Source organism: Terrabacter sp. NPDC000476, assembly GCF_040300125.1.
In the GTDB taxonomy this organism is placed as follows: Bacteria; Actinomycetota; Actinomycetes; order Actinomycetales; family Dermatophilaceae; genus Terrabacter.
On the sequence record NZ_JBEPDF010000001.1, the window covers coordinates 1,740,680 to 1,851,269 of the forward strand.

112 protein-coding genes and 3 tRNA genes (2 of these 115 cut by a window edge) are annotated in these 110,590 nt (G+C 72.1%); 25 read left to right on the top strand and 90 right to left on the bottom strand.

The window, feature by feature from the left end; all coding sequences use genetic code 11:
* Nucleotides 1-1,590: the start of a pullulanase-type alpha-1,6-glucosidase gene (gene pulA / locus ABT295_RS08040; protein WP_352393862.1), read on the bottom strand. The gene continues 4,203 nt to the left of window position 1, outside the view; the window shows 1,590 of its 5,793 coding nt (coding positions 1-1,590); the start codon lies at nucleotides 1,588-1,590; its stop codon lies beyond the left edge, outside the window.
* A gap of 271 nt (nucleotides 1,591-1,861) precedes the next feature.
* On the bottom strand, nucleotides 1,862-2,845 hold the full coding sequence (locus ABT295_RS08045; protein WP_352393863.1) for a MerR family transcriptional regulator: 984 nt from the start codon (nucleotides 2,843-2,845) through the stop codon (nucleotides 1,862-1,864).
* Nucleotides 2,846-3,223: 378 nt separating this feature from the next.
* On the opposite strand from ABT295_RS08045, the gene ABT295_RS08050 reads away from it, so the two are divergent.
* Entirely contained in the window at nucleotides 3,224-3,505 is a 282-nt protein-coding gene (locus ABT295_RS08050; RefSeq protein WP_345507367.1) for a WhiB family transcriptional regulator, read from the top strand.
* A gap of 40 nt (nucleotides 3,506-3,545) precedes the next feature.
* Here ABT295_RS08050 and ABT295_RS08055 read toward each other — a convergent pair whose 3' ends face one another.
* From ABT295_RS08055 to truA, 6 genes are all read right to left on the bottom strand, one after another.
* A complete protein-coding gene (locus tag ABT295_RS08055; protein WP_352393864.1) occupies nucleotides 3,546-4,076 on the bottom strand; it encodes a YbaK/EbsC family protein in 531 nt (176 codons plus the stop codon).
* 103 nt (nucleotides 4,077-4,179) lie between these two features.
* The gene (locus tag ABT295_RS08060; protein WP_352393865.1) at nucleotides 4,180-6,006 is read right to left on the bottom strand and encodes a carbohydrate-binding module family 20 domain-containing protein; all 1,827 of its coding nucleotides are present in this window, start codon (nucleotides 6,004-6,006) and stop codon (nucleotides 4,180-4,182) included.
* A gap of 155 nt (nucleotides 6,007-6,161) precedes the next feature.
* Nucleotides 6,162-7,247 (bottom strand): NAD(P)H-dependent flavin oxidoreductase, encoded by a 1,086-nt coding sequence (locus ABT295_RS08065; protein WP_352393866.1) that lies wholly within the window; start codon nucleotides 7,245-7,247, stop codon nucleotides 6,162-6,164.
* A gap of 38 nt (nucleotides 7,248-7,285) precedes the next feature.
* Nucleotides 7,286-8,968 carry an ABC-F family ATP-binding cassette domain-containing protein gene (locus ABT295_RS08070; RefSeq protein ID WP_352393867.1) on the bottom strand — a complete coding sequence of 561 codons (1,683 nt, stop codon included), beginning with the start codon at nucleotides 8,966-8,968 and terminating at the stop codon, nucleotides 7,286-7,288.
* 71 nt (nucleotides 8,969-9,039) lie between these two features.
* The gene (locus tag ABT295_RS08075) at nucleotides 9,040-9,714 is read right to left on the bottom strand and encodes a DcrB/PsbP domain-containing protein (RefSeq protein ID WP_352393868.1); all 675 of its coding nucleotides are present in this window, start codon (nucleotides 9,712-9,714) and stop codon (nucleotides 9,040-9,042) included.
* 31 nt (nucleotides 9,715-9,745) lie between these two features.
* Nucleotides 9,746-10,579, bottom strand: a complete 834-nt coding sequence (gene truA / locus ABT295_RS08080; RefSeq protein WP_352394704.1) for a tRNA pseudouridine(38-40) synthase TruA — start codon at nucleotides 10,577-10,579, stop codon at nucleotides 9,746-9,748.
* 198 nt (nucleotides 10,580-10,777) lie between these two features.
* Here truA and ABT295_RS08085 point away from each other — a divergent pair, with 198 nt between their 5' ends.
* On the top strand, nucleotides 10,778-11,338 hold the full coding sequence (locus ABT295_RS08085) for an AMIN-like domain-containing (lipo)protein (protein ID WP_352393869.1): 561 nt from the start codon (nucleotides 10,778-10,780) through the stop codon (nucleotides 11,336-11,338).
* A gap of 130 nt (nucleotides 11,339-11,468) precedes the next feature.
* On the opposite strand, the gene rplQ is transcribed toward ABT295_RS08085, so the two are convergent.
* The 8 genes from rplQ to ABT295_RS08125 form a co-directional block, all read right to left on the bottom strand.
* Nucleotides 11,469-12,026 (bottom strand): 50S ribosomal protein L17, encoded by a 558-nt coding sequence (rplQ, locus tag ABT295_RS08090; protein WP_352393870.1) that lies wholly within the window; start codon nucleotides 12,024-12,026, stop codon nucleotides 11,469-11,471.
* Between the two features lie 74 nt (nucleotides 12,027-12,100).
* A complete protein-coding gene (locus tag ABT295_RS08095) occupies nucleotides 12,101-13,132 on the bottom strand; it encodes a DNA-directed RNA polymerase subunit alpha (RefSeq protein WP_345507358.1) in 1,032 nt (343 codons plus the stop codon).
* Nucleotides 13,133-13,289: 157 nt separating this feature from the next.
* A complete protein-coding gene (gene rpsD / locus ABT295_RS08100) occupies nucleotides 13,290-13,898 on the bottom strand; it encodes a 30S ribosomal protein S4 (protein ID WP_352393871.1) in 609 nt (202 codons plus the stop codon).
* A 32-nt stretch (nucleotides 13,899-13,930) separates the two neighbouring features.
* Nucleotides 13,931-14,326, bottom strand: a complete 396-nt coding sequence (gene rpsK / locus ABT295_RS08105; protein ID WP_020143208.1) for a 30S ribosomal protein S11 — start codon at nucleotides 14,324-14,326, stop codon at nucleotides 13,931-13,933.
* Between the two features lie 56 nt (nucleotides 14,327-14,382).
* The gene (rpsM, locus tag ABT295_RS08110) at nucleotides 14,383-14,757 is read right to left on the bottom strand and encodes a 30S ribosomal protein S13 (protein ID WP_352393872.1); all 375 of its coding nucleotides are present in this window, start codon (nucleotides 14,755-14,757) and stop codon (nucleotides 14,383-14,385) included.
* Between the two features lie 224 nt (nucleotides 14,758-14,981).
* Nucleotides 14,982-15,095, bottom strand: a complete 114-nt coding sequence (rpmJ, locus tag ABT295_RS08115) for a 50S ribosomal protein L36 (protein WP_006592630.1) — start codon at nucleotides 15,093-15,095, stop codon at nucleotides 14,982-14,984.
* A 152-nt stretch (nucleotides 15,096-15,247) separates the two neighbouring features.
* Nucleotides 15,248-15,469 (bottom strand): translation initiation factor IF-1, encoded by a 222-nt coding sequence (gene infA / locus ABT295_RS08120; RefSeq protein WP_013493543.1) that lies wholly within the window; start codon nucleotides 15,467-15,469, stop codon nucleotides 15,248-15,250.
* Nucleotides 15,470-15,642: 173 nt separating this feature from the next.
* A complete protein-coding gene (locus tag ABT295_RS08125; RefSeq protein WP_352393873.1) occupies nucleotides 15,643-15,987 on the bottom strand; it encodes an iron chaperone in 345 nt (114 codons plus the stop codon).
* 153 nt (nucleotides 15,988-16,140) lie between these two features.
* Here ABT295_RS08125 and ABT295_RS08130 point away from each other — a divergent pair, with 153 nt between their 5' ends.
* Entirely contained in the window at nucleotides 16,141-16,851 is a 711-nt protein-coding gene (locus ABT295_RS08130) for a hypothetical protein (protein ID WP_352393874.1), read from the top strand.
* A gap of 109 nt (nucleotides 16,852-16,960) precedes the next feature.
* Here ABT295_RS08130 and ABT295_RS08135 read toward each other — a convergent pair whose 3' ends face one another.
* The 27 genes from ABT295_RS08135 to ABT295_RS08265 all read right to left on the bottom strand — a co-directional run bounded on the left by ABT295_RS08135 (nucleotide 16,961) and on the right by ABT295_RS08265 (nucleotide 33,343).
* Nucleotides 16,961-18,430, bottom strand: a complete 1,470-nt coding sequence (locus ABT295_RS08135) for a serine hydrolase domain-containing protein (protein WP_352393875.1) — start codon at nucleotides 18,428-18,430, stop codon at nucleotides 16,961-16,963.
* A 45-nt stretch (nucleotides 18,431-18,475) separates the two neighbouring features.
* A complete protein-coding gene (gene map / locus ABT295_RS08140; protein WP_352393876.1) occupies nucleotides 18,476-19,330 on the bottom strand; it encodes a type I methionyl aminopeptidase in 855 nt (284 codons plus the stop codon).
* Entirely contained in the window at nucleotides 19,330-19,899 is a 570-nt protein-coding gene (locus ABT295_RS08145) for an adenylate kinase (protein WP_352393877.1), read from the bottom strand. Before ABT295_RS08145 ends, map begins: the two co-directional genes overlap by 1 nt.
* Nucleotides 19,899-21,221, bottom strand: a complete 1,323-nt coding sequence (gene secY, locus ABT295_RS08150; protein WP_352393878.1) for a preprotein translocase subunit SecY — start codon at nucleotides 21,219-21,221, stop codon at nucleotides 19,899-19,901. Before secY ends, ABT295_RS08145 begins: the two co-directional genes overlap by 1 nt.
* Nucleotides 21,222-21,412: 191 nt before the next feature.
* On the bottom strand, nucleotides 21,413-21,889 hold the full coding sequence (gene rplO / locus ABT295_RS08155) for a 50S ribosomal protein L15 (protein WP_352393879.1): 477 nt from the start codon (nucleotides 21,887-21,889) through the stop codon (nucleotides 21,413-21,415).
* Between the two features lie 2 nt (nucleotides 21,890-21,891).
* Nucleotides 21,892-22,074, bottom strand: a complete 183-nt coding sequence (gene rpmD / locus ABT295_RS08160) for a 50S ribosomal protein L30 (protein ID WP_020143226.1) — start codon at nucleotides 22,072-22,074, stop codon at nucleotides 21,892-21,894.
* Complete coding sequence (gene rpsE / locus ABT295_RS08165; RefSeq protein WP_142176975.1) at nucleotides 22,074-22,730, bottom strand: 30S ribosomal protein S5; 657 nt, start codon at nucleotides 22,728-22,730, stop codon at nucleotides 22,074-22,076. Before rpsE ends, rpmD begins: the two co-directional genes overlap by 1 nt.
* A gap of 43 nt (nucleotides 22,731-22,773) precedes the next feature.
* Nucleotides 22,774-23,148 (bottom strand): 50S ribosomal protein L18, encoded by a 375-nt coding sequence (gene rplR, locus ABT295_RS08170; protein WP_345507346.1) that lies wholly within the window; start codon nucleotides 23,146-23,148, stop codon nucleotides 22,774-22,776.
* Between the two features lie 3 nt (nucleotides 23,149-23,151).
* The gene (gene rplF, locus ABT295_RS08175; RefSeq protein ID WP_352393880.1) at nucleotides 23,152-23,688 is read right to left on the bottom strand and encodes a 50S ribosomal protein L6; all 537 of its coding nucleotides are present in this window, start codon (nucleotides 23,686-23,688) and stop codon (nucleotides 23,152-23,154) included.
* Between the two features lie 12 nt (nucleotides 23,689-23,700).
* A complete protein-coding gene (rpsH, locus tag ABT295_RS08180) occupies nucleotides 23,701-24,099 on the bottom strand; it encodes a 30S ribosomal protein S8 (RefSeq protein ID WP_345507344.1) in 399 nt (132 codons plus the stop codon).
* 125 nt (nucleotides 24,100-24,224) lie between these two features.
* Entirely contained in the window at nucleotides 24,225-24,410 is a 186-nt protein-coding gene (locus tag ABT295_RS08185; protein ID WP_020143231.1) for a type Z 30S ribosomal protein S14, read from the bottom strand.
* Nucleotide 24,411: 1 nt separating this feature from the next.
* Entirely contained in the window at nucleotides 24,412-24,981 is a 570-nt protein-coding gene (rplE, locus tag ABT295_RS08190) for a 50S ribosomal protein L5 (RefSeq protein WP_345507343.1), read from the bottom strand.
* A 1-nt stretch (nucleotide 24,982) separates the two neighbouring features.
* Nucleotides 24,983-25,360, bottom strand: a complete 378-nt coding sequence (rplX, locus tag ABT295_RS08195; protein ID WP_345507342.1) for a 50S ribosomal protein L24 — start codon at nucleotides 25,358-25,360, stop codon at nucleotides 24,983-24,985.
* A 2-nt stretch (nucleotides 25,361-25,362) separates the two neighbouring features.
* The gene (gene rplN, locus ABT295_RS08200; RefSeq protein WP_070191528.1) at nucleotides 25,363-25,731 is read right to left on the bottom strand and encodes a 50S ribosomal protein L14; all 369 of its coding nucleotides are present in this window, start codon (nucleotides 25,729-25,731) and stop codon (nucleotides 25,363-25,365) included.
* 140 nt (nucleotides 25,732-25,871) lie between these two features.
* Entirely contained in the window at nucleotides 25,872-26,162 is a 291-nt protein-coding gene (rpsQ, locus tag ABT295_RS08205) for a 30S ribosomal protein S17 (RefSeq protein WP_352393881.1), read from the bottom strand.
* Nucleotides 26,159-26,557 (bottom strand): 50S ribosomal protein L29, encoded by a 399-nt coding sequence (rpmC, locus tag ABT295_RS08210; protein ID WP_352393882.1) that lies wholly within the window; start codon nucleotides 26,555-26,557, stop codon nucleotides 26,159-26,161. Before rpmC ends, rpsQ begins: the two co-directional genes overlap by 4 nt.
* Nucleotides 26,557-26,976 (bottom strand): 50S ribosomal protein L16, encoded by a 420-nt coding sequence (rplP, locus tag ABT295_RS08215; RefSeq protein ID WP_352393883.1) that lies wholly within the window; start codon nucleotides 26,974-26,976, stop codon nucleotides 26,557-26,559. The genes rpmC and rplP overlap by 1 nt, the downstream gene beginning before the upstream one ends.
* A gap of 2 nt (nucleotides 26,977-26,978) precedes the next feature.
* Nucleotides 26,979-27,803 carry a 30S ribosomal protein S3 gene (gene rpsC, locus ABT295_RS08220; protein ID WP_344254813.1) on the bottom strand — a complete coding sequence of 275 codons (825 nt, stop codon included), beginning with the start codon at nucleotides 27,801-27,803 and terminating at the stop codon, nucleotides 26,979-26,981.
* Nucleotides 27,803-28,171 carry a 50S ribosomal protein L22 gene (rplV, locus tag ABT295_RS08225; RefSeq protein ID WP_345507338.1) on the bottom strand — a complete coding sequence of 123 codons (369 nt, stop codon included), beginning with the start codon at nucleotides 28,169-28,171 and terminating at the stop codon, nucleotides 27,803-27,805. The genes rpsC and rplV overlap by 1 nt, the downstream gene beginning before the upstream one ends.
* A gap of 26 nt (nucleotides 28,172-28,197) precedes the next feature.
* A complete protein-coding gene (gene rpsS / locus ABT295_RS08230) occupies nucleotides 28,198-28,479 on the bottom strand; it encodes a 30S ribosomal protein S19 (protein ID WP_026864141.1) in 282 nt (93 codons plus the stop codon).
* A 15-nt stretch (nucleotides 28,480-28,494) separates the two neighbouring features.
* Nucleotides 28,495-29,331: a 50S ribosomal protein L2 gene (gene rplB / locus ABT295_RS08235; RefSeq protein ID WP_345507337.1), complete on the bottom strand. Its 837-nt coding sequence runs from the start codon at nucleotides 29,329-29,331 to the stop codon at nucleotides 28,495-28,497.
* Nucleotides 29,332-29,359: 28 nt separating this feature from the next.
* Nucleotides 29,360-29,659 carry a 50S ribosomal protein L23 gene (rplW, locus tag ABT295_RS08240; RefSeq protein ID WP_345507336.1) on the bottom strand — a complete coding sequence of 100 codons (300 nt, stop codon included), beginning with the start codon at nucleotides 29,657-29,659 and terminating at the stop codon, nucleotides 29,360-29,362.
* On the bottom strand, nucleotides 29,656-30,261 hold the full coding sequence (rplD, locus tag ABT295_RS08245; RefSeq protein WP_352393884.1) for a 50S ribosomal protein L4: 606 nt from the start codon (nucleotides 30,259-30,261) through the stop codon (nucleotides 29,656-29,658). The genes rplW and rplD overlap by 4 nt, the downstream gene beginning before the upstream one ends.
* A 5-nt stretch (nucleotides 30,262-30,266) precedes the next feature.
* Nucleotides 30,267-30,917, bottom strand: coding sequence for a 50S ribosomal protein L3 (rplC, locus tag ABT295_RS08250; RefSeq protein ID WP_352393885.1), 651 nt, complete (start codon nucleotides 30,915-30,917; stop codon nucleotides 30,267-30,269).
* Between the two features lie 13 nt (nucleotides 30,918-30,930).
* Nucleotides 30,931-31,239 (bottom strand): 30S ribosomal protein S10, encoded by a 309-nt coding sequence (rpsJ, locus tag ABT295_RS08255; protein ID WP_009775966.1) that lies wholly within the window; start codon nucleotides 31,237-31,239, stop codon nucleotides 30,931-30,933.
* A gap of 388 nt (nucleotides 31,240-31,627) precedes the next feature.
* Nucleotides 31,628-32,026 carry a thiol-disulfide oxidoreductase DCC family protein gene (locus tag ABT295_RS08260; protein WP_352393886.1) on the bottom strand — a complete coding sequence of 133 codons (399 nt, stop codon included), beginning with the start codon at nucleotides 32,024-32,026 and terminating at the stop codon, nucleotides 31,628-31,630.
* A 12-nt stretch (nucleotides 32,027-32,038) separates the two neighbouring features.
* Nucleotides 32,039-33,343: a M18 family aminopeptidase gene (locus ABT295_RS08265; protein WP_352393887.1), complete on the bottom strand. Its 1,305-nt coding sequence runs from the start codon at nucleotides 33,341-33,343 to the stop codon at nucleotides 32,039-32,041.
* 68 nt (nucleotides 33,344-33,411) lie between these two features.
* On the opposite strand from ABT295_RS08265, the gene ABT295_RS08270 reads away from it, so the two are divergent.
* Nucleotides 33,412-34,185, top strand: coding sequence for a DUF2785 domain-containing protein (locus tag ABT295_RS08270; RefSeq protein ID WP_352393888.1), 774 nt, complete (start codon nucleotides 33,412-33,414; stop codon nucleotides 34,183-34,185).
* Nucleotides 34,186-34,280: 95 nt separating this feature from the next.
* On the opposite strand, the gene tuf is transcribed toward ABT295_RS08270, so the two are convergent.
* The 8 genes from tuf to ABT295_RS08310 form a co-directional block, all read right to left on the bottom strand.
* On the bottom strand, nucleotides 34,281-35,477 hold the full coding sequence (gene tuf / locus ABT295_RS08275; protein WP_352393889.1) for an elongation factor Tu: 1,197 nt from the start codon (nucleotides 35,475-35,477) through the stop codon (nucleotides 34,281-34,283).
* A gap of 102 nt (nucleotides 35,478-35,579) precedes the next feature.
* Nucleotides 35,580-37,697, bottom strand: a complete 2,118-nt coding sequence (gene fusA, locus ABT295_RS08280) for an elongation factor G (RefSeq protein ID WP_352393890.1) — start codon at nucleotides 37,695-37,697, stop codon at nucleotides 35,580-35,582.
* Between the two features lie 129 nt (nucleotides 37,698-37,826).
* Entirely contained in the window at nucleotides 37,827-38,297 is a 471-nt protein-coding gene (gene rpsG, locus ABT295_RS08285) for a 30S ribosomal protein S7 (RefSeq protein WP_352393891.1), read from the bottom strand.
* Nucleotides 38,297-38,671, bottom strand: coding sequence for a 30S ribosomal protein S12 (gene rpsL / locus ABT295_RS08290; RefSeq protein ID WP_020143255.1), 375 nt, complete (start codon nucleotides 38,669-38,671; stop codon nucleotides 38,297-38,299). Before rpsL ends, rpsG begins: the two co-directional genes overlap by 1 nt.
* 372 nt (nucleotides 38,672-39,043) lie before the next feature.
* Nucleotides 39,044-39,574: a hypothetical protein gene (locus ABT295_RS08295; protein ID WP_352393892.1), complete on the bottom strand. Its 531-nt coding sequence runs from the start codon at nucleotides 39,572-39,574 to the stop codon at nucleotides 39,044-39,046.
* A gap of 113 nt (nucleotides 39,575-39,687) precedes the next feature.
* Nucleotides 39,688-43,584, bottom strand: coding sequence for a DNA-directed RNA polymerase subunit beta' (locus ABT295_RS08300; protein ID WP_352393893.1), 3,897 nt, complete (start codon nucleotides 43,582-43,584; stop codon nucleotides 39,688-39,690).
* A 123-nt stretch (nucleotides 43,585-43,707) separates the two neighbouring features.
* The gene (gene rpoB / locus ABT295_RS08305) at nucleotides 43,708-47,190 is read right to left on the bottom strand and encodes a DNA-directed RNA polymerase subunit beta (RefSeq protein ID WP_502991079.1); all 3,483 of its coding nucleotides are present in this window, start codon (nucleotides 47,188-47,190) and stop codon (nucleotides 43,708-43,710) included.
* Nucleotides 47,191-47,694: 504 nt separating this feature from the next.
* Nucleotides 47,695-47,877: a hypothetical protein gene (locus tag ABT295_RS08310; RefSeq protein ID WP_352393895.1), complete on the bottom strand. Its 183-nt coding sequence runs from the start codon at nucleotides 47,875-47,877 to the stop codon at nucleotides 47,695-47,697.
* On the opposite strand from ABT295_RS08310, the gene ABT295_RS08315 reads away from it, so the two are divergent.
* Nucleotides 47,876-48,190: a DUF4282 domain-containing protein gene (locus ABT295_RS08315; protein WP_352393896.1), complete on the top strand. Its 315-nt coding sequence runs from the start codon at nucleotides 47,876-47,878 to the stop codon at nucleotides 48,188-48,190. The genes ABT295_RS08310 and ABT295_RS08315 overlap by 2 nt on opposite strands.
* 46 nt (nucleotides 48,191-48,236) lie before the next feature.
* Here ABT295_RS08315 and ABT295_RS08320 read toward each other — a convergent pair whose 3' ends face one another.
* Genes ABT295_RS08320 through ABT295_RS08380 form a run of 13 tightly spaced genes read right to left on the bottom strand, consistent with a single transcriptional unit; the run spans nucleotide 48,237 to nucleotide 61,559 of the window.
* Nucleotides 48,237-49,247, bottom strand: a complete 1,011-nt coding sequence (locus tag ABT295_RS08320; protein ID WP_352393897.1) for an agmatine deiminase family protein — start codon at nucleotides 49,245-49,247, stop codon at nucleotides 48,237-48,239.
* Between the two features lie 23 nt (nucleotides 49,248-49,270).
* A complete protein-coding gene (locus tag ABT295_RS08325) occupies nucleotides 49,271-50,233 on the bottom strand; it encodes a nitrilase-related carbon-nitrogen hydrolase (RefSeq protein WP_352393898.1) in 963 nt (320 codons plus the stop codon).
* Between the two features lie 52 nt (nucleotides 50,234-50,285).
* Nucleotides 50,286-51,023 carry a hypothetical protein gene (locus tag ABT295_RS08330; RefSeq protein ID WP_352393899.1) on the bottom strand — a complete coding sequence of 246 codons (738 nt, stop codon included), beginning with the start codon at nucleotides 51,021-51,023 and terminating at the stop codon, nucleotides 50,286-50,288.
* The gene (locus ABT295_RS08335) at nucleotides 51,007-51,618 is read right to left on the bottom strand and encodes an Rv1363c family protein (protein WP_352393900.1); all 612 of its coding nucleotides are present in this window, start codon (nucleotides 51,616-51,618) and stop codon (nucleotides 51,007-51,009) included. Before ABT295_RS08335 ends, ABT295_RS08330 begins: the two co-directional genes overlap by 17 nt.
* A 24-nt stretch (nucleotides 51,619-51,642) precedes the next feature.
* On the bottom strand, nucleotides 51,643-52,947 hold the full coding sequence (locus tag ABT295_RS08340) for an MCE family protein (protein WP_352393901.1): 1,305 nt from the start codon (nucleotides 52,945-52,947) through the stop codon (nucleotides 51,643-51,645).
* Entirely contained in the window at nucleotides 52,944-54,260 is a 1,317-nt protein-coding gene (locus ABT295_RS08345) for an MCE family protein (RefSeq protein WP_352393902.1), read from the bottom strand. Before ABT295_RS08345 ends, ABT295_RS08340 begins: the two co-directional genes overlap by 4 nt.
* Nucleotides 54,257-55,474 carry an MCE family protein gene (locus tag ABT295_RS08350; RefSeq protein ID WP_352393903.1) on the bottom strand — a complete coding sequence of 406 codons (1,218 nt, stop codon included), beginning with the start codon at nucleotides 55,472-55,474 and terminating at the stop codon, nucleotides 54,257-54,259. The genes ABT295_RS08345 and ABT295_RS08350 overlap by 4 nt, the downstream gene beginning before the upstream one ends.
* The gene (locus ABT295_RS08355; RefSeq protein ID WP_352393904.1) at nucleotides 55,474-56,505 is read right to left on the bottom strand and encodes an MCE family protein; all 1,032 of its coding nucleotides are present in this window, start codon (nucleotides 56,503-56,505) and stop codon (nucleotides 55,474-55,476) included. Before ABT295_RS08355 ends, ABT295_RS08350 begins: the two co-directional genes overlap by 1 nt.
* A complete protein-coding gene (locus ABT295_RS08360) occupies nucleotides 56,502-57,533 on the bottom strand; it encodes an MCE family protein (protein WP_352393905.1) in 1,032 nt (343 codons plus the stop codon). The genes ABT295_RS08355 and ABT295_RS08360 overlap by 4 nt, the downstream gene beginning before the upstream one ends.
* Nucleotides 57,530-58,870 carry an MCE family protein gene (locus ABT295_RS08365; protein ID WP_352393906.1) on the bottom strand — a complete coding sequence of 447 codons (1,341 nt, stop codon included), beginning with the start codon at nucleotides 58,868-58,870 and terminating at the stop codon, nucleotides 57,530-57,532. Before ABT295_RS08365 ends, ABT295_RS08360 begins: the two co-directional genes overlap by 4 nt.
* Nucleotides 58,867-59,721: an MlaE family ABC transporter permease gene (locus tag ABT295_RS08370; protein WP_502991080.1), complete on the bottom strand. Its 855-nt coding sequence runs from the start codon at nucleotides 59,719-59,721 to the stop codon at nucleotides 58,867-58,869. The genes ABT295_RS08365 and ABT295_RS08370 overlap by 4 nt, the downstream gene beginning before the upstream one ends.
* Before the next feature lie 10 nt (nucleotides 59,722-59,731).
* Nucleotides 59,732-60,502: an MlaE family ABC transporter permease gene (locus tag ABT295_RS08375; protein WP_352393907.1), complete on the bottom strand. Its 771-nt coding sequence runs from the start codon at nucleotides 60,500-60,502 to the stop codon at nucleotides 59,732-59,734.
* Nucleotide 60,503: 1 nt separating this feature from the next.
* Nucleotides 60,504-61,559: an ABC transporter ATP-binding protein gene (locus tag ABT295_RS08380; RefSeq protein ID WP_352393908.1), complete on the bottom strand. Its 1,056-nt coding sequence runs from the start codon at nucleotides 61,557-61,559 to the stop codon at nucleotides 60,504-60,506.
* Nucleotides 61,560-61,765: 206 nt separating this feature from the next.
* Here ABT295_RS08380 and ABT295_RS08385 point away from each other — a divergent pair, with 206 nt between their 5' ends.
* Nucleotides 61,766-62,239, top strand: a complete 474-nt coding sequence (locus ABT295_RS08385; RefSeq protein WP_352393909.1) for a DUF4178 domain-containing protein — start codon at nucleotides 61,766-61,768, stop codon at nucleotides 62,237-62,239.
* A 36-nt stretch (nucleotides 62,240-62,275) separates the two neighbouring features.
* Here ABT295_RS08385 and ABT295_RS08390 read toward each other — a convergent pair whose 3' ends face one another.
* Nucleotides 62,276-63,301, bottom strand: a complete 1,026-nt coding sequence (locus ABT295_RS08390; RefSeq protein ID WP_352393910.1) for a hypothetical protein — start codon at nucleotides 63,299-63,301, stop codon at nucleotides 62,276-62,278.
* Nucleotides 63,302-63,390: 89 nt separating this feature from the next.
* On the opposite strand from ABT295_RS08390, the gene ABT295_RS08395 reads away from it, so the two are divergent.
* Nucleotides 63,391-64,782 carry an FAD-binding oxidoreductase gene (locus ABT295_RS08395; protein WP_352393911.1) on the top strand — a complete coding sequence of 464 codons (1,392 nt, stop codon included), beginning with the start codon at nucleotides 63,391-63,393 and terminating at the stop codon, nucleotides 64,780-64,782.
* Nucleotides 64,782-65,906, top strand: a complete 1,125-nt coding sequence (locus tag ABT295_RS08400; protein ID WP_352393912.1) for a pyridoxal-phosphate-dependent aminotransferase family protein — start codon at nucleotides 64,782-64,784, stop codon at nucleotides 65,904-65,906. Before ABT295_RS08395 ends, ABT295_RS08400 begins: the two co-directional genes overlap by 1 nt.
* A gap of 215 nt (nucleotides 65,907-66,121) precedes the next feature.
* Here ABT295_RS08400 and rplL read toward each other — a convergent pair whose 3' ends face one another.
* Both rplL and rplJ read right to left on the bottom strand, forming a co-directional pair.
* Complete coding sequence (rplL, locus tag ABT295_RS08405) at nucleotides 66,122-66,508, bottom strand: 50S ribosomal protein L7/L12 (RefSeq protein WP_352393913.1); 387 nt, start codon at nucleotides 66,506-66,508, stop codon at nucleotides 66,122-66,124.
* Between the two features lie 66 nt (nucleotides 66,509-66,574).
* A complete protein-coding gene (rplJ, locus tag ABT295_RS08410) occupies nucleotides 66,575-67,162 on the bottom strand; it encodes a 50S ribosomal protein L10 (RefSeq protein WP_352393914.1) in 588 nt (195 codons plus the stop codon).
* A 381-nt stretch (nucleotides 67,163-67,543) separates the two neighbouring features.
* Between rplJ and ABT295_RS08415 the strand changes: the two genes are divergently transcribed.
* Nucleotides 67,544-68,479, top strand: a complete 936-nt coding sequence (locus ABT295_RS08415; RefSeq protein WP_352393915.1) for a DUF3152 domain-containing protein — start codon at nucleotides 67,544-67,546, stop codon at nucleotides 68,477-68,479.
* A gap of 103 nt (nucleotides 68,480-68,582) precedes the next feature.
* Here ABT295_RS08415 and ABT295_RS08420 read toward each other — a convergent pair whose 3' ends face one another.
* The 7 genes from ABT295_RS08420 to ABT295_RS08450 form a co-directional block, all read right to left on the bottom strand.
* The gene (locus ABT295_RS08420; protein WP_352393916.1) at nucleotides 68,583-69,791 is read right to left on the bottom strand and encodes a thiolase family protein; all 1,209 of its coding nucleotides are present in this window, start codon (nucleotides 69,789-69,791) and stop codon (nucleotides 68,583-68,585) included.
* Nucleotides 69,792-69,930: 139 nt separating this feature from the next.
* The gene (gene ggt / locus ABT295_RS08425; RefSeq protein ID WP_352393917.1) at nucleotides 69,931-71,859 is read right to left on the bottom strand and encodes a gamma-glutamyltransferase; all 1,929 of its coding nucleotides are present in this window, start codon (nucleotides 71,857-71,859) and stop codon (nucleotides 69,931-69,933) included.
* 151 nt (nucleotides 71,860-72,010) lie between these two features.
* A complete protein-coding gene (gene rplA, locus ABT295_RS08430; protein WP_352393918.1) occupies nucleotides 72,011-72,727 on the bottom strand; it encodes a 50S ribosomal protein L1 in 717 nt (238 codons plus the stop codon).
* A 121-nt stretch (nucleotides 72,728-72,848) separates the two neighbouring features.
* Entirely contained in the window at nucleotides 72,849-73,280 is a 432-nt protein-coding gene (gene rplK / locus ABT295_RS08435; protein ID WP_076262133.1) for a 50S ribosomal protein L11, read from the bottom strand.
* A 97-nt stretch (nucleotides 73,281-73,377) separates the two neighbouring features.
* Nucleotides 73,378-74,286 (bottom strand): transcription termination/antitermination protein NusG, encoded by a 909-nt coding sequence (gene nusG / locus ABT295_RS08440; protein ID WP_352393919.1) that lies wholly within the window; start codon nucleotides 74,284-74,286, stop codon nucleotides 73,378-73,380.
* 25 nt (nucleotides 74,287-74,311) lie between these two features.
* Nucleotides 74,312-74,581, bottom strand: a complete 270-nt coding sequence (secE, locus tag ABT295_RS08445; protein WP_352393920.1) for a preprotein translocase subunit SecE — start codon at nucleotides 74,579-74,581, stop codon at nucleotides 74,312-74,314.
* Between the two features lie 113 nt (nucleotides 74,582-74,694).
* A tRNA-Trp gene (locus ABT295_RS08450) sits at nucleotides 74,695-74,767 on the bottom strand.
* A 191-nt stretch (nucleotides 74,768-74,958) separates the two neighbouring features.
* Between ABT295_RS08450 and ABT295_RS08455 the strand changes: the two genes are divergently transcribed.
* The 4 genes from ABT295_RS08455 (at nucleotide 74,959) to ABT295_RS08470 (ending at nucleotide 78,875) form a co-directional block, all read left to right on the top strand.
* Nucleotides 74,959-76,299: an aspartate aminotransferase type Ic gene (locus ABT295_RS08455; RefSeq protein WP_352393921.1), complete on the top strand. Its 1,341-nt coding sequence runs from the start codon at nucleotides 74,959-74,961 to the stop codon at nucleotides 76,297-76,299.
* A 74-nt stretch (nucleotides 76,300-76,373) separates the two neighbouring features.
* Nucleotides 76,374-76,895 (top strand): DUF5709 domain-containing protein, encoded by a 522-nt coding sequence (locus ABT295_RS08460; RefSeq protein ID WP_352393922.1) that lies wholly within the window; start codon nucleotides 76,374-76,376, stop codon nucleotides 76,893-76,895.
* Nucleotides 76,896-76,965: 70 nt separating this feature from the next.
* Nucleotides 76,966-78,054, top strand: coding sequence for an adenosine deaminase (locus tag ABT295_RS08465; protein ID WP_352393923.1), 1,089 nt, complete (start codon nucleotides 76,966-76,968; stop codon nucleotides 78,052-78,054).
* A gap of 95 nt (nucleotides 78,055-78,149) precedes the next feature.
* On the top strand, nucleotides 78,150-78,875 hold the full coding sequence (locus ABT295_RS08470; RefSeq protein ID WP_352393924.1) for a hypothetical protein: 726 nt from the start codon (nucleotides 78,150-78,152) through the stop codon (nucleotides 78,873-78,875).
* A 36-nt stretch (nucleotides 78,876-78,911) separates the two neighbouring features.
* Here ABT295_RS08470 and ABT295_RS08475 read toward each other — a convergent pair whose 3' ends face one another.
* The 7 genes from ABT295_RS08475 to ABT295_RS08505 all read right to left on the bottom strand — a co-directional run bounded on the left by ABT295_RS08475 (nucleotide 78,912) and on the right by ABT295_RS08505 (nucleotide 82,577).
* Entirely contained in the window at nucleotides 78,912-79,985 is a 1,074-nt protein-coding gene (locus tag ABT295_RS08475) for a UDP-N-acetylmuramate dehydrogenase (RefSeq protein ID WP_352393925.1), read from the bottom strand.
* 15 nt (nucleotides 79,986-80,000) lie between these two features.
* Complete coding sequence (locus ABT295_RS08480; protein WP_352393926.1) at nucleotides 80,001-80,456, bottom strand: MaoC/PaaZ C-terminal domain-containing protein; 456 nt, start codon at nucleotides 80,454-80,456, stop codon at nucleotides 80,001-80,003.
* Complete coding sequence (locus tag ABT295_RS08485; protein ID WP_352393927.1) at nucleotides 80,456-80,902, bottom strand: FAS1-like dehydratase domain-containing protein; 447 nt, start codon at nucleotides 80,900-80,902, stop codon at nucleotides 80,456-80,458. Before ABT295_RS08485 ends, ABT295_RS08480 begins: the two co-directional genes overlap by 1 nt.
* 85 nt (nucleotides 80,903-80,987) lie before the next feature.
* Nucleotides 80,988-81,158 carry a 50S ribosomal protein L33 gene (rpmG, locus tag ABT295_RS08490; protein ID WP_034801502.1) on the bottom strand — a complete coding sequence of 57 codons (171 nt, stop codon included), beginning with the start codon at nucleotides 81,156-81,158 and terminating at the stop codon, nucleotides 80,988-80,990.
* Between the two features lie 155 nt (nucleotides 81,159-81,313).
* Nucleotides 81,314-81,390, bottom strand: a tRNA-Met gene (locus ABT295_RS08495).
* A gap of 57 nt (nucleotides 81,391-81,447) precedes the next feature.
* Nucleotides 81,448-81,520 (bottom strand) — tRNA-Thr (locus ABT295_RS08500).
* A 97-nt stretch (nucleotides 81,521-81,617) separates the two neighbouring features.
* The gene (locus ABT295_RS08505) at nucleotides 81,618-82,577 is read right to left on the bottom strand and encodes a hypothetical protein (protein ID WP_352393928.1); all 960 of its coding nucleotides are present in this window, start codon (nucleotides 82,575-82,577) and stop codon (nucleotides 81,618-81,620) included.
* A gap of 60 nt (nucleotides 82,578-82,637) precedes the next feature.
* Here ABT295_RS08505 and ABT295_RS08510 point away from each other — a divergent pair, with 60 nt between their 5' ends.
* Nucleotides 82,638-83,459: an MBL fold metallo-hydrolase gene (locus tag ABT295_RS08510; protein ID WP_352393929.1), complete on the top strand. Its 822-nt coding sequence runs from the start codon at nucleotides 82,638-82,640 to the stop codon at nucleotides 83,457-83,459.
* Nucleotides 83,460-83,505: 46 nt separating this feature from the next.
* Here the strand turns inward: ABT295_RS08510 and ABT295_RS08515 are convergent, their stop codons facing one another.
* The gene (locus ABT295_RS08515) at nucleotides 83,506-83,709 is read right to left on the bottom strand and encodes a hypervirulence associated TUDOR domain-containing protein (RefSeq protein WP_345507297.1); all 204 of its coding nucleotides are present in this window, start codon (nucleotides 83,707-83,709) and stop codon (nucleotides 83,506-83,508) included.
* A 111-nt stretch (nucleotides 83,710-83,820) separates the two neighbouring features.
* Between ABT295_RS08515 and ABT295_RS08520 the strand changes: the two genes are divergently transcribed.
* Nucleotides 83,821-84,105, top strand: a complete 285-nt coding sequence (locus tag ABT295_RS08520; protein ID WP_352393930.1) for a BatC protein — start codon at nucleotides 83,821-83,823, stop codon at nucleotides 84,103-84,105.
* On the top strand, nucleotides 84,105-85,352 hold the full coding sequence (locus tag ABT295_RS08525) for a cupin domain-containing protein (protein WP_352393931.1): 1,248 nt from the start codon (nucleotides 84,105-84,107) through the stop codon (nucleotides 85,350-85,352). Before ABT295_RS08520 ends, ABT295_RS08525 begins: the two co-directional genes overlap by 1 nt.
* Nucleotides 85,353-85,453: 101 nt before the next feature.
* Here ABT295_RS08525 and ABT295_RS08530 read toward each other — a convergent pair whose 3' ends face one another.
* Together ABT295_RS08530 and icmF are read right to left on the bottom strand one after the other, a co-directional pair.
* A complete protein-coding gene (locus ABT295_RS08530) occupies nucleotides 85,454-86,221 on the bottom strand; it encodes a helical backbone metal receptor (protein WP_352393932.1) in 768 nt (255 codons plus the stop codon).
* 26 nt (nucleotides 86,222-86,247) lie between these two features.
* Nucleotides 86,248-89,526, bottom strand: coding sequence for a fused isobutyryl-CoA mutase/GTPase IcmF (gene icmF / locus ABT295_RS08535; RefSeq protein WP_352393933.1), 3,279 nt, complete (start codon nucleotides 89,524-89,526; stop codon nucleotides 86,248-86,250).
* Between the two features lie 88 nt (nucleotides 89,527-89,614).
* Here icmF and ABT295_RS08540 point away from each other — a divergent pair, with 88 nt between their 5' ends.
* Nucleotides 89,615-90,148, top strand: a complete 534-nt coding sequence (locus ABT295_RS08540; protein ID WP_352393934.1) for a MarR family winged helix-turn-helix transcriptional regulator — start codon at nucleotides 89,615-89,617, stop codon at nucleotides 90,146-90,148.
* 25 nt (nucleotides 90,149-90,173) lie between these two features.
* On the opposite strand, the gene ABT295_RS08545 is transcribed toward ABT295_RS08540, so the two are convergent.
* Nucleotides 90,174-92,321, bottom strand: a complete 2,148-nt coding sequence (locus tag ABT295_RS08545; RefSeq protein WP_352393935.1) for a glycosyltransferase — start codon at nucleotides 92,319-92,321, stop codon at nucleotides 90,174-90,176.
* A gap of 101 nt (nucleotides 92,322-92,422) precedes the next feature.
* Here ABT295_RS08545 and ABT295_RS08550 point away from each other — a divergent pair, with 101 nt between their 5' ends.
* Nucleotides 92,423-94,021, top strand: a complete 1,599-nt coding sequence (locus ABT295_RS08550; protein WP_352393936.1) for an O-methyltransferase — start codon at nucleotides 92,423-92,425, stop codon at nucleotides 94,019-94,021.
* A 289-nt stretch (nucleotides 94,022-94,310) separates the two neighbouring features.
* A complete protein-coding gene (locus ABT295_RS08555) occupies nucleotides 94,311-98,012 on the top strand; it encodes a PKD domain-containing protein (RefSeq protein ID WP_352393937.1) in 3,702 nt (1,233 codons plus the stop codon).
* Between the two features lie 132 nt (nucleotides 98,013-98,144).
* Here the strand turns inward: ABT295_RS08555 and ABT295_RS08560 are convergent, their stop codons facing one another.
* The 4 genes from ABT295_RS08560 to ABT295_RS08575 form a co-directional block, all read right to left on the bottom strand.
* Nucleotides 98,145-99,422 (bottom strand): D-arabinono-1,4-lactone oxidase, encoded by a 1,278-nt coding sequence (locus ABT295_RS08560; protein WP_352393938.1) that lies wholly within the window; start codon nucleotides 99,420-99,422, stop codon nucleotides 98,145-98,147.
* Between the two features lie 45 nt (nucleotides 99,423-99,467).
* On the bottom strand, nucleotides 99,468-99,794 hold the full coding sequence (locus tag ABT295_RS08565) for a hypothetical protein (RefSeq protein WP_345507287.1): 327 nt from the start codon (nucleotides 99,792-99,794) through the stop codon (nucleotides 99,468-99,470).
* A gap of 131 nt (nucleotides 99,795-99,925) precedes the next feature.
* On the bottom strand, nucleotides 99,926-100,249 hold the full coding sequence (locus ABT295_RS08570; protein WP_352393939.1) for a hypothetical protein: 324 nt from the start codon (nucleotides 100,247-100,249) through the stop codon (nucleotides 99,926-99,928).
* Nucleotides 100,250-100,418: 169 nt separating this feature from the next.
* Entirely contained in the window at nucleotides 100,419-100,610 is a 192-nt protein-coding gene (locus ABT295_RS08575) for a hypothetical protein (RefSeq protein WP_345507285.1), read from the bottom strand.
* Nucleotides 100,611-100,685: 75 nt separating this feature from the next.
* On the opposite strand from ABT295_RS08575, the gene ABT295_RS08580 reads away from it, so the two are divergent.
* Nucleotides 100,686-101,147 (top strand): MarR family winged helix-turn-helix transcriptional regulator, encoded by a 462-nt coding sequence (locus tag ABT295_RS08580; RefSeq protein ID WP_352393940.1) that lies wholly within the window; start codon nucleotides 100,686-100,688, stop codon nucleotides 101,145-101,147.
* A 21-nt stretch (nucleotides 101,148-101,168) separates the two neighbouring features.
* Here the strand turns inward: ABT295_RS08580 and ABT295_RS08585 are convergent, their stop codons facing one another.
* Nucleotides 101,169-102,890 carry a thiamine pyrophosphate-dependent enzyme gene (locus tag ABT295_RS08585; RefSeq protein WP_352393941.1) on the bottom strand — a complete coding sequence of 574 codons (1,722 nt, stop codon included), beginning with the start codon at nucleotides 102,888-102,890 and terminating at the stop codon, nucleotides 101,169-101,171.
* 145 nt (nucleotides 102,891-103,035) lie between these two features.
* Between ABT295_RS08585 and lysX the strand changes: the two genes are divergently transcribed.
* The 5 genes from lysX to ABT295_RS08610 form a co-directional block, all read left to right on the top strand.
* Nucleotides 103,036-106,425: a bifunctional lysylphosphatidylglycerol synthetase/lysine--tRNA ligase LysX gene (lysX, locus tag ABT295_RS08590; protein WP_352393942.1), complete on the top strand. Its 3,390-nt coding sequence runs from the start codon at nucleotides 103,036-103,038 to the stop codon at nucleotides 106,423-106,425.
* The gene (locus ABT295_RS08595) at nucleotides 106,416-107,531 is read left to right on the top strand and encodes an alpha/beta hydrolase (protein WP_352393943.1); all 1,116 of its coding nucleotides are present in this window, start codon (nucleotides 106,416-106,418) and stop codon (nucleotides 107,529-107,531) included. Before lysX ends, ABT295_RS08595 begins: the two co-directional genes overlap by 10 nt.
* On the top strand, nucleotides 107,524-108,513 hold the full coding sequence (locus tag ABT295_RS08600) for an SGNH/GDSL hydrolase family protein (RefSeq protein ID WP_352393944.1): 990 nt from the start codon (nucleotides 107,524-107,526) through the stop codon (nucleotides 108,511-108,513). The genes ABT295_RS08595 and ABT295_RS08600 overlap by 8 nt, the downstream gene beginning before the upstream one ends.
* Nucleotides 108,514-108,697: 184 nt before the next feature.
* The gene (locus ABT295_RS08605; protein ID WP_352393945.1) at nucleotides 108,698-109,594 is read left to right on the top strand and encodes a sigma-70 family RNA polymerase sigma factor; all 897 of its coding nucleotides are present in this window, start codon (nucleotides 108,698-108,700) and stop codon (nucleotides 109,592-109,594) included.
* 111 nt (nucleotides 109,595-109,705) lie between these two features.
* Nucleotides 109,706-110,590: the 5' portion of a cation:proton antiporter domain-containing protein gene (locus tag ABT295_RS08610; protein ID WP_352393946.1), read on the top strand. The gene runs 528 nt beyond the window's last position; only the first 885 of its 1,413 coding nucleotides appear in the window; the start codon lies at nucleotides 109,706-109,708; its stop codon lies off the right edge, out of view.

The window sequence follows — 110,590 nt, forward strand, 5'->3', positions numbered from 1 at the left end:
CATCGCCCCGACGCGGCCCATGTCGTGGTTGCCGAGGAAGGTGGGCAGCTCGTAGGCGTTGGAGTCGGTGTCGGTGTAGTAGTCGTCGCCGGCGAAGAGGTCGCGCAGGGCGGTCGTGGCCTTGCTCTGCGCGAAGCCGAGGGCGGCGCCCTGGAAGCCGAAGTCGAGGGTCGCCGGCAGCGTGCCGGTCGTCGTGTACTGGCTCATCACGGCCGGGTTGCCGTCGTAGACCTCGCCGAACATGAAGAAGTCGGGGTTGCCGATCTTCTTGGCGTGGTCGAGGATCGCCGGCGAGAACGACTGCCAGAAGGGCATGTCGACGTGCTTGACGGTGTCGATGCGGAAGCCGTCGACCCCGAAGTCCACCCAGGACTTGTAGACGGCCTCCATGCCGGAGACGACCGTCGGGTGCTCGGTGAAGAGGTCGTCGAGACCGGAGAAGTCGCCGTACGTCGCGGACTCACCGGCATACGTCGAGTCGCCGCGGTTGTGGTAGAGCGTCGGGTCGTTGAGCCACGCCGGCACCTTGACGTCCTCGTCGCCCGCGGCGACCTTCGGGGCGTAGGGAAAGGACGTCTCGGCGGACAGGGCCGGGAAGCAGTCCGGTGCGCTCGCCCCGCCGGTGCAGACCGGCTTGCCCGCGACGGCGGCGTCGTCGAACTCGCGCCCGGCGGCGTCGCGATAGGGCGTCGTGCCCTTGCTGACGTAGCTCGACGTGCCGCCGTCGTGCGAGATGACGTCGGCGGTGTGGTTGGTGATGATGTCGAAGTAGACCTTCATGCCCTTGCGGTGCGCGGCCGCGACGAGCGCCTTCATGTCGGCGTTGGTGCCGAGGTGGGGGTCGATCGTCGTGAAGTCGGTGATCCAGTAGCCGTGGTAGCCCGCGCTCGCGTCGGAGCCGCTGCCCTGGACCGGCCGGTTCTTGAACGACGGCGTCAGCCACAGGGCGGTCGTGCCGAGGCCCTTGATGTAGTCGAGCCTGCCGGTCAGGCCCTTGAGGTCACCGCCGTGGTAGAAGCCCTCGTTCGTCGGGTCGAAGCCGGTCTGCAGCGGCCCGCCGGTCAGGCCGCCGCGGTCGTTGGCGGTGCTGCCGTTGGCGAAGCGGTCGGCCATGACGAAGTAGAACCGCTCCTTCGTCGCGAGGCGTCGCAGGGACGAGCCGGCGAGTGCCGCGTCGGCCCTCGTCGTGCCGCGCGGGAGGTCGGTGGGGGCGACGGCGATCGCGTGCGTCGTGTCGTCGTAGGTGACGCGCAGGGTGGCCGGCCCGGCCAGCACGAGCGGCACGTTGCCGCTGCCGTCGCCGTAGCTCTCGTCCCACGCGTGGTTGATCGCGACCTTGAGCTCGTAGCTGCCCGCGGGCACCCGGAACTGCGCGGCGTAGCTCGTCGAGCCGGGCACGGGCGCGAGGTCGGTCGCAGTGCAGTCGGGCTGCCAGTCGTCGCTGCAGCCGAGCTCGCTCTGCAGCGAGCCGACGAGCGTCGCCGTGCGGGGCGTCTCGGCACGGGCGCTCGGCGCCGCGGCGACGGGGACCGAGAGTCCCGCCAGCACGAGGGCCGAGATCGTGGCGACGGACAGGGCGGGACGGCGCATGCGCACTCCTTCGTGGGCTCGGCCGCTCACGCCCGCGTCTGGACGTCCGGCCACGGCAGAACCTAGCGGCGCCCTCCGACACCGCGCCAGACCCGCGCTGCAACTATTTGCATCGATTTTTCGGATCTTGCGGGAATCTGACCGTCCCAGCCATCTCGGCGACAGCCGGATGCGGCCGGCCGCCCCCGCACGCCACCGGCGCGCAGGGCGCCACCGGCGCGCAGGGCGCCACCGGCGCGGAGGGCGCCACCGGCGCGCAGGGCGCCACCGGTCAGCGCGCCAGCCCGCCCGGGCTCGTCAGCGTGCGCACGGCCGTCGTGAAGTCCGCCACGCGCGTGAGCACGACCGGCCCCTCGGGCGCCGAGATGTCCGCCGGCCACCCCGGGCCGCCGATGACGACCTCCAACGGCCAGTCGACGTCCTCGAGGTCACGCCACAGCGGCTCGTCGGCGGGGCGCGCGAGCGAGGCCCAGAGGAACACCGCGCGAGCCTGCGTCTCGCGCAGGGCCGAGAGGAGGGCGTCGACCGGCACGCGCGGTCCGAGGAAGAGCCCCGCGACCCCGTTGCGGGCCAGCTCCGCCTCGAGGGCGAGCAGCGGCAGGTGGTGCTGCTCGTCGTCGGCGCTCGCGAGCACGACCGGCGAGCCAGCCACGCGCAGCCGGTTGCTCCGCACGACGGCGCGCAGCTCGGACTGCAGCAGCTCGCTCGTCAGGTGCTCGGACTGCACGCCGATGCGACCCTCGCTCCACAGGTCGCCGACCCGGCGCAGGGCAGGCGCGAAGACCTCGACCCAGGCCTGGCCCACCTCGCGGCGGCGCATCGTGCGCCGGTAGAGCTCGGCGAGGGTGCGCGGGTCGAGCGCCCGGGCCGCCGCCACGATGGCCTCGACGACGACGCCGGGGTCGTCGGGAGCGCCGTCTGCTCCGCCCTCCCCGACGAGTCCACCGCCGGTCCCATGCTCCAGCGGGTCCATCTCGGTGTCGGCGCCCGCCTCGAGCGCGTCGACCTGCGCGGCGATCGAGTCGGCGTCCATGGCGAGCACGGAGTCGGCCGCGCTCGCGGCCGGCACTCCCTGACCCGTCAGGCGACCCATCAGCGCCACGCGCCGGATGTCGAGCTCGGTGTAGCGCCGGTGGTTGCCACCGGTCCGCACGCTCGGCCCCACGCCGTGCCGCCGGTCCCAGGAGCGCAGGGTCGGGGCCGCGATGCCGAGCCGCTCCGACACGGCGCCGACCGGCCAGCCGAGCTCCGGCACCGAACCGGCCGCGCCCGCTGCACCTGCCCCCCGTGCCGCACCGGCCGAGGCCGGTCCGACCCCGTCGGCCCCCTGCCCCCGACGGTCGCCGGCGGCCCGATCAACTCGATCGGTGCGGCCGGTGCCCGTGGGTGCGGGGAGGGGCTGCGGGTGGTCGGGAGTGCCTGCCGGCTGGTGGTTCATGTCGAAGACGTCCGTTCACGAGTGGCGCCCCGGCGGCGGGGAGCGGTCCGGGATTCCCGTCGAGGAACCGCTCCCGCACCGACTGGGCTCGCCCATCCTAAACTTATGCAGGGCACTTGTGCAATGCAGAAGTTCTGCGTAAGTTCTGCATCAGATCGCTGCCGCTCGGCCAGCGCCCGTCCCCCGGAGGAAGCCATGACGATCACCCGCCTTCCGCGTCCCACGTACTCCTCGTACGAGTGGCAGGAGCAGGGCCGCTGCCGTACCAAGGCCGTCGAGCAGTTCTTCGCGGACGACCAGGAGCTCGACCAGCGCGAGCGCCGGGAGCAGACCGAGGCCGCCCGCATGGTGTGCGGTGCCTGCCCCGTGCGCCAGCAGTGCCTCGAGCACGCCCTGCGGGTGCCCGAGACCTTCGGCATCTGGGGTGGCACGACGCCGACCGAGCGCGCGCACATGCTCTGGGACGTCGCCGGCTAACCGCCGGCCACGCACCGTCCCGCACCGTCGGGCGGCGCCCTCAGCGCTGGGCGAGCCCGAGCACGGTCGCGCCGGGCATCGCGGCCAGCGCCGCGCCGTCGACGAGCAGCTTCGCCCCGCGCACGCCCGCACCGATGACGACCGGTCCCGCGGCGACGACACCCTCGTCGACGAGCACCGGCCAACCCTCCGGCAGACCCACCGGGGTGATGCCACCCTGCTGCATCCCTGTCAGGCCCTCGGCCCTGGCCTGGTCGGCGAACGAGATCTTCCGGGCGCCGAGGTGACGGCGGACCGTGCCGTTGACGTCGGCCCGGTCGGTCGCGAGCACCATGACGGCGGCGAGCGTCACGACGTCCCCGCGCCGCGCCTCGACGACCACGCAGTTGGCCGAGGCCGCCGGGTCGACGTCGTAGGCCGCGCAGAACGCGGCCGTGTCGGCGAGCGTCGCGTCGATGGACGCGACGCGTGCGCCCGGCACGTGCGCGAGCGCGGCCGCCACCGGGTCGGCGAGCAGGTCGGGCCGCTCCGACGCGGCCGTCCACGAGAGGTTTCCTTCGGCGCTGGACATGCCGAGAGCGTATGCCGTGTGCCCCCTCCCCCGGAGCGCGGCCGTGCCGCCGAGCCCGCCGGACGACATCCGGGCTCGGCGGCACGTGGGTCACGACGACGCGTCAGGGCCGCCAGGTGTCGTTCAGCGTGAGCGTGCCCGACGCCGGGACGGTGACGCTCCGGTTGGCCCCGGACTCCCACGTCACGGCGCCGGCGGCGTCCTTGCGGAGGTACTTGTACTGCACGACGGTGCCCGGGGTGAGCGCGACGGTGCGGCGCCACACCGGGTAGGTCGCCGGGTCGAGCTTCAGCGCGGACGCCGGCGCCCAGGCGCCGAGCGCCGCGTTGTCACCGGCGACGTAGACGTCCTGGCCCACGGACGTCGTCGCGTTGACACCGAACCCGACCGAGGCCGTCGCGGTGACGGCTCCCGTCGTCGCGGCGACGTGCAGGGCGATCGTCTCGTTGGCGCCGACCGTCGCGGTGAAGGTGCCCGACGCGCCGACGGTGTACGTCGCGCCCGAGCAGGCGCCCCCGCTGACGGTGCCGTGCGTGACGTCGCAGTAAGCGCCGGCCGGCAGCGACGTCTGGAACGTCGAGGTGACCGGACCGGTCTCGTGGTTGACGACGACGTAGCCCTTGGCGCCGCGGCCGAACGCGATGGCGTTGTTGCCGTTGCTCCACCAGTTCGTGACGGCGGTGCCGGCGACGGCGTTGCGGAAGCCGACCATGCCGGCGATCTGGCTCCACGCGTGCTGGCACTTCCAGCCGTCGGCGTAGCAGCTGTTGACCGCCCCGCCGAGCGGCGGCCCGGCGTCGGGGTCGCTCCACTCGTAGCCGGAGAAGACGTTCGGGGAGCCGTAGGGCCAGGCGAGCATGAAGACGTTGGCGAGGGTGTAGGTGGCCCCCGCCTTGTAGCTGAGGGTCGAGCCATTGCGCTCGGTGTCCCAGTTGTCGACGAACGTGCGGGCGTTGCCGCTCGGCAGGTAGTCCCACGACGCGCCCCAGTTGCCGAGGTAGCTGAGCTTCTCGCTCGTGAAGACGCGCTTGAGGTCGTATGCCGCCCGGAACTCGTCGACGTCGCCCGACCCCGTGTACTCGGTGGGCTGAACGGCCTCGCCCGCGCCGTAGATGACCTCGTGCACCCAGAAGACGCCGGGGTTGGTCAGCTTCGCCTTGATCGCGGCGAGGTCGGTGGCGGGCACGTGCTTCGCACCGTCGACGCGGAAGCCGTCGACCCCGAGGCCGAGCAGGGTGTTGAGGTAGCCGGCGATCGCGCCGCGCACGTAGTCGCTGCCGGTGTCGAGGTCGGCGAGTCCGACGAGCTCGCAGGTCTGGACGTTGGTGCGGTCGGCGTAGTTGCTGATGTTCTGCCGGCAGGTGTGGAAGTCGCGGTCGGAGTAGACGCTGGGATAGCCGTACTTCGTGTAGCTGCTGCCGGCGGTTCCGGTGCCGGAGCCCGCGCTCATGTGGTTGACGACGACGTCGGCGACGACCTTGACGCCGGCGGCGTGGCAGGTCGAGACCATGGTCCGGAAGGCCGTCTGGTCGCCGAGCCGGCCACCGATCCGGTAGCTGACGGGCTGGTACGAGGTCCACCACTGGGAGCCCTGGATGTGCTCGGCCGCGGGCGAGACCTCGACGAAGCCGTAGCCCTTGGGGCCCAGCACGTTCGTGCACTCGCGGGCGACGGCGTCGTAGCGCCATTCGAAGAGGGTGGCCGTGACGTCCTTGCCTCCGGGCGGCGTGGCGGACGCCTGCGCCACGACGGCGACCGGTCCGGACGACGGACCGGCCACCGACCAGCCGAGCGCGGCGACGGCAGCGAGGGCACCGGCGACGAGACGCCCGCGGCCGGCGTGCCGGGCGAGGCCCGGGGTGCGTGGCCTCGTTCGCTCGGGCCCGCGGGAGCGGGGCTGCGGTGGGGTGGACGGACGGGGCAGGCGCATGCGACATCTCCTCGTTGAGACGGTGCGGCACGGATGAGCGTGCGGACGGTGCGACGGCGTCGCCGTCGCCTCATGGAAGTTCCTGCGGTGCACTGCAAGAACTTGCGGCAGTCAACCGTCGGTCCGGGCCACCCGCAACTCGAAACCGCTACCGGTCAGCGTGCGAGCTCGGCGACGACGGTCGCGGCCGGGACCGCCCGCGCCGAGCGCCAGCCCGTGCCGGCCCAGAGGGCGAGCAGGTCGGCCCGGTCGGCGCGGGCGCTCGCCCGTCGCAGCGGCACGGTCAGGTGGTGCACCTCGGGGTAGGCCGCCGGCGCGCGCCCGTCGTGGCGGCGCACGAAGTCGCTCTCGAGCGCGCGCGCGAGCCGGCCGGAGTAGGCCCGCGTCACGACGGTGCGCTCCACGGCGGGGTCGGCGAGGGCGCGTCGGTAGGCCAGGCCGGTACCGGCCTCGGGCGTGAGCAGCAGGGCCGTGCCGACCTGCACGGCGTCGGACCCGGCGCGGCGCACCCGGGCGGCCTCGTCCGCGGTCGCGACGCCACCCGCTGCCGCGACGGGCACGTCGGTCTCGGCCCGGACGAGCGTCACGAGGTCGACGAGGTCGAGGTTCGAGGGTTCCTTCGCCTCGTCGAGGGTGCCCCGGTGGCCGCCGGCTGCGGCGGCCTGCACGCACAGCGCGTCGACACCTGCGTCGAGCGCCGCGCGGGCCTCGACGACGTCGGTGACCGTCGCGACCGTCTCGATGCCGGCGCGGCGCAGCTCACCGAGCACCGCCGTGCTCGGCAGCCCGAAGGTGAACGACACGACGGGCACCCGCTCACGCACGACGAGGTCGAGCTTGCGCTCCCAGTCGTCGTCGTCACCGGGCCGGGCCTCGCCCGGCTCGGCGCCGAGGGCGGCCGCGTCGGCGAGCAGGTCGTCGCGGTAGGCGGCGACGGCGGCGGCCCGGTCGGCGCCGGCGAGCCCACCCGCGCCCACGGCATACGTCGTGGCCTGCGCGGGCACGAAGAGGTTGACGCCGAAGGGGCGCGACGACGCGTCCCACACCTCGGCGATCGCGGCGGCCAGCTGGGGAGCCGTGAGGTAGCCGGCCGCGAGGAAGCCGAGGCCACCCGCCTCACCGACCGCCGCCACGAGCTCCGGCGTCGTCGGCCCGCCGGCCATCGGGGCGCCCACGACGCCGGTCTCGATCGAGCGCAGCAGCATGGCGCCGACGCTACTCCGGTCGGCGTCGGCCGTCATGGGCCCGCGCCCCCGGCGAGGACTCGGCGGGGTCGGTCTCAGCGGGGCCGGACGACCCGGCCCTCGTCCCACACCGGCTCGGCCGACTCGTAGACGCGGCCGTCGGCCCCGAAGACGAGGAACCGGTCGAACCCGCGCGCGAACCAGCGGTCGTGCGTCACGGCGAGCACGGTGCCCTCGAAGCGGTCGAGCCCCTCCTCGAGCGCCTCGGCCGACTGGAGGTCGAGGTTGTCGGTCGGCTCGTCGAGCAGCAGCATCGTGGCGCCCGACAGCTCGAGCAGCAGGATCTGGAAGCGGGCCTGCTGGCCGCCCGAGAGCGATTCGAAGCGCTGCTCGCCCGAGCGGGCGAGGCCGTAGCGGTCGAGCGCTCGCGCCGCCTCCTCACGGGGCTTGCCCGCCCGGTGCTCGTCGCCCCGGTGCAGGATCTCGAGGAGCGTGCGCCCGAGCAGCGATGGGTGCTCGTGCGTCTGGGCGAACCATCCCGGCCGCACCCGCGAGCCGAGCCGGACGACGCCGGAGTGCTCGACGGGCGTCGGCGCGACGTCGCCGACGGGTTGGTGCTCACGCTCCGGGTCGGTGCCGCCCGAGGCGAGCAGGCGCAGGAAGTGCGACTTGCCCGACCCGTTGCTGCCGAGCACGGCGACGCGCTCGCCGTACCAGACCTCGAGGTCGAAGGGCTTCATCAGGCCGGTCAGCTCGAGACCGGTGGCGACGACGGCGCGCTTGGCCGTGCGCCCACCGGTGAGGCGCATCTTCACCGACTGCGTCATCGGCGTCTCCTCCGGCGGGCCGGCCTGCTCGAACTTCGCGAGGCGGGTCTGCGCGGCCTGGTAGCGCGACGACATGCCGTCGTTGAACTTGGCCTTGACCTTGAGGGTCTGCACGAGGGTCTTGAGCTTGACGTGCTCCTCGTCCCAGCGCCGCCGCAGCTCCTCGAGCCGGGCGTTGCGGTCGGCGCGTGCGTCGGCGTACGTCGCGAAGCGGCCCGGGTGCACCCACAGGGTGGCGCCGGCGCCGCCCGGCTCGAGCGTGGCGATGCGGGTGGCGACCCGGTCGAGCAGCTCGCGGTCGTGGCTGATGAAGAGCACCGTCTTGGGCGACTCGACGAGGGCGTCCTCGAGCCAGCGCTTCGTCGGCACGTCGAGGTAGTTGTCCGGCTCGTCGAGCAGGAGCACCTCCTCGGGGCCGCGGAGCAGCGCCTCGAGCACGAGCCGCTTCTGCTCCCCGCCCGAGAGGGTGCGCACCGTGCGCCACTGGGCCTGCTCGTAGGGCACGCCGAGGGCGGCCGTCGTGCACTGGTCCCAGAGCGTCTCCTGCTCGTAGCCCCGGGCCTCGCCCCACTCGACGAGCGCGTGCGCGTAGGCCATCTGGTCGGCCTCGGAGTCGCGCTCCATCATCAGCGTCTCGGTGCGGTCGATCTCCTCGGCCGCCGTGCGGATGCGGTCGGGCGCGACCGAGACGAGCAGGTCGCGCACCGTCGTGTCGTCGCGCACCTTGCCGATGAACTGGCGCATGACCCCGAGGCCGCCCGTGCGCGTCACGGCGCCCTCGTGGGCGGCGAGGTCGCCCGCGATGATCCGCGTCAAGGTCGTCTTGCCGGTGCCGTTGGGGCCGATGAGCGCCACCTTGGCGCCCTCCCCGACCCGGAGCGAGACGTCGCCGAGGAGCGGCCTGCCGTCGGGCAGGCTGAAGGAGACGGAGTTGACGTCGATGTGGCCCACGAGGGTCAAGCCTGTCGTATGCCGGGTCGCCGCGTCACGTCGTTAACGACCGCACCGCCGGGGGCGCCGGGTCAGCTCCACGTCCACGACGACAGCAGCTCCTCGAGCTCGTCCATCGCGTGGTCGGCGTCGCCCTGCGACGAGCTGAGGGTGAGCAGGTAGATCGAGCCGTCACGCTCGACGCCGAAGGAGCGCGCGGTCACCTTGACGCCCTGCTGCTCGAAGGTCGTCGTGAAGCCCTCGGCGGCCACGCCACCGACCGTGACGGCCGGGGCGGGAGCCACGGTGCGCCCGGCGGCGCTCATCTGCTCCTTGCCCTTGGCGAGCTCGCCGTCGAGCACCGACCGGTCGCCGGCCGTCTTGAGCACGACGAGGTTGTTGGCGAAGCCGTCGACCTTCTTCGAGGAGAGCAGCACGAGGTCGATGTCGGCGACCCCGTCCGCCTTGCTCGTGGCCTCGGCCCAGCCCTCCGGCGGCACGACCGTGTAGCTGCCGGCGCGACCGCGGACCCCGTCGCCGTCGGCCGCGGCGTCGCCGGCGCCCGTGGAGGAAGACGTCGTGGAGGGCGTCGCGGAGGGCGTCGTGGAGGGCGTCGCGGAGGGCGTCGTGGGGCCGTCGGCTGAGGGGGCCGCGGACGAGGAGGCGGGCGGCGCCGCGGTCTCCGTCGTGCCCTTCGAGCAGCCCGTCAGCACGAGGGCGCAGGTCAGGGCACCGACCGACAGGACGCGCGTGGGGAGGGCCGTCATGCGCTCGATCCAACCACACGGCATCCGTGCGTCAGTCGACGGTGCGCCGTGCCCGGGTGACGAGGGAGCGGGCCGCGACGTCGGCGTCGTCGGGGTAGACGACCTCCTCGAGGCTGAGCCCGTGGGCGGGCATGACGTGGATCTCGGGCGCCCGCGCGGCCCGGTCCTGCAGCAGCCGCGGCCAGTCCGGGGCGCGGCGCCCCTCCCCCACCGGCACGACCGCCCCGACGAGCGAGCGCACCATGGAGTGGCAGAAGGCGTCGGCGCGCACGGTGCCGGCGAGCACGCCGTCGGGCCCGCGCGACCACGAGAAGTCGAGGAGCGTGCGGATCGTCGTGGCCCCCTCGCGCTGCTTGCAGAAGGCCGCGAAGTCGCGCAGCCCCACGAGCGAGCGGGCGGCGGCGTCCATCGCGTCGACGTCGAGCGGGCGGCGCCACCAGACGGTGTCGTGCCGGCGCAGCGGGTCGCGGGTGGCCGCCGCGTCGGCGATCCGGTAGAGGTAGCGGCGTTCGAGGGCGGCGAAGCGCGCGTCGAAGGCGGCGGGCACGGGGGCGGCCCGGTGCACGACGACGTCCGCGGGGAGGATGCCGCCGAGCCGGCTGACGAGCGAGGCCCCCGGGTCACGGTCGGAGCGGCCGGGCAGCGCCGCCCAGGCGGAGCGCTCGACGTCGACGTGCACGACCTGCCCGCGGGCGTGCACGCCCGCGTCGGTGCGCCCGGCGACGGTGAGGCGCACCGGGTCGGCCTGGCGCAGCACCGTCGTGAGGGCTGCGGTCAGCTCGCCCTGCACGGTGCGCAGGCCCGGCTGGGCGGCCCAACCCGAGAAGTCCGTGCCGTCGTAGGCGAGGTCGAGCCGCACCCGCAGCACGGCTGCGTCCGGCGGGGTGGGGGCGTGGCCCGACGCGTCGCCGGACGCGTGGCCCGGGGCGTCGCCGGTCGGGCGGCTCGTGTCGCTCACGGCGCCCGAGCCTAGCCGCCCGCGTCAACCGGTCACTGCTCCGGCACGTCCTAGGAGTGGACGCCGTGCACGGTGCCCGGCGTCACGTCACGAAGGGGGTAGCCCATGTTTCCCACCACCCGACGCCGCCTGGCGGCCGTCGGCATCGTCGCGGCCCTGGCCGCACCGGCCGCACTCTCGCTCGCCCCGAGCGCCGGCGCGTCGGCGCCGATCGCCGCGGCGGCACCCTACTGCGGCATCACCTGGGGCTCGCTGCCCAAGGCCACGAGCCCGGCCCTGCTCTGGACCGGCAACGTCACCGGGACCCGTTCCGGCCAGCACGCCTGCTACGACCGCGTCGTCTTCGACGTCGCGCGCGGCAGCGGGCGGCTCGGCTACTCCGTGCGCTACGTCGGCCAGGTCACGGGTCCCGGTAGCGGCCTGCCGGTGCCGGTCGCCGGTGGGGCGAGGATCCAGGTCACGATCGACGCGCCGTCGCGGCTCGCACCGAGCACGACGAACTACCCCGGGTGGCGCACCTTCCGCCAGCTGAAGTTCGTCGCGAGCTTCGAGGGCTACACCGACTACGGCCTGGGCGTGCGGGCCCGGCTGCCGATGCGGGCCTTCGTGCTGACCGACGCCGACGGCGGCCGCCGGCTCGTCGTCGACGTCGCCCACCGCTGGTAGGCGCACGACCGGTCGGCACCCCGCTGGGAGGCAGCGGTGCCACGGGCCTGCACGACCCGGCATACGCGACCGGGAAACGAGAGAGCAGCCCGCCCCCAGAGGGGACGGGCTGCTCCGAGGTGCGTCGAGCTCAGGCGTCGGTCTTCTGCTCGCCCGTGGTCTCGTCGGCGGTGGCCTCCGTGGCCTCCGTGGCCTCGGTGGCCTCCGTGGTGTCGGCAGCCTCGGTCGTCTCGACCTCGGCGGGCTCGGCAGCGGCCTCGGCGGCAGCGGGCTTCGCGGCACGCTTCGTCGCGGCCTCGGCCTCACGGACGGTCGCCTGCTTCGCCGACAGCGGCTCGCGGACGAGCTCGATGACGACCATGGGGGCGTTGTCACCCTTGCGGGCGCCGATCTTCGTGATGCGGGTGTAACCACCCTCGCGAGCCGCCATGTCGGGGGCGATCTCGGCGAAGAGGCGGTGGACGACACCCTTGTCGCGCACGACCGTGAGGACGCGACGACGGGCGTGCAGGTCGCCACGCTTCGCGAACGTGATCATCCGCTCGGCGAGCGGGCGCAGGCGCTTGGCCTTGGCCTCGGTCGTCGTGATGCGGTCGTGCTCGAAGAGCGACGTCGCGAGGTTGGCCAGGATCAGCCGCTCGTGGGCGGGGCCGCCACCGACGCGGGGACCCTTGGTGGGGGTGGGCATTTCGTTTCTCCTAGGAAGTCCGACCTGGCCGCTGCTGCCGTGACGGCGGGCGCGACTCGGTCACAAGCAAGTGGTCAGAGACGCTCGTCCTCGACGAACGACTGGTCGTCGTCGTCGCTGTAGTCGTCCTCGCCGTAACCGTCGACGAGGGCCGAGGGGTCGAACCCGGGCGGGCTGTCCTTGAGGGCCAGACCCATGCCGACGAGCTTGGCCTTGACCTCGTCGATCGACTTCGCGCCGAAGTTGCGGATGTCGAGCAGGTCGGCCTCGCTGCGGCCCACGAGCTCACCCACGGTGTGGATGCCCTCGCGCTTCAGGCAGTTGTAGGAACGAACGGTGAGGTCGAGGTCCTCGATCGGCAGGGCGAGGTCCGCGGCGAGCGCGGCGTCCGTCGGCGACGGGCCCATGTCGATGCCCTCGGCCTCGACGTTGAGCTCGCGGGCCAGGCCGAAGAGCTCGACCAGCGTCTTGCCGGCCGAGGCCATGGCGTCACGCGGGGTCATCGAGTTCTTCGTCTCGACGTCGACGATGAGCTTGTCGAAGTCGGTGCGCTGCTCGACTCGGGTCGCCTCGACCTTGTAGGTCACGGTGAGCACCGGGCTGTAGATCGAGTCGACCGGGATGCGGCCGATCTCCTGGTCGCCGGACTTGTTCTGCTGCGCCGAGACGTAGCCGCGGCCACGCTCGACGGTCAGCTCCATCTCGAGCTTGCCCTTGTCGTTCAGGGTCGCGATCTGCAGGTCGGGGTTGTGCACCTCGACACCCGCGGGCGGCGTGATGTCGGCGGCGGTGACCGCACCCGGACCCTGCTTGCGCAGGTACATGACGACCGGCTCGTCGTGCTCCGAGGAGACGACGAGGCCCTTGATGTTGAGGATCATCTCGGTGACGTCCTCCTTCACGCCCGGCACGGTCGTGAACTCGTGGAGCACGCCGTCGATGCGGATGGAGGTGACCGCCGCGCCCGGGATGCTCGAGAGCAGGGTGCGACGGAGGGAGTTGCCGAGCGTGTAGCCGAAGCCGGGCTCGAGCGGCTCGATGGTGAAGCGGCTGCGGTTGCCCGCGACGACCTCTTCGGAGAGCACGGGACGCTGTGCGATGAGCACTGTTCATTTCCTTCCCACGGGCGACCGCCATATGACGCCTCGTGAAACTGCCCGGTCGTGATCCGGGCGGGCCCCGCTCGCCTCTGTCTGCGAGCGCGGCCCCGAGCACCAGGGGTCGTGCGCCGCGGGGCCGGGGCCCCGCGGCGCACGTCCTGGGTCAGTTCTTCGAGTAGAGCTCGACGATGAGCTGCTCGGTGAGCTGCGAGTCGATCTGTGCGCGCACCGGGAGCTGGTGGATGAGGATCTGCAGCGAGCCCTCGACGACCTGCATCCAGGCCGGCACGGGACGCTCGCCGAACGTCTGGCGGGCCAGCTCGATCGGGAAGCTCTCGACGGACTGCTTGCGGACCGTGATGATGTCGTACTGCTCGACGCGGTAGCTCGGGACGTCGACGCGCACGCCGTTGACCTCGAAGTGGCCGTGCGTGACGAGCTGACGGGCGTGCCGACGCGTGCGGGCCAGGCCCGCGCGGTAGATCACGTTGTCGAGGCGCGACTCGAGGATCTGCAGGAGGTTCTCACCGGTCTTGCCGGGGCGCTTCGCCGCTTCCTTGTAGTAGCGGACGAACTGCTTCTCCATGACGCCGTACTGGAAGCGGGCGCGCTGCTTCTCCTGGAGCTGGGTCAGGTACTCCTTCTCCTGGATCCGGCGACGGCCGTGCTGGCCGGGCGGGAACGGGCGGAGCTCGAAGTTCTTGTCGCCGCCGACGAGGTCCATCTTCAGGCGGCGGGACTTCTTGGTGATCGGGCCGGTGTAACGAGCCATGTTCCTAGTTCTCTCTCTCGCTCAGTGCCGGATCAGACGCGACGGCGCTTGGGCGGGCGGACACCGTTGTGCGGCGTGGGCGTGACGTCGCTGATCGCGCCGACCTCGAGGCCGGTGGCGGTGAGCGAGCGGATCGCCGTCTCGCGGCCCGAGCCGGGGCCCTTGACGAAGACGTCGACCTTGCGCATGCCGTGCTCCATGGCGCGGCGGGCAGCGGCCTCGGCCGCCATCTGGGCCGCGAACGGCGTGGACTTGCGCGAGCCCTTGAAGCCGACCTGGCCGGCCGACGCCCACGCGATCACGGCGCCCGTGGGGTCCGTGATCGAGATGATCGTGTTGTTGAACGTGCTCTTGATGTGAGCGTGCCCGTGGGCGACGTTCTTCTTCTCCTTGCGACGAACCTTCGTCACGCGAGCCTTGGGAGGCATGTTTCTCCTACGTCAGAACTGAATGTCGGTGAGACCTGATCGCGAGGCGATCAGCGTCACTTGGCCTTCTTCTTGCCGGCCACGGTGCGCTTCGGGCCCTTGCGGGTGCGCGCGTTGGTCTTGGTGCGCTGACCGCGCACGGGAAGACCACGACGGTGACGGAGACCTTCGTAGGAGCCGATCTCGACCTTGCGGCGGATGTCGGCCTGCACCTCACGGCGAAGGTCACCCTCGAGGCGGAAGTTGCCCTCGAGGAAGTCACGAAGCGCAACGAGCTCGGTCTCACCGAGGTCCTTGACGCGGGTGTTGGGGTCGACGCCGGTGGCAACCAGCGCCTGCTTGGAACGGGTGCGACCCACACCGAAGATGTAGGTCAGAGCGACCTCGACGCGCTTCTCGCGCGGAAGGTCGACGCCAACAAGACGAGCCATGTTGGGGTGTCTCCTGTTTTCTGTTTCGCGGAGGTCTGGAGCAGCCACCAGTCCGGGGTCTCGGTCCGCCACTCAGAAGGACGGACCACCGGTCCCCGGCCTCCGTGCCGGGGGTGACGTCCTGCGCCGACACGACGGTCGGTCATCAGGGGCCGGGTGCTGCTTTCATGCTTGTCTTACGCGTGCTGTCGAAAGTCTGTCGACGGCGAGGGTGGTGGCTCTGCTCAGCCCTGGCGCTGCTTGTGGCGCAGGTTCTCGCAGATCACCATGACCCGACCGTTACGGCGGATCACCTTGCACTTGTCGCAGATCTTCTTGACGCTCGGCTGAACCTTCATCTGCCTGCTGTCTTCAGATCGCGCGCCCACCCGCTCCACGCCCGTGCGGGCGTGGGTCGAACAGGTGCTTGGTTGGGTAATCGGGTTGCTGCTTCGCACTCGTCCCGGCCGGGCCCGTCCGCTCGCGCGGACCGGTCGACCGGACCTGGTGCTCAGCGGTAGCGGAAGACGATCCGACCGCGGGTCAGGTCATAGGGCGAGAGCTCCACCACGACACGGTCCTCGGGGAGGATCCGGATGTAGTGCTGTCGCATCTTTCCCGAGATGTGGGCGAGCACCTTGTGACCGTTGGAGAGCTCCACCCGGAACATCGCGTTCGGGAGAGCCTCGACGATCGTGCCCTCGATCTCGATGACACCGTCCTTCTTGGCCATATCCTCCGTCTATCTGTTGCTGGCCGACCCGGACTGAGCCGGCCTTGGGACGTGCCTGGTTGCACGCGCTCGGGGCGCGCGCGTGATCCGGGCGCCGAGGCACACGACACCCAACGCACAAGACTACGCCAGATCCCGGCGTTCCCGAAATCGGTGCGGGGTCCCGCCACGGGTCAGGCGCCGAGCTCGGCGCGGCGCAACCGCACCACCTGCTCGACCACGGCGTCGGGCAGCGGCGCCTCGGGCGTGAAGCGGATCGTGCCCTTGCTGAGCGAGAAGCCCTCGAGGTCGGGCGCGACCGCGGCCACGACGGCGGGGCTGAACGGGAAGAGCGAGAGGTGCCGCGCCGCGGCCGTGACGCCGATGAGGGGCCGGCCGCCGACGAGCAGCGCGGGCATCCCGTAGCTCGTGCCCTCCTCGGCGTCGGGCGCGAGGCCGCGGGCCAGCTCGACGACCCGCCGCAGGGCGTGCGCCTGCTCCGGGCGCAGTCCGCCCAGGTAGTCCTCGACCGTCCCCACCCCTCGAGGTTCCCACGCCGCCCGCCGCCCCGCAGCCGTATGCCGGGGCGCCGGGCCACGCGGCCGCGCGCGGCCCACGGGGCCCACGGGGCTGCCCACGTGGCTGCCCACGGCGCGGGGCGCGCCGAGGGGCGCACCCGGCATACTGAACCGATGAGCGAGCACGGCGAGGACGCCACCGCACCCCCCGCCCCCGCGGACCACCTCGACGAGGTGGCTGCTCCCCCGGCGGAGGCCGAGGACGTCGAGGCGTACTACGCCCGCATCCGCGCGGCCGCCGACGACGAGGGCCGCCTGCCCGTCGCCGTGGAGGAGATGCCCGGGTGGGACATCTACCCCTACGAGACCGACAGCCTGCGGCTCAAGCCCTTGCAGCCGCCCGCGGACGAGGAGCCGCCGCGCCGCGGCGAGGATCCCGCCGACTGCTGGTGCCGCGGTCCGCAGCGACCCGACGACGGCACGACCGTCTGGAGCAACGAGCGCTGGCGCCTCTCGCTCGTCGCGGAGACCGGCCTGCCCGTCATGGTCTCGCTGGGCCCGGTCGAGCACCACGACCTCCCGTCGCTGCCGACCCAGCTCGCCGCGGAGATGGGCCAGCTCGTGGTCGCCGTGGCCGACGCCGTCGAGCACGTGCCGAGCGTCGGCCGCGTGCAGCTGGCCAAGTACGGCGACGGCGGCGCGCACCTGCACCTGTTCTTCCTCGGCCGGCCGGCCCGGATGCTCCAGCTGCGCGGGTCACCCCTCATCGACTGGGAGGAGAACCTGCCGCGGGTGCCGCTGCCGGTGCTGCAGGCCAACGCGCGCGTCGTCGCCGAGCGGATGGTCGTCCATGCCGGTGGCACCCCGGGCGCGCTCGGCCGCTGACCCGGCCCCCGCCCGACAGGCACACCGCAACACACCGAGAAGGACACAACACACCGCGATCGGATCCCGGTGGGTTGTGTCTTTCTCGGTGTGTTGCGGTGGGGCGGGGTCAGGACCAGCGGGTGGCGAGCCAGAGGGGGTCGCGGCCCGTGAGCGGCACCATGCGCCACGTCAGGTCGGCCTCACCGCTGCCGAGCCGGGCCTCGACCCGGAAGCGGTGCGGCGACTCGATGACGATGACCTCGGCGCGGAACGTCGCCGCGTCGACCCAGCCACCGCTGGCGACGACCGGCAGGGTCGCGCCACCGGCGACGAGCTCACCCTCGCGCCAAGCACCGGAGCCGACGGGCAGCCGGAGCCACTCCCCCGCGCGCTGCAGGCCGAGCACGTGGTCGGCGCCGTCGCGCGTCACCGACACGGCGGTGTAGTCCCGGGCGAGGTCTGACGCCGCCGACCGGGTGAGCTCCACCGCGTCGGGCCCGGGACCCACGCCGCCGAGGGCCGGGATCGCGAGGGCGTCCAGCCGAGCGGCCAGGGCCTGCTCGGCCCCGCCACCTGCGTCGGCCCCGCCACCTGCGTCGACCGCGTCACCCGCGACCCCCGCTCCCCCGAGCGCGGGCACGAGGTGCTCCCACATCGCCTCGAGCGTCGACTGCATGCGCTCCTGCTCCGAGGTGATCGCGACGACGGTGTCGTGCTCGGGCAGCACGACGAGGAACTGCCCGTAGGCGCCGTCGCCGCGGTAGCCGACGCGCTGCATCCAGAACGAGTAGCCGTAGCCGCGACGCCAGTCCTCGTCGGCGCCGGGGTCCTCGTTGAGCGGCCCGAAGGCTCGCGTCGCCTCCTCGACCCAGGCCTCAGACAGGAGCCGGCGCCCCTGCCACCGGCCCCGGCCCAGGTAGAGCTGCGCGACGGAGGCGATGGCCTCGGTCGTCAGGTGCGAGCCCGTGAAGCCGAGCTCACGGCCGAGCGGGTCGCGGTGCCACGGGATGTCGGGAAGCCCGAGCGGGTCGAGCAGCCGGGGGCGCAGCATCTCGGCGACGCCCTCGCCGCTGACGCGGCGCACGATGAGCGAGAGCAGGTAGGTCGCGACCTGGTTGTAGGCGAAGACCGTGCCGGGCTCGCGCGTCGGCGTCGTCGCGAAGACCCGCCGCACCCAGTCGGTGTCGGCACCGAAGTCGCTGCCGCTCATCCGGTCGAAGACCTGGCCCCACGCGTCCTCCTCGTGCCCCACCGTCATCGAGAGGCAGTGGCGCACCCGCACGTCCTCCCAGCCGGGCGCCACGCCCGACCGGTCGAGGTCCGGGAAGTGCTCGAGCACGCGGTCGTCGAGGGAGAGCCGACCCTCGTCGACGAGGAAGCCGACGGCCGTGGCCGTCACCGTCTTGGAGAGGGAGTACGCGAGGTGGACGCGGTCAGCGGCATACGGCCGCCACCACCCCTCGGCGACGACGTGGCCGTGCCGCACCACCATGAGGCTGTGCGGGTCGAGCCCGGCGCGCTCGATCGCGTCGACGAAGGCGAGCAGGCCGGCGGCGTCGACGCCCTGGGCGGAAGGGGTGCTGCGAGGAAGAGTCACGAGCGCGACGTTACGCGGTCGCGAGGCCCGCGTGCGGGAGCGGTGTCAGCCGACGGCGTCGAGAGGGGCGTAGGCCGCCCCGACCGCGGCGAGGGCCGCCTTGCCGCCGTCGACGGCGGTGAGGATCCACAGCCCACCCTCGCGCACGGCGACCGAGTGCTCCCAGTGCGCGGCGCGGGAGCCGTCGGCCGTGACGACCGTCCACTCGTCGGCCTGCACCGTGGTGTCGATGCCGCCGAGGGTGACCATGGGCTCGATGGCGCCGGTGAAGCCGTCGACGAGTTTGGGTCCGGTCTCGCGCACCGCGTAGTTGGGGATCTGCGGGTCCATGTGCATCTCGGTGCCGATGCCGTGGCCGACGTACTCGTCGACGACGCCGTAGGTGCGTCCGTCGCGGGCGGCGGCCGCCTCGATGCTCGCCTCGACGGCGTCACCGACGGCGTAGAGCCGCCCCCCGACCTCCATCGCGGCGATACCGGCGTAGAGGCTCGCCTCGGTGGCGTCGATGAGGTCGAGGTCCTCGGGACGGCCGGCCTCGCGGCCGCCGACGACCGCGGTGAATGCGGCGTCGCCGTTCCAGCCCTTGACCTCCGCGCCGCAGTCGATGGAGACGATGTCGCCGGCCTCGAGCACGCGAGGACCGGGGATGCCGTGGACGACCTCGTCGTTGACGCTCGTGCAGAGGGTGTGCCGGTAGCCGGGGACGAGCTGGAAGTTCGGCACTCCCCCGTGGTCGCGGATGAAGGCCTCCGCGAGCCGGTCGAGCTCGAGCGTCGTCAGGCCGGGGCGCACCTGCGTCGCGAGCATCTCGAGGGTGCGGCCCACGAGCAGCCCCGCCTCACGCATGAGGAGGAGCTGCTCGTCGGTGCGGCCGTGGAGCCGGGTGCGGCGTCCGAACATCAGCCGTGCTGCGGCAGCGCCGCGATGACGCGGTCGGTGACGGCGTCGACCGCGCCCATGCCGTCGACCTTGACGAGCAGGCCGACGAGGCCGTAGTGCTCCGCGAGGGGGGCGGTCTCCTTGCGGTAGATCGCCTGGCGCTCGCGGATGACCTCCTCGGTGTCGTCGGCCCGGCCCTCGGTCTCGGCGCGCTTGAGGAGCCGCTCGACGATGGCCTCCTCGTCGACCTCGAGCTCGAGGACGGCGTCGAGGGCGTGGCCGTGCTGCGCGAGCATGGCGTCGAGCGCGTCGACCTGCCCGGCCGTGCGCGGGTAGCCGTCGAGCAGGAAGCCGTCGGCCGCGTCGTCCCACGTGAGGCGGTCGGCGACGATCTCGTTCGTGACCTCGTCGGGCACGTAGCCGCCCGAGGCGAGGATGCCCTGCACGCGCCGGCCCAGCTCGGTCTGCTCCTTGATGTTGGCGCGGAAGATGTCGCCGGTCGAGATGGCCGGGATGCCGAGGCGGTCGGCGATGCGCGCCGCCTGGGTGCCCTTACCGGCACCGGGCGGGCCGAGGATGATGAGTCGCATCAACGGAGGAACCCTTCGTAGTGACGCTGCTGCAGCTGCGCCTCGATCTGCTTGACCGTCTCGAGCCCCACGCCGACGACGATGAGGATCGAGGTGCCACCGAACGGGAAGTTCTGGTTGGCGCCGACGAGCACGAGGGCGACGAGCGGGATGAGCGAGACGATCGCGAGGTAGATGGCGCCCGGCACGGTGATTCGGGTCAGCACGTAGTTGAGGTACTCGGCCGTGGGTCGCCCGGCCCGGATACCCGGGATGAAGCCGCCGTACTTCTTCATGTTCTCCGCGACCTCGGTCGGGTTGAACGTGATCGAGACGTAGAAGAACGTGAAGAAGAGGATGAGGGCGACGTAGGTCGCCATGTAGATGGGGTGGTCGCCCTTGACGAGGTTGTCCTGGACCCATTGGACCCAGCCCGCGCTCGTGCCGTCGGGGCGCGTGTTGAACTGCGCGATGAGGCCCGGCAGCGCGAGCAGCGAGCTCGCGAAGATGACGGGGATGACGCCGGCCATGTTGACCTTGAGCGGGATGTAGGTCGAGGTGCCGCCGTACATCCGGCGACCGACCATCCGCTTGGCGTACTGCACGGGGATGCGCCGCTGCGACTGCTCGACGAAGACCACCGCGGCGATGACGAACATGCCGAGCACGATGATGCCGAGGAAGGTGCCCCAGCCCTTGTTCTCCTTGATGCCCCAGAGGGAGGCCGGGAAGCCGGCGGCGATCGAGGTGAAGATCATGAGCGACATGCCGTTGCCGACGCCCTTGTCGGTGATGAGCTCGCCGAACCACATGATGAGGCCGGTGCCGGCCGTCATGGTGAGCACCATGATGAGGATCGTGACCATCGACTGGTCGGTCATGATCGTGTCGCACTGGCCGCCGAAGAGGCTCGAGGGGTTGCGCGCGAAGGTGACGAGGGTCGCCGACTGGAGGATCGCGAGGCCGATCGTCAGGTAGCGGGTGTACTGCGTCAGCTTGCTCTGCCCCGACTGGCCCTCCTCCTTGAGCGCCTCGAAGCGCGGGATGACCACCGTGAGCAGCTGGATGATGATGCTCGCCGTGATGTACGGCATGATCCCCAGCGCGAAGACCGACAGCTGCAGCAGCGCGCCGCCGCTGAAGAGGTTCGCGAGGTTGAGGAACCCGCTCTGGTCTCCGGACTGGCCCTTGGCCGCGGTCAGGCAGTTCTGCACCAGCGTGTAGTTGATGCCCGGGGTCGGCACGTGCGACCCGAGACGGAACAGCACGATGATGCCGAGCGTGAAGAGCAGCTTCTTGCGCAGGTCCGGGGTTCGGAACGCGCGTGCGAAAGCGGCGAGCACTGGGTCCTCCTGGGGGGCCGCGCGGGTGGCGCGGCGTCATTCATGCGATCCGTGGAAGGTTAACGCAAAAGCACAGCGCCCCGGTCACCGTCCGCGGTGTCCGACGTCACGTCGGACCGCGGATCGGCGTCCGGGGCGCTGCTCACACTCAGAGTGTGGTGGTCGTCGAGACGCGCTCGTCGACCGGTCGATCAGCCCGCGAGGGCCGTGACCGAGCCGCCGGCGGCCTCGATCTTCGCCTTGGCGGAGGTCGAGAACTTGTGCGCCTCGACCTCGACCTTGACCGTGATCTCGCCCGTGCCGAGGACCTTCACCGGGAAGCCGTCACGGACGGCACCCTTGGCGACGAGGTCGGCGACGGAGACCTGACCACCCTCCGGGAAGAGCAGCTGCAGGCGGTCCAGGTTCACGACCTGGTACTCCGTGCGGAACGGGTTCTTGAAGCCACGGAGCTTCGGAAGGCGCATGTGCATCGGCATCGAGCCGCCCTCGAAACGCTCCGGGACCTGGTAGCGGGCCTTGGTGCCCTTGGTGCCACGACCGGCGGTCTTGCCCTTGGAGCCCTCACCACGACCGACACGGGTCTTGGCGGTCTTGGCTCCGGGGGCCGGACGCAGGTGGTGGACCTTGAGGGCGGACTCGCCCGACTTCTTGGCGTTCTCGGCCATGGTCAGTCAACCTCCTCGACGGACACGAGGTGCGTGACCGTCTTGACCATCCCGCGGATCTCGGGACGGTCCTCCTTGACGACGACGTCGCCAATGCGCTTCAGACCGAGGCTGCGCAGCGTGTCACGCTGGTTCTGCTTGCCGCCGATCTCCGAACGGGTCTGGGTCACCTTGAGACGAGCCATCACGCACCAGCCTTCGCAGCCTGGGCCTCGGCGATGCCGGCGGCACGAGCCCGGAGCATGGCCGCCGGAGCGACCTCCTCGAGGGTCTTGCCACGGCGCGCCGCGACCGACTCGGGACGCTCGAGCTCACGCAGGGCCTGGGCCGTCGCGTGCACGATGTTGATCGCGTTGTCCGAGCCCAGCGACTTGCTGAGGACGTCGTGGACGCCGGCGCACTCGAGCACCGCACGCACCGGGCCACCGGCGATGACACCGGTACCGGGCGCGGCGGGGCGCAGCATGACGACGCCGGCAGCGGCCTCACCCTGCACGGGGTGCGGGATGGTGCCCTGGATGCGCGGGACCTTGAAGAAGTTCTTCTTGGCCTCCTCGACACCCTTGGCGATGGCCGCGGGAACTTCCTTGGCCTTGCCGTAGCCGACACCCACGGTGCCGTCACCGTCACCGACGACGACGAGGGCGGTGAAGCTGAAGCGACGACCACCCTTGACGACCTTGGCGACACGGTTGATGGTCACGACGCGCTCGACGTACTGGTTCTTGTCGTCACGGCTGTCGCGGTTGTCGCGGCCGCCGCGGTTGTCACGGCGGTCTCCGCGCTCGGTGCGCTCGCCGCCACCGGCGGGGCCGGTGCCTCGACGCTGCTGTCCGGGCATCAGATGTTCCTCATCTCAACATTTGCGGTCACGAAGTGCTGGGTCACAGGGCCAGCCCACCTTCACGGGCGCCCTCGGCGATCGCCGCGACACGGCCGTGGTACTTGTTGCCACCACGGTCGAACACGACGGCCTCGATGCCGGCGTCCTTGGCACGGGCGGCCACGAGCTCGCCGACCTTCTTGGCCTTGGCCGTCTTGTCACCGTCGAAGGCACGCAGGTCGGCCTCCATCGTCGAGGCCGAGGCGACGGTCTTGCCGACCGTGTCGTCGACGACCTGGACGAACAGGTGGCGGCTCGACCGCGACACCACGAGGCGGGGGCGGGCCGCGGTGCCGGCGATCTTCTTGCGACCGCGCACCTGGCGACGGATGCGGGCGGCAGCCTTGGACTTGCCGCGCTTGATGATCATTGCCATGGCTTACTTACCGGCCTTTCCAACCTTGCGACGGATCTGCTCGCCCGCGTAGCGAACACCCTTGCCCTTGTACGGGTCGGGCTTGCGCAGCTTGCGGATGTTCGCCGCGACCTCGCCAACGAGCTGCTTGTCGATGCCCTGCACCGAGAAGCGGGTCGGGTTCTCGACGGCGAAGCTGATGCCGGCGGGAGCCTCGATGACGATGGGGTGCGAGTATCCGAGCGAGAACTCGAGGTTCGAGCCCTTCGCCGCGACACGGTAACCCGTGCCGTGGATCTCCATCTTCTTCTCGTAGCCCTCGGTGACACCGAGGACCATGTTGTTGATGAGCGAGCGGGTCAGGCCGTGGCGCGAGCGCGAGTCACGCTCGTCGTCGGGGCGCTTGACCTCGAGGTTGCCCTCGCCGAGCTCGACCGTGATGGGCTGCACGACGGTGAGCGTCAGCTCACCCTTCGGGCCCTTGACGAAGACGTCCTGGCCTTCGACCTTGACGTCCACACCCGAGGGGATGGAGACCGGGAGTCGTCCGATTCGCGACATGTCAGTGTCTCCTTACCAGACGTAGGCGAGGACTTCCCCACCCACGCCCTTCTCGTGTGCCTGACGGTCCGTCAGGAGTCCGCTCGAGGTCGACAGGATCGCGACGCCGAGGCCACCGAGAACCTTGGGCAGGTTCGTCGACTTGGCGTAGACGCGCAGTCCGGGCTTGCTCACGCGACGCACGCCGGCGATGGAGCGCTCGCGGTTGGGGCCGTACTTGAGGTCGATGGTCAGCGTCTGGCCGACCTCGGCCTCCTCGATCTTCCACGAGGCGATGTAGCCCTCGGACTGGAGGATCTCGGCGATGTTCTTCTTCAGCTTCGAGTACGGCATGGAGACGACGTCGTGGTGCGCCGAGTTGGCGTTCCGGACGCGGGTCAGCATGTCCGCAATCGGGTCAGTCATGGTCATGTGGGCTCTCCGCCCTTCCTCACCGGGGTTTCGACTGGGCATTCGCCCTGCGGCTCGTGCCGCCGTGGCCGACCTACGGTGTCAGAGGTGTGTGTGGTCTGGTGGTGCTGGGGCTCGGGAGCCGGTTACCAGGAGCTCTTGGTCACGCCCGGCAGCTCGCCCGCGTGCGCCATCTCGCGAAGGCAGATGCGGCAGAGGCCGAACTTGCGGTACACCGAGTGCGGGCGACCGCACTTCTGGCAGCGGGTGTACGCACGGACCTTGAACTTCGGCTTCCGGTTCGCCTTGTTAACGAGCGCGGTCTTGGCCATGTCAGTTCTCCTTGAAGGGGAAGCCGAGCTGCTTGAGCAGCGCGCGACCCTCGTCATCGTTGGTCGCCGTGGTGACCACGGTGATGTCCATGCCTCGCACGCGGTCGATCCGGTCCTGGTCGATCTCGTGGAACATCGACTGCTCGGTCAGACCGAACGTGTAGTTGCCGTTGCCGTCGAACTGCTTCGGCGACAGACCGCGGAAGTCACGGATGCGCGGGAGCGCGATCGAGACGAGGCGGTCGAGGAACTCCCACATGCGGTCGCCACGCAGCGTGGTGTGCGCGCCGATCGGCATGCCCTCACGCAGCTTGAACTGGGCGATCGACTTGCGGGCCTTCGTCACGACCGGCTTCTGGCCGGTGATGGCGGTGAGGTCACGGACGGCACCCTCGATGAGCTTGCTGTCCTTGGCCGCGTCGCCGACACCCATGTTGACGACGACCTTGACGACGCCGGGCACCTGCATGACGTTCGCGTAGCCGAACTGCTCGAGCATCGCGCCCTTGATCTCGTCCTGGTAGCGCTGCTGCAGACGGGGCTTGGCCGCGGTGATGGTGTTCTCGGTCATCTCAGAGGTCCTTGTCCGACGAGACGGCGACCCGGACGCGGGAGGCCTTCTGGCGCCCGTTCCGCTCGACGGTCTCGACGCGCGTCTTGATGCGGGTGGGCTTCTTCGACTCGGGGTCGACGATCGCGACGTTGCTCACGTGGATCGCGGCCTCGGTGTGGGTCAGGCCACCGGTGCGGGTGCCACGAGCGGTGGCGCCGGCCTTGACGTGCTTGGTGACGCGGTTGATGCCCTCGACGAGCACGCGCTGCGTCTCGGGGTAGACCGCGATGACCTTGCCCTGCTTGCCCCGGTCGCCGCCGTTCTTCTGGCTGCGGCCCGAGATGACCTGGACGAGGTCACCCTTCTTGATCTTCATCTTGCTGGTGGTCTTCGCCATGTTCACAGCACCTCCGGCGCGAGCGAGATGATCTTCATGAACTTCTTCTCGCGCAGCTCGCGACCGACCGGGCCGAAGATACGGGTCCCGCGCGGGTCGCCGTCGGTCTTGAGGATGACCGCTGCGTTCTCGTCGAACTTGATGTAGGACCCGTCGGCGCGACGGCGCTCCTTGACGGTGCGGACGATGACGGCCTTGACGACGTCACCCTTCTTCACGTTGCCGCCCGGGATCGCGTCCTTGACGGTGGCGACGATGGTGTCGCCGATGCCGGCGTACCGACGGCCCGAGCCACCGAGAACACGGATGCACAGGATTTCCTTGGCACCGGTGTTGTCGGCGACGCGAAGCCGCGACTCCTGCTGAATCACTGTCTAACTCCTGTCGTCGTGCTGGTTCTTCGCGCGGGGCGAAGCCTTGCCGAACTGGACTGTGGTCTGTGCCCTCCCGGAGGCCCGCTGCTCGCAGGCCCCCGGAGGGCGGCCGGGGGACGACGGTCCCCCGGCGGTGCTTACTTGGCCTTCTCGAGGATCTCGACGACGCGCCAGCGCTTCGTCGCGGAGAGCGGACGCGTCTCCATGATCAGGACGCGGTCGCCGACGCCGGCCGCGTTGGCCTCGTCGTGCGCCTTGACCTTGCTCGTGCGGCGGATGACCTTGCTGTAGAGCGCGTGCTTGACGCGGTCCTCGACCTCGACGACGACGGTCTTGTCCATCTTGTCGCTCACCACGTAGCCCTGACGGGTCTTGCGGTAGTTGCGATCGCTCGCCTGGTCGCTCACGACCTTCTCCTGCTCGCTCATGCGTCAGCCTCCTGCGCCTTGTCAGCCTTCTTGGCCTTCTTCTCGGCCTTGTCAGCCTTCTCGGGCTTGTCAGCCTTCTCGACCTTCTCAGCCTTGTCGGCCTTGTCAGCCTTGGCGGCGGTCTTCTTCTCCGCCTTCTTCTCGTCCTTCGCCGGCGCCTGGGGGGCGGCGGGGGCCGAGCCGATGCCGAGCTCGCGCTCACGCATCTCGGTGTAGATCCGCGCGATGTCCTTCTTGACGGCGCGGAGCCGGCCGTGGTTGTCCAGCTGGCCGGTGGCCGACTGGAAACGCAGGTTGAACAGCTCTTCCTTGGCCTTCTTCAGCTCGTCGGCGAGCTTCGTGTCGTCCAGACCACGCAGCTGCTCGGGAGCCAGGTCCTTGGTTCCGACTGCCATCAGATGTCACCACCCTCACGCGAAACGAAGCGGCACTTCATGGGGAGCTTGTGCATCGCCAGACGCATGGCCTCACGGGCCACCGGCTCCGCCACGCCCGAGATCTCGAACATGACGCGACCGGGCTTGACGTTGGCGATCCACCACTCCGGCGAACCCTTACCGGAACCCATGCGGGTCTCGGCCGGCTTCTTGGTGAGCGGACGGTCGGGGTAGATGTTGATCCACACCTTTCCACCACGCTTCATGTAGCGGGTCATCGCGATACGAGCGGACTCGATCTGGCGGTTGGTGACGTAGGCGGGCTCGAGAGCCTGGATGCCGAAGTCACCGAACGCGATCGTCGTGCCACCCTTGGCCGCACCGTGGCGGTTCGGGTGGTGCTGCTTGCGGTGCTTGACTCGACGGGGAATCAACATGGTCAGGCCTGCTCATTCTCGGTGCTGGCCGCGGCGGGGGCCTCGGCAGCAGCGGTCTCGTTCACTGCCGGAGCAGCGGCGGTCTCGTTGCGGTCACCACGACGGGCGCGGTTCGGGCGGTCGCCGCCGTCACGACGCGGGCCACGCGACGGACGCGGGGCGGCGGCCTGCTGGGCCGCGAGCTCCTTGGCCGTCATGTCGCCCTTGTAGATCCAGACCTTGACGCCGATGCGACCGAAGGTCGTGCGGGCCTCGTAGAAGCCGTAGTCGATCTGCGCACGCAGCGTGTGCAGCGGCACGCGACCCTCGCGGTAGAACTCCGTGCGGCTCATCTCGGCGCCGTTGAGGCGGCCCGAGACCTGCACGCGGATGCCCTTGGCACCGGCGCGCTGGGCGGACTGCATGCCCTTGCGCATGGCGCGGCGGAAGGCGACGCGGGCCGAGAGCTGCTCGGCGATGCCCTGGGCGACCAGCTGCGAGACGATCTCGGGGTTCTTGACCTCGAGGATGTTGAGCTGGACCTGCTTGCCCGTCAGCTTCTCGAGCTCGCCGCGGATGCGGTCGGCCTCGGCGCCGCGGCGACCGATGACGATGCCGGGGCGGGCGGTGTGGATGTCGACGCGGACGCGGTCACGGGTGCGCTCGATGTCGACCGAGGCGATGCCCGCGCGCTCCATGCCCTTCTCCATCAGGCGACGGATCGCGACATCTTCCTTGACGTAGTCGCGGTAGCGCTGACCCGACTTCGTCGAGTCGGCGAACCAGCGGCTCTTGTGGTCCGTCGTGATGCCGAGACGGAAGCCATGGGGGTTGACCTTCTGACCCATCAGCGGGCTCCCTTCTTGTTCTCCGGCTGCGTGACGACCACGGTGATGTGGCTCGTGCGCTTGTTGATGCGACCGGCGCGGCCCTGGGCCCGCGGACGGAAACGCTTCATCGTCGGGCCCTCGTCCACGAACGCGGCCGAGATGACGAGGTTGCGCTCGTCGAAGGCGACCGACTCACGGTCGGCCTTGACGCGGGCGTTGGCGATGGCGCTCTCGAGCACCTTCTTGACCGGGTCGGAGGCCGACTGCGGGGCGAAGGTGAGCACCGTGACGGCGTCGGTGGCGGCCTTGCCGCGGATCAGGTCCACGACACGGCGCGCCTTCTGGGGGCTGACACGGACGTGCCGCGCCGAAGCCTTGGCTTCCATGACTTCTTCCTTGGATTCGGTGGCCATCAGCGACGACGACCCTTCTTGTCGTCCTTCACGTGACCCTTGAACGTGCGGGTCGGTGCGAACTCGCCGAGCTTGTGGCCGACCATCGACTCGGTGACGAACACCGGGACGTGCTTGCGGCCGTCGTGGACGGCGAAGGTGTGACCGAGCATGTCCGGGCTGATGACCGAACGACGCGACCAGGTCTTGATGACGTTCTTCGTGCCCGCTTCGTTCTGGGCGTCCACCTTCTTCTGAAGGTGGTCGTCGATGAAGGGGCCCTTCTTCAGGCTACGAGGCATTCCAAAGGCTCCTTATCAGCGCTTCTTGCCAGTACGGCGGCGACGAACGATGAGCTTGTCGCTTTCCTTGTGTCCCTTGCGGGTGCGGCCCTCGGCCTGACCCCAGGGGCTGACGGGGTGACGTCCACCGGACGTCTTGCCCTCGCCACCACCGTGCGGGTGGTCGACCGGGTTCATGGCCACACCACGGACGGTCGGGCGCTTGCCCTTCCAGCGCATGCGGCCGGCCTTGCCCCAGTTGATGTTGCTCTGCTCGGCGTTGCCGACCTCGCCGACGGTCGCGCGGCAGCGCGCGTCGACGTTGCGGATCTCACCGGACGGCATACGCAGCTGGGCGTAGGGGCCGTCCTTGGCGACGAGCTGCACGCGAGCACCCGCGGAACGGGCGATCTTCGCGCCACCACCGGGCTTGAGCTCGATCGCGTGCACGACCGTACCCACCGGGATGTTGCGGAGCGGGAGGCTGTTGCCCGGCTTGATGTCGGCCGCGGGGCCGTTCTCGATCGGGTCGCCCTGCTTCAGCTTGTTCGGGGCCAGGATGTAACGCTTCTCGCCGTCCTTGTACTGGACGAGCGCGATGCGCGCGGTGCGGTTCGGGTCGTACTCGATGTGAGCGACCTTGGCCGGCACGCCGTCCTTGTCGTGGCGACGGAAGTCGATGACGCGGTACGCACGCTTGTGACCGCCACCGATGTGGCGGGTCGTGATGCGACCGGCGTTGTTGCGGCCACCCGTCTTCGACAGGGGGCGGACGAGCGACTTCTCCGGGGTGGAACGCGTGATCTCGACGAAGTCGGCGACCGACGAGCCACGGCGGCCCGGCGTGGTCGGCTTGTACTTACGGATACCCATGTTCGTGTGTCCTTATTCTTCGTCGGTCTCAGGCGCCCGCACCGAAGATGTCGATCGTGCCCTCGCGGAGGGAGACGATCGCACGCTTGGTGTCCTTGCGCTTGCCGATGCCGAAACGGGTGCGACGGGTCTTGCCCTGACGGTTCAGGGTGTGCACCTTGTCGACCTTGACGTTGAAGATCGCCTCGATGGCGATCTTGATCTCCGTCTTGTTCGCGCGGGGGTCGACGATGAAGGTGTACTTCCCCTCGTCGAGCAGGCCGTACGACTTCTCGGAGACGACCGGCGCGATGAGGATGTCGCGGGGGTCCTTGGTGTGGATGCTCACTTGGTGGCCTCCTTGTCGGCCTTGACCGGACCGGCGACGAACGCGTCGAGGGCGGCCTGGGTGAAGACGATGTCGTCGGCGCACAGCACGTCGTACGTGTTGAGCTGGTCGGCGACCAGGACGTGCACGTTCTGCAGGTTGCGCACCGACTTGAACGAGACCTCGTCGTCGCGCGTCAGCACGACGAGCAGGTTCGGACGCTGGGTGAGGCCCGCGAGCAGCGCCGCGGCGTCCTTCGCCGAGGGCAGCTCGCCCGTGACGACGGAGTCGACGACGTGGATGCGGTCGAAGCGCGCCCGGTCTGAGAGGGCACCGCGCAGGGCGGCGGCCTTCATCTTCTTGGGGGTGCGCTGGCTGTAGTCACGCGGCTGCGGGCCGTGGACGACGCCACCGCCGGCGAACTGCGGGGCGCGGGTCGAGCCCTGACGCGCCCGGCCGGTGCCCTTCTGGCGGTACGGCTTGCGCCCACCGCCGCGGACCTCGCCGCGCGTCTTGGTCGAGTGCGTGCCCTGACGAGCAGCCGCGAGCTGGGCCACCACGACCTGGTGGATCAGCGGGACGTTGGTCTGGACATCGAAGATGTCAGCAGGAAGGTTCGTCATGTCGTTCAGCCCTTCGCAGCCGTGCGGATCAGGACGATGCCACCGCGGGGGCCGGGGACGGCACCCTTGATGAGCAGCAGGCCCTTCTCGGCGTCAACGGCGTGGATCTGGAGGTTCTGGGTCGTCTGGCGGACGCCACCCATGCGACCAGCCATGCGCATGCCCTTGAAGACACGGCCCGGCGTCGAGCAGCCGCCGATGGAGCCCGGCTTGCGGTGGTTGCGGTGCGCACCGTGCGAGGACGAGACGCCGGCGAAGCCGTGGCGCTTCATGACACCCGCGAAGCCCTTGCCCTTGGTCGTGCCCGTCGCGTCGACGCGCTGGCCGGCCTCGAAGGACTCGGCCGTGATCTCCTGGCCCAGCTCGTACTCGCCGGCGTCGGCGGTGCGCAGCTCGACGAGGTGACGGCGCGGCGTGACGCCGGCCTTCTCGAAGTGGCCGGTCATCGGCTTGTTCACCTTGCGCGGGTCGATCGCACCGAAGGCGATCTGGACCGCGGAGTAGCCGTCGGTCGCGTCGGCACGCACCTGCGTCACGACGCAGGGGCCGGCCTTGACCACGGTCACGGGGACGAGCTTGTTGTCGGCGTCCCACACCTGGGTCATGCCGAGCTTCTCGCCGAGCACGCCCTTGACGTTCTTCTGAGCAACAGTCATCTCAACAACCGCCTCAGAGCTTGATCTCGATGTTGACGTCCGCCGGCAGGTCGAGACGCATCAGCGAGTCGACGGCCTTGGGCGTCGGGTCGATGATGTCGATGAGGCGCTTGTGGGTGCGCATCTCGAAGTGCTCGCGGCTGTCCTTGTACTTGTGCGGCGACCGGATGACGACGAAGACGTTCTTCTCCGTCGGCAGCGGAACCGGGCCCACCACGGTCGCGCCGGCGCGCGTCACTGTGTCAACGATCTTCCGGGCCGAGTTGTCGATGACCTCGTGGTCGTACGACTTCAGCCGGATGCGGATCTTCTGTCCCGCCATCTGATGAACGTCTCTCTCTCGCTTCTGACTACCGGTTCCCTTGGCATCCGACCCCCGAGGTCGGGCGTGTCGCGCCCGCTCCGCGGTGAAAGTTCCGCACTGAAGTGCCACTCTCGTCGTGATGACCCGGCCGAACCGGGTAACTTGCGCTTCCCTCGGGCCTCCGAGAGGAGTCCGAGCGAGTCCCCGTCAGGAGGCTCTCGAGGGGCGGCGGCACCGACATGGGTCAGCGACGCGCGTCAAGCAACCTGAACAGTGTGCCAGAGCGTGCGGGGCACTATCAAATCGAGGCGGGGCGTGCGCGCAGGTCGGCGCAGGTGGCGCGTCGTCGGGCGCCGAGCTCGTCCGGCGGCGGTCGTCGGGGCCGTGGCCGTCAGGGTTGGAGCCGTCAGGGCTGGGGCCGCGCGCACGCCGCGGTGCCGCCCGGCAGCTGGTGGCGGTGCGCGGCGATCCAGCGGTAGACGCGCGCCGCGACCGGCGAGACGCCGGGGGCGAGCAGGAGCAGGCCGACGGGGCGCCAGGGCAGGGCCCCGTGCAGCACGGCGTGGGCGATGGCGCGGTGCCCCGACCTGACGCGGCCGTCGGCCCCCACGAACTGGGCGGCCTCGTCGCACGCCTCCTCGGTCAGCCCGACCGCCGCGAGGTCGAGCTCCTGCCAGGGTCGGATCTCGAAGCGCTCGCGCCGGTCGACGACCCGGCGCACGAGCTGCACGCTACGGGTGCAGAAGCCGCAGTCGGCGTCGTAGACCAGCGTCGGCCGGACCGGCACGTGCAGCGTCGTCTCCACGGCACCATCCTCTCAGGCCGGCGCGAGGAACGCGCTCAGCGCCCCGGCATACATCGCCGGGTCCTCGGCACCCATCAGCTCGCGCGTGCTGTGCATCGACAGCGCCGCGGCGCCGAAGTCGACCGTGGTGGCGCCCGTCAGCGACGAGGTGACCGGGCCGACGGTCGAGCCGCACGGCAGGTCGCTGCGCGTCACGAAGGTCTGCATCGGCACGCCGGCCTGCTCGCAGGCGAGGCGGAACGCCGCGGCGCCGACCGAGTCGGTGGCGTAGCGCAGGTTGGTGTTGACCTTGAGCACCGGGCCGCCGTTGACGCTGATCTGGTGCATCGGCTCGTGCCGGTCGGCGTAGTTGGGGTGGGTGGCGTGGCCCATGTCCCCCGAGGCGATGACCGTGGCGGCCAGCGCGCGCCAGTAGTCGTCACGCCCGCCTCCCCCGGCCGTCACGATGCGCTCGAGCACCGAGGGCAGCAGGGTCGAGGTGGCGCCACGCTCCGAGGTGCTGCCGATCTCCTCGTGGTCGAAGAGCACGAGCACCGGCACGTGGGCGGGCTCCGTGGAGACGGCGTCGAGGAGCGCTCGGACGCCGGCGTACGAGGTGGCGAGGTTGTCGAGGCGCGGCGCGGCGATGAGCTCGCGGGAGCGGCCGAGGCGCGTCGAGGGCTGCACGGGGTGGGTCATGACGTCCCACGACAGCACGTCGCCGCGGTCGACCCCGACCTGCTCGGCGAGGTAGCCGACGAAGTCACCGGGCTCGTCGCCGACGCCCCAGAGCGGCTCCATGTGCGACTGCTTGTTGAGCGTCAGCGCCTCGTTCTGGGTGCGGTCGAGGTGGATCGCGAGCTGGGCCACGCGCAGCAGGGCGTCGCGGCCGTGGAAGGTGCGCGACTCGACGCCCTGTGCGCCCCGCACGGCCACGCGGCCGGCGAGGCCGAGGTCGCGGTCGAGCCACGAGCTGAGGATGAGCCCGCCGTAGGGCTCGACGCCGAGCAGCTGCCAGCCCGCACGCGCGTGGTCCGGGTTCGGCTTGATCCGCAGGTTGGGGCTGTCGGTGTGGGCGCCGACGACGCGGAAGCCGGCGGCCGGCCCGGCGCCCGAGCCGTGCGCCCCCGTCGTGTCCCAGGCGATGAGCGAGCCGCCCCGCACGAGGTAGCGCCGGCCGGGGCCGGTCGGCCACGGCGCCGTCTCGACGACCTCGGTGAAGCCCGCCTCGCGGAGGCGTGCGGCCGCCTGCTCGCAGGCGTGGAACGGCGTCGGGCTCGCATCCACGTAGTCGATCAGGCCCTGGGCCTCGGTGTCGGTGTCGAAGGAGTGCGCCATGGCGCGACCCTATCCGCCGCGCCGGCACGCGCGCCCGCCGGGCACGACCCGGGTGGCAGGATCGCGGGATGCCCGACACCACTCTGGCGGCCCTCGTCGACGACCTCACCTCCCCCGACCCCGCCGTGCGCGACGACCACGCGTATGCCGCTCTGTCGCGCCTCGTGCGCGCGGGCGGGGTCGGCCCGGACGACCTGCAGTGGCTCGCGGCCACGATGCTGGAGCGGCTCGCCGACGCGCGCACCGAGGTGCGCACCTTCGCGCCGCTCGTGCTCGCCGCGCTCGTCGAGGCCGGCGACGTGAACGGCGTCGACCGCGCCGCGGTGGCCCGCGACTGGGTGCCGGCCGTGGCGCGGTGGTACGTCGGCGAGGCCGACCTGCGCGGCCACGACCCGCAGCTCGGCTGGCTGCACGCGGTCGCCCACGGCGCGGACTTCTTCGGCGCCTGCGGCAGCGCGGGCGTGGGCGAGGCGGAGCCCCTGCTCGACGCCCTCGCGCAGCGCCTCGTCGCCCCGACGCCGTTCGTGTGGCGCGACCAGGAGGACGACCGCCTCGCGTGCGCCCTCGCCCTCGTGCTGGCGCGACCGGGCCTCGGGGCCGGCACGGCGACCGGCTGGCTCGAGCCGGTGCGGGACCTCTTCGCCACCGGGGCGCCCGGGGCCGTGCCCGCCGAGGCGACCAACACGATGCGGACGCTGCGCTCGCTGCACGTGGCGCTCGGCGAGCAGGTGCTGCGCGGCGGCGAGCCGGTGGGCGTCGAGCACGCCGGCCTCGTCCGCACCGAGGTGGCCGCGGTGCTCGCGGAGGTCACGCCCTGGTTCTGGGCGCCGCTCCCCCGCTGACGACCGGTGGCGCGAGCCAGGCATGCGGAAGGGCCCGTCCCGCCGAAGCGGAACGGGCCCTGCCGGTGGAGCTGGTGCTGCGGTGCAGCGTCAGGTCACTTGACGATCTTGGTGACCTTGCCGGCGCCGACCGTGCGGCCACCCTCGCGGATGGCGAAGTTCAGGCCCTCCTCCATGGCGATCGGCTGGATGAGCTCGACCGTCATGTCGGTGTTGTCGCCGGGCATGACCATCTCGGTGCCCTCGGGGAGGTGCACGACGCCGGTCACGTCCGTGGTGCGGAAGTAGAACTGCGGACGGTAGTTGTCGTAGAACGGCGTGTGACGGCCACCCTCGTCCTTGCCCAGGATGTAGACCTGCGCCTCGAAGTTGGTGTGGGGCGTGATCGAACCGGGCTTGACGACGACCTGGCCGCGCTCGACGTCCTCGCGCTTGACACCACGAAGGAGCAGGCCGACGTTCTCACCGGCGCGACCCTCGTCGAGCAGCTTGCGGAACATCTCGACGCCGGTGACCGTGGTCTTCGTGGCCGGGCCGGTGTGGATGCCGACGATCTCGATCTCCTCGTTGACCTTGAGGACACCGCGCTCGATGCGGCCGGTGACGACCGTGCCACGACCGGTGATCGTGAAGACGTCCTCGACGGGCATGAGGAACGGCTTGTCGATGTCGCGCTCGGGCTCCGGGATGTAGGTGTCCACGGCGTCCATGAGGTCGAGGACCGACTGGCCCCACTCCGCGTCGCCCTCGAGGGCCTTGAGCGCCGAGACCTTGACGACCGGGAGGTCGTCGCCGGGGAACTCGTAGCCCGAGAGGAGCTCACGGACCTCCATCTCGACGAGCTCGAGGATCTCCTCGTCGTCGACCATGTCGGCCTTGTTGAGCGCCACGACGATGTAGGGGACGCCGACCTGCTTGGCGAGCAGGACGTGCTCCTTCGTCTGCGGCATCGGGCCGTCGGTGGCGGCGACCACGAGGATCGCGCCGTCCATCTGGGCCGCACCCGTGATCATGTTCTTGACGTAGTCAGCGTGACCCGGGCAGTCGACGTGGGCGTAGTGACGACCCTCCGTCTGGTACTCGATGTGCGCGATCGAGATCGTGATGCCGCGCTGGCGCTCCTCGGGAGCCTTGTCGATGTCCTCGAACGCGAACTGGGGGTTCAGGTCGGGGTACTTGTCGTGCAGAACCTTGGAAATCGCAGCCGTCAGCGTCGTCTTGCCGTGGTCAATGTGACCGATGGTGCCGATGTTGACGTGCGGCTTGGTCCGCTCGAACTTTGCCTTCGCCACTGTGGTCCTCCTCAGGACTTTGTGTGTTACGCCGTACGACCAGGGCAGGACGTGGCGCGATGGGGTGGTTTCCGATGGAAGAGACTACGGGATACCCCGCAGTCACTCCCCGCGGGTCTTCTTGATGATCTCCTCGGCGACAGCCTTGGGGACCTCTGCGTAGGAGTCGAACTCCATGGAGAAGCTCGCGCGACCCTGCGTCTTGGAACGCAGGTCGCCGACGTAGCCGAACATCTCGGACAGCGGGACGAGGCCCTTGACGACCTTGGCGCCGCTGATGTCCTCCATGCCCTGGATCTGGCCACGGCGGGAGTTGATGTCGCCGATGACCTCGCCCATGTAGTCCTCGGGCGTGCGGACCTCGACGGCCATCATCGGCTCGAGCAGGACCGGGTCGGCCTTGCGGACGGCCTCCTTGAGGACCATCGAGCCGGCGATCTTGAACGCCATCTCCGAGGAGTCGACGTCGTGGTAGGCGCCGTCGTTCAGGGTCGCCTTGATGCCCACGAGGGGGTAGCCGGCGAGCACGCCGTACTGCATGGCGTCCTGGATGCCGGCGTCGACCGACGGGATGTACTCACGCGGCACGCGGCCACCGGTGACACCGTTGACGAACTCGTACATCGAGCCGTCCTCGGTCTCGCCCAGCGGCTCGAAGGTGACCTGCACCTTGGCGAACTGGCCGGAGCCACCCGTCTGCTTCTTGTGCGTGTAGTCGTACTTGAGCACGGGGCGACGGATCGTCTCGCGGTAGGCCACCTGCGGCTTGCCGACGTTGGCCTCGACCTTGAACTCGCGCTTCATGCGGTCGACGAGGATGTCGAGGTGCAGCTCGCCCATGCCGGCGATGATCGTCTGGCCGGTGTCCTCGTCGTGGTGCACCTGGAAGGTCGGATCCTCGGCCGAGAGCTTCTGGATGGCCGTGCCGAGCTTCTCCTGGTCGCCCTTCGTCTTGGGCTCGATGGCGACCTGGATGACGGGGTCCGGGAACGTCATGGACTCGAGCACGATCTGCTCGTTGACGTCCGACAGGGTGTCACCGGTCGTCGTGTCCTTGAGGCCGATGGCCGCGTAGATGTGGCCGGCCATGGCCTCCTCGACGGGGTTCTCCTTGTTGGCGTGCATCTGGAAGAGCTTCCCGATGCGCTCCTTGCGGCCCTTGGTCGAGTTGATGACGCTCGTGCCCGAGCTGATGTGGCCCGAGTAGACGCGGATGAAGGTCAGCGTGCCGAAGAACGGGTGCGTGGCGACCTTGAAGGCCAGGGCCGAGAACGGCTCGTCCTTGCTGGGCGCACGCGTCAGCTCGACGCTCTCGTCGCCGGGCTTGTGCCCGATCATCGGGGGCACGTCGAGCGGCGACGGCAGGTAGTCGACGACCGCGTCGAGCATCGGCTGGACGCCGCGGTTCTTGAACGCGGAGCCGCAGAAGACGGGGTAGAGCTCGGAGTTGACCGTGAGCTTGCGGATGCCGCCCTTGATCTCCTCCGGGGTCAGCTCCTCGCCACCGAGGTACTTCTCCATGAGCTCGTCGTCGGCCTCGGCCACGCGCTCGACGAGGGCCGTGCGGTACTCCTCGGCCTTCGCCTGCAGGTCGGCCGGGATCTCGGCGATCTCGTACTTCGCACCCATGGTCACGTCGCCCTTGGCGTCGCCGGGCCACACGAGGGCACGCATGTACACGAGGTCGATGACACCGAGGAAGTCGTTCTCGGCACCGATCGGGAGCTGCATGACGAGCGGCTCCGCACCGAGGCGGTCCTTGATCGTCTGCACGGTGAAGTAGAAGTCGGCGCCGAGCTTGTCCATCTTGTTGACGAAGCAGATGCGCGGCACGTCGTACTTGTCGGCCTGGCGCCACACCGTCTCGGACTGGGGCTCGACGCCCTCCTTGCCGTCGAACACCGCGACGGCACCGTCGAGGACGCGCAGCGAGCGCTCGACCTCGACCGTGAAGTCCACGTGTCCGGGGGTGTCGATGATGTTGACCTGGGTGCCTTCCCAGAAGGAGGTCACGGCGGCAGACGTGATCGTGATGCCGCGCTCCTTCTCCTGCTCCATCCAGTCGGTCGTCGACGCACCGTCGTGGGTCTCACCGATCTTGTGGTTGACACCGGTGTAGAAGAGGATGCGCTCCGTCACCGTGGTCTTGCCAGCGTCGATGTGCGCCATGATGCCGATGTTGCGGACCTTCTTGAGGTCCGTCAGGACGTCGAGTGCCACGTCAGGTTTCTCGTCTCATTCGTCGTGGAGTGAAAATCGTGGGCGCCGTGTGCCCGTCGTGCGACGGGTGGGCGCGTGCCCGGTCGGTGTGCCGTGAGGCGTGCTCCGGCACACCGACCGGGCCGCTGGTCACCAGCGGTAGTGCGCGAAGGCCTTGTTCGACTCGGCCATCTTGTGGGTGTCCTCGCGGCGCTTGACAGCGGCACCGAGGCCGTTGCTCGCGTCGAGGATCTCGTTCATCAGGCGCTCGGTCATCGTCTTCTCGCGACGCTGACGGGAGTAGCCGACGAGCCAGCGCAGGGCCAGCGTCGTGCTGCGGCCCGGCTTGACCTCGATCGGCACCTGGTAGGTGGCGCCACCGACGCGGCGGCTCTTGACCTCCATGGCCGGCTTCACGTTGTCGAGCGCACGCTTGAGCGTGGGCACGGGGTCGGTGCCGGTCTTGGCCCGGACGCCCTCGAGGGCGCCGTAGACGATCGTCTCGGCGATCGACTTCTTGCCGTCGAGGAGGATCTTGTTGACGAGCTGCGTGACGAGCGGGCTGGCGTAGACCGGGTCGACGACGAGCGGGCGCTTCGGAGCGGGTCCCTTACGAGGCATCAGCTCTTCTCCTTCTTCGCGCCGTAACGGCTACGAGCCTGCTTGCGGTTCTTGACACCCTGGGTGTCGAGCGTGCCGCGGACGATCTTGTACCGCACACCCGGGAGGTCCTTCACACGACCACCGCGCACGAGCACGATCGAGTGCTCCTGCAGGTTGTGGCCGACGCCCGGGATGTAGGCCGTGACCTCGATGCCGGAGCTGAGGCGCACACGGGCGACCTTGCGCAGGGCCGAGTTCGGCTTCTTGGGGGTGGTCGTGTACACGCGGGTGCACACGCCACGGCGCTGGGGCGAGCCCTTGAGCGCCGGGGTCTTGGCCTTGCTGGCCTTGTCCTGGCGGCCCTTGCGGACCAGCTGGTTGATGGTAGGCAACCTGGTTACTCCATAACGTTGCTCGTTGTCGGCCGACCGGGGTCGGCTCCTTGGCTGTTCGGACCCTCGACCCCCGAGGTCGGGTGTGTCGGATCCGGTTCTCCCCCCTGCACTCCCCTGCCGTCCCGGCGCCCGGAGGGCGGTCGGAGGGAAGGGGTGCCCGGCGGGAGGGCTGCTCGTGGACCGCAGTGATGCCGTCCCGCGCGAGCGGGCAGACAGGGCACCGGGGCCGTCGTCGCACATGCCTGAGCGCATGTCTCAGACACAGTGTTCAAGCGTACCGGGGCGCGGCACGCCGACCAAATCGGATAGCGCACGCTGTCGAGGGCCGATGCGGTATGCCGCCGCGCAGCCGACGCGGGACGCCCTCGCTCAGCCGAGGCGCCAGTCGCCGGCATACATGTGCAGCACCGGCACCCCGAGCTCCTCACGCGCCCGAGAGGCCCAGTCCGTGTGGAAGGTGTCCTCGACCGCGTGCGGCTCGGTGACGACGACGACCTCGCGCGCGTCGAGCCGGCCGACCTCCTCGACGAGCGTGGGCATCGGGTCGTCGGCGGTGATCTCGCCCGTGACGACGACCTCGTGGCGCCCGAACTCCGCGAGGGTGGTGTCCAGGGCCGTGTCGGCGTCCGTGCGCGCCTCGGCGCGATCGACGGGGCGCAGGGCCTCGAGGGCCTCCCGCATCTCGAAGAGGCTGAGGTGGTTGAGGAAGGAGCTGAGCAGGTTGCGCTCGGTGTCGGCCGGGACGAGCACCCGGTAGGTGGCCGCCTCGTCCTCGTGCAGGCCGACGATCTTGTCGACGTCCGCCGGGCGCAGCGCCTCCTCGGTGAGCACGATGATCGTCGGCGTCGGGCCGTCGGCGGGTTCGGGCGCGGGGGGCACGTCGGCGGTGGGCTCGGTCATGGCACCACCCTATCGACGGGAGGGGACGACGAACCGGCCCGGCTCCCCCGAGGGGGAACCGGGCCGGTCGGCGGTCCGTCGGCCCGGGTCACCCGAGGGTGACCCGGCGCCGGTCAGAACTGGTCGAGCCCGAGCGCCTCGTCGTCGAGGCGGATCGCCTCGCCGCTGCCCGTGCCGAAGCCTGCGTAGTCGTAGGCGTCGTAGTTGGGCAGGGAGTACATCGCGGCCTTGGCCTCCTCGGTCGGCTCCACCTTGACGTTCCGGTAGCGGGGCAGGCCCGTGCCGGCGGGGATGAGCTTTCCGAGGATGACGTTCTCCTTGAGCCCGAGGAGCGGGTCCGACTTGGCCTCCATGGCGGCCTGCGTGAGCACGCGGGTCGTCTCCTGGAAGGACGCCGCCGAGAGCCACGACTCGGTCGCGAGCGAGGCCTTGGTGATGCCCATGAGCTCCGGACGACCGGCGGCCGGACGGCCACCCTCGGCCATGACGCGACGGTTCTCGTCCTCGAAGCGACCCCGCTCGGCGAGCTCGCCGGGCAGCAGGTCGGCGTCGCCGGCCTCGATGATCGTCACGCGACGCAGCATCTGGCGCACGATGACCTCGATGTGCTTGTCGTGGATCGACACACCCTGCTGGCGGTACACGCGCTGGACCTCGTCCACCAGGTGCTTCTGCGCAGCGCGCGGGCCGAGGATGCGAAGGACCTGCTTGGGGTCGATCGCGCCCTGGACCAGCTTGGTGCCGACCTCGACGTGGTCGCCGTCACCCACGAGCAGGCGCGAGCGCTTGCTGACCGGGTACGCGTGCTGCTCGGAGCCGTCGTCCGGCGTGAGCAGGATGCGACGCGCCTTGTCGGTGTCCTCGATCTCGATGCGGCCGGTGGCCTCGGCGATCGGGGCCACACCCTTGGGGGTGCGGGCCTCGAAGAGCTCGACGACACGCGGCAGACCCTGGGTGATGTCGTCGGCCGCGGCCGCACCACCGGTGTGGAAGGTACGCATCGTCAGCTGCGTGCCGGGCTCACCGATCGACTGGGCCGCGATGATGCCGACGGCCTCGCCGATGTCGACGAGCTTGCCCGTCGCGAGCGAGCGGCCGTAGCAGGCCGCACACGTGCCGACCTTGCTGTCGCAGGTGAGGACCGAACGGATCCGCACCTCGTCGACACCGGCCGCGTAGAGCGCGTCGATGACGACGTCACCGAGGTCGATGCCGGCCACGGCGAGGGTCTCGCCGTCGACGACGACGTCCTCCGCCAGCGTGCGGGCGTAGACCGAGGCCTCGACGACCTCGCTCGGGGCGCGCGTGCCGGTCGTCTCGTTGACCTGGGCGATCGGCAGCTTGAGGCCACGCTCGGTGCCGCAGTCGTCCTCACGGATGATGACGTCCTGCGACACGTCGACGAGACGACGCGTCAGGTAGCCGGAGTCGGCGGTACGCAGCGCCGTGTCGGCCAGACCCTTGCGGGCACCGTGCGTCGAGATGAAGAACTCGAGCACCGTGAGGCCCTCACGGAAGTTCGCCTTGATCGGGCGCGGGATGATCTCGCCCTTCGGGTTGGCCATCAGGCCTCGCATGCCGGCGATCTGACGGATCTGGAACCAGTTACCACCAGCACCCGAGGACACCATCCGGTAGATGGGGTTCGTGCGCGGGAAGTTGGTCTCCATCTCCTTGGCGACCTGGTTGGAGGCCTGCGTCCAGATCTCGACGAGCTCCTGGCGGCGCTCGTCGTCGGTGATGAGGCCACGCTCGTACTGCGTCTGGACCTTGGCGGCCTTCGTCTCGTAGCCCTCGAGGATGCTCGTCTTGTTGTCCGGCGTCGTGACGTCGGAGATGGCGACGGTGCAGCCCGAGCGGGTCGACCAGTGGAAACCGGCCTCCTTGAGGGCGTCGAGCGACGCGGCGACCTGGACCTTGGAGTAGCGCTCCGCGAGGTCGTTGACGATCGCCGAGAGGCGCTTGCGGTCGACCGGGCGGTTCTCGAACGGGTAGTCGAGCGGCAGCGTGTCGTTGAAGATGGCGCGGCCGAGCGTCGTCTCGAGCGTGAGGCTCGCGACGATGCCGTCCTCGCCGGCCTCGACACCCTCGGGCAGCTCGAAGCCGGCCGGGGGCACCGCGTCCGTCAGGCGCAGCTTGATCGCCGAGCCGAGCAGGATCTCGCCACGGTCGAAGGCCATGCGGGCCTCCGACGGGGACGAGAACGCGCGGCCCGCACCGATGCCGCCACCGTCGATGGCGTCGGTGAGGTGGTAGATGCCGGTGATCATGTCCTGGGTCGGCATGGTCACGGGGCGACCGTCGGCGGGCTTGAGGATGTTGTTGCTCGACAGCATGAGGATGCGGGCCTCGGCCTGCGCCTCCGCCGACAGCGGCACGTGGACGGCCATCTGGTCACCGTCGAAGTCGGCGTTGAAGGCCGAGCAGACGAGCGGGTGGATCTGGATGGCCTTGCCCTCGACGAGCTGCGGCTCGAACGCCTGGATGCCGAGACGGTGCAGCGTGGGTGCGCGGTTGAGCAGCACCGGGTGCTCCGTGATGACCTCTTCGAGGACGTCCCACACGACCGGGCGCGCGCGCTCGACCATGCGCTTGGCCGACTTGATGTTCTGCGCGTGGTCGAGGTCGACGAGGCGCTTCATCACGAACGGCTTGAACAGCTCGAGCGCCATCTGCTTGGGCAGACCGCACTGGTGCAGCTTGAGCTGCGGGCCGACGACGATGACCGATCGGCCGGAGTAGTCGACGCGCTTGCCGAGCAGGTTCTGGCGGAACCGGCCCTGCTTGCCCTTGAGCATGTCCGAGAGCGACTTGAGCGGACGGTTGCCGGGGCCCGTGACGGGGCGACCACGACGGCCGTTGTCGAAGAGGCTGTCGACGGCCTCCTGCAGCATCCGCTTCTCGTTGTTGACGATGATCTCGGGGGCACCGAGGTCGAGCAGTCGCTTGAGGCGGTTGTTGCGGTTGATGACGCGACGGTAGAGGTCGTTGAGGTCCGAGGTCGCGAAGCGGCCACCGTCGAGCTGCACCATCGGGCGCAGGTCCGGCGGGATGACCGGGATCGCGTCGAGGACCATGCCCGACGGGTGGTTCGTCGTCATCTGGAAGGCGTTGACGACCTTGAGGCGCTTGATGGCGCGGGTCTTCTTCTGGCCCTTGCCGGTGGCGATGATCTCCTGGAGCAGCTCGGCCTCGGCGTCGAGGTCGAAGGACTCGAGGCGCTTCTGGATCGCCGCGGCGCCCATGCCGCCCTCGAAGTAGAGACCGAAGCGGTCGCGCATCTCGCGGTAGAGGATCTCGTCGCCCTCGAGGTCCTGGACCTTGAGGTTCTTGAAGCGGTCCCACACCTGCTCGAGGCGCTCGACCTGCTGGTCGGCACGCTTGCGGATGTTGTTCATCTCGCGCTCGGCCTGGTCGCGGACCTTGCGCTTGGCGTCGGCCTTGGCACCCTCGGCCTCGAGCTCGGCGACGTTGCGCTCGAGCAGCTGCGCGCGGGACTCGACGTCCGCGTCGCGGCGGTTCTCGATCTCCTTCTTCTCGACCTGGATCTGCGCCTCGAGCGACGGCAGGTCAGCGTGGCGCTGGTCGTCGTCGACGGAGGTGATCATGTAGGCCGCGAAGTAGATGACCTTCTCGAGGTCCTTCGGGGCGAGGTCGAGCAGGTAGCCGAGGCGGCTCGGCACGCCCTTGAAGTACCAGATGTGGGTGACGGGGGCGGCGAGCTCGATGTGGCCCATCCGCTCGCGACGCACCTTGGCGCGCGTGACCTCGACGCCACAGCGCTCACAGATGATGCCCTTGAAGCGGACGCGCTTGTACTTGCCGCAGTTGCACTCCCAGTCGCGGGTCGGGCCGAAGATGCGCTCGCAGAACAGGCCCTCCTTCTCCGGCTTGAGGGTGCGGTAGTTGATGGTCTCGGGCTTCTTGACCTCACCGTGGCTCCACTGGCGGATGGAGTCGGCGGTGGCGAGGCCGATGCGCAGCTCGTCAAAGAAGTTGACGTCGAGCACGTGGTTCCTTCTCTCGTAACTCTCGTTGAGTCAATAGGTCTGAGGTGGTGTTCGTTGACGAGGGTGCGTATGCCGCTGGGCGGGCCCGGCGGCATACGCACCGCTGGTCGTTGGGTGGCCTTCTCAGACCTCTTCGACGCTGGACGGCTCGCGCCGGCTCAGGTCGATGCCGAGCTCCTCCGCCGCGCGGAAGACCTCCTCGTCGGACTCCTTCATCTCGATCGTGGTGCCGTCGCTGCTCAGGACCTCGACGTTGAGACACAGCGACTGCATCTCCTTGAGGAGGACCTTGAACGACTCCGGGATGCCCGAGTCGGGGATGTTCTCGCCCTTGACGATGGCCTCGTAGACCTTCACGCGACCGGGGACGTCGTCCGACTTGATCGTCAGCAGCTCCTGGAGCGTGTAGGCGGCGCCGTACGCCTCGAGGGCCCAGACCTCCATCTCACCGAAGCGCTGGCCACCGAACTGGGCCTTACCGCCGAGCGGCTGCTGGGTGATCATCGAGTAGGGGCCCGTCGAACGCGCGTGGATCTTGTCGTCGACGAGGTGGTGGAGCTTGAGGATGTACATGTAGCCGACCGCGACGGGCTCCGGGAACGGCTCGCCGGAGCGGCCGTCGAAGAGGCGCGTCTTGCCCGAGGCGTCGATGAGGCGGACCCCGTCGCGCGTCTTGAGCGTCGAGTCGAGCAGACCCGTGACGACGTCCTCGGAGGCGCCGTCGAAGACCGGCGTCGCCACGCGCGAGCCCGCGGGGGCCTCGTGCGCGTCGGGGGCGATCTCCTTGGCCCACTCCGGGTTCCCCTCGATCTTCCAGCCACGGCTGGCAGCCCAGCCGAGGTGGAGCTCGAGGATCTGGCCGAGGTTCATACGACGCGGCACACCGTGCGGGTTGAGCACGACGTCGACCGGCGTGCCGTCCTCGAGGAACGGCATGTCCTCGACGGGCAGGATCTTGGAGATGACGCCCTTGTTGCCGTGACGGCCGGCGAGCTTGTCACCGTCGGTGATCTTGCGCTTGTTCGCGACGTAGACGCGGACGAGCTGGTTGACGCCGGGCGGCAGGTCGTCGCCCATGTCGGCGCGGAACTCCTTGACGCCGATGACCGTGCCGGTCTCGCCGTGGGGCACCTTGAGGCTCGTGTCGCGGACCTCGCGGGCCTTCTCACCGAAGATGGCGCGCAGCAGGCGCTCCTCCGGCGTCAGCTCGGTCTCACCCTTGGGCGTCACCTTGCCGACGAGCAGGTCGCCGTCGCGGACCTCGGCGCCGACGCGGATGATGCCGCGCTCGTCGAGGTCGGCGAGGACCTCCTCGGAGACGTTCGGGATGTCCCGCGTGATCTCCTCCGGGCCGAGCTTCGTGTCGCGGGCGTCGACCTCGTGCTCCTCGATGTGGATCGAGGAGAGGACGTCGTCCTGGACGAGACGCTGGCTGAGGATGATCGCGTCCTCGTAGTTGTGGCCCTCCCACGACATGAACGCGACGAGCAGGTTGCGCCCGAGGGCCATCTCGCCGCCCTCGGTCGCGGGACCGTCGGCGATGACGCCGCCGGCCTCGAGCCGGTCACCCTCGTTGACGACGACGACCTGGTTGTAGCTCGTGCCCTGGTTGGAGCGCGCGAACTTCGCGATGCGGTACGTCTGGTACGTGCCGTCGTCGTTGGCGACGGTGACGAGGTCGGCCGACACCTCCTGCACGACACCGGCCTTCTCGGCGCGGACGACGTCGCCCGAGTCGAGGGCGGCGCGGAACTCCATGCCGGTGCCGACGATCGGGGCCTCGCTCTTGACGAGCGGGACGGCCTGGCGCTGCATGTTCGCGCCCATGAGGGCACGGTTGGCGTCGTCGTGCTCGAGGAACGGGATCATCGCGGTCGCGGCCGACACCATCTGGCGCGGCGAGACGTCCATGTAGTCGACCTCGTCGCCGGGGACGAGCTCGACCTCTCCACCCTTGGTGCGCACGAGCACGCGGTCCTCGGTGAAGTTGTTCTGCTTGTCGAGCGGCGCGTTGGCCTGGGCGACGACGTAGCGGTCCTCCTCGTCGGCGGACAGGTAGTCGACGTCGTCGGTCACGTGGCCGTCGACGACCTTGCGGTACGGCGTCTCGATGAAGCCGAACGCGTTGATCCGCCCGTAGGACGCGAGCGAGCCGATGAGGCCGATGTTCGGGCCTTCCGGGGTCTCGATCGGGCACATGCGGCCGTAGTGCGACGGGTGGACGTCACGGACCTCCATCTGGGCGCGGTCACGGGAGATACCACCCGGGCCGAGCGCGGACAGGCGACGCTTGTGCGTCAGACCCGCGAGCGGGTTGTTCTGGTCCATGAACTGCGAGAGCTGCGAGGTGCCGAAGAACTCCTTGATCGACGCCACCACGGGGCGGATGTTGATCAGGGTCTGCGGGGTGATCGCCTCGACGTCCTGGGTCGTCATGCGCTCGCGGACGACGCGCTCCATGCGCGAGAGGCCGGTGCGGACCTGGTTCTGGATGAGCTCGCCGACGGAACGCAGGCGACGGTTGCCGAAGTGGTCGATGTCGTCGACCTCGACGCGCACGTCGACCTCGTCGCCGTTCTTGACGCCCTTCATCGAGTCCTGGCCGTCGTGCAGCGTCACGATGAACTTGATCGTCTTGACGATGTCGTCGATCGAGAGCGTCGAGTCGTTGATCGACGCGTCGAGACCGAGCTTCTTGTTCACCTTGTAGCGGCCGACCTTGGCGAGGTCGTAGCGCTTGCCGTTGAAGTAGAGGTTGTCGAGCAGGGTCTGCGCGGCCTCCTTCGTCGGCGGCTCGCCCGGACGCAGCTTGCGGTAGATGTCGAGCAGCGCGTCGTCCTGGCCCTGGGTGTGGTCCTTCTCGAGGGTCAGGCGCATCGACTCGAACTCGCCGAACTCCTCGAGGATCTGGGCCTCGGTCCAGCCGAGGGCCTTGAGGAGCACCGTGACCGACTGCTTGCGCTTGCGGTCGACGCGGACGCCGACCATGTCGCGCTTGTCGATCTCGAACTCGAGCCAGGCACCGCGGCTCGGGATGATCTTCGCCGTGTAGATGTCCTTGTCGGACGTCTTGTCGGGCGTGCGCTCGAAGTAGACGCCCGGGCTGCGGACGAGCTGGCTGACGACGACACGCTCGGTGCCGTTGATGATGAAGGTGCCGCGCTCGGTCATGAGCGGGAAGTCGCCCATGAAGACTGTCTGGCTCTTGATCTCGCCCGTCTGGGCGTTCATGAACTCGGCGGTGACGAAGAGGGGCGCGTCGTACGTCTGGTCGCGCTCCTTGCACGACTCGATCGTCTTGCGCGTCTCCTCGAAGCGGTGGTCACGGAACGACAGCGACATCGAGCCGCTGAAGTCCTCGATCGGCGAGATCTCCTCGAAGATCTCCTCGAGCCCGGACCGGTCCGGGACGTCGGTGCGCCCCTCGGCCTTGGCCGCGGCGACGCGAGCCTGCCAGCGCTCGTTGCCGAGCAGCCAGTCGAAGCTCTCCGTCTGAAGCGCCAGGAGGTCGGGGACCTCGAGTGGTTCGCGAATCTTCGCGAAGGACAGACGCCCCGAAGGGGTCTGTGCAGTGGACATGTTCGTCGCAGTACGCGAGGCAGCCAAGGAGGGTCCTTCCACGGGCCTTTTTCGAATCTTCAGATCCGCGTTGCCGCATGGCTCCGCTCGCGGGTCCCGAGGTCGTGCCGCCTGCCGGAAGGCAGGGAGATGACTCGACGGAGGTCGCGAAGGGAGGGCATGGGCAGCGCAAAGGCCTAGCCTACCGGCAAAGGGCAGGAGTGTCCAGCCGGGTCAAGGGGCGGAGATCTCCCGCGGTGGTGGCGCCGGTCTGAAAAACCGGCGTGCCGTCCGTGGTCTGACCTGCCACACCCCCCGGACCGGGGGCTCGCATGCGAACGCGACGAATATGGACCCGAACCGGCCCCGCGTCAAGGGCCGCCGCCGACGGCGCGTCGCGACACGCCGGGCGCGACGGCCCCGCAGGGCGCTGACCTGCACGGATGCCGGCGGCCGGCATCCGTGGTCGGCACCCCGTGACGGCCTGCCGCCCTAGCATGAACGCAGCAGGTCAACCCATGACCCTCGTCGCGAGAGGCACGCCATGTCCGATCAGCACCCGCCCGAGCAGCCCTCCTTCAACCGCCCGCCCGGCGGTGACCCGACGACACCGATGCCGAGCTCGTCGCCCGCGCCCGCCGGCGGCTCGAGCACGCCTCCCCCGCCGCCGCCCCCCGCGGCGCCCACGGGCGCGACGGGCCCGGCCCCCGGGTCGCCGTCCGGACCCTCGGGCATGTCGAGCATCCCCGACCCGACCAAGGAGGGCGCGGGCTTCTTCACCGCGCTCTTCGACTTCAGCTTCACGAACTTCGTGACGCCGATCCTCGTGCGCTTCGTCTACCTGCTCGCCACCGTGGCGCTCGTCGTCAGCTGGCTGATCTTCGTCTTCGTCGGCTTCGCCCAGGGCGCCGGAACCGGCCTGACCGCGCTCATCCTCGGCCCGGTCTTCCTCGTCATCTACCTCGCCGTCATCCGCATGACCCTCGAGTTCTACCTCTCGGTCGTGCGCATGAGCGAGGACATCCACAAGCGCCTCCCCCAGGCCTGAGCCTCGCCCACCGCCCGGCCGGAGAGCCCCTCGGCCGGGCGGTGGCTCACAGCGCGGGCTGCTGCTGGGTGATGCAGTGGATGCCGCCACCCCGGTCGAAGAGCGGGCGGGCGTCGACCCCGACCACCCGGCGGCCCGGGTAGGCCTCGGCGAGCACCCCGAGGGCGCGGTCGTCGTGCTCGTCGCCGTAGGTGCACGCGATGACGCCGTCGTTGACGACGAGGTGGTTGATGTAGGACCAGTCGACCGGCCCCTCGGCGTCGGCCAGGGTGCGCGGCGCCGGCACGCCGACGACCTCGAACCGCTGCCCGCGCGCGTCGCGGGCGTCCTCGAGCAGCTCGCGGAGCGCGCGCGACACGGCGTGGTCGGGGTGCGCGGGGTCCTGCTGCTCGTGGAGCAGGACGACGCCGGGGGCGGGGATCGTCGCGACGATGTCGACGTGCCCCCGGGTGCCGAACTCGTCGTAGTCGCGGGTCAGGCCGCGTGGGAGCCACACGCAGTGCGTGGCGCCGATGGTGCGGGCCAGCTCGGCCTCCACGTCGGCACGCGCCAGGCCGGGGTTGCGGCCGGGGTCGAGCTGCACGGTCTCGGTGAGCAGCACGGTGCCCAGCCCGTCGACGTGGATGCCGCCGCCCTCGTTGACGAGCGGCGAGCCGATGACCTCCGCGCCGGCCAGGCCGCCGACGAGGGCGCCGATGCGGGCGTCGTGCTCCCACGACGCCCAGGCCTGCGCGCCCCAGCCGTTGAAGACCCAGTCGACCGCGCCGAGCCGAAGGCCGTCGGCCGAGCGCACGAAGCTCGGGCCGATGTCGCGCATCCACGCGTCGTCGAGCTCCGCCGTGACGATCTCGACGTCGGGGTGCAGGTGGGCCCGGGCGACCTCCACGTCGGCCGGCACGACGACCATGCGCACCGGCTCGAACGCGGTGACGGCGTTCGCGACCGCGGCCCAGGTGCGCCGTGCCGTGGCCACCTCGTCCGGGGTGTCGCCGAGGGTGTAGCCCTGGCTCGGCCAGGCCATCCACGTGCAGTCGTGCGGCGCCGTCTCGGACGGCATGACCCACGCCGGGGCGGCGTCGCTCACTGCTCGGCCCGGCGCCGGTGCTCGGCGCGCACGGGGGCGGTGAGGGCGGCGTACGAGTCCGGGCGCCGGGTCTCGAGGAACGGGAAGAGCTCGAGCCAGTCGCGGCGCTGCGCGAGGTCGAGGTCGGCGACGAGCACGGCAGCCTCGTCGCGCGGCGCCTGCACGAGGACGCGGCCGTAGGGGTCGGAGACGAACGAGCTGCCGTAGAAGGTGATCAGGCCCTCGGTGCCGAAGCGGTTGGGCACGACCATGAACAGGCCGTTGGCGATGCCGTTGCCGACGATGACCTGCTGCCAGAGCGGCTGGGTGTCGAAGTCGGGGTGGTCGGGCTCGGAGCCGATGGCCGTCGGGTAGCAGAGCACCTCGGCGCCCGCGAGCGAGTAGAGGCGCGCCACCTCGGGGAACCACTCGTCCCAGCACGTCGGCAGCCCGAGGCGCACGCCCGGCTCGTCGAGCGTGACCACCGGGTAGGCGTCGGTGGGCGGGCCGGGGCGGAAGTAGCGGTCCTCGTAGTAGCCGGCCGTCACGGGGATGTGGGTCTTGCGCGTGCGGGCCACGACCTGCCCGTCGGGCGCGACGACGACGGCGGTGTTGAACCCGAGCCCGTCGCCCTCGTCGGCCCGCTCGTAGAGCGAGGCGTGCACGTGCACGCCGAAGTCGCGCGCCGCGTCGCGGGCGAAGGAGACGGTCCGCCCGGTCTCCAGGTCTTCGGCGAGATCGGCGGGCGTGCCCTCGGGCAGCGTGTCGGCCGGGTAGCGCGACAGCGTCAGCTCGGGCAGGAAGACGATCCGCGCGCCTGCCTCGGCCGCCGTGCGGATGCCGTCGCGCAGGGTCTCGACGAGCGCGGCCGGGTCGTCGGTCCACTCGTGCTGGACGACACCGATGCGGACGGGCGCGGCGTCGGGCTGGTCGACGCGGGCGAGGGACTCGGGGACACCATTGGCCTGGATGAGCTTCACAGCGTGCAGTATGCACCCCCGGGAACCACCGGCCGAGGCGGACCGGCGAGCCTCAGTACGCCGTCAGGTCGCTGACGAGCCACCGCTCCCCGACCTTGCGCATCGTCGCGATGACGCGGTTCTGGTCGATGGCCGGCGCGGGCTGCGCGGTGGTCGTCGTGGCCTGGTTGACGAAGGCCATCACCCGCACCGTCGTGCCCTCCCCGCCGCCACCCGTGGCGTCGAGCACCCCGGCGTCGTAGACCTTCGCCTGCACGGTGGCCCTGTTCTTGACGGCCATGGGCTTGATGTCGCTCGCGGCGACCTTCGTGAACTGGTCGCGGAACGGCGCGGTGAGCTGGGGCGTCACCTCGCGCACGTGGGCGTCGAAGGACGCGCCGCTGTAGCTGAGCAGGCTCTCGAGGGTGGTGCGCGCCGAGCCGACGGCGGCGGTGCGGTCGGCCTCGGACACCGCGGGACGCAGCGCGACGACGAGCGAGGTGGCGAGCAGCGCCAGGGCCAGCAGCACGGCGGCGGCCGGGGCGAGCAGGCCCCGTCGACGCCGCCGGACGGCGGCCGACGCGGCCCCGGCGGCCGACGCGGTCCCGGTGGCCTCGGTCGTCCCGACGGGTCCGGTGCCCTCGGTGTCCCGGCGCTCGGGGGCGGCCACGGCGCGGCCCGCGGCGGTCGCCTGCGCCGCATCGTGCGCGCTCGGGCGGCGTCGCGAGCCGGCCACCCGCCGGCGGGGTGCGGCGGCTCCCGCGGCCGGCGCGGCCACGGTGGTGCGTCGGGTGTCAGCTGACGAAGTCAAGGGTGCTCACCTTCCAGGCGTCGTCGACCTTCACGAGGCCGAGCCGCAGCCGGTACGTCTTCTTCTCGGCCGTCGGGGTCGAGGCGTTGCTCGTGGGCGCCACGACCCCGACGAGCACGGTCGCCGAGTCGGCGTCGCCGGAGGCGAGCGCCGCCTCGGCGCGCTCGACCGTCGAGACCGTGCGGTTCGCGGTGACGACCGGCTTCAGCTGCGCCAGCGTCGAGGCGTACTCCTTCTCGAAGGCGCCCGTCGCGGCGTCGAGGACGCGCCGGGTGTCGGCGTCGAAGCTCGTCGCGCGCATCGCCACGAAGTCGACGGCGATGGCCCGGCCGGCCGCCAGTGCCGCGGCGCGGTCGTCCGCCAAGCGCTGCTGCTGCCACGCCGACCGGCCCAGCGTGCCGGCGACGGTCGCGGCCGCGACGAGCAGCACGACCGCGAGCGCCCAGAGCACCCGTGCAGCGGGGCGCCACGTGCGGGCGGACGGGGCGCCGGCGCCGCCGGCCGTCGGCCCGGGCTCCAGGTCGTCGGGCTCGAGGGGGTCGGGATCGAGGGGGTCGGGCGTCGCCGGGTCGGGACGGGTGGTCAGCATCGTCATCGAGGGGTTTCCTTCCGTCACCGGCTAGCGGAGCGCCTCCTGCATCATCCAGAGCCAGCTCGCACCGTCACCGGGCCGTGCGCCACCGGTCGGGACGACCGGCGACTGCACTGACAACGAGGAGGGGCGCCCGGAGGTCACGGCCCGGTTGCCGAGCGGCACCGGGGTGGCGCCGAAGGCCATCGGGTAGCTCTGCCCGCGCTGCGGGCTCCGCCGGCCCGGGCGCGGCTTGGGCGCGTTCTGGGCGCCCCGCACGTCGGTGCCCGACCCGCGCGCGGCCGCGCAGTGCGCGTCGCGGTTGAGCGGAGGTAGGCCCGTCGTGCGGTGGGGGTCGACCTTGGTCGTGCCCTCGTAGCCGGCCTCGCACGCCGGGGGGTCGTCGACGTTGAGCACGAGGCCGAAGTGCGCGGTGCCGTCACCCGGGACCACCGTGTAGCCACCCGCCACGACGTCGGGATAGGTGACGAGCAGCTGCTCGATCCCGTCGAGCCGGGCCGTGGTCACGTTGCCGACGGTGATGAGGTTGGCGAGCAGGGCGGCGAGGCTCTGCTTGTTCTCCGAGATGAGGGCGTCGAGCTCGGAGGCGGCCACCGACCCCCGGTCGAGCACGACGCGCAGGTCGGGGTCGGCCTCCCGCAGCGCGCCCGCGACGTCGGCGAGACCGCCGACGCTCGTGCGGATGTCCGCGCCGCTGCGCACCTGCGTCCCGAGCACCGTCTCGCCGTCGTCGAGCAGTCGCGTCGTCTGCGGCAGGGCCTCGGTCGCGGCCGCGGTGAGGTCGTCACCGGCGTCGACGAGCCGCTGGAGGTCGCGGCCGCCCCCGGCGAACGCCTCGGCGAGCTCGTCGACCGTCGTCACGAGGGCCTCGCGTGGCACCGACGAGACCGTGTCGTCGACGTGCTGGAGCAGCTGGTCGATGCGGACGGGGAAGGCGGTGCGCCCGCGGGCGATGACGTCGCCGTCCGCGAGGAACGGGGGCCCCGCCCTGCCCGGCTGGAGGTCGAGGTACTGCTCCCCGACCGCGGACCGGTTCTCGACGACCGCCGACGCGTCGCGGGGCACCTCGGTGCCGCGGTCGAGCCGAGCGTCGACGCGTACGCCGTCGCCCTGCAGGCGCAGGCCCTCGACCCGGCCGACGGTCACGCCCCGGTAGGTGACCTCCGAGCCGACGAAGATGCCCCCGGACTGCGCGAGGTCGGCCGACACGACGTAGCTGCCCCCGGCGAGCGCGTCGGTGATGCCGACGTAGCGGGCCGACAGCACGGCCACGAGGGTGATCGACAGCAGGGCGAAGGCGGCGAGCTGCAGTCGCACGGTGCGGGTGATCATCGGGAGCCTCCGGTCGGGAAGAGCGTCGACCACCCCGGCTCACCGGCGGCACCGGTGCGGGACCGCCCCAGGCCGGGCAGACCCCCGGGCAGGGTGGTCGGCAGGGGCAGCCCGGACACCGAGACGCTGGGCAGCGGCGGCACGCTGACCGACGGCAACGGCAGCGAGGGCACGGGCACGGAGGGCAGCGCCCCCGACGGGAGCGGCAGCGACGGCACGGGCAGGGGCGGCACCTGGACGGGCGGGAGCGGGACTCCCGGCAGCGACGGCAGCCGGCCGACGCCGAGGTTGCCCGCGACCGTGTCGAGATCGGTGTCGAGGGTGGCCCACAGGTTCGTGAAGTCGCCCTTGATCGTGCCCTGGGCGGAGGCGGGGAAGGGGTAGGTCAGGAGCAGCTGGAGGCTCCTGGGCAGGTCGTCGCCGGCCCGGTTCAGCTGGCGCAGGATCGGGCTGATCGCGCGCAGGTTGGCCTCGAGGTCGGCCCGCGACCCGCGGATCACCCGGGTGCCGACGTCGCCGAGGCGCTGCAGGGCCGTCAGCATCGCGGTCAGCTGCCGCCGCTGGTCGGCGAGGATGCGCAGCCCGCGGGGCAGCTCGTCGAGGGCCTTGGCGATCGCGTCAGAGTTCTTCGCCAGCGTCGCCGAGAGCCGGTCGATGCTGTCGATGGCCCGCACGATCTCCCCCTTCTGGGCGTCGAGACCACCGACGAAGGTGCCCAGCTGCGCGACGAGGTCCCGCACGTCGCCGGTGCGACCCCGGAGCGTCGCGTTGAGCTCGGTCTCGATCGTCTTGAGCTGCGCGACCCCGCCGCCGTTGAGCAGCAACGACAGGGCGCCGAGCACCTCCTCCACCTCGGGGTTGCGGCTCGTGCGCGCGAGCGGGATGCGGTCGCCCTCGCCGAGCCGGCCCTCGGGCGGGGTGTCGGTCGGCGCTGCGAGCGCCACGTACTTCTCGCCGAGGAGGGAGGTCTGCTGCAGCTCGGCGGTCGCGTTGTCGGGCAGCTCGACGCCCGCCGGCAGCCGCAGCCGCACCGTGGCCGTCCAGCCCGTGACGCGGATGTCCTCGACGGAGCCCACCGTGACCTGGTTGACCTTGACGGCCGACCGCGGCACGAGGTCGAGCACGTCGGCGAACTGCGCCGTCACCGTGAACGAGCCGTCGCCGCCGCCCGCACCACCGGGGAGCGGGAGGTCCGCGGCGCTGCAGCCGGCCGACGCGGCGAGCAGCACGGCGCCGAGCCCGACGGCCGTCGCCCTGACCGGCCCCGGCGCACGGCTGCCCGCCGCGGCACGCCACGCGCGCAGGCCCGTCATCGCCGGCCTCCGAGCAGGCCGCCGAGGGTCGCGTCGGCCCCCCGGAGGTCGACCAGGCCGCCCGGCTGCGGAACGCCCTGCAGCGCAGAGCCGTTCGGCAGCGAGGGCAGCCTGGGCAGCTTCGCCAGCAGGGCCTTGCGCACCGTGTCGCAGAGCCTGGTGTTGCCCGTGCGGGTGGGGCCGGTGAGGATCGAGCAGACGAGCAGGAGCGGGTCGTCGAGCCCCTTCGCGTTGTTGCGGGTGTCGAGCGTGCCCGTCTCGGGGTGGTAGGCGTTCTGCAGGTTCGAGAGCGCGACGGGCGCGTTCTCGAGCGCCTGGGCGAGCGCCTGACGGTTCTTCGCGATCGTGCCGGTGACGGCCACGGCGCGGTCGAGGTCGCGCTTGAGGAGGGTCCGGTTGTCGGACACGAACCCCGACACCTCGTCGACGGCCACCCCGAGGCTGCCGAGCGTGGCCTTGAGGTTCTCGCGCTCCTCGCGCAGCTGGGTGGCGACGGTCGCGAGGTCGGCGTTGAGCCGGCGCACCTGGCTGTTGTTCGTCGCGAGCATCGAGGTGAAGGACTGGAGGTTCCTCACCGTGCCGAAGAGGTCGTCGCGGCTGCCCGACAGCGTCGAGAGGGCGGTCGACAGGTCGTGCACCGTGCCGTTGATCCTCTCGCCGTTGCCGTCGAGGTTGGCCGCGGAGGTGCGCAGCAGGTCGTTCACGGCGCCGTCCTTGTTGGCGCCGTCGGGCCCGAGGGCGACCATGAGATCGTCGAGGCTCTGCGACACCCGATCGAGCTCGACGGGAACCGCTGTGCGCGACAACGGGATCCGCGTCCCGGCGGTCAGGGCGGGGCCCGCTTCGTAGACGGGCAGCAGCTGGACGTAACGGTCCGACACGAGGGACGGGGCGACGATGGCGGCCTGCGCCGACGCCGGCACGCGGTAGGTCGCGTCGTAGCCGAAGGTGACGTGCACGTGGTCGCCCTCGGGCGTCACGCTGTCGACCTGGCCGACCTTGACGCCGAGGATGCGGACGTCCGACCCCGGGTAGAGCCCGACGGCACGGGTGAAGTCGGCGCTGACCGTCGTCTGCTCCTGTCGCGGCCAGAGGACGACCCCGGTCACGACGAGCGCGACGACGACGAGGCCCGCGACGACCCGGCCGAGGAGGGTCACGGGAGCGCGCAACGGCCCGGACGGCATACGGCCACGACTCTCACGTGGGGACATCAGCGACCACCTCCGGAGGTGCCGGGAAGGAGCAGGGCGGGCAGCTTCGTGCCCGGGAGGGAAAGGCCGGGGGTGCCGACGGGGACGACGAGGTTGGAGACCCACGTGTCGAACCAGCGCCCGGTGCCGAGGGTGTTGGCGTAGACCCGGGTGAAGGGACCCATGGCCCGGATCGTCTTCTCGAGGTCCGCGTCGTGCTTCTGGAGCAGCGCCAGCGTCTTGTCGAGCTCGGCGAGCGCGGGCTTCAGCTGCGCCCGGTTGTCGCGGGCGAGGCCGGTCAGCTGCTGCGACAGGGCCGAGGTGTTGCGGAACAGCGTGCGGATGTCGTCGCGCCGCTTCACGAGCTCGACCATGAGCAGGTCGGCGTCCTTGACGAGCGTGCTCACCTGCTCGTTGCGGCTGCGCACGAGACCGCTGACGCGGTTGGCGCGCTTGAGCAGCGAGCCCAGCTCGGCGTCGCGGCTCGCCACCGTCCGTGAGAGCCGCGAGAGGCCGTCGAGCGTGGCTCGGACGTGCTGCGGGCTGTCCTCGAACTCGTGCGCGATGACGCTGAGGGACGTGGCGAGCTGGCCGGTGTCGATGCGCTCGGTCGTCGTCGTGAGGTCCTGGAAGGCGTTGACGACGTCGTAGGAGCTCACCGTGCGCGTGACGGGGATCTGGGAGCCTGCGTCGAGCTGGCCCTGGCCCTTGGGGTCGAGGGCGACGTACTTCTCGCCGAGGATCGTCTTCATCCGGACCGACGCGCCGGTCTGGGGACCGAAGCTCGCGTCCTCGGTGATGGTGAAGTCGACGCGCACGTGGCCGTCCTCGAGGTCGACGCCGGTCACCGTGCCGACCTTGACGCCCGCGATGCGGACGTCGTCGTCGGGCTTGATGCCACCGGCCTCGGAGAAGGCGGCGCTGTAGTCCGTGCCCCCGCCGATGATGGGCAAGTTCGAGGCGTTGAACGCCAGGTAGAGCACCACGGCGATGACGAGCAGGCCGATCGCACCGATCGGGACCGGGTTGCGCTCTCGGAAGGGGATGCTCACGGCTGGCACCTCGCAGACGACACGTCGTAGGTGGGGGTCACGCCGGGCAGCAGCGGGCTCTTGGTGTCGAACCTGCAGAGGTAGAAGTTGAACCACGAGCCGTACGTCGCCGTGCGCGTCAGGGTGGTGATCCGGTTCGGTGCGTTGCTGATGAAGTCCTCGAACTCCTTGACGTTGGCCGGCTTGTCGAGGGTGGTCGCGAGGGTGCGCAGCTGGGCCACGTCGTCCTTGACGAGCGGACGCGTGGAGACGAGCAGGTCGGCCGTCTCGGCGGACAGCGTGTTGATGCCGGAGAGCGAGCGGCCGATCGTCTCGCGGTCGGCGGCGAGACCGCTCGTGAAGCGCTGCAGCTGGTCGACGAGCGAGAGCAGCTGCTGGTCGTGCGCGTCGACGGTGCCGAGCACGGTGTTGAGGTTGTCGACGGTGCGGCCGATGACGGCGTCGCGGTCGGCGATGGTGGAGGTGAGGCTCGCCGTCCTGGCCAGGAGCGTGTTGACGTCGCCCCCCTCCCCCTGCAGGGTCTGGACGAGCAGGCCCGACAGCTCGTTGACGTCGCTCGGCGACAGCGCGGCGAAGAGCGGCTTGAACCCGTTGAAGAGCACCGTGAGGTCGAGCGCCGCGTGCGTGCGGGCGAGCGGGATCGTGGCGCCGTCGGCCAGGGCTGCGGGGGCGCCGGCGCCCTGGGTCAGCGCGAGGTAGCGCTGGCCGACGAGGTTGCGGTACTTGACCGTCACCTCGGTGCCCTGGGTGAGGACCGAGCTCTTGAGGACCGAGAAGTCGATCTGGGCCGTCGCGCCGCCGGACGTCGAGCCCGGTGCCACGCGCACGTCGGTGACCTCGCCGACCCGTACGCCGGCGATGCGGACGTCCTGGCCCGGGATGACACCCGTCGCGTCGCTGACGTCGGCCGTGTAGGTCGCCTTGGACCCGAGCTGGATGTTGGCGATGGTCAGCGCGAGGATGCTCGTCGCGAAGAGCGTGACCGCCGCGAAGACGACGAGCTTGACGAGTGGGCCCCTGACCTTCATCGGGTGCTCACCACCGTGCCGCGCAGGAGCGGGCCGGCGAGCAGCGTCCGGATGCCGCTCGTGGCCGGGTCGGGCGCCGCGCCGTCGCGGGCGAGCAGGGCGCCCACGACGCGCTGCTCGTCCGCGGTGCCGGCGCTGCCCGACCCGGAGGTGCTGGCGTCACCGAGGAGCGCCTGCGGCACCGCGGAGAAGGGCGGGGCGTTGCTCGCCCGCTCGGTGCCGTCGTCGAAGTGGTGGCCCGCGAAGGGCTGCGCCTGCGAGCCGGTCGGGCTGGGCAGTCCGTAGCAGTGCGGCCCGCGGTCGTCGCCCCACCGGGGCTCCTCCCCCGGGCGGTACGGCTGGCGGGGAGGCACGACCTCGAGGGTGATGTGGAACGTGCCCCCGGAGAAGGCCGCGTCGGCGCGCGGGAGCCAGCCCACGAGGCCGGAGGCCACGCAGGGGTAGGTCGGCGCGTACTCCGCGAGCAGCGCCAGCGTGGGCCGGCCCACCCGCCCCACCTGGATGATCCGCTGCTCGTTGTCGCGCAGGAAGCCGGCGGCCTCGTCGGCGAAGCCGGCGGTGCCGACGAGGAAGGCCGCGAGCTGCTGGTCCTTCTCGACGACCGTCCGGTTCGTGACCCGCAGCGACTCGGTGAGGCGGAAGAAGTCGGGCGCGACGCCGTCGTAGAGGTCGGCGGTGTCGGCGAGCAGCGTGATGTCGTGCTGGATCGTCGGCAGGCTCGGGTTCAGGGCCCTGAGGTACCGGTCGACGAGCACGAGGTTGCGGCCGATCCGGTCACCGCGGCCGTCGAGGGTGGTCGACAGCGCGTTGAGCGTCGTGGCGAGCTTGGCCGGCTGGACGGTGCGCAGCAGCGGGTAGAGGTTGTCGAGCACCGTCTCGAGCTCGATCGCGACCGAGCTGCGATCCTGCGGGATGACGTCGCCGGCGCGGATCGACCGTGCCGGGGCCGCCGTCGCAGCCGGGGTCACGAGGTCGACGTAGCGCTCGCCGAAGAGCGTCTTGGGCAGCAGCCGGGCACTGACGCCGGCCGGGATGCGGCCGACCTCCTCGGGCTGGAGGGCCAGCTCGAGCCGCGCCCCGGTGCCCGTCGCCTCGACGTGGCGGACCTCGCCCACGACGAGACCGCGCAGCTTGACGTCGGAGCTCTCCTGCAGCTGGCTGCCGAGCCGGTCCGTCTCGAGCGTGACGAGCACGACGGGCGTGAACCGCTTCTGGAACGCGGCGACCGAGAGGCCGACGAGCAGCGCCACGACGACGAGGAAGACGAGACCGTAGGTCTTGGCCCCGATGCGCCGGCGGGTGCGCTGGGTGAGCGGCCCGGGACCCGTGGCGCTCATCCGGCGATCCGGACACTCGTCGTCGCGCCCCAGATGGCGAGCGACAGGAAGAAGTCGACGACGTTGATGGCCACGATCGAGGTGCGCACGGCCGTGCCGACCGCCACGCCGACCCCGGCGGGCCCGCCGGACGCGGTGTAGCCGTAGTAGCAGTGGATGAGGATGATGACGACGGCGAAGACCATCACCTTGACGAACGACCAGAACACGTCGCCCGGCGGCAGGAACAGGTGGAAGTAGTGGTCGTAGGTGCCCGCCGACTGCCCGAAGTACGCGGTCGAGATGAACCGGGTGGCCGCGTACGAGCTGAGCAGCCCCAGCACGTAGAGCGGGATGACCGCGATGAAGCCGGCGATCATCCGCGTCGTCACGAGGTAGGGCAGCGAGGGGATGCCCATCACCTCGAGGGCGTCGACCTCCTCGGAGATGCGCATGGCGCCGAGCTGGGCCGTGAAGCCGCAGCCGACCGTGGCCGCGAGGGCGAGCCCCGCGACGAGCGGGGCGATCTCGCGGGTGTTGAGATAGGCGCTGAAGAAGCCGGTGAAGGCCCCGGTGCCCAGCTGCTCGAGGGACGAGTAGCCCTGCAGGCCGACCTCGGTGCCCGTGAAGAAGGCGAGGAACGCGATGACGCCGACCGTGCCCCCGATGACCGAGAGCGCGCCCGTGCCGAGGGACACCTCGGCGAGCAGCCGCACGACCTCCTTCTTGTAGCGGCGCAGGGTGCGGCCGCTCCACGCGAGCGAGCGCACGTAGAAGCGCATCTGCTCGCCGAGCGAGTCGAGCGCGCGGGCCGGACGCGTCGCGAGGTGGAGCAGCTGCTCCCCCGCGGGCTTGTGGGTCTTCGTCGCCATCGTCGCCTCCTCAGATCTTCTGCGGCACGACTTGGAAGTACACGGCCGTGATGACGAAGTTGACGACGAAGAGCAGCATGAAGGTGATGACGACGCTCTGGTTGACCGCGTCGCCGACGCCCTTGGGCCCACCCCCGGCACCGAGCCCCTTGTGGGCGGCCACGATCGCCGCGATGGCGCCGAAGACGAGGGCCTTGACCTCGGCGGTCCAGAGGTCGGGCAGCTGCGCGAGTGCCGTGAAGCTGGCGACGTAGGCGCCGGGCGTGCCGCCCTGCACGATGACGTTGAAGACGTAGCCGCCGACGACCCCGACGACCGAGACGAGCCCGTTGAGCAGGACGGCCACGAGCATCGAGGCGAGCACACGCGGCACGACGAGCCGGTGGATCGGGCTGATGCCGAGCACCTCCATGGCGTCGATCTCCTCACGGATCTTGCGCGAGCCGATGTCGGCGCAGATGGCGGAGCCGCCCGCTCCCGCGATGAGCAGGGCGGTCACGATGGGGCTCGCCTCGCGGAGGACGGCGAGCACGCTCGCCGCACCGGTGTAGGACTGCGCGCCCAGCTGCCTCGTCAGCGTGCCGAGCTGCAGCGCGATGACGGCGCCGAAGGGGATGGAGACGAGCGCCGTGGGCAGGATCGTCACGCTCGCGATGAACCACGCCTGCGAGATGAACTCCTTGACCTGGAAGGGCCGCCGCGGCAGCGCCCGAACGACGTCGAGGGCGAGCGCGAAGAGCGAACCCGACTGGCGCAGCACGCCGGTGAGCGGTGCGGTCACCTCAGCCCACCTCGCCCACGAGCTCGGGCGTGCCGGCATACGGGCTCGGTGCCGTGCCGACGGGCTGGGCGGGCTGGGCGGGCTCGGAGGGCTCGGAGGGCTCGGAAGGCTCGGCGGGCTCGGCGGCCGACGACCCGAACGACCCGGGCGGGGGCGTCACGCCGTGCGCGCGGCACCACTCGCCGGCGGGCCGCTCGGCTCGGCGGGGCGTGCCGTCGCTCGTGCGCAGCTGCGGCGCGATCGGCGGCAGCGGCGGCAGCTCCTGGCCCTCCTCGGCGGCCAGCTCGTCGGCGTCCTTCTCCTCCGACATGCCGATCGGGCCGACGGTCTGGGCGTTGAGGAACTGGCGCACGACCGGCTCCTCGGAGCTCAGCAGCATCTCGCGCGGACCGAACATCGCGAGGTGCTTGTGGTAGAGCAGGCCGATGTTGTCGGGCACCGTGCGGGCCGTGTTGATGTCGTGCGTGACGATGAGGAACGTCGCGTCGATCTGCGCGTTGAGGTCGATGAAGAGCTGGTTGATGTAGCTCGTGCGCACCGGGTCGAGGCCCGAGTCCGGCTCGTCGATGAGCAGGATCTCGGGGTCGAGCACGAGGGCGCGGGCGAGGCCGGCGCGCTTGCGCATGCCGCCCGAGATCTCACCGGGCAGCTTGCCCTCGGCGCCGGAGAGGCCGACGAGCTCCATCTTCTCGGTGACGATGCGCCGGACCTCGACCTCGGTCTTCCGCGTGTGCTCGCGCAGCGGGAAGGCGACGTTGTCGTAGAGGGTCATCGAGCCGAAGAGCGCGCCGTCCTGGAAGAGCACGCCGAAGAGCTTGCGCACCTCGTAGAGGTCGGCCTCGCGCAGCCTCGTCAGGTCACGGCCGTCGATGACGATGGAGCCGGCATCCGGCTTGAGCAGCCCGACGAGCGTCTTGAGGAAGACCGACTTGCCGGTGCCCGACGGGCCGAGCATGACGGAGATCTCCCCGGCCGGGAGCGTGAGCGTCACGTCCCGCCAGATCGTCTGCGACCCGAAGGTCTTCGTCAGTCCCGTGACCGCGATCTCCACACCCATGTGGCTGCACCTGCGTCTTCCTGGCCGTCTCGACTCGGCTACGGGGGAAACGAGGTCGCGGAGGGGAAGTTACGCGCGAGTTCGCGCCGACTTCAGCCGCTGGGCCCGGTGCGCCTCTAGGGTTGGGCCCACGTGGTCGCCCTCCCGGGGCGGCCGGACGGCAGGCGCCCGGCGCCCGCCGGAGCGACGAACGACCTGGAGGATGCATGCGCGCCCAGCTGCTGGCCTCCCAGGTCGCGCCCGGCGCCGTCGTCGAGGTCGCGGGGCGGCCCCGCAGGGTGCTCGGCACGCTCCGCCTCACGAGCGCGGGGCGGAACTGGAGCGAGCACTGCGTCGAGGGCGAGCGCGCCGGCACGCGGGAGTGGGTGGCGATCCGCCCCCGCGGCCGCGACACCGTCATCGAGTGGACGACCCGGCACGACCTCGTCGCCGAGCCCGACCTCGGGGGCCTCACCCTCGACGGCCGCGACTGGGTGCTCGACGAGGCGACCACCGCGACCTACACCGCGGCGGGCGACACCGGCACCGGCCCGGTGGGCAGCTGCGACTTCGTCGAGTACACGTGCGGCGAGAGAGACGTGCTCGTCTTCGAGAGCTGGGACGGGGCGATGTGGGAGCTGAGCACGGGGACCCGGGTCGACCCGGCTGACGTGCAGGCCTACCACGACCTCCCGGGCTGAGCGGTCCCGTCGGGCGGCTCGGTCAGGACGGCTCGGTCAGGACGGCTCGTGCGTGCGGGTGACCTCGTGCGTCACGGCGTCGCCGTCGACGCGCAGGGTGACCGCGGCGACCCGCCCCTGCTCCCCCAGCCCCGCGAGCCCGGAGAGCAGCTCGCCGATGCGCTCGAAGGTCTCGGGGGTCGGCGCCGGCGGCTGCCCGTCGGCGTTGCCGGAGAGCCCCGTCAGCCGGTGTCCCCCGTCGAGCGTCAGCGCGGCCGTCATCCGCACCACGGGCTCCCCGCGCTGCGCCGCGACGCCCTCGCGCAGCGCCGCCGCCACCGCGTCGAACACGTCCGCGGCCGGATGCCGGGTGGCCGGCGCCGCGTCGGCGGGTGCGTCGGCGGGTGCGTCGGCGTGTGCGTCGGCGCGTGCGGGTGCATCCGGCGCCGGGGCCTGCGCCTCGCCGGCGCGCGGGGCGTGCCCCTCGCTGAGGAAGCCGGTGGCCGCGAACTCGATCTTGGCGAAGTCGACCTCGGCGTCGCGGGCGAGCGAGTTGTCGACGACGTAGGCGAGGTTGACCGCGAGGTCGCGCATGCCCGGGTGCAGCTGCTCGCCGACGAAGCGGGAGCACAGCAGCAGCGCGTGCACGCGCACCATGGTGCGGCCCTTGCGGTCCTGCACCCGTTGCCCGGCCTCGACCCGGGCGAGGTCGAAGCCCTCTGTCGGGTAGAAGTGCAGCGGCCGCTCGAGCACGAGCAGCGAGTAGTCGGGGCGGTCGGAGCCGGGCAGGACGCGGTAGAGCTCGCCGTTGAGGGGCAGCTGCCACTCGAGCTCGGGGGCGGCGACGTCGAAGCGCGTCACGCAGACGAGCGGCCCGTACCGCCCGACCGCCGCGCCCTCCGAGGACTCCGGCCCGCCGGCCGTCGCCGCGGTGGGCGCCGACGCGGCGGCCGCAGCCGGGGTCGTCCCGGGCTGGGTCCCGGGCTGGGTCCCGGGCTGGGTCGGCCCCTGCTGGGTCGTCCCCTGCGGTGGCCCGACCTGATCGTCCGACGCCTTGCTGCTGGTGCGCGACAGCCATCCCATGCCGGCAAACCTACCCGGCACGGTGCGGGGCGGCTCGTCGCCCACACCCTCGGACGGCATCCGGGCCCGACGGTGGTTACGGTGGGGCGGTGACGACAGTGGGCAAGGACGCTCCCGACCTGCAGGCGCTCGACGACCTGGCTGCGACCCTGACGCCCGGGGCGCTCGTGACCGGGGCCGACAGCGTGGCGGCCTACCGGTTCGACTACACCGCGGACGCCGGGGCCGGCACGCCGCGCGCCGTCGTCCGCGCGCAGACCGCGGCCGACGTGCAGGCCACGGTGCGCTGGGCACGCACGCACGGCATCCCCGTCGTGCCGCGTGGTGCGGGCAGCGGCCTCTCCGGCGGGTCGAACGCGATCGACGGGTGCGTCGTGCTGAGCCTCGAGCGCCTCCGCGCGGTGGAGGTCGACCCCGCCACGCGCACCGCCGTCGTCGAGGCCGGTGCGCTCAACGTCGAGGTGAAGCGGGCGGCGGCCGAGCACGGCCTCTGGTACCCGCCCGACCCGTCGTCGTTCGAGATCTGCTCGATCGGCGGCAACGTCGCCACCAACGCCGGCGGGCTGTGCTGCGTCAAGTACGGCGTGACGACCGACTACGTCCTCGGCCTCGACGTCGTGCTCGCCGACGGCACCCTCGTGCACCTCGGCGGCCAGCGCGTCAAGGACACGGCCGGGCTCTCGCTCGTCAAGCTCTTCGTGGGCAGCGAGGGCACGCTCGGCGTCGTCACGCGCGCCACCCTGCGGCTCGTGCCGGCGCAGGCGCCGCCCGCCACCCTCGTCGCCACCTTCGACACGGTGGAGGACGCGGCGCGGGTCGTCGTCGCGATCGGCAACACGCTGCGGGCCTCGATGATGGAGCTGATGGACCACGCCTCGATCAACGCCGTCGAGGACCACCGCAGCATGGGGCTCGACCGCGGGGCCGGGGCGATGCTGCTCGCGCAGTCGGACGCCCCGGGCGCCGCGCGCGGCGAGGAGATCGCGGCGATGGAGGCGCTCTGCGAGGGCGGCGGCGCCCGCGAGTGCTTCACGACGACGGATGCCGCCGAGGGCGAGATGTTCGTCGCCGCGCGCCGCGCCGCCATCGTCGCCATCGAGCGGCGCGGCGCGATCATGCTCGAGGACGTCGGCGTGCCCGTGCCGCGGCTGCCCGAGCTGCTGACCGGCATCACCGAGATCTCGCGCCGGCACGACGTCGAGATCCCCGTCGTCGCGCACGCCGGCGACGGCAACACGCACCCCGTCATCGTCTACCCCGCCGGTGACAGCGCGGCGAAGGACCGCGCAGCCCGGGCCTTCTCGGAGGTCATGGGCCTGGCGATCGGCCTCGGCGGCACCATCACGGGCGAGCACGGCATCGGCCGCCTCAAGCGCGCCGCCCTGCCCGAGCAGCTGGGCCCCGACGTCATGGCCCTCACCCACCGCATCAAGTCGGCCCTCGACCCGCAGGGCATCCTCAACCCGGGAGCAGGATTCTGATGACCTCGTCGACGCCCACCGCGACCTCGCGCCCCATCGCCGACCGGCACCTCTTCGGTCCCGGGCCGTGCAACCCCTACCCCGAGGCGACGCTCGCGCTCGCGGCGCCGCTCCTCGGCCACCTCGACCCCGACTTCCTCGCCGTCATGGACGAGACGTGCGACCTGCTGCGCCACGTGTGGGGCACCGACAACCGCCGCACGCTGCCGATCTCGGCCACCGGCTCGGCGGGCATGGAGGCGGCGTTCGTCAACACCGTCTCCCCCGGCGACGTCGTCGTCGTGGCGGTCAATGGGCTCTTCGGCGAGCGGATGGTCGACGTGGCCGGCCGCCACGGCGCCGAGGTCGTGCGCGTCGACCACGAGTGGGGCACGCCGGTCGACGCCGAGCGCGTGGCCGCTGCCCACCCGTCGCCGGCGATCATCGCCGCGGTGCACGCCGAGACCTCCACGGGCGTGCGCTCCGACATCGCCGCGCTCGGCGCGGTCAAGGGCGACGCCCTCCTGCTCGTCGACGCCGTGACGAGCATCGGCGGCATCGAGCTGCGGGCCGACGACTGGGGCGTCGACATCGGCTACGCCGGCACGCAGAAGTGCCTCGGGGTGGCGCCCGGCCTCGCGCCCTTCACCATCAACGACCGCGCCTTCGCCCGCCGCGTCGAGAAGCCGTCGTCGTGGTACCTCGACCTCGGGCTGCTCGGCGGCTACGTCGGCGAGGCCGCCGGCAGCGGCCGGCGCACCTATCACCACACGGCCCCGACCGCGATGGTCGCCAGCCTGCACGCCGGCCTGCGGCGCATCGCCGACGAGGGCCTGGAGAAGGTGTGGGACCGCCACGCCGAGGCCGGCCGCCTCCTGCAGGACGGCCTCGAGGAGATGGGCCTGAGCCTCTTCGCCCAGGAGGGTTCCCGCCTGCCCGAGCTGACCACGGTGCGCGTGCCCGACGGGGTCGACTCCGCCGCGGTCCGGGCCTACCTGCTCGAGCGGCACGACCTCGAGATCGGGGCCGGGGTCGGCGAGTTCGCCTCGACCGTCTGGCGCATCGGGCTCATGGGGCACAACGCGCGCCCCGACCGCGTGGCCCTCGTCCTCGCCGCGCTGAAGGACGCCCTGGCCCACGCCTGACGCAGCGGCTCACTGCCGTCGGGTCGAGGTATGCCGTCGCGCCAGTCCACGACGGATCACCTCGACCCGGCGCCGGTCCCGGCCGGTCGAGGTATGCCGTCGCGCCGGGCCGCGACGGATCACCTCGACCGGGGCGGGGACGACGAAGGCGGGCCCGACCAGTGGTCGGACCCGCCTTCGCGGTGCAGCAGTGATCCCGGCTGAGCCGGGTCAGATCACTTGAGCTCGACGGTCGCGCCAGCGCCCTCGAGCTGCTCCTTGGCCTTCTCGGCCGCAGCCTTGTCGACACCCTCGAGAACGGGCTTGGGGGCGCCGTCGACGAGGTCCTTGGCCTCCTTGAGGCCGAGGCTCGTGAGCGCGCGGACCTCCTTGATGACCTGGATCTTCTTGTCACCGGCGGCGGTGAGAACGACGTCGAACGAGTCCTTCTCCTCCTCCTCGGCGGGGGCAGCGCCACCGGCACCGGCCGCGGGAGCGGCGGCGACGGGGGCAGCAGCGGTGACCTCGAAGGTCTCCTCGAACTGCTTCACGAACTCGGAGAGCTCGATGAGGGTCATCTCCTTGAAGGCGTCAAGGAGCTCGTCGGTGCTGAGCTTCGCCATGATGGCTTCCTTCCTGTTGCTTGCCGTGAGTGGCTGTTTGATGAATCGAGCGGACGCAGGAGGGCGTCAGCTCTCGTCGCCACCCTCGGCGACGTCGGTGGTTGCCTCGGCAGCCGGAGCGGCCTCCGTGGCGGGACCCTGCGCCTCGACCTTCTGGCGCAGGGCGTCGACCACGCGGGCCGTCTGCGACAGAGGAGCGACGAAGAGGTAGGCGGCCTTGGTGAGGGAGCCCTTCATGGCACCCGCCAGCTTGGCCAGCAGAACCTCGCGGGACTCGAGGTCCGCGAGCTTCGTGATCTCCTCGGGGCTCAAGGTCTTGCCGTCGAGGACGCCAGCCTTGATCACGAGGAGGGGGTTTGCCTTGGCGAAGTCACGCAGACCCTTGGCCGCCTCGACCGGGTCACCGGTGATGAAGGCGATGGCCGACGGGCCCTGGAGGTGGCCGTCGAAGGCCGTGATCCCGGCCTCCTTGGCGGCGCGCTCCGTGAGCGTGTTCTTGACCACGGCGTAGGTGGCGTGTTCCCGGATCGAGCTGCGCAGCTGCGAGAGCTGAGCCACGGTCAGACCGCGGTACTCGGTGAGAACGGCCGCACCGGACTCACGGAGCTTGTCCGTGATCTCGGCAATGGCAACGTCCTTCTCGGCGTTCGCCATCTGGGCCTCCTTCCCTTGCGTGGTGACGCCGGGCGGAGGTGCCCCGGAGGGCCGGCACGAAAAGAGCCCCGGCGCAGGGCGCTCGGGGCTCGCAGCGGCATACGATCACGTATGCCGTGAGGCTGAGTGTCCTGCGCTGGCTGCCCGCATCGTGCGGGACCTTCGAGAGGTCGTGGTCGCCCACGTCCTCCAACCGGCGGTCATTGGTCGACACCGAGGATACGGGCTGGGCCGGGCCAGACCAAATCGGGGCGTCCGTCCCGGCGCAGAACGGGCACCGCAGGACGAACCGGACAGCCTGTCGACGCCACCGGCACCCGGACGCCGCGACCCCGGCTCGGGTCCTCGCCTTTGCCGCACGGAAGACCTAGCGTGGAGCGCATGGTGAGGGGCAGCGCGGTCGCTCGCCCGCCCCAGAGCTCGTGGTCGGCCGTTCGCCGCCGCAGGGTGGCGGCGGGTGCCGCCGTCGTCCTCTGCGTCGTGGTGGACGTCTGGGCGGTGACGTGGGCCGGCGCGCGCGAGGCGACCGAGCCCGGGCCCTTCGCCCGCAGCGGCCGGCTGGCGGTCGGCGTGGGCACCGGCCCGGCGGCCTCGCTCGCCGAGGTCGAGCGCGTCCCCGACGCCGCGACGGACTCCCAGGTGGGTGCAGGACCGTCCGTCGGCACGTCCGGCACGTCCGGCACGTCCGGCACGTCCCCCCGGACGGCGACGCCCACCCCCACGACGGGCGACGGCCGCGACGCGAAGGGCGCCGTCGTCGAGTCGGGCGACGGCCGGTTCACGGTCGTGCCGATGCCGGCGTCGGCCCTGCGGCCCGCGCCGACGACCGGACGCACCGTGCGCTACACCGTGGAGGTCGAGGGCGGCGTCGACGTGCGGCCCGCCGAGTTCGCGACGACGGTCGGCACGGTCCTGACCGACCCCCGCGGCTGGCAGGCGAGGGACGGGGTGCGATTCGTCGACGTGTCGCCCGCCGCGGCGGCGGCCGGCGCGGCCGTCGACCTGCGGATCACCCTCGCCAGCCCGAGGACGACCGACAAGTTGTGCGCCCCGCTCGAGACGCGGGGCCAGGTCAGCTGCCACAACAGCGGGCGCGTCGTGCTCAACCTGCGCCGCTGGGTGCTCGGCGCTGCGGCCTACGGCTCCGACGTCGCCGGCTACCGCACCTACCTCGTCAACCACGAGGTGGGCCACGGCATCGGTCACGCGCACGCCTACTGCGGCGGCCCCGGCAAGGTGGCGCCCGTCATGATGCAGCAGACCTACGGCCTCAAGGGCTGCACGGCCTGGCCGTGGCCGAGCCCCAAGCCCGCCTGAGCGCGACCGCGCCCCCGCACGGACCGGCCGCTCGACGCATACGGACCCGCGAAGACTGGCCTCTCGACGGTGCGGGACCCGCGAAGACTGGCCTCTCGACGGGTCAGGGGCGGGGGGTGACGTTCTCGAGCACGACGGCGAGGCCCTGTCCGACGCCGATGCAGATGCACGCGAGGCCCCAGCGCTCCCCGCTGCGCTGCAGGTCGCGGGCCAGGGTTCCGAGCACCCGGCCGCCCGAGGCCCCGAGCGGGTGCCCGACGGCGATGGCGCCGCCGTGGCGGTTGACGATCTCGGGGTCGACGGGCCAGGCGTCGAGGCAGGCCAGCGACTGCGCCGCGAACGCCTCGTTGAGCTCGATCGCGGCGACGTCCGACCAGTCGATGCCGGCGCGCTCGAGCGCCTGCTGCGCCGCGGCGACGGGGGCGTAGCCGAACCGCTGCGGCTCGAGCGCGCTCGCCCCGCGGCCCGCGACGCGCGCGAGCGGGTCGAGGCCCAGCAGTCCGTGGGCCCGCTCGCTGCCGAGCAGCACCGCCGAGGCGCCGTCGTTGAGCGGCGAGGCGTTGCCGGCCGTCACGGTGCCGCCCTCGTCGGCGCTGCGGAAGACGGTGCGCAGCGTGGCGAGCCGGGCCTCGTCGGTGTCCGGCCGGATCGACTCGTCGCGGGCGAGCTCGACGCCGGGCACGCGCACGACGAGGTCGTCGTAGAAGCCGGAGTCCCACGCCTGCGCGGCCAGGCGGTGCGACCGCGCCGCGAACGCGTCCTGCCGCTCGCGGGTGACGCCTCGCTCCTCGCGCAGCTGCTCGGTCGCCTCGCCGAGCGAGACGGTCCACTCCCCCGGCATGGCCGGGTTGACGAGCCGCCAGCCCAGGGTCGTGGAGACGAGTCCGAGATCGCCTGCGGGGTAGGCCTTCTCGGTCTTGGGCAGCACCCAGGGCGCCCGGCTCATCGACTCGACACCGCCGACGACCACGACGTCGGCCTCACCGGTCGCGATCTGGCGCGAGCCGATGATCGCCGCATCGAGGCTCGAGCCGCAGAGCCGGTTCACCGTGGTGCCGGGCACCGAGGTCGGCAGGCCGGCGAGCAGCGCGGCCATGCGCGCGACGTTGCGGTTCTCCTCGCCCGCCCCGTTGGCGTTGCCGAGCACCACCTCGTCGACCTGCGCGGCTCCCCCGTCGCGCAGACCGGGCGCGCGGTCGACGAGCGCGCGCAGGACGTGCGCGGCGAGGTCGTCGGGCCGGATGCCGGCGAGGGCCCCGCCGTAGCGTCCGAACGGGGTGCGGACGGCGTCGTAGACGAACGCCTCGGCCATGGTGGATCCCTCTTCACACGTCGTCGGGCTGCAGGAGCGAGGTCAGGCTATCCCCCGCCCGCCGCCGCCCGGACGCACGGATGCACGGATGCCGTCCGGCGGGCACGCGGCCCGCCGGACGGCATCCGGCAGCGGGACGTCAGTGACGCGGGTGGCGCGAGGGCTGGACGACCATCGCCGACCCGCCCCCGCGGCGGGTCGTCTCGGCGGCCGCCTCGAAACGACCGTGCCCGAGGTAGCGGATCGCCGTGACGGCGCCGATCTCGTTCACCGCCGGGGCAGCCGCACCGGGAGCGAGCACGTGGCCCTTGGCCGTGAGCGCCGCGCCGACCGGCCCGTCGAGGATCTGCGGCTCGGCCCCCTCGCTGGAGCCATTGCGCGAGCTGAGCCGCGGGGCGCGGATCGCGTCGACGAGCGAGAGGCGACGGTCGAGGTAGCCGAGGATGGTCTGGCTCGTCGAGGTGATGATCGTGGCGCCACCGGGCGAGCCGACCGCGAGGAACGGCCGACCCTCGTGGAGCAGGATCGTCGGGCTCATCGACGACCGCGGGCGCTTGCCCGGGCCGGGCAGGTTCGGGTCGGGCACGCCCGGGGTGAGCGGCGTGAAGTTGAAGTCGGTGAGCTCGTTGTTGAGCAGGAAGCCGTAGCCCGGCACCGTGATGCCCGACCCACCGGTCTGCTCGATCGTCAGGGTGTAGCTGGCGACGCTGCCCCACCGGTCCATGACCGTCAGGTGCGAGGTCGACAGGCCCTCGTAGGGCTCCGGCTGGGCGGCCTTGCCAGGCGCGCACGAGGTGTAGCGGCCGTCGGGCGAGCCGAACGGGATCGGGCGCGGCTGCGCCTTCGCCGGGTCGAAGAGGCAGGCGCGCTCGGCCGCGAAGGCCGGGTTCGTCAGCTGGCGCACCGGCACGCCGGGCACGTCACCGACCCAGCGGTTGCGGTCGGCGAACGCGGTCGCCGAGGCCTCCGAGAAGCGGTGCAGGTAGTCGGCCTCGCTCAGCGCGCTCGTCCGCACGCCCGTCGCCTTCTCGTAGGCCCGCATGAGGTTGAGGATCTCGGCCACCGCGATGCCTCCCGAGCTCGGCACCGGCATCCCGAAGACGTCGAAGCCCTTGTAGCTCGAGTGGATCGGGGCCTTGGTGAGGGCCCGGTACGCGCGGAGGTCGCGCATCGTCAGCTGGCCGCCCATGACGGAGCTGCCGTCGGTGTGCGGTGCCCGCGACTCGGCGACGACGGCCCGGCCCAGCGAGCCGGAGTAGAGCGCCGAGACGCCCTGCGTGCGCAGCGTGCGGTAGGCCCTGGCCATGTCGGGGTTGCGGAACGTCGAGCCGACCGCGGGCGCCTTGCCGTCCCGGAGGAAGACGCGCGCGGTCTCGGGGAAGACCGAGAAGCGCTCCGCGTTCGCGGCGGTCTGGTCGGCGAAGGTCTGGTCGACGACGAAGCCCTTCCGCGCGAGCTGCTCGGCGGGCGCGAGGGCCCGGTTGAGCGAGAGCGTGCCGTGGTCGCGCAGCGCCTTGGCCCACAGGGCGGGGGTGCCGGGCACCCCGACCGACAGGCCGCTGTTGACGACCGTGGTGAAGTCCATGGCCTTGCCGGTGCTCGGGTCGGTGAAGCTCGTCGACGTGAAGGTGGCCGGCGCCGTCTCGCGCCCGTCGATGGTGCTGACCCGGCGGCTCCTCGCGTCGTAGTAGACGAGGAACCCGCCGCCGCCGATGCCGGTGCTGTAGGGCTCGGTCACCCCGAGGGCGGCTGCGGTGGCCACGGCCGCGTCGGCGGCGTTGCCCCCTCGCCGGAGCACGTCGATGCCGACCTGGGAGGCGTCGCGGTCGACGGAGCTGACGGCCCCGCCGCCGCCCTTCATGACCGGCACCTTCGGCAGGTCGGTCGGGTGGCCGTGCCACCCGCCGTCGTGGCGGGACGTCGACGCGCCGGACGACGGCGCAGGTGCGGGTGCCGGCGTGGCGCCGGCGGTCGCCGTGGCGGGCAGGAGCGAGAGCGGGAGTCCGACGACGAGGGCGCCGAGGACCCAACGGGATCGTGTCGTGGTGCGTGCGCTGGAACGACTCATCTCCCGACCGTACTGCCGCCCACGGGGCGGATCGGGGCGAGCGACCCACCCAGATTCAGCCGGTCCGGCACGGCCGGTGGCACGCCGCGGACGCGCGAGAGCCCGCCGCCCCGGGTGGGGTGGCGGGCTCCGCACGAGCGGTGTCAGGCGATCAGGCCTGCTCCTCCTCGACGAGGAGGTTGCGCGTCTTGGAGAAGTCGAGCGGGATGCCCGGGCCCATCGTCGTGCTGACGGTGGCCTTCTCGATGTAGCGGCCCTTGGAGCTGGACGGCTTGAGACGCAGGATCTCCTCGAGCGCGGCCGCGTAGTTCTCGACGAGCTTCGTCTCGTCGAAGCTGGCCTTGCCGATGATGAAGTGGAGGTTCGCGTGCTTGTCGACGCGGAACTCGATCTTGCCGCCCTTGATGTCGGTGACGGCCTTGGCCACGTCCATCGTCACGGTGCCGGTCTTCGGGTTCGGCATGAGGCCACGCGGGCCGAGCACCTTGCCCAGACGACCGACCTTGCCCATGAGGTCGGGGGTCGCGACGACGGCGTCGAAGTCGAGCCAGCCGCCCTGCACCTTCTCGAGCAGGTCGTCCGAGCCGACGTGGTCGGCGCCGGCCTCACGGGCGGCCTCGGCCTTGTCGCCGTTGGCGAAGACGAGCACGCGGGCGGTCTTGCCCGTGCCGTGCGGCAGGTTGACCGTGCCGCGCACGGCCTGGTCGGCCTTGCGCGGGTCGACACCGAGGCGCATGGCGACCTCGACGGTCTCGTCGTACTTGGCCTTGGCGGTCTGCTTCGCGACGCGGACGGCCTCGAGGGGGGCGTAGATCTTGCCGGGCGTGATGAGCTCGGCGGCTGCGCGGTAGTTCTTGCTGCGCTTCATGTGCTGCTCCTTGCGTGGTGGTGGAGTCGTGGTGCGGGCCAGCGCTGGCCCTCCCACGTGGCCGACGGCATACGGTCCGTATGCCGTGCGGCCGGGGGTGACGCCGGGTCGTGAGCGGGGCTCAGAGCTCGGTGTCGATGCCCATCGAACGAGCGGTGCCGGCGATGATGCGTGCCGCCATCTCCTCGTCGTTGGCGTTGAGGTCTTCCATCTTCTGGCGGGCGATCTCGAGGACCTGCTCGCGCGAGAGCTTGGCGACCTTCGTCTTGTGCGGCTCGCCCGAGCCCTTGGCGACGCCGGCGGCCTTCTTGATGAGCTCCGCAGCCGGCGGGGTCTTCGTCACGAAGGTGAACGAGCGGTCCTCGTAGACCGTGATCTCGACCGGGATGACGTTGCCGCGCTGGGCCTCCGTCGCGGCGTTGTACGCCTTGACGAACTCCATGATGTTGACGCCGTGCTGGCCGAGGGCCGGGCCGACGGGCGGGGCGGGGGTGGCCTGACCGGCCTGGATCTGCAGCTTGATGAAGCCGGAGACCTTCTTCTTGGGGGGCATGCGTGCCTACCTTCTGCGTTGCTGGGCCGACGCCTTGGGCGATGACCCGGTTGCATGTCCTCGTGCGGTCAGCCGCACGAGGTGGAACGACCCTCGCTCAGATCTTGGCGACCTGGGCGAAGGAGAGCTCGACCGGGGTCTCCCGGCCGAAGATGGAGACGAGCACCTTGAGCTTCTGGGTGTCCGTGTTGATCTCGGAGATCGTGGCGGGAAGGGTCTCGAACGGCCCCTCCATGACGGTGACGGACTCGCCGACCTTGAAGTCGACGACGCGCACGTCCTTGGGGGCGCTGGAGCTCGCCGGGGCCGAGCCGTCGGCCGCGACCTGCGCCTCGAAGGTGGGGGCGAGCATCGTGAAGACCTCGTCGATCGAGAGCGGCACGGGCTGGTGCGCGTTGCCGACGAAGCCGGTGACGCCGGGCGTGTGGCGCACCGCGCCCCAGCTCTCGTCCGTGAGGTCCATGCGGACGAGGACGTAGCCGGGCATCCGCACGCGGCGGACCTGCTTCTTCTGCCCGTTCTTGATCTCGGTGACCTCCTCCATGGGGACCTCGATCTCGAAGATGAAGTCCTCCATGTTGAGGGTCTGGATGCGCGTCTCGAGGTTGGCCTTGACCCGGTTCTCGTAGCCCGCGTAGGAGTGGATGACGAACCAGTCGCCGAAGCGGCTGCGCAGGTCGGCCTTGAAGTCCGCGACGGGGTCGCCGCTGCCCGTGGGTGCCGGCACGTCGTCCTCGTCGGCAGCGTCGTCGTCGGCAGCCTCGTCGTTGGCAGCCTCGTCGTCGGCGTCCTCGTCGGCGTCGGTCACGGCTGCCTCGAGCTCGGGCTCGGAGTCGGCCGGCTGCGCGTCGGGCTCGTCGGCGTCGGGCGCCGCGAGGTCGGCCTCGACGGTGGGGTCGACGACGTCGTTCTCGCCGTTCGGGGCACCCTCGGGGGAGAACTGCTCGGACACGCTGTTGCCTACTTCCTTGCTCGTGGACCAGCCGGTCGCGGCTGGTGCTGACATCCCGGGACCCGTGGTCCCGTCGGTGCTAAGTGGCCGAGCCCGTGAAGACCCAGGAGATGGCCCGGGTCAGGACGAAGTCCAGACCCGAGACCAGCGCCATCATGATCACGACGAACATGACCACGACGGTCGTGTAGCGCACCAGCTCGGGGCCCGTGGGCCGCACGACCTTGCGCAGCTCGTCGAGGATCTGGCGCACGAAGAGGCTGATCGCCCCGAAGAGGCGCGACACCGGGTTGCCGCCGGGAGCCTTGTCGGCCCGGCCGGACCCGCGCTTGGCGCTCGTCTCGGTCACGATTCCTTCTTTCTGCCTGGGTTCCGGCCCGCGTCGGCCGCCCCACCCGTGGTGTCCCACGACGGGCAGACGCCGCGTGCCGCCTTGCACGACGACCACATCACGGGGATGCGCAGGGCAAGAGGGACTCGAACCCCCAACCGCTGGTTTTGGAGACCAGTGCTCTACCAATTGAGCTATTGCCCTTCACCGGGACCTGGGGTGGTGCCCGGCGGGACGGCATGCGTCAGCATGGCCAGCGAAGCCGTCCGAGGATCGATCATACGGGACGGATGCGCCCCAACGCGAACCGACGCCACGGAGTCCACCAGCGAGTCTGCCACCCGGCATGCGGACCGCGGGACCCCCGCCCGCGCGGGCAGTGGCAGGATCGGGCTGTGACGAACCTGCGCACCCCCCTCGCGTCCCTGTCCGACGGCGACCTGGCCGGCTTCCTGGCCGAGCAGCAGCAGGCCTACGCGGCCCTGCAGGATCGCCACCTGAAGCTCGACCTGACCCGCGGCAAGCCGTCGGCCGCGCAGCTCGACCTCTCCGACGCGCTGCTGCACCTGCCGACGGGGACGAAGGACCGGGCCGGCGTCGACGTGCGCAACTACGGCGGCCTCGAGGGCCTCGCCGAGCTGCGCGAGATCTTCGCCGAGCTGCTCTGGGTCGAGCCGTCCCAGGTGGTCGCGGGCGGGAACTCGAGCCTGTCGATGATGTACGCGACGATCGTCGACTTCCTCCTCTTCGGCGGCGTCGACTCGCCGCGCCCGTGGTCGCAGGAGGAGACGGTCCGCTTCGTCTGCCCCGTGCCCGGCTACGACCGGCACTTCTCGATGCTCGCCGAGCTCGCCATCGAGATGGTCACCGTCGAGATGCACGACGACGGTCCCGACGTGGCCGCCGTCGAGGCGCTCGTCAAGGACGACCCGAGCATCAAGGGTATCTGGATCGTGCCCACCTACGCGAACCCCTCGGGGGCGGTCGTCTCGCAGGAGGTCGCGGCCCGCCTCGCCGCGATGCCCACCGCGGCGCCCGACTTCACGATCTTCTGGGACAACGCGTACGCCTTCCACCACCTGACCGAGGACGAGGCGAAGAGCGCCGACATCCTCAGCCTCGCGGCCGCCTCGGGGCACCCGAACCGCCCGATCATGTTCGCCTCGACCTCGAAGATCACCTTCGCGGGTGCCGGCGTCGCGGTGCTCGCGGCGAGCGCGGCCAACGTCGCGTGGTACCTGCGGCACCTGTCGATGGGCTCGATCGGGCCCGACAAGGTCAACCACCTGCGCCACGTCGAGTTCTTCCACGACGCCGCGGGCGTGCGCGCGCACATGCGCCGCCACCGCGACATCATCGCCCCGAAGTTCGCGGCCGTCGACGCGGCGCTCACCGAGGGCCTCGGCGGGCTCGAGGTGGCGGAGTGGACGCACCCGACCGGTGGCTACTTCGTCAACCTCGACGTGCTCGACGGCACGGCCTCGCGCGTCGTGGCGCTCGCCAAGGCGGCCGGCATCGCCCTGACGCCGGCCGGCGCCTCCTTCCCGCACGGCGACGACCCCCGCGACCGCAACATCCGCCTCGCCCCGACCTTCCCGGTGCTCGACGAGGTGCGCACCGCCATGGCCGGGGTGGCGACCTGCGTGGCCCTCGCCGCCGCGGAGAAGCTCGTGGCCGACCGTGAGGGCGGGTCCGCCGCGCGGGTAGGGGCACAGGGAGACGACGCGACCGCGTGACCCGGTGAGCCCCGGACCGGCGAGCGGGTGAGCGCGTCACCCGAGACCAGCAGCCCGACGAAGGAGCCCGCACCATGAGCGACACCGGTCCCAGCGAGAACATCGACACCGACTTCACGAGCTACAGCGTCGACGACGAGGACCAGCCCTCGAACGTCGACGGCCTCCCCGACGAGGACGTCGAGGACGAGCTGGACCGCGGCTACTCCCCGCCGGAGCGCGAGAGCGGCACCGACGCCTTCGGCACGACGCCCTACGAGGAGTCGCTGGACGAGACGATCGACCAGCGCATCAAGCAGGAGGTGCCCGACCCCGACACGGCCTACGGCGCGCCGGACGACGAGAGCGGCCTCGACGAGCCCCGGGTCGGCGGCGACGACCCCGACTCCATCGCGGCCGAGGACGACTGGCTCGGCGACAACGAGGTCGGGGACGCCCGCGCCGGCCGCCTCGTGGCCGACGACGAGGGGGCCCACGACGACACCGAGAAGCAGGCGTGGGCCACCGACGTCGGCATCGACGGCGCGGCCGCGTCGGCCGAGGAGGCCGCCGTCCACGTCGTCGACGAGATCGCCGACGCGCCGGACGACCACTGACGGGACTCCCCCGCCCGGGTGACGGCATCCGGGCGGGCGACGCCGTGGGCGCGGTGACACACTGACCGGCATGACCGGTGAGACGCGCAGCGTGCTCGACCTGCCGAAGGCGCACCTGCACCTGCACTTCACGGGGTCGATGCGCGTCACGACCGTCCGCGAGCTCGCCGCCACGCACGGCATCCGTCTGCCCGAGGCCCTGACGGGCGGCTGGCCGCCCCGCCTCGCGCGCGCCACCGACGAGCGCGGCTGGTTCCGCTTCCAGCGGCTCTACGACGCGGCGCGGGCCTGCGTGCGCGGCGAGGCCGACATGCGCCGGATCGTGCGCGAGGCCGCCGAGGACGACGCCGCGGAGGGGTCGCGGTGGCTGGAGCTGCAGGTCGACCCGACGTCGTACGCCCCCTTCGTCGGCGGCATCACCCCGGCGCTCGAGATCGTGCTCGACGAGGCCCGGGCCGTCTCGGCCGCGGGCCCCGTCGGCGTCGGCGTCGTCGTCGCGGCGAGCCGGATGCGGCACCCGCTCGAGGCGCGCACGCTCGCGCGGCTCGCCGCGCACCACGCCGGTGAGGGCGCGGGCGAGGTCGTCGGCTTCGGCCTGTCGAACGACGAGCGGCGTGGGCTCGTCGCCGACTTCGCACCCGCCTTCGCCATCGCGCGGCGGGCCGGCCTCGCGCTCGTGCCGCACGGCGGCGAGCTGCTCGGCGCCCAGGCCGTCATGGAGACCCTCGAGCACCTCGAGCCCGACCGCATCGGCCACGGGGTGCGCGCCGTCGAGGACCCGCAGGTGCTCGACGCGGTCGCCGAGGCGGGCACCACCCTCGAGGTGTGCCCCGGGAGCAACGTGGCCCTCGGCGTCTACGCCGAGCCGGCCGACGTGCCGCTGCGGCGCATCGTCGAGGCCGGCATCCCGGTCGCGCTCGGGGCCGACGACCCGCTCCTGTTCGGGACGCGCCTCGCCGAGCAGTACGCCTCGGCGCGCGCCCTCGGCTTCGACGACGAGGGCCTGGCCGGGCTCGCGCGCGGCTCGCTCCGCGGCAGCCGGATGCCGGCCGACCGGCGCGCGGCCGCGCTCGCCGACGTCGACGCATGGCTCGCCGGACGGCCCGCCGGCCGTCCCCCCGCAGCCGTGACACCGGCCACAGCCGGCACCTCCGCGTAACGGCGCAGAACGGACACCGTGAGCAGGCCCGGCGGCAGGCGCACACGGCACCGGGTTTGCTCAGGATCGGTGCGCCCGGTCATGCTGGTCGGACGATGAGTACTCCTCCCGCCGCCCCCGACCGATCCGCGACCGCCCCGGCCAGGCCGACCGCACGCCTGCGCCGGCTCGCCGCCGTCGGCCTGCTCGCCCCCGTGCTCGCGCTCGCGGCCTGCAGCGGCGAGTCGTCCGTGACCGCCGACCCGACGGCCCCCGGCACGGCCACGACCGCCACCTCGGGCGCCGCGACGACGCAAGGCACGACGCCCTCCACCTCGTCGGCCACGCCGTCGACGCCGGCGACGACGGCGACCTCGAGCGCCGCCCCGACGAAGGCGCCCGCCTACTCCACGCGCAACATCCGGGCGGTCATCAAGGACCCCGACCTCGGCCACACCATCACGGCGCTGCGCCTCTCGCGCAACCTGCCGTTCCCCAAGAACCAGCCGGTGGGCGCCGAGGCCTTCGAGATCGTCGGCGTCAAGGTGGACTTCCGGGCCGGCTCGCGCTACTCCGCCGCCCTCGAGCCCTCGATGCTCTCGCTCATCGCGACGAGCCCGAAGCAGAACGTGCCCGTGACGGCCGAGTTCGGCAAGTCGTACAAGGCCGAGCCGCTGACGACGGCGAAGCGCGACGACCGCAGCCGCGGGTGGGTCTTCTTCAAGGTGGACAAGGGCACGACGGCCTCGCTGCGCCTCGCGTTCAACCGGCCCGCCTACGAGGTGAGCACGACCGACAGGAAGATCACCGCGAAGACCTTCTCGGTGGTGCTGTCGAAGTAGCCGCCACCCGCGGCCGCGGCCGCGGCGCGCCGTGGGTCAGAGCTGCTCGCCGAGGAGCACGGGCTCGTTGACGAGCGTGACGCCGAAGGCGTCCCGGACCCCGTCGCGCACCTGGCGCGCCAGGGCGAGCACGTCGGCGGCGCTCGCGCCCCCGCGGTTCGTCACGGCGAGGGTGTGCTTCGTCGAGAGCGCCGCGGGCGCCGGCAGGCCGAACCCCTTGCCGAAGCCGGCGTGCTCGATGAGCCAGGCCGCGCTCGTCTTGACCCGCCCGTCACCCTCGGGGAAGCGCGGCGGGGTCGGCCCCTCCCACCCGAAGCGCTCCCCCACGCGCTCGACGAGGTCGTCGAACTCACGCCGGCCGAGCACCGGGTTGGTGAAGAACGAGCCGCACGACCACGTGTCCGGGTCGGCGTCGTCGAGCACCATCCCGCGGGCGCGGCGCTGCGCGAGCACCGCCTCGCGCGCGTCGGCCAGCGGCACGCGCGTGCCGAGCGGGACCCCGAGACCCGTCGCCAGGGCGGCATACGCGATCGGGCGGCTGAGGTCCCCGACCTCGAACTGGAACTGGACGTCGAGCACGACGTAGCGCGAGTGGCCCTTGAAGCGCGAGTGGCGGTAGGTGAAGCCGCAGTCGTCGTTCATGAAGGTGCGCACGACCTGCTCCTGGCGGTCCCACGTGCGCACCTGCGCGATCGTCTGCGAGACGTCCTGGCCGTAGGCGCCGACGTTCTGGATCGGCGTGGCGCCCGTGCACCCGGGGATGCCGCTCAGCGCCTCGATGCCGGCCCAGCCCTCCGCGACGGCGCGCGCCACGACGTCGTCCCACACCTCGCCCGCAGCGACCCGCACGACGGCGCCGCCGCAGTAGTCCGCCGACTCGGGCTCGATCCCGGACGTCGCCACGTGCACGACGGTGCCGGCGAAGCCCTCGTCGGGCACGACGATGTTCGAGCCGCCCGAGAGGAGCAGGAGCGGCTCGTCGGCGTCGTCGACCTCGCGCACCGCGTCGACGAGCTCGTCGGTGGTCGTGACGGTCACGAGGCGCGCGGCGGGGCCGCCGACCCGCATCGTCGTCAGGGTCGACAGGGGGACGTCGTGGTCCTCGCGCACGGGGTGTCCTGCCGCTCAGTCGAGGCGGGCGACGGCGAGGGCGCGGCCCAGCACCTTCTCGCCGTTCGCCGTCGCGGTGAGCTCGACGGTCACGCGCTTCGTCTCGGGGTCGACGGCCTTGACCACGCCGGTGACCTCGATGTCGGCGCCACCGTCGTAGGGCACGACGACCGGCTTGGTGAAGCGCACGCCGTACTCGACGACGCGACCGGCGTCCCCCACCCAGTCGGTGACGAGGGTGACGGCCGAGCCCATGGTGAACATGCCGTGGGCGATGACGTCGGGCAGGCCGACCTGCTTGGCGAACGGCTCGTCCCAGTGGATCCGGTTGCGGTCGAGCGAGGCACCGGCGTACTGCACGAGGCGCGGGCGGTCGACGTGGACCGTGCGCGCCGGGAGGGCGTCGCCGACGGCCACGTCGGCGACGGCGCGGACGGCGGGCAGCGGGCTGGGCGTGCTGGGCGTGGCCATCACTCGGCTCCTCGGATGACGATGGTGGAGGTCGCGGTGCACACCGGCTCGCCTGACTCGGTGGCGAGCTCGGTGCGGGTCGTCACCATGGCGTGGCCGCCGGCCTCACGCACCGTGTCGACGTGGAGCGTGCCCACGACGGCGTCGCCGGCGGTGAGCGGGCGGTGGTGGGTGAAGCGCTGCTCGCCGTGCACGACGCGCGAGAAGTCGATGCCGGCCTCCGGGTCGGCGATGAGCTGCGCGTCGCACTGCTGGGCGATGAGCACCGCGAACGTCGGCGGCGCGATGACGTCGGCGTAGCCGCGCGCCCGGGCCACCTCCGCGTCGACGTGCACGGGATCGGTCGAGCCGACCGCCTCGGCGAACTCACGGATCTTGGCGGCACCGACCCGGTAGGGCTCGGTGGGCGGGTAGACCCGGCCCTGGAAGTCTGCGTTCACCGGCATACCGGCACCCTACCGACCGGGGCCGGGAACGACGACGCTCCCCCGGCCGTGGGCCGAGGGAGCGTCGGATGCGTGTGCGCTGGGATCAGCGGGTCTCGCGGTGCTCCGTGTGCTTGCCGCACTTGGGGCAGAACTTGTTCATCGCGAGACGGTCGGGGTTGTTCCGACGGTTCTTCTTCGTGATGTAGTTGCGGTCCTTGCAGTCCACGCACGCCATCGTGATCTTGGGACGGACGTCGGTGCTCTTGCTGGCCACGGCAACCTGCTCTTTCGGGAACGTACTCGGGTTTTCGGTCGTCTTGCGACGGGAGCCGCGTCTCGGCCCCGGGCAACCGGGTGACACGCAGGCGCGACGTCCAAGATTACGCGACACCCCGATGATTCGAGAAATCGACCGGGTCCGCGCGGACATGGTAGCGGGAGCGGGGCTCGATCCCGCGACCTCACGATTATGAGTCGTGCGCTCTAACCAGCTGAGCTACCCCGCCATGGGCTGCCGTTCCCGACCCCGCCGCAGCTGCGACGGGCCGGGAGCGACCGACCAGAGCCCCAATAGGGAATCGAACCCTAGACCTTTTCCTTACCATGGAAACGCTCTGCCGACTGAGCTATTGGGGCGCGGCCGACCCCGTGGGGACGACCTGTTGTGCGACGGTGAGACTACACGGTCGTCGGCGCGGATACGAAATCGGACGCCGCCGACGCACGCGCGCGGTCAGTCCGACTCGTCGTGCGCCTCCAGCGCACGCCGCGCGGCCTCCTCCTGCGCCTCGTGCCGATCACGGATGCCGCTCGCCTCGTCGAGCTCCGCGGTGACCTTCTTGAGCCGGGCGCGCGCCGTGGCGAGCCGACGCTCGAGGTCGGCGATGCCCTCGGTCACCTCCTCCTGGCGGGCCGTGAGGACGGCGACCTGGCGGTCGGCCGAGCGCAGCGCGCCACGCGCCGCGTCGAGGGCCGCCTGCAGCCGGGTGCGGGCGGCCGCCCGGCGCGAGCGGCGACGCTCCTCGAGGTCGACCGGGTCGACGGCCTCCTCGTCATCGGCGCCACCACCGCCACCACCGCCACCACCAACACCGCCAGCACCGCCGCCGCGCAGGACGGAGAGCGACGGACGCCGTCCGGTGGCAGCGTCGCCGGTGTCGTTGTCGTTGTCGGTGGCTGCGTCGTCCCCCAGGGCGACGACGTCGGCGACGTCGACGGAGCCGAAGCCGGAGTACGTCAGAGCCCGCACGAGCGACCCCGTGAGCACCGAGGCCTCGGCGTCCTCGTCGGCGATGAGCGCCGTCAGGGTGTCGCGCACCTCCTGGGCGACGCCGGCGCCGAGCCGCTGCCCGGCCTCGGCCGCCTCCTCGGCGACCCGGTCGGCGAGGGCGTCGACGCGCGTGGCGCGCTCGCGGCCGAGGAGGCGCAGCTGGTCGGAGTCGAGCGTCCGCTGCGCCTCGCGCAGCAGCTCGGCGAAGGACCGGAGCTGCTCGAGCTCGTCGGAATGGCTCCGCACGAAGTGGTTGACGGCCCAGGCGGCCGTCGTCGGCTTGCGCAGCGCCCCGATCGAGGCCGCGAGGTCTCGCTCCCCCGCCGACCGCGCCTCGGCCACGAGCTCGGAGCGCAGCGCGGTGAAGCGGGTCGGTGGAGCGGCATACAGCTGCTCGACGGCGGCACGCAGGTGCAGGATCACCCGAGCATCCTGTCGCAGAACCCGGTGGTGCGGCAGGCCGCTGACCGGCAGGCTGGGCGGGTGATCTGGATCTGTGCGACGTGCGCCGTCGAGACCGACGACCTGCCCACGCCACCGCCCGGCTGCGCGGTCTGCGAGGACGAGCGCCAGTGGGTGCCCGCCGACGGGCAGCGGTGGACGACCCTCGCCGAGCTGCGCGAGCGGGGCACGCGCATCACGGTCACCGAGGTGGAGCGCGACCTGTGGGGCCTGCGGGCCGACCCCGAGGTCGGCATCGGCCAGCAGACGATGGTCGTCCGCGTGCCCGAGGGCGTGCTCCTCTTCGACTGCGTCGGCTACGTCGACGACGCGGCGCTGGAGCTCGTGCGCTCGCTCGGGCCGACGCTCGCCGTGGCCGCGAGCCACCCGCACATGTACGGCGTGCAGACCGAGTGGGCGCGAGAGCTCGGCGGCGTGCCGGTGCTCGTCGCCGGCGCCGACGCGGAGTGGGTGCGCCGGCGCGACCCCATCGTCGAGCTCTACGACGACCGCCGCGAGCTGGCGCCCGGACTCACCCTGCACCGGGTCGGCGGGCACTTCAGGGGGCAGGCCGTCGTCGAGTGGACCGGCGGCAACGACGGCGCCGGCGTGCTGCTCGCGGGCGACGCCGTCTTCCCCAACCCCGACCGCCGCTCGGTGAGCTTCATGCGCAGCTATCCGAACCGGATCCCGTTGTCGGGCGACGTGGTCCAGCGCATCGCGAGCCAGCTCGAGACCCTGCACTTCGACCGGCTCTACAACAACTTCGGCGCCGTCGTGCCGACCGGTGCCCAGGAGGTCGTCCGGCGCTCGGCCGACCGGCACGCGGCGTGGACGCGAGGCGACTTCGACCACCTGACGTGACGGCACGGCATACGTGGTCGGCCGCGTCGGCGTGCGGGCCGGCGGGTCAGCCGGCGTCGAGCGTCGACTCCTTGTGCGCCGCCTTGGCACCCGTCTTCTCCGACTCGACGATCCAGTAGGGCTCGTCGTCGGATGCCTTGAACTTCTGCCCGTCGAAGGTGAACTCCTTGACCCGCTTCTCGACCGCGGTGCCGGTGGTGCGGCCCTGCGAGGTGTTCCAGTGGACCGTGTCGCCCTTGCTGATCGCCATGGGTCGATGAGAACACGGCGGGCGCTCCTGTGCCAGAGGCGCCCTGACCGGGTAGGTGGACGGCGACGGCGTCGTCCGGCGCCGCACCTGACAGCGTGTGGAGGAGAAGCCATGAGCGACACCCCGATCGACCCGGTGGGCCAGCCCACCAGCGACGACCCGCTGACCGAGGGCCCCGCCGACGGCGGAGCCGACACGAGCAGCCACGACGGCGGTGCCGACGGCGGCGCCGACACCGAGGGCCCCGCGGACGGCGGAGCCGACACGGACAGCCACGACGGCGGTGCCGACGGCGGCGCCGACACCGAGGGCCCCGCGGACGGCGGAGCCGACACCGAGAGCCACGACGGCGGCGCGGACGGCGGCGCCGGAGCGGATCCGGCCAACGCGATCTGATGACCGCAGGCACGACGAGCCGGGTGCCCACGCCGACGCGTGGGCGCTCGGCGCTCGAGCGCCTCGTCCCGCTCTCGGCCGAGAGCTTCGCGCAGGAGCACTGGGCGCAGGCTCCGGTCGTCACCCCGGCCGCCCAGCTGCCGGGCGGCATCCTCGACCTCTTCGGCGAGGCACAGGTCGACGAGCTCGTCTCGAGGCGTGGGCTGCGCGCCCCCTTCCTGCGCGTCGCCAAGAACGGGCGCACCCTCGGTGACCGCGAGTTCACCCAGGGCGGCGGCGTCGGGGCGTCGGTCACCGACCAGGTGAGCGACGACAAGCTGCTGCGGCTCTTCGCCGACGGCGCCACGATCGTGCTCCAGGGGCTGCACCGCACGTGGGGTCCGCTCGTCGACTTCACGCAGCAGCTGGCCGAGGAGCTCGGGCACCCGGTGCAGGCCAACGCCTACGTGACCCCGAGCCAGAGCACGGGCTTCAGCGACCACTACGACGTGCACGACGTCTTCGTGCTCCAGATGGCCGGTGAGAAGCGCTGGCGGCTCCGCCCGCCCGTCCACCCCGCGCCGCTGCGCGACGAGCCGTGGACCGACCACCGGACCGCCGTCGAGGCGGCCGGCAGTCGCGAGCCCGAGCTCGAGTTCACCCTCCGGCCGGGCGACGTGCTCTACCTCCCCCGCGGGTGGGTGCACTCGGCCACCGCCCTCGGCGGCGTCAGCACGCACCTCACCCTCGGCGTCCACGTCTGGACCCGGCGCCACGTGGCCGACGAGCTCGTCTCCATCGCTCTCACCGAGCTGAGCCGCGACGAGCAGCTGCGCGCCTCGCTCGCGGTGTCGTCCTCGGGCTTCGGCGAGGAAGGACTCGCGCCGGACGTCGAGCTCGTCCGCGAGAGCCTCGTGCGGGCCCTCGGCTCGATCGACCCCGTCGCCGTCGTCGACGCCCTCGAGGCGCGCGCCCGCGGCACCCAGCGCCCCGCCCCGATCGGCCCGCTCGCCCAGGTGTCGGCCGCGCAGTCGCTGCGCGAGGGCACGACCCTGCGCCTGCGCCCGCACGTGGCGGCCCGGCTCGTTCCGGCCGACGGTGGCGGCGCGGTCCTGCGCAGCCGGCTCGCCGACTTCCCGGTGGAGCCCCGCGACGTGGGCACGCTCGTCGCCCTCGTCGACGACGGCGTGCTCTGCGCCGACATGGTCGGCCTCGACCTTGCGCGCCGCCTCCTGCTGGCCGGCCTCGTCGTCGTCGCCGACGACTGACCCCTGCTGCGCAACACACCGAGAAGGACGCGACTCACCGGGATCGGTTGCCGGTGGGTTGCGACTTCCTCGGTGTGTTGCCCGGGGGTGGGCTCAGGGGCTCAGGGCCTCAGGGCGGCGGCCAGGGCGGCCTTCGCGCCGACGAGGCTCGGGCCGTACCACGTGAGCAGGCGACCGCTCACGAGCGCGGTGCGCGTGCGGGTGAACGCCTCCGGACCGTCGTCCGCCGTGAAGACGTAGGGCTCGTCGGGCAGGAGCACCACGTCGACGCCCTCGCGGTCGAGGTCGTCGAGCTCCACGCGGGGGTAGCGGTCGGCTACGTCGGCGAACGCGTTGCGCCACCCGAGGCGCCTCACGACGTCGCCGGTGAAGGTGTCGCGGCCGACGACCATCCACGGGTCGCGCCAGATCGCGACGGCGACCTCCGCCGTCGGCTCGGGCAGCGGCCCGGCCCACTCGTCGCGGGCGGCTGAGAGCCAGTCCGGCGTGCCGACGTCGAGCACGTCGGTGAAGAGCCGATCGAGCGAGTCGAGCGCCCCCGGCACCGTCTCGATGTCGGTCACCCAGACGCGTATGCCGTCAGCGCGCAGCCGTTGCACGTCGAGCTCGCGGTTCTCCTCCTTGTTGGCCACGACGAGGTCGGGGCGCAGGGCCGCAACGGCCGCGCGGTCCGGGTTCTTGGTGCCGCGCACGCGCGGCACCGCGAGGTCGGTCGGGTGCGTGCACCAGTCGGTCGCGCCGACGAGCCGCTCGGGGCACGTCGTCGCCAGGGCCTCGGTGATCGAGGGCACGAGCGAGACGACCCGACGGGGCGGTGCGACGAGCGACACGGCATGCCCGAGGTCGTCGGCGGTCGTCCGCGGTCGCATCGGCTGGCCTCTCGACGGTCGGGACGTCAGACGTTGCGGCGGTACTGGCCGCCGACCTCGAAGAAGGCCTCGGTCACCTGCTGGAGGGAGCACACGCGCGCGGCCCGCATGAGGACGTCGAAGACGTTGCCGCCCCCGATGGCGACGGCCCGCAGCTCGTCGAGGGCGGCCGCGGCCTCAACCTCGTGCGCGCTCCGGAAGGCGCGCACCCGGGCGAGCTGGCCCTGCTTCTCGTCCTCGGTGCCACGGGCGAGCACGACCGTGCGGGGGGTCTCCCCCTCGTGCGGGTTGCGGAACGTGTTGACGCCGATGATGGGCAGGCTGCCGTCGTGCTTGCGGTGCTCGTAGAGCATCGACTCGTCCTGGATGCGGCCACGCTGGTAGCCGGTCTCCATGGCGCCGAGCACGCCGCCGCGCTCGGTGATGCGGTCGAACTCCTTGAGCACGGCCGCCTCGACGAGGTCGGTCAGCTCGTCGACGACGAAGGAACCCTGGAGCGGGTTCTCGTTCATCGCGAGGCCCCACTCGCGGTTGATGATGAGCTGGATCGCGAGCGCCCGACGCACCGACTCCTCCGACGGCGTCGTCACGGCCTCGTCGAAAGCGTTGGTGTGCAAGGAATTCGCGTTGTCGTAGATGGCGATGAGCGCCTGCAGCGTCGTGCGGATGTCGTTGAAGTCCATCTCCTGCGCGTGCAGCGAGCGGCCCGACGTCTGCACGTGGTACTTCAGCTTCTGCGAGCGGTCGTTGGCGCCGTAGCGCTCCTTCATCGCCACCGCCCAGATGCGCCGGGCGACGCGGCCGAGCACGGAGTACTCGGGGTCCATGCCGTTGCTGAAGAAGAAGCTCAGGTTCGGCGCGAAGTCGTCGACGGCCATGCCGCGCGCGAGGTAGCTCTCGACGTAGGTGAAGCCGTTGGCGAGCGTGAACGCCAGCTGGCTGATGGGGTTCGCCCCCGCCTCGGCGATGTGGTAGCCCGAGATCGACACCGAGTAGAAGTTGCGCACCTCGTGCTCGATGAACCACTCCTGGATGTCCGCCATCATCTTGAGGCTGAACTCCGTGCTGAAGATGCAGGTGTTCTGGCCCTGGTCCTCCTTGAGGATGTCGGCCTGCACCGTGCCGCGCACGTTCGCGAGGGCGTATGCCGTCAGCTCGGCCCGCTCGACGTCACCCGGCTCGCGCCCCTCGCGCGCCCGGAAGGCGTCGACCTGCTGGTCGATCGCGGTGTTGAGGAAGAACGCGAGGATCGTCGGCGCCGGGCCGTTGATGGTCATCGACACCGAGGTGGTCGGCGAGACGAGGTCGAAGCCGTCGTAGAGCGCCTTCATGTCGTCGAGCGTCGCGATCGAGACCCCCGACGTGCCGACCTTGCCGTAGACGTCGGGGCGCGGGTCGGGGTCGCGGCCGTAGAGCGTCACCGAGTCGAAGGCGGTCGACAGGCGGGTGGCCGGCTGGCCCTCGGACAGCAGCTTGAAGCGGCGGTTGGTGCGGAACGGGTCGCCCTCGCCGGCGAACATGCGGGCGGGGTCCTCGCCCTCGCGCTTGAACGGGAAGACGCCCGCCGTGAACGGGAAGTAGCCGGGCAGGTTCTCGCGGCGCAGGAACGACACGAGCTCGCCGTGGTCGCGGTAGCGCGGCAGCGAGACGCGCGGGATCTTGTTGCCCGACAACGACTCCCGGGTCAGGGCGTTGCGGATCTCCTTGCCGCGGATGGTGACGACCTGCTCGTCGCCCGAGTAGGACTCGACGACGGACGGCCAGCGCTCCAGCGCTGCGGCGACGTCGGACGGCACGTCGGTGCGCGCCTCGTCGAGCAGGGCCTCCACGGCCTCCACCGCGCTCTCCGCGCTGCGCAGCTCGTCCGACGCGGCGGCGTCGGCCAGCTCACCCCACACGGACTCGAGGCGCTGCACGCGGGACGCCGCTGCCGCATACCGCTCGGTGGCCTCGTGGTAGCCGCGGACGGTGTCGCTGATCTCGGCGAGGTAGCGCACGCGCGAGGCCGGCACGATCGCGGCGATGCGCGTCGACTGCTTCGTCGAGACGGGCGCGAGCACCCCCTCGGCGACCGGCATCCCCTCCTCGGACAACAGGTCCCGCACGTGCTGGTAGAGCGCCGTGACGCCGTCGTCGTTGAACGTGGCGGCCGAGGTGCCGAAGACGGGCATGTCGGCCGGGCCCTGGCCGAAGGCCTCGCGGTTGCGCACCATCTGGCGCCCGACGTCGCGCAGGGCATCCTCGGCGCCGCGGCGCTCGAACTTGTTGATGGCCACGACGTCGGCCTGGTCGAGCATGTCGATCTTCTCGAGCTGGCTGCTCGCGCCGAACTCGGGCGTCATGACGTAGAGCGAGACGTCGGAGTAGTCGACGATCGCGGCGTCACCCTGGCCGATGCCGGGCGTCTCGAGCACGACGAGGTCGAAGCCGGCCGCGCGCACGACGTCGAGCACGTCGTCGAGGTGGGTGGGCACCTGGGAGCCGCCCCGCGTGGCGAGGCTGCGGAAGAAGACGCGGTCGCCGTCGAGCGAGCTCATGCGGATGCGGTCGCCGAGGAGGGCGCCGCCGCCGCGGCTGCGGGTCGGGTCGACGGCGAGCACGGCCACGCGCAGCTTGTCCTGCTGGTCGAGGCGCAGCCGGCGGATGAGCTCGTCGGTGAGGCTCGACTTGCCGGACCCGCCGGTGCCCGTGATGCCGAGGACGGGCACCCGGCGCCGCCCCGCGGCCGCGCGGATGCCCGCGAGCAGCTCCTCGCCCAGCTCGCCCTCCTGCGCCCCGGTCAGGGCACGGGCGACGGCCGCCCGCTCGCCGGCGAGGACGGCCTCGAGCGTGGGCGCCTCGAGCTGCCACGGGTCGAAGTCGCAGTCGGCGACGACGGTGTTGATCATGCCGGCGAGACCGAGGCGCTGGCCGTCCTCGGGGCTGAAGATCGTGACCCCTGACTCGCGCAGCCGCGCGATCTCCTCGGGAACGATGACGCCGCCACCACCGCCGACGACGCGGACGTGCCCGGCGCCGTTCTCGCGGAGCAGCTGGACGAGGTACTCGAAGTACTCGACGTGCCCACCCTGGTAGGAGCTGACGGCGACGCCCTGCACGTCCTCCTCGATCGCCGCGTCGACGACCTCCTGGACCGAGCGGTTGTGGCCGAGGTGCACGACCTCCGCCCCCTGCGTCTGCATGATGCGCCGCATGATGTTGATCGACGCGTCGTGCCCGTCGAAGAGGCTGCTCGCCGTCACGAGCCGCACGTGGTGGCGCGGGGCGTGGAGCGCGGGCTTGGCGGGCTGGGACTGCACGGTCACGACTGGCCTCCGGGGTGCGACGACGACCCGAAAATAGTAGGACTTCCTACTAATGGACGTCAACGCGTCCGGACCCTACGATGGGCGGATGAGCGCGCAGACCACCCCGGCCGGCGTCCCGGCGGGCTCCGGCCTCGGCTTCGACCCGATCGCCCGGGCCCGCGAGCAGTGGCGCGAGCAGGGCTGGGGCGAGGCCGCCGACGGGATGGCCGCCATCACCTCGCTCATGCGCGCGCACCAGATCGTGCTCGCCCGCGTCGAGGCCACCCTGCGCCCGCTGGGGGTGACCTTCGCCCGGTACGAGGTGCTCATGCTGCTCTGGTTCAGCCGGCGGGGGTCGCTGCCGATGAAGGTCATCGCCTCACGCCTGCAGGTGCACCCGACGAGCGTGACCAATGCCGTCGACCGGCTCGAGGACGCCGGGCTCGTGACGCGTTCGACCCACCCCGAGGACCGTCGCGCCATGGTCGTCGCGCTCACCCCGACCGGCCGCGAGCTCGCCGAGCGCGCCACCCGCGCCCTCAACGCCGACGTCTTCGAGCAGCCCGACCTCGGGGAGCGCGACGTGCGCTCGCTCGTCGACGTGCTGACCCGGCTGCGCCGCAGCGCCGGCGACTTCTGAGGCCTGCCGCCCCGCGCTCCGGCTCCTAGCCCGCGCGCCCCACGGCCGGAGCACCCGGGGCACCCGGAGCACCCGGAGCACCCGGGGCGACCGGCACCGCGCTCGCCAGCTGCTCGAGCACCTCCACGGCGCCTGCGACGTCGCCGAGCAGCGTGCGGTGGGCGAGCGGGCGGCGGCTCAGCTCGCTCCCCTCCTCGACGATGCCCCACACGTCCGTGCCCGACCCGACGTAGTCGGAGTACTTCGACGGCAGGTAGGGGTTGACGGCATGGGTCTGCGTCGTGCGCGCATCCATGACGAGGAGGACGTCGAGGCGCGTGCACAGGTCGAGGTACTCGAGGTAGTCGACGTAGGGGCCCACGTGCACGACGTCGGCCAGGCCGGCGTCCGCGACGGCCGCCGCGAGCTGGTCGGGGTCGCGCGTGAAGACGTGCAGGCGCACCCGGGCGCGCGTGGCCGGGTCGAGACGCTGCAGCGCGTCGACGACCTCCCCGAGCCCGCGCGTGGCGTAGAGCACGCCGAAGTAGCCGAGGTGCACGACCCCGGTCTCGAGGGCGTATGCCGTGCGCACCCTCCCGTAGAGGTCGGCGCTCGGCACGGGGTGCGGTCGCACGACGGCCCGCTCCCCCGCCCGGGCCGCGAGCGCCCGGTCGGGGAAGTCCTCGAGCATGAGGTCGCGCTGGTTGTCGTTCGTGAAGACGACCTCGTCGGCGAGGGCGTAGGCGAGCGTCACCGCCCACAGGAACATGTCGTCGGACGCCGGCGGGGTGACGCCCCGGGCCTCGAGCCCGCGGCGCAGCTCGGCGAGCAGGGCCGGGTCGGCGGGTCCCTCGCTCACCCGCGCCGACCCGTCGATGTCGTGCAGCAGCGGGTCGGAGAACTCGGCCACCCACCGCAGGTGGGGATGGCGCAGCACGACGAGGGCGGAGAGCACGTGGGAGGCGAGCGGCGTGCTCCGGCTGTAGACCGAGCGGTAGCGGTCACCCACGCCGCGTCGCTCGAGCTCGGCCATGCCGCGGCGGACGAACGCCGTCACGCCGGGCCACCAGACCCAGACCGGCGGCGTGTCCACGGTCCACACCTCGCCGACGTAGTCGAGCCACACGAGCTCGGACGACCGGTCGACGCGGTCCTCGGGCCGGTGGGGCAGCGTGAGCACGTCGACGACCCGCTCGGACTCGCGCACGCGGCGGGCCGCCACGGTCGCCGCGGTGTCGACGAGCGGGACCGCGAGGTAGAGGATCGCGAGGTCGCGAGCGACACCCCGGTTGAGCCGGGTCGGCTGCACGCCGGTCAGCCCGCGGGCGCCGCGCTCGCGCACCGTCTCGCGGTGACCGTCCGGGTGCGCGCGCAGCACCCGGTTGGCCTCGTCGGTCTCCTCCACCACCATCCAGGCCCGCGCGGCGAGCGCCGCGGCGCCGGTGAGGGGCAGCGTGTGCAGCCGCTCGAGCCCGGCGAGGAGCGTGCCCGCGGGCGGCGCCGGCCGGGTGCGCCGGGGTGCGGCGCAGCGGTAGTAGACGGCGTCGTCGGCGACGGCGCAGAACGAGACCTGCACGGGCCCGGCGAGCAGGAGCCGGGCCCAGAAGACGGCGTCCTCGGACGCGGTCAGGTCGTCGTCGAAGCCGGTGTCGCGGGCCAGCCGGGTCGGCACGAGCTTGGCCACCCCGTGTCCGAGGGCCGAGGGCGCCCGGCCGAGCCCCACGGTGCGGCCCTGGAACCGCAGCGGCTGCTCGAGGCGCGGCGCCGAGAACCGCGCGGGGCGCCCGGGCGGAGGGGTGTCGACGACGAATCCCGACGCGACGACGCCCTCACCGGCCCGGTCCCGCAGCGCGCGGAGCAGGTTCGGGGCGACGCGGTCCTCGTCGTGCACGACGGTGACCCAACGGCCCCTGGCCGTCGCCAGGCCCACGTTCTTCGCTGCCGCCCGCGTCAGCGGCGGGGTGCTCAGGTGGCGCAGGCGCAGCGCCGGGTGCGCCACCCGCACCGCGTCGACGACGGCGCGCGTGCCGTCGTCGGGACCGTGCTGGACGACGACGACCTCGAAGGCGTCCGTCGGCAGGGTCGAGGCGGCGAGCGAGCGCAGGCACGCGCCGAGCCAGGCCGAGCCGTGCGCGGTCGGCACCAGGACGGTGACGTCCGGACGGTCGGACGTCCGGCCCTCGGGTGCGCGCACGGGGTCCTCCAGGATCAGCCGGGTCGGCCGCCACGTCGCGGCCCGGTGGGGCGCGGGCGTCCGGGCCACCGGACGCGCCGCGATTACTCTAGGGTGCACGCGTGACGAATCCCGTGTGGACGGACGCGTCCGTCATCGTCGTGTCGGAGGACGTGCCACGGGCGGCCGTGCTCGCGGCACGGTTCCCGGAGGCCGAGCTGAGCACGACCGGGGCGCGGGCTCCCGAGCCCGGTCAACCGCTCGCCTCCTGCCTCGTCGTGCTGGCCGACGCCGATGCCGCCGCAGCCGTGACGCGGCTCGCCCCGCGGCTCACGGCCGATGCGGTGGTCCTCGTCGAGTCGACGCGCCACGACCGAGTCGTCCCCGGCCGCCAGGTGACCGAGCACGTCACGCTCGACGGGTTCGAGCTCGACGTGCTCGAGCCCGTGGGCGCCCCGCCCCGTCCCGCGGGTACCGACGCACCGGTCGCTGCTGCCGACGACACGCCCGCCGGGACGACCCCCGACACGACCGCCGGGACACCGACCGCAGCGGGCAAGTCCCCGACCGCCACCTCCGCGGGGGCTGGCGCCCCCGCCGCCACCGCCGCCACCGGGCCGGCTGCCTCCTCCGGCCGGAGGGACCGCGACCCCGACCGGGTCCCGGCACCGCCCCGGGGCCGCACCACGGCCGGCACGGCCGCCGCGGCCGGCGGCGCAGTCCTCGTCGTCGTGCTCGTGGTCGCCGTCGTCGTCGCGCAGCTGACGACGACGGGCTACGTCGGCTTCACGGTGACCGCCCTGGCGCTCGCAGGTGCCGCGGCGCTGGCCGGCCTCGCGCTGCTGCAACGGCGCGGCGCGCGGGCGCTGCGGGCCTCGCTCGAGGCCGACCGGGCGCGCGAGCGCTCGGCGCGGTCCCGGCTCGAGCGTCGGCTGGCCGACGTGGGCACGGGCGTGCAGGCCGACACCGCGGCCCTGGCCGCCCGCGTCGAGGACGTGGAGCGCACGCTCACCGTCGTCACGGCATCGGCGCTCGAGACCGCACGCCGCCTGCCCGAGCCGCGCGGCGCCGAGACCTTCACCGACCCGGCCGAGCTGCAGGCCATGCACCAGACGCAGGCCGTCGCGAACCTCTTCGCCCTCGTGCCGGTGCGAGGCGTCATCCCGTTCATGGGCGGCTGGGCGGCCTCGCCGGACCTCGTCGTCGTGCTCGTGCAGGAGGTGCTGACCCGACGCCCGGCGCTCGTCGTCGAGTGCGGCAGCGGGGTCTCCACCCTCTGGATGGCCCTCGTCATCGACCACTTCGGCCTCGAGACGCGCATCGTCTCGCTCGACCACGACCCGGAGTACGCCGAGCAGACGCGGCAGACCCTGCGCGACCACGGCGTGGCGCACGTGGCCGAGGTGCGCGACGCACCCCTCGGACCGGCCGGGCTGGAGGGCCACGACACCGACTGGTACGCCGTCGAGGCGATCGAGGACCTCCACGACATCGGGCTGCTCTTCGTCGACGGCCCGCCCGACACGACCGGGCCGCTCGTCCGCCTCCCCGCCGTGCCGCTGCTGCGCGACCGGCTCGCTCCCCGCGCGAGCGTCGTGCTCGACGACGCCGTGCGCGCCGGCGAGCAGGAGGTCACGACGCGCTGGCAGGCCGTGCTGCCGGACTTCACCCTGACGCGGCTGTCGCTCCAGAAGCAGGCGTCGCGCCTGCGCCGCGGCTGAGACCCCCGCCGCCGGGACGGTCCAGGACGGACCGCTGCGGGTCGTGGGCGGTCGTCGTCTCACCCGATGAATCGCCATAGCGGGACGAAAGCCTCGAGTCGGGCACGCATGCCCTCGTCGCACGTGAAAGCCCGAACAGGCCGCTTCGCCGCGCCCTACAGTCGGCCGTGGGGAAGCGTGGGAACGGGGTGTGTCGACTCGGCGGGGGGCCGGCTCGGGCACGACGCGACTACCCCCGATCCCGGGCGGCAGTGCGCTGCCCGGCCTCGTCCGTCAAGGGGGAAGTGCCATGAAGAGCCTGCGCAGCGCAGCCGTCGCCGTCGTCGCCGCAGCGGTGGCGGCCGTCACCGCCGGAGTGCCGGCGGCCGTCGCGATCCAACCGCCCGCCCCACCGCCCTCGGTCTCCGCCATGGTCAACGCGGTGCCGTCGGCCATCACCCCGGCCGTCGACGACGGCGACGTGCGGGCGATCGCCAAGGTCGGCACCACCATGGTCATGGGCGGCAACTTCACGAGCGTCAACGGGGTCGCGCGCAGTCGCGTGGCCACCTTCGACGCCGCGACGGGCGCCCTCGGGTCGTTCGACCTGCCCTTCGACGCCGAGGTCCTCTCGCTCGTGCCCGGCCCGACGCCCGACACCGTCTACGTCGGTGGCAGCTTCACCCTCGTCGGCACGACGGCGGTCAAGAACGTCGTGCTCGTCAACATCGCGACGAACTCGATCGTCAGCACCTTCAAGACCCCCGGCTTCGGCACGTGGGGGTCGGTCAACGACATGGTCATGGTCGGCAGCCGCCTCGTCCTCGGCGGCAACTTCACCCTCGTCGGCGGCAAGGCCCACGCCGGCCTGGTCGCACTCAACGCGACGACCGGCGCCGTCGACCACACCTGGATGAACATCCAGCTGAGCGGCCACCACAACGACACCGGCAGCGGGGCCCAGGGCCCGGTCGGGCCCTGGAACCTCGACGTCAGCCCTTCCGGCGACCGCATCGCCGTCATCGGCAACTTCCGGCTGGCCGACGGGCTCGTGCGCGACCAGGTCCTCCAGGTCACGACGACCGGCGCGACCGCCGTCGTGACGCCCGACTGGAACACGAACCGCTACAACCCCTACTGCATCAAGAGCGCCTTCGACTCCTACGTGCGCGGCGTCTCGTACTCGCCCGACGGTTCGTACTTCGTCATCGGCGCGACCGGCGGCGGCAGCCGCGACACCCTCTGCGACGCCGCCGCGCGCTTCGAGACGTACGCCTCGGGTGCCGACGTGCAGCCCACCTGGGTCAGCGAGACCGGCGGCGACACGATGTGGGCCGTCGAGATCACCGACAACGTCGTCTACGTCGGCGGCCACCAGCGCTGGACGAACAACCCGTACGGCGTCGACTTCGCCGGCCCCGGCGGCGTCGCGCGGCCCGGGCTCGTCGCGCTCGACCCGCGCAGCGGGCGGCCCCTCACGTGGAACCCGGGGCGCAACCCCGCCGGCAAGGCCGTCTACGCCCTGCTCGCCACGACCGAGGGCCTCTGGGTCGGGTCGAACACCGACTTCGTGGGCAACTTCTACTACGTGCGCAAGAAGATCGCCTTCTTCCCGTATGCCGGGGGCGTGCCGCTCGCGGCGACCAACGTCGGCGGCCTCCCGGGCACCGTGCTCGTCGGTGGGCCCGTCACCCCGGCGCCCGCGACCGACGTGCTCTACCGCGTCAACGCCGGCGGCGCGACCGTGGCCTCCGTCGACAGCGGGCCCGACTGGGCCGGCGACACCGGCACGACGAACCCGCTGCGCAACTCCGGCAGCACCGCCACGACGGTGACGACGAGCGGCGTGAAGCTCGGCGCCGCCCTGCCCGCCTCGACGCCGACGCTCGTCTTCGAGAGCGAGCGCTCCGACCCCTCGAGCCTGCCCGAGATGCAGTGGTCGTTCCCGGTGCCCGCCGGCACGACCGTGCAGCTGCGGGTCTACTTCGCCAACCGGGCGAGCAGCACGAAGACCGTCGGCGCCCGCACCTTCAACGTCGACGTCAACGGCTCGCGGTGGCTGAGCAGCTACGACGTCGTCGCCGACGTGGGCGACCAGACGGGCACGATGAAGGCCGTCAACCTCACCGTTCCCTCGACCGGGGTCAACGCCGGCAAGGTCGCCGTGGCCTTCGGCCACGTGCGCAACAACCCGCTCGTCAACGCGTTCGAGATCGTGCGCACCGGCACGACGACCGTCGTGCCGGCGCCGTCCGACGCGCTCTCGCAGGTCGGCCTGGGCACGACGGGCATCACCTCGCCGGCCGAGCCGGCCGCCGCGGGCGTGCCGTGGTCGAGCACCCGCGCCGCCTTCATGGTCGGGTCGAAGGTCTTCACGGCCCAGACCGACGGCTACCTGTGGTCGCGCACCTTCACGGGCACGACCTGGGGCACCGCGGAGCAGGTCAACCCCTACCACGACCCCAAGTGGATGACCGTCAGCAACAACCTCGGCGGCACCTACGACGGCGCCTTCCCGTCGCTCTACCCGCAGCTGGCCAACGTCACCGGCATGTTCTACGACTCGGGTCGGCTCTACTACACGCTCCTGGGCGACAGCCGGCTCTTCTGGCGCTGGTTCTCGCCCGACAGCGGCATCGTCGACGAGCGCACCAACACCGTCCCGAGCTCGGTCGACCTCAGCACGGTCCGCGGCATCTTCGCGGCCGGCGACAGCGTGTACTACGCCTCGCGCACCGACAGCACGCTCTACAAGGCGGGCTGGGCCGGCGGGGCGGTCACCGGCACCGCCGTCGCCGTGAGCGGCCCCGCCGTCGACGGCACGTCGTGGGCCAACCGGTCGATGTTCCTCTTCGCCGGCCCGCCGCTCAACCGGGCGCCGAGGGCGGCGTTCGCCCCGAGCTGCTCGGGCGCCACGTGCACCTTCGACGCCACGACGGCGAGCGACCCGGACGGGACGATCGCGTCCTACGCCTGGGACTTCGGCGACGGGACGACCGGCACCGGCGTCACCGCGAGCCGCAAGTACACCGCGTCGGGCACCTACGCCGTGACCCTCACCGTCACCGACGACAAGGGCGCGACGGGCACCCAGACCGTGCAGGTGCCGGTCACCGTGCCGGCCAACCAGGCGCCGACCGCGAGCTTCACGTCGTCGTGCACGCCGGCCCGGTGCAGCTTCGACGCGACCGCGTCCACCGACGCCGACGGCACCGTGGCCTCGTACGCGTGGGACTTCGGCGACGGCTCGACGGCCACCGGCGCCGCCCCGACGCACGCGTACGCCGCGGCGGGCAGCTACCCGGTCACCCTGACGGTCAAGGACGACCTCGGGCTCGCCGGCACGTCGACCTCGACCGTCGACGTGACCGCCACGAGCAGCGTCGCCTTCGTCGGCGCCGCGCACTCGGCGGCGGGCTCGGCGAAGTTCAAGGCCGCGGCCGTGCCGTCCGGCACCCAGGCCGGTGACGTGCTGCTCATGATGTTCTCCCGCCCCACCGCCGCGACCTTCACGGGACCGACCGGGGTGACGGGATGGACGCAGGTCGCGTCCGTCGTCAACGGCACCGTCACCTCGACCGTGTGGCGCAAGACGGCCGAGGCCGCCGACCTCGGGGCGTCGGCCCGGTTCGACGACCCGAGCGCCTTCCGCCTCGGCACGCTCGAGATCGCGAGCTACCGCGGGGCCGACGCGACGAGCGTGCGTGCGGTGAGCGCGGTCGACGCCGGGCAGAGCGCGCACACGACCGCACCGGTCGCCGCCCGCGCCGGGGACTGGGTCGTCTCGCACTGGGCCGGCCTCACCGCGGCGGTGTCGCCGTGGACGCTGCCGAACGGCGTCACCCTGCGCGACCACCTCGAGGACCCGAGCGGCGCCTACCGCTACGAGTCGCTCCTCGTCGACACCGGTGCTCCGGTCGCGACCGGCGGCACCGTGGCGGGCGTGACGGCCACGACGGCGAACAAGTCCGACCGCGAGGTGATGTGGACCATCGCGCTGGGCCAGCCGTGACGCCCGGCTGACGCCGCACCGAGTCCCGACGAGCGGGGCGCCCGGACCCCCGGGCGCCCCGCTCACCCGTCCCGGCCCACTCGTCCGGCCACCCGTCCTCGGCCACCCGTCCTCGGTCACCCGTCCCCGGCTTCAGCCCGCGTCGCGACCCAGCACCCGGTCGAGGAAGGCGTTGCCGAAGACCCGTGCGGGATCGACGCGCTCACGCAGCGCCCGGAAGTCGGGCAGCCGGTCGTAGAGCGGCTCGAGCTCGAGCACCCTGGCGACGAAGCACTTGCCCCAGTGCGGCCGGGCCCCCAGCGGCAGCAGCGCGGCCTCGACCGCGGGCAGGACGGCATACACCCTCGCCGGGTCGCGCACCCAGGTGAAGTGGACGGCGATGACGTCGCGGCCGTGCGCGCCGCTCAGCCAGAGGCGGTCGGCGGCCACGGTGCGCAGCTCGCTGACCTGGAGCACCGGCGCCATCCGCTCGCCCAGCGCGCGGAGACGGGCCACCGCGGTCAGGGCGTGCTCACGCGGCACGAGGTACTCGCTCTGCAGCTCCTCGCCACGGCTCGGCGTGAACCCCGGGCGGAAGTGCGGCAGGCGCTCGAGCCACGGGCCGGGCGCCCCGCGCTGCGCGGTGACCGATGCCGTCGCACCGCCCTCGAGCATGTGCAGGTCCGTCGTCGCCGCCCGGGCACCGAAGAGCTCGGTAGGCGCCTCGTCGGCACGGCTCTTGAGCCACACCTGCTCGATGCCGTCCTCGCGCCAGCGGGTGAAGAGGCTGACGCTGTAGGCACTGCCGGTCACGACGTCGAGGTTCTCCACGAGCGCCGCCCAGGCCAGCCCCGTGTAGACGTCCTGCCGAACGGCATACGTCGGTTCGACGTCGAGGGTGACCGCGGTGACGACACCGAGCGCGCCGAGCGCCACGACGCTGCCCTCGAAGTCGGCGTCGCCGCGCGCGACCGTGCGCAGCTCGCCGTCGGGGCCGACGACATCGAGGGCCGCGACCGCCGTTGCGAGAGAACCGTTCCCGACGCCCGACCCGTGCGTCCCGGTGGCCACCGCGCCGGCGACGGAGATGTGCGGCAGCGAGGCGAGGTTGCCGAGCGCCCAGCCCTGCCGCTCCAGCGCGACGGCCACGTCGCCGTAGGCCGCACCACCCGTCACGCGAGCCCGGCGGCTGCCCGCGTCGACCGTCACGCCCGTCGGCAGGTCGGCGAGCGAGACGAGGACGCCGTCGTCGGCGTCGGTGATGTCGGTGAGGTCGGTGAAGCTGTGCCGCGAGCCGAGGGGGCGCACGCGCCGGGCGCCCGCGACGAGCTCCTGCACGTGCTCGACGGACCGCGCCCGCTCGATGCGCGCGCGGTAGCGGTGGTTGCCCGCCCAGTTCGTCTCGCTCGGCCTGCCCGTCCCGGTGCCCACGACACCAGTCTCGGGGACGGCGCCGCGACGTGCGGGCCCGGGTGGCTAGTGCCGACGCAGGTGCCGGGGCTCCTCGTGGAGCTCGGGGTGGACGTCGACCGGCAGCTCCTCCGGCTCGGCGCCCTCACCGGGTCGCGCCACGCCCCACCCGTCGGCGGTGATGGTGTCGATGGGCGGGTTGCCCACGAGGTGCGAGCGCTCCGCACCCTCGGGATGGTCGCGGCGCGCGCGCTCGGTGGCGTCGACGTGGCCGTTGAGCGACTCGCTCGAGTCGCCACCGCGCCGGACGTGGCGCGGGCCGACGACGAGCAGGCCGATCACGAGCACGACGACGACGGCCAGCATGACGAACAGCCCAACTCGATCACCCATGGCACCTCCCGGGTCCGATCCGTCACCCTCGACGGTACTCCGCCGGGGTCGTGACGGGAACGGACCGATGGGGCCGGACGGCGCGCTCGAACGGCGGGGCCGCGGGCCACCGCCGGCCGCGCGACCGGGGCTCAGCCCTGGTCGGGCGAGCTCCCCACGTCGTTGGGCGTCGCGCTCAGCGGGTCGCGCACGTCGGGGGTGCGCCCACCCGCGCCCTCGCCGGGCACGGCGCCACCCTCGCCGGACGCCGTGACGGCGTCGGTCGGGGGGTTGCCGACGAGTCGGTCGGGATCGGGCCGGGGCACCGGCCCGCCGTGCGCCGCTTCCACCGCCGGGTTCAGCGTCTCGTGCTCGGCGTCGTCGCCGGCGCGTCGACGCGGTCGCATCACGACGAGGATGGCGGCGAGCACGACGATCACGCCCAGCATCACGAACAGTCCTACGCGGTCACCCATGGGTCTCCTCCGGTGCTCGGGTGCATCTTCCGCCCGTCGTACCCAGACCCTCGCCGGCCGACACGCGACCGAGGCCACCGACACGACACAGACACCGACACCGGCGTCCCGACGGGCAGGACGCCTGCAGTCCCCGTCGGTCCCCCGTCAGCTCCGGGTCGGTCCGAGGTCAGTCCTCGGGGGCGGTGCGGGCCGCGCGCGCCCGGGCGACACGGGCGGCGCGCTCACGCTCGAGGCGCGCCTTGGGATCGTTGCCCTCCCCCAGCTGCGCGGGGCCGAAGACGGTCAGGCCGATCATCCGCAGTCGGTAGCCGATGCGGTAGCCGACGGACAGGCCCTCGGTGGAGTTGGCTCGCGGCACGGTCACGCCTTCCGTTTCGTTAGTGCACTAACTGTTAGTGTACACGGAAGCCGGCGACCAACGACTGGAGGCTCGATGCGCACCCCCGAGGCAGAGGTGTCCCCCGACGACCTGCTCAAGCTCGACCAGCAGGTCTGCTTCGCGCTGGCGGTGGCCGCGCGCAACGTCATCGCCCTCTACCGCCCCGTGCTCGAGCCGCTCGGCCTCACGCACCCCCAGTACCTCGTCATGCTGGCCCTCTGGGAACGCTCGCCGCTGACCGTCCGCGAGATCGGCAACCTCCTGCGCCTCGAGCCCGCCACGCTGTCGCCGCTGCTCAAGCGGCTCGAGGCGGCCGGGCTCGTCTCCCGCGACCGCCACCCCGACGACGAGCGCGCGCTCGCGATCACGCTCACCGGTCGCGGCCGGGCCCTGCGCGAGCAGGCGCTCAGCGTGCCGCCCCAGGTCGTGGCCGCCCTCGGCATGGACCTCGACGAGCTGCAGGCCCTGCACGCCTCGCTGACCCGCGTCATCGCGGCCACCTCCCCGGCGGGCTGAGGACGAGCCGCAGGCCGGCGACTACCGGCTCTCGAAGGTCTCCTTCGCCTTGGCGATCGCGAAGCCCCAGCCCTGCGACACGGTCGGCTTGGGCGGCACCGCCACCTCCTCGGGGTTCGTCACGACGTCGAGCAGCACCGGACCGTCCGCGGAGAACGCCCACCGCACGGCGTCGTCGAGCTGCTCCGCGTCGGTGACGCGGCGGCTCGTCAGCCCCATCGCCGTGGCCACGGCGGCGAGGTCCGGGTTGTCGAGCTCGGTGCCGAACTCCGGCAGGCCGCCCTGCTCCTGCTCGAGCTTGACCATGCCGAGCCGCCCGTTGTCGAAGACCACGACAACGACGGGCAGCCGGTAGGTCACCGCGGTGCGGAGGTCGCCGAGCAGCATCATGAGGCCGCCGTCGCCGGCGAAGGCGACGACGGGTCGTCCGCGGTCGAGGCCCTGCGCGCCGAGCGCCATCGGCAGGGCGTTCGCCATCGAGCCGAGGTTGTAGGAGCCGACGAGCCGGCGCGTGCCCCGCATCGTGACGAAGCGGGAGAGCCACGCGGTCGACATGCCGGTGTCGCTCGTGAAGATCGTCGAGTCGGGGGCGATGCGGTCGACGGCCGCCGCGAGCGCCTCGGGCCGGATCAGCCGCTCCGGGTTGTCGAGGACGGCGCGGGCACGCCCGAGCAGGGTGCGGTCGTGGCCGGGGTCGAGCAGGCCGCGCTGCCGCTCCTGCCACGAGCCGTATGCCGACACCGCCTTCTCGAGGTGCGTGCGGTCGGTGCGGCGCTCGAGGCGCGGCACGAGGGCGCGCAGGGTCGCCGCCGCGTCACCGACGAGGGCGTGCTGCACGGGGGTGCGGCGCCCGATGTGCTCACCGCGCGCGTCGAGCTGGACGACGACCTTCCCGGTCGGGTACCAGTCGCGGTAGGGGAAGTCGGTGCCGACGAGCACGAGCACGTCGCAGTCGTCCATGGCGGCCGCCGCGGCCGGGTTGCCGATGAGCCCCGACTGGCCCACCTGGAACACGTTGTCGCGCTCCAGCACCTCCTTGCCCTTGAGGCTGAGCACCATCGGCGCCGCGAGCACGTCGGCGAGCTCGAGCACCTCGGCGCGCGCCCCCGCCGCGCCGCACCCCACGAGCAGCGTCACGTCCGCGTCGCCCGCGAGGGCGGCGACCGCGGCCTCGAGCTGCTCGTCGGACGCGGCGGCGGCGACCCCGGAGGAGGCGAACGTCGCGGGACGCACGTCCTTGTCGACGGTCAGGTCGCCGACGTCGCCCGGGAGGGTGAGCACCGAGACGCCGCGCAGCGACACCGCGGCGTTGACGGCCTGCTCGAGCAGGAAGGGCAGCTGGGCGGGTGACGACAGGGTCTGCGACCACACCGACACGTCGGCGAAGAGGGCCGCGTTGTCGACCTCCTGGAAGAAGTCGGTGCCGATCTCGGGACTCGGCACCTGGCCGCAGATGGCGAGCACGGGCGCGTGCGACTTCTTCGCGTCGTAGAGGCCGTTCAACAGGTGGATCGACCCGGGCCCGACGGTGCCCATGCAGACCCCGACGGTGCCCGAGAGCTGCGCCTGGGCGCTCACCGCGAACGCGGCGACCTCCTCGTGACGCACCCCGATCCACTCGATGCGGTCCTCGCGGCGGATGGCGTCGGTCAGCGGGTTGAGGGCGTCGCCGACGACGCCCCACACCTGCCTGACCCCGGCCTCGGCGAGCGAGGTGATGAGGTGCTCGGCAACGGTCGTCATGGGTGTCCTCTCGTCCGGCGGCACGCGCGCCGCCACCAGCGACCTACCCCCAACCTCCTGCTGGGCACCGGCTGGACGTGCGCTGTGAGTGCCTTCCCAGCCGACGTCCAGCCACCACCCAGCGGTGGGGAGCATCGTCGGCACCATGCGGACCCGGGAACCTCGCGCATCGGCCTCGCACCGCTCGGCCAGGCTGCTGACCGGCACGTACGCCGTCGCCACCCTCGCGGCGGTCCTGCTCACCCTCTTCGCCCGCCGGCGCCCGCACCCCCTCCTCGCCGAGGGGCTCTTCGGGCTGCTCAACGTGCCCGTCGCCCCCACCTTCGTCTCGGTCGTCGTGCTTGCCCTCGCCACCCGGGCCCTTTTGGGCCGCAAGCGGATCGGCCTCTGGTTCGTGGCGGTCTTCCAGGTGCTCGGGCTCTACGTCGGGTTCGTCGCCCTCGTGCCCGCCGCGCGCCTGCCGCGCACCGACATGTGGGCCAGCCGCGGCGAGCTCGGCCGCGGCCTCGACATCGTCTCCACGGGGGTGGCCGTGCTCGCCCTCTGGTGGCTCTGGCGGCTGCGCGGACGCTTCACCGGACGGCTCCAGCGCGGTTCCTGGGGTCTCGCGCTCGCGGCCCTGCTGACGGGCGCCCTGCTCACCCTGGGCGTCGCCCGCCTGCTCCTCGGCGTCGCCCACGCGCCGACGACGCAGGTCGACCCGCTCCTCGACACCGTGCTGGCGGTCTTCGGTGGCGTGAGCCGCCGGACGCTGTCGCTCGTGCCGCACTGGGTCGTCGAGGTGGTGGCCGTCTGCGCGGGCCTGACGATCCTCGCGTCCGTCACGCTCTTCCTCGCCTCCGCCCGTCCGCGCAGCCGGTGGTCGCCCGACCGGGAGGTGGCCCTGCGCACCCTGCTCGCCCGGCACGGGACGGACGACTCCCTGGGCTACTTCGCGACCAGGCGCGACAAGGCATCCGTCTTCTCCCCGGACGGCAGGGCGGCCGTGACGTACCGCGTGCTGGCCGGGGTGTCGCTCGCGTCCGCCGACCCGGTCGGCGACCCGGACAGCTGGCAGGCGGCGATCGATGCCTGGCGGGCCGAGGCGCACGAGTTCGGCTGGGTGCCGGCCGTGCTCGGGGCGAGCGAGCGCGGCGCGCGCGCGTACGCGGCTGCAGCGGGCCTGCGGGTGCTGCGGCTCGGCGACGAGGCGGTGCTGGAGCCGGCACGCTACGACCTGCGCCGGGCCTCCCTCTCCCCCGTGCGCCACTCGGTGGCGCGCGCGACGCGGGCGGGCCTCGTCGTCCTCGTCCGCCGCCAGGGCGACCTGCGGGCCGAGGAGCTCGCGGAGATCTCGGCCGGCGCGGACCGGTGGCGCGGCGGTGAGTCGGACCGGGGCTTCTCGATGGCGCTGAGCCGCGCCGGCGACCCGGCCGACACCGAGGTGCTGCACGTGACGGCGCACGCGCCCGACGGGGCGCTGGTGGGGCTGCTCTCCCTCGTCCCGTGGGGACGCTCGGGGGTGTCGCTCGACGTGATGCGCCGCTCTCCCGAGGCCCCCAACGGGGTGACCGAGCTCATGGTCAACGAGCTCCTCACGCGGGCGCGGGAGCTCGGGCTGCGGCGGGTCTCGCTCAACTTCTGCATGTTCCGTGCCGTCTTCGAGGACGCCGAGCGCCTCGGGTCCGGCTCGCTGACCCGGGTGGGCGCATCCGTGCTCGGCCTCTTCGACCGGTTCTGGCAGCTCGAGCGCCTCTACCGCTCGAACAGGAAGTACGAGCCCGAGTGGCTGCCCCGCTTCCTCTGCTACGAGGACGCCGTGTCCCTCCCCCAGGTGGCCGTGGCGGCCGGGGCGGCCGAGGGATTCGTGCGCCTGCCGTCCCTGCGGTCGACCCCGGCGACGCTCGACGACGCCCACCTGGCGGACGTGCGGGCGCTCGCGGCCGCCCCGGCCCCGACCGACGCCGGGCCCCGGCGTTCCGACCAGTTCCGCCGTCGCCGGGCGACCCTGGACCGGATGCGGGCGGCCGGCATGGACCCCTACCCGGTCGGCGCCGGCACGGCGGTGACGACGCCGCTGGCGTCGTGGTCGCCAGCCTCCGCCACGGCGGGCACGGCGGGCACGGCGGGCACGGCGGGCACGGCGGGCACGGCGGGCACGGCGGGCACGGCGTCTGCCGACGACCGGTCGGCCTGCGCCGTGTCGGTCGTCGGGCGCGTCCGGTCGCTCCGCGACCACGGCGGGGTCGTTTTCGCGACCCTCGTCGACGGACCGGCGAGCGCGCAGGTGCTGCTCGACGCCGCGCGCACCGGGGTGTCCGAGCTGGACCGTTTCACCGAGGTCGTCGACGTCGGCGACCTCGTGCGCGTCGAGGGCACGAGGGGTACCTCCCGGTCCGGCACGCCCAGCCTGCTGGCCCGGTCGTGGCGGATGGAGGCCAAGTGCCTGCACCCCGTGCCGTTCCGGGCCTTCGAGGACCCCGGTGCCCGAGCACGACGTCGCTCGACCGACCTCATCGTGCACCCGGACGGCCTCGAGCTGCTCCGCCGGCGCTCGGCCGTCGTCGCCTCGATCCGCCACACCCTCGAGGCGGCCGGCTTCCTGGAGGTCGAGACCCCGGTGCTCCACACGACGCACGGCGGCGCGACGGCCCGCCCGTTCACGACCTTCATCAACGCCTACGGCCTCGACCTCTCGCTGCGGATCGCCCCCGAGCTCTACCTCAAGCGGCTCCTCGTCGCCGGGCTCGGCCCGATCTACGAGCTCGGACGCAACTTCCGCAACGAGGGCGCCGACTCCACCCACAACCCCGAGTTCACCTCCCTCGAGGTCTACCAGCCGCACGCCGACTACGTCGCGATGCGTGCGCTGACCGAGCAGCTCGTGCGGCAGGCCGCCGTCCGCCTGCACGGCCGTGAGGCGCTGCCGCTGACCCGCGACGGGCGGGTGGAGCTCGTCGACATCAGCGACCCCTGGCCGGTCGTGCCGGTGCTCGATGCCGTCTCACGCGCCGTGGGCAGCCGGGTCACCCTCGACACCGACATGGACGTGCTGCTCGGCATCGCCGCGGCGCACGGCGTGACGGTCCGGCCCGAGATGGGGGCGGGCGCCGTCGTCGAGGAGCTCTACGCCGAGCTCGTCGAGCCGGTGACCCTGATGCCCACCTTCTTCACCGACTTCCCCCGGGAGACCTCCCCCCTGACGCGGCCCCACCGCACGCAGCCGGGCCTCGTCGAGCGGTGGGACCTCGTGGTGGCCGGGATGGAGCTCGGCACCGCCTACAGCGAGCTCACCGACCCCGTCGACCAGCGGGCCCGGCTCACGGAGCAGTCGCTCAAGGCGGCCGCCGGCGACCCCGAGGCCATGGAGCTCGACGACGACTTCCTCCACGCCCTCGAGCTGGGCATGCCGCCGAGCGGGGGGCTGGGCATCGGCGTCGACCGCCTCGTCATGGTGCTCACCGGCACCTCCATCCGCTCCGTCCTGACCTTCCCCTTCGTCCGCCCGGTTCCCGCCGGGCGATCCCACACAGAGCCGAGGCCGACATGGAGCTGACCGACACGAGCCTGCTCGTCCTGCTCGGGGCCCTCGCCCTCGGCGTCTTCGCGCTGGTGGTCGCGGGCCTGCCCCGACGCGGCGGGCGACCGCTGCAGGCCGTGGCGCGAGGCTTGCAGGTCCTCGTGCTCAACGTCCTCGTGCTCGCCCTCGCCGGGGCTGCGCTCAACGACCAGTACGTCTTCTACTCGAGCTGGGGCGACCTCTTCGGCTCGCGCTCGACCTCCGTGCAGGTGCACCACGGCGGCTCGTCCACGGCCGTCGTCGCCGCGTCCGTCGCCGGCCCCGGGTTCCGGGGCATGACCACCCCCGCGGTGCTCCCCCCGCTGCCGCGGCCGGGATCGCGCCTGCAGACCTACACCGTGGTCGACCAGCGCTCGAACGCGGAGGGCCAGGTCTACGTCCACCTCCCGGTCGGCTACGACCCGCGGTCACCGCGGACCTACCCCGTCATCCTCGGGCTGCACGGGTTCCCCAGCGGGCCGCGCGGGTTCCTGCGGCTCAACTTCCTCAGCACCGTCGACGCGCTCACCGCCGAGCACCGGCTCGCCCCCTCGATCGTCGTCGTGCCGCGCATCGACACCCCGGCGGGCCTCGACACCGAGTGCGTCAACGGAGCGGCGGGCGAGCCGCAGACGGACACGTGGCTCTCGCACGACATCCCGGCCTGGACGGCGCGCCACTTCCACGTCGAGCGGACCCGCACCGCGTGGGCCGCGCTCGGCTACTCCTACGGGGCCTGGTGCGCGGCCTCGCTCTCGATGCGCCACCCCGACGTCTTCGGGGCCGCCATCTCGCTGCTCGGCTACTTCCGGCCCGACTTCAGCCCGGCCTACGACCCCCTGACCCCGGCGACCGAGCGCGGCTACGACCTCGTCGACCTCGCGAGGACTTCGCCGCCGCCGGTCGCCCTCTGGGTGCTGACCTCGCGCGAGGACACGTTGTCGTACCCGACGACGTCGAGGTTCCTCAGCGTGGCCCGGCCACCCCTCGACGTCACGGGCACCGTCCTGGCGCACGGCGGCCACCGCGACTCCGTCTTCACCCCGTTCGTGCCCCAGGCCCTGACCTGGCTCGGCCAGACGATGCCCGGTTTCCGTGGCTGAGCCACGCGGCCGCCGAGGCCGTATGCCGTCGACCTTCCTGCCGCGGCACCTGGACGTGGTCCTCGGCGTCGTCGTGCTCGTCGTGGTGGTCGGCGGCGCCCTCATGCTCGGCGGGGTCGTGCCGAACCCGCTGGCCGCGAGCTCGTCGCAGCACCGCGAAGGTCCCACGGCTGCAACGGGATCCACCGGCGCGACGAGATCCGCGCGCCAGACCCCGTCGCCGTCGGCGGCGACGACGACACCGCCGGGGACGTCGACGACGACCTCGGCCGTGCCGCCCGGACCCATGACGCTCGTCGGGCTCGGCGACTCGGTGCCGTCGGCCGAGACGTGCGGCTGCACCGGCTACCTCGAGCAGGTCGGCGCCCAGCTCGGGCGCGCGACGGGGCGCCGGTGGGTCGTGCACAACGACGCGAACGGCGGGGCGACCACGGCCGACGTCGAGCAGGACGTCACGTCCGGCCCGACGCGCGACCACCTGGCCGACGCCGACCTCGTCGTCATCGAGGTCGGCGCCAACGACTTCGACCTCGCCCACGTCGGCGACCCCGACTGCCTCCCGGCCGCGACCTCCGACTGCTGGACCGAGACCCTCACGGCCATGGGGCACGGCCTGCGGCGGATCATCACCGACGTGCGGGCGATCGACCCTCGGCCCGACCTGCGCATCGCCGTCATCGGCTACTGGAACGTCACGGTCGACGGCGCCGTCGGGCGTGCCCTCGGCACCGACTTCGTGCTCGGCAGCGACGAGCTGACCCGGCTCGTCAACGACACCGTGGCGCAGGTGGCGACCTCCACCCACGCCCTGTACGTCGACGCCTACGCACCCCTGAAGGGCACGAGCGGGACACGCGACCCGACCGGCGACCTGCTCGACGACGGGGACCACCCCAACGCGAGCGGGCACACCCTGCTCGGCACGGCGGTCATCGACGCCCTGCAGCGCGACGGCGCCGTCGAGAGGTGGAAGAGCGGCTGACCACCGGCACGTCGACCCCGGCGACCGGCATACGTCGGCGGATGCCGCACCGGCGGCAGCGACGTAAGAGCAACCCTTCGTGGGCACCGTTGCGCCCGCGGCGGACTCGTGGCACGCTCGAAGTGGTCAGATCGGTCCAGGACAGTGCCGACTCCGTCTTCCGTCATGCATCGGAGATGAGTCGATGGCACCTTCGGACTCGCACCGTCCATCCTTCGCCGAGCGCGACGAGCAGACCGCGGCGCTCTTCGCCCAGCTCGCCGATGCCTCGAGCCCCGGCGAGGTCGACGAGGTCGTGGAGCGGATCGTCCACCTCTACCTCGACCTGTGCTCGACCATGGCCGCCCGCTACCACGGGCGCGGGATCGAGCACGACGACCTCGTGCAGGTGGCGCGCCTCGCCCTCGTCAAGGCGGTGCGGCGCTACGAGCCCGGGCACGCGCCCTCGTTCGCGTCGTACGCCGTGCCGACCATCTCGGGCGAGCTCAAGCGGTGGTTCCGCGACCGGGGCTGGGTCGTGCGGCCGCCCCGGCGGCTCCAGGAGCTGCGGGCCAACCTCCAGACGGTGCGGGCCTCGCTCGAGCAGCAGCTCGGTGCCACCCCCACCGACGCCGAGCTCGCCGAGGCGGTGGGCGCCAGCGTCGAGGAGGTGCGCGAGCTCGCCGCGGTCGCGACCGGCTTCCGCCCGCTGTCGCTCGACAGCGCCTCGCCGGACGACGAGCGGTCGGGCCTCGTCACCTTCCTCGCCCACGCGGACGCCGACCTCGAGCGGGCCGACGACCGGCTCTGCCTCTCGGCGGCGCTCACCGAGCTCGACGACGACGAGCGCGAGCTGCTCCTGCTGCGCTACGTGGACGGCATGACCCAGCGGCAGATCGGCGAGGCGAGGGGCGTGAGCCAGATGCAGGTCTCGCGGACCCTGCGCCGGATCACCGAGCAGCTGCACGACCGCCTCGTCGAGCGCGTCGGGGCCGACGAGGGCGACCTGGTGGGCGCGGACGACATGGTGGGGGCGGACGGCGCCGTGCCGCTCCACGCCGCGGGCACGATCGCGGCCGGCGCGCTCGGCACGGCCTCGTGAGCCCGGGTCGGGCGACCGACCGGTGACCGCGGCCGCGCGAGTGACCGGTGGGGCGCGACGGCGGGTACGTCACCGGGTGCCCCCACCGTAGGAGTCCCCACCCGTGTCGCCATGTCGATCGACCTGATCTACGTCATCGCCGGCGCGGCAATGCTGCTCGCCGCCGTGCTGCCCGCCCTGCTCGAACGCTATGCCGTCTCGGCGGCCATGGTGCTGCTGCTGCTCGGCATGGGCATCGGGCTGCTGCCCCTGCCCGAGGGGATGCGGCTCGACCCCCTCGAGATCCGGCCGCAGATCGAGCGCGTGGCCGAGTTCACCGTGCTCGTGGCCCTGATGGGCGTCGGCCTGGCCCTCGACCGCCCGCTCGACCTGCGGCGGCGGGCGTCGTGGCGCACGTGGTCGCCCACATGGCGGCTGCTCGGCATCGCGATGCCGCTCACCATCGGTGGGGTCGCGGTGCTCGGCTGGGGCCTCGGTCTCGCGCCCGCCGCCGCGCTGCTGCTCGGCGCGGTGCTCGCGCCGACCGACCCCGTGCTCGCGAGCGACGTGCAGGTCGCCGGGCCCGCCGTCGACCTCGACGCGGCCGGCGGGTCGTCCGACGATCGCGCGGACGACACCGAGGGGGCCGAGGACGTCGAGGACGCCGAGGACGCGGACGGGTCGGGCCTCGGCGAGCCCGTCGACGAGAAGGACGACGTGCGCTTCGCCCTCACCTCGGAGGCCGGGCTCAACGACGGCCTCGCGTTCCCGTTCGTCGCCGCGGCGCTGCTCGTCGCGGGCGCGGGCAGCGTCTCGTCGTGGGCCGTGTCGTCGGGCCTGCACTGGCTCGCCTGGGACCTCGTCGGCAAGGTCGTCGTCGGTGTCGTCGTCGGCGTCGTCGTGGGCCGCGGCCTGGCGCGGGTCGCCTTCCGTTCCAAGCGTCCGTCGCTGCGCCTCGCCGAGCAGGGTGAGCCGCTGCTCGCCCTCGCCGCCCTCGTCATGACGTACGGCGCCAGC

What these genes read in the sequence shown, in the direction of transcription:
- ABT295_RS08050 (WP_345507367.1), top strand. Translation starts at nt 3,224, where the DNA reads ATGACGATCACCCGCCTTCCGCGTCCCACGTACTCCTCGTACGAGTGG.
- ABT295_RS08055 (WP_352393864.1), bottom strand. Translation starts at nt 4,076, where the DNA reads ATGTCCAGCGCCGAAGGAAACCTCTCGTGGACGGCCGCGTCGGAGCGG.
- ABT295_RS08060 (WP_352393865.1), bottom strand. Translation starts at nt 6,006, where the DNA reads ATGCGCCTGCCCCGTCCGTCCACCCCACCGCAGCCCCGCTCCCGCGGG.
- ABT295_RS08065 (WP_352393866.1), bottom strand. Translation starts at nt 7,247, where the DNA reads ATGACGGCCGACGCCGACCGGAGTAGCGTCGGCGCCATGCTGCTGCGC.
- ABT295_RS08075 (WP_352393868.1), bottom strand. Translation starts at nt 9,714, where the DNA reads ATGACGGCCCTCCCCACGCGCGTCCTGTCGGTCGGTGCCCTGACCTGC.
- ABT295_RS08085 (WP_352393869.1), top strand. Translation starts at nt 10,778, where the DNA reads ATGTTTCCCACCACCCGACGCCGCCTGGCGGCCGTCGGCATCGTCGCG.
- rplQ (WP_352393870.1), bottom strand. Translation starts at nt 12,026, where the DNA reads ATGCCCACCCCCACCAAGGGTCCCCGCGTCGGTGGCGGCCCCGCCCAC.
- rpsD (WP_352393871.1), bottom strand. Translation starts at nt 13,898, where the DNA reads ATGGCTCGTTACACCGGCCCGATCACCAAGAAGTCCCGCCGCCTGAAG.
- rpsK (WP_020143208.1), bottom strand. Translation starts at nt 14,326, where the DNA reads ATGCCTCCCAAGGCTCGCGTGACGAAGGTTCGTCGCAAGGAGAAGAAG.
- rpsM (WP_352393872.1), bottom strand. Translation starts at nt 14,757, where the DNA reads ATGGCTCGTCTTGTTGGCGTCGACCTTCCGCGCGAGAAGCGCGTCGAG.
- rpmJ (WP_006592630.1), bottom strand. Translation starts at nt 15,095, where the DNA reads ATGAAGGTTCAGCCGAGCGTCAAGAAGATCTGCGACAAGTGCAAGGTG.
- infA (WP_013493543.1), bottom strand. Translation starts at nt 15,469, where the DNA reads ATGGCCAAGAAGGACGGTGTCATCGAGATCGAGGGCACGATCGTCGAG.
- ABT295_RS08130 (WP_352393874.1), top strand. Translation starts at nt 16,141, where the DNA reads ATGAGCGAGCACGGCGAGGACGCCACCGCACCCCCCGCCCCCGCGGAC.
- map (WP_352393876.1), bottom strand. Translation starts at nt 19,330, where the DNA reads ATGTTCGGACGCCGCACCCGGCTCCACGGCCGCACCGACGAGCAGCTC.
- ABT295_RS08145 (WP_352393877.1), bottom strand. Translation starts at nt 19,899, where the DNA reads ATGCGACTCATCATCCTCGGCCCGCCCGGTGCCGGTAAGGGCACCCAG.
- rplO (WP_352393879.1), bottom strand. Translation starts at nt 21,889, where the DNA reads ATGGCCGAGAACGCCAAGAAGTCGGGCGAGTCCGCCCTCAAGGTCCAC.
- rpmD (WP_020143226.1), bottom strand. Translation starts at nt 22,074, where the DNA reads ATGGCTCGTCTCAAGGTGACCCAGACCCGTTCGGAGATCGGCGGCAAG.
- rpsE (WP_142176975.1), bottom strand. Translation starts at nt 22,730, where the DNA reads ATGCCCGGACAGCAGCGTCGAGGCACCGGCCCCGCCGGTGGCGGCGAG.
- rplR (WP_345507346.1), bottom strand. Translation starts at nt 23,148, where the DNA reads ATGGCAATGATCATCAAGCGCGGCAAGTCCAAGGCTGCCGCCCGCATC.
- rplF (WP_352393880.1), bottom strand. Translation starts at nt 23,688, where the DNA reads ATGTCGCGAATCGGACGACTCCCGGTCTCCATCCCCTCGGGTGTGGAC.
- rpsH (WP_345507344.1), bottom strand. Translation starts at nt 24,099, where the DNA reads ATGACCATGACTGACCCGATTGCGGACATGCTGACCCGCGTCCGGAAC.
- ABT295_RS08185 (WP_020143231.1), bottom strand. Translation starts at nt 24,410, where the DNA reads ATGGCCAAGACCGCGCTCGTTAACAAGGCGAACCGGAAGCCGAAGTTC.
- rplE (WP_345507343.1), bottom strand. Translation starts at nt 24,981, where the DNA reads ATGACCGAGAACACCATCACCGCGGCCAAGCCCCGTCTGCAGCAGCGC.
- rplX (WP_345507342.1), bottom strand. Translation starts at nt 25,360, where the DNA reads ATGGCGAAGACCACCAGCAAGATGAAGATCAAGAAGGGTGACCTCGTC.
- rpsQ (WP_352393881.1), bottom strand. Translation starts at nt 26,162, where the DNA reads ATGAGCGAGCAGGAGAAGGTCGTGAGCGACCAGGCGAGCGATCGCAAC.
- rpmC (WP_352393882.1), bottom strand. Translation starts at nt 26,557, where the DNA reads ATGGCAGTCGGAACCAAGGACCTGGCTCCCGAGCAGCTGCGTGGTCTG.
- rplP (WP_352393883.1), bottom strand. Translation starts at nt 26,976, where the DNA reads ATGTTGATTCCCCGTCGAGTCAAGCACCGCAAGCAGCACCACCCGAAC.
- rpsC (WP_344254813.1), bottom strand. Translation starts at nt 27,803, where the DNA reads ATGGGTCAGAAGGTCAACCCCCATGGCTTCCGTCTCGGCATCACGACG.
- rplV (WP_345507338.1), bottom strand. Translation starts at nt 28,171, where the DNA reads ATGGAAGCCAAGGCTTCGGCGCGGCACGTCCGTGTCAGCCCCCAGAAG.
- rpsS (WP_026864141.1), bottom strand. Translation starts at nt 28,479, where the DNA reads ATGCCTCGTAGCCTGAAGAAGGGCCCCTTCATCGACGACCACCTTCAG.
- rplB (WP_345507337.1), bottom strand. Translation starts at nt 29,331, where the DNA reads ATGGGTATCCGTAAGTACAAGCCGACCACGCCGGGCCGCCGTGGCTCG.
- rplD (WP_352393884.1), bottom strand. Translation starts at nt 30,261, where the DNA reads ATGACGAACCTTCCTGCTGACATCTTCGATGTCCAGACCAACGTCCCG.
- rplC (WP_352393885.1), bottom strand. Translation starts at nt 30,917, where the DNA reads ATGACTGTTGCTCAGAAGAACGTCAAGGGCGTGCTCGGCGAGAAGCTC.
- rpsJ (WP_009775966.1), bottom strand. Translation starts at nt 31,239, where the DNA reads ATGGCGGGACAGAAGATCCGCATCCGGCTGAAGTCGTACGACCACGAG.
- ABT295_RS08265 (WP_352393887.1), bottom strand. Translation starts at nt 33,343, where the DNA reads ATGGCGCACTCCTTCGACACCGACACCGAGGCCCAGGGCCTGATCGAC.
- ABT295_RS08270 (WP_352393888.1), top strand. Translation starts at nt 33,412, where the DNA reads ATGCCCGACACCACTCTGGCGGCCCTCGTCGACGACCTCACCTCCCCC.
- rpsG (WP_352393891.1), bottom strand. Translation starts at nt 38,297, where the DNA reads ATGCCTCGTAAGGGACCCGCTCCGAAGCGCCCGCTCGTCGTCGACCCG.
- ABT295_RS08295 (WP_352393892.1), bottom strand. Translation starts at nt 39,574, where the DNA reads ATGACCGAGCCCACCGCCGACGTGCCCCCCGCGCCCGAACCCGCCGAC.
- ABT295_RS08315 (WP_352393896.1), top strand. Translation starts at nt 47,876, where the DNA reads ATGTCGAGCATCCCCGACCCGACCAAGGAGGGCGCGGGCTTCTTCACC.
- ABT295_RS08310 (WP_352393895.1), bottom strand. Translation starts at nt 47,877, where the DNA reads ATGCCCGAGGGTCCGGACGGCGACCCGGGGGCCGGGCCCGTCGCGCCC.
- ABT295_RS08320 (WP_352393897.1), bottom strand. Translation starts at nt 49,247, where the DNA reads ATGCCGTCCGAGACGGCGCCGCACGACTGCACGTGGATGGCCTGGCCG.
- ABT295_RS08335 (WP_352393900.1), bottom strand. Translation starts at nt 51,618, where the DNA reads ATGACGATGCTGACCACCCGTCCCGACCCGGCGACGCCCGACCCCCTC.
- ABT295_RS08340 (WP_352393901.1), bottom strand. Translation starts at nt 52,947, where the DNA reads ATGATCACCCGCACCGTGCGACTGCAGCTCGCCGCCTTCGCCCTGCTG.
- ABT295_RS08345 (WP_352393902.1), bottom strand. Translation starts at nt 54,260, where the DNA reads ATGACGGGCCTGCGCGCGTGGCGTGCCGCGGCGGGCAGCCGTGCGCCG.
- ABT295_RS08350 (WP_352393903.1), bottom strand. Translation starts at nt 55,474, where the DNA reads ATGTCCCCACGTGAGAGTCGTGGCCGTATGCCGTCCGGGCCGTTGCGC.
- ABT295_RS08360 (WP_352393905.1), bottom strand. Translation starts at nt 57,533, where the DNA reads ATGAAGGTCAGGGGCCCACTCGTCAAGCTCGTCGTCTTCGCGGCGGTC.
- ABT295_RS08365 (WP_352393906.1), bottom strand. Translation starts at nt 58,870, where the DNA reads ATGAGCGCCACGGGTCCCGGGCCGCTCACCCAGCGCACCCGCCGGCGC.
- ABT295_RS08370 (WP_502991080.1), bottom strand. Translation starts at nt 59,721, where the DNA reads ATGGCGACGAAGACCCACAAGCCCGCGGGGGAGCAGCTGCTCCACCTC.
- ABT295_RS08380 (WP_352393908.1), bottom strand. Translation starts at nt 61,559, where the DNA reads ATGGGTGTGGAGATCGCGGTCACGGGACTGACGAAGACCTTCGGGTCG.
- ABT295_RS08385 (WP_352393909.1), top strand. Translation starts at nt 61,766, where the DNA reads ATGCGCGCCCAGCTGCTGGCCTCCCAGGTCGCGCCCGGCGCCGTCGTC.
- ABT295_RS08390 (WP_352393910.1), bottom strand. Translation starts at nt 63,301, where the DNA reads ATGGGATGGCTGTCGCGCACCAGCAGCAAGGCGTCGGACGATCAGGTC.
- ABT295_RS08400 (WP_352393912.1), top strand. Translation starts at nt 64,782, where the DNA reads ATGACCTCGTCGACGCCCACCGCGACCTCGCGCCCCATCGCCGACCGG.
- rplL (WP_352393913.1), bottom strand. Translation starts at nt 66,508, where the DNA reads ATGGCGAAGCTCAGCACCGACGAGCTCCTTGACGCCTTCAAGGAGATG.
- rplJ (WP_352393914.1), bottom strand. Translation starts at nt 67,162, where the DNA reads ATGGCGAACGCCGAGAAGGACGTTGCCATTGCCGAGATCACGGACAAG.
- ABT295_RS08415 (WP_352393915.1), top strand. Translation starts at nt 67,544, where the DNA reads ATGGTGAGGGGCAGCGCGGTCGCTCGCCCGCCCCAGAGCTCGTGGTCG.
- ABT295_RS08420 (WP_352393916.1), bottom strand. Translation starts at nt 69,791, where the DNA reads ATGGCCGAGGCGTTCGTCTACGACGCCGTCCGCACCCCGTTCGGACGC.
- ggt (WP_352393917.1), bottom strand. Translation starts at nt 71,859, where the DNA reads ATGAGTCGTTCCAGCGCACGCACCACGACACGATCCCGTTGGGTCCTC.
- rplA (WP_352393918.1), bottom strand. Translation starts at nt 72,727, where the DNA reads ATGAAGCGCAGCAAGAACTACCGCGCAGCCGCCGAGCTCATCACGCCC.
- rplK (WP_076262133.1), bottom strand. Translation starts at nt 73,280, where the DNA reads ATGCCCCCCAAGAAGAAGGTCTCCGGCTTCATCAAGCTGCAGATCCAG.
- nusG (WP_352393919.1), bottom strand. Translation starts at nt 74,286, where the DNA reads ATGTCAGCACCAGCCGCGACCGGCTGGTCCACGAGCAAGGAAGTAGGC.
- ABT295_RS08460 (WP_352393922.1), top strand. Translation starts at nt 76,374, where the DNA reads ATGAGCGACACCGGTCCCAGCGAGAACATCGACACCGACTTCACGAGC.
- ABT295_RS08465 (WP_352393923.1), top strand. Translation starts at nt 76,966, where the DNA reads ATGACCGGTGAGACGCGCAGCGTGCTCGACCTGCCGAAGGCGCACCTG.
- ABT295_RS08470 (WP_352393924.1), top strand. Translation starts at nt 78,150, where the DNA reads ATGAGTACTCCTCCCGCCGCCCCCGACCGATCCGCGACCGCCCCGGCC.
- ABT295_RS08480 (WP_352393926.1), bottom strand. Translation starts at nt 80,456, where the DNA reads ATGGCCACGCCCAGCACGCCCAGCCCGCTGCCCGCCGTCCGCGCCGTC.
- ABT295_RS08485 (WP_352393927.1), bottom strand. Translation starts at nt 80,902, where the DNA reads ATGCCGGTGAACGCAGACTTCCAGGGCCGGGTCTACCCGCCCACCGAG.
- ABT295_RS08515 (WP_345507297.1), bottom strand. Translation starts at nt 83,709, where the DNA reads ATGGCGATCAGCAAGGGCGACACGGTCCACTGGAACACCTCGCAGGGC.
- ABT295_RS08520 (WP_352393930.1), top strand. Translation starts at nt 83,821, where the DNA reads ATGAGCGACACCCCGATCGACCCGGTGGGCCAGCCCACCAGCGACGAC.
- ABT295_RS08525 (WP_352393931.1), top strand. Translation starts at nt 84,105, where the DNA reads ATGACCGCAGGCACGACGAGCCGGGTGCCCACGCCGACGCGTGGGCGC.
- ABT295_RS08530 (WP_352393932.1), bottom strand. Translation starts at nt 86,221, where the DNA reads ATGCGACCGCGGACGACCGCCGACGACCTCGGGCATGCCGTGTCGCTC.
- ABT295_RS08540 (WP_352393934.1), top strand. Translation starts at nt 89,615, where the DNA reads ATGAGCGCGCAGACCACCCCGGCCGGCGTCCCGGCGGGCTCCGGCCTC.
- ABT295_RS08555 (WP_352393937.1), top strand. Translation starts at nt 94,311, where the DNA reads ATGAAGAGCCTGCGCAGCGCAGCCGTCGCCGTCGTCGCCGCAGCGGTG.
- ABT295_RS08565 (WP_345507287.1), bottom strand. Translation starts at nt 99,794, where the DNA reads ATGGGTGATCGAGTTGGGCTGTTCGTCATGCTGGCCGTCGTCGTCGTG.
- ABT295_RS08570 (WP_352393939.1), bottom strand. Translation starts at nt 100,249, where the DNA reads ATGGGTGACCGCGTAGGACTGTTCGTGATGCTGGGCGTGATCGTCGTG.
- ABT295_RS08580 (WP_352393940.1), top strand. Translation starts at nt 100,686, where the DNA reads ATGCGCACCCCCGAGGCAGAGGTGTCCCCCGACGACCTGCTCAAGCTC.
- ABT295_RS08585 (WP_352393941.1), bottom strand. Translation starts at nt 102,890, where the DNA reads ATGACGACCGTTGCCGAGCACCTCATCACCTCGCTCGCCGAGGCCGGG.
- lysX (WP_352393942.1), top strand. Translation starts at nt 103,036, where the DNA reads ATGCGGACCCGGGAACCTCGCGCATCGGCCTCGCACCGCTCGGCCAGG.
- ABT295_RS08595 (WP_352393943.1), top strand. Translation starts at nt 106,416, where the DNA reads ATGGAGCTGACCGACACGAGCCTGCTCGTCCTGCTCGGGGCCCTCGCC.
- ABT295_RS08605 (WP_352393945.1), top strand. Translation starts at nt 108,698, where the DNA reads ATGGCACCTTCGGACTCGCACCGTCCATCCTTCGCCGAGCGCGACGAG.